Below are 115,343 nucleotides of genomic sequence, written 5' to 3' on the forward strand. Positions count from 1 at the left end.
TCATTCCTTCCTGATCTAAACTGCGAATCAAACCATCCAATTGCATTAGGGTCACTGAATGATTTTGATTTAAACGTAAGTTACGATCCAGTTGCTCCATTTTTTGCCCTAAACTAAAAAATAGAAATAACAATTCGTCTTCTTCAGCTTCTAAGACGTCATTGCATTCCTCACAGACATCGCAAATAAATCCTGCATTTTGTTCAGCTTGTTGCAATAATTGATTGAGTGCAGCAAAAGATTGTGCGGAAATCACACCACGCAAATCATGAATATTATTTTTTGCACAAATGAATTGCTGATGAAACGACGCAGGTTGTTCAAAATCTAAAATTAATTCATTCAATGAACTGGCATCAAATGCAGGCAAACAGAATGCATGTGCATAATCTAAAGCCAATTCATTGGTTTTAAATGGATATTGGCTACATAAATATTGTATACGTGTTAAATAGCGACCTAACCAAAATATATTTTGTGCATTTGTACTGAGTAAAATCATGTTCTCGCTCCTTTGGTTGAGGTTATGGGCGTGGGCTAAATTGAAAATTCATCAATCACCCATGTGTCCTTAATTCCACCACCTTGTGATGAGTTAACCACCAGTGAACCTTGTTGCATCGCAACACGGGTTAAGCCCCCAGGAACAATTTCCACCCGTTCTGGAGAACTTAAAATGAATGGTCTTAAATCAATATGTCGTTCAGCTATACCTTGATGAGATAATGTTGGTGCAACGGATAAATCCAAAGTGGGTTGCGCTATATAGGCAGATGGTGAACTCATCAATTTGATTTTAAATAAATCAATTTCTTGCTCAGTTGCTTTAGGGCCGATCAACATACCGTAGCCACCAGAGCCTTGCGCCTCTTTCACGACCAACTTATCAAGATTTGCCAAAACATAATCTAAAGCTTCTGCTTCACGACATTGATAAGTAGGCACATTGCATAAAATGGGCTTTTCATTGAGATAATATTCAATCATTTTATCCACATAAGGATAAATTGATTTGTCATCCGCAACGCCAGTTCCAGGTGCATTGGCAATCACCACATGACCACTGATATATGCCGACATGAGCCCTGCAACACCCAAAGTGCTGTCAGGTCTAAAGCTCAACGGATCTAAAAACCCATCATCAAGGCGTCTATAAATTACATCAACTTGTTGACGTCCTCGGATGGTTTTCACATAAACCTTGTCGTTTTCAACAAAAAGGTCACGTGATGTCACCAATGGCACACCCATTTCTCTTGCAAGAAAAGCATGTTCATAATACGCACTGTTATAACGACCAGGTGTGAGTACAACGATTGTTGGCGCATCGACTTTAGAATTTTCTGCCAATATTTCACGCAGTAATTGTGGGTATTGCTCGATACCTGCAACCGTTTGATTACATAAATCAGGCATGAGTTTTTGGCTCATTTTACGACTTTCAAGCATGTACGACACACCCGATGGTGTACGTAAATTATCTTCGAGTACAAAGAAATCCCCATGACGATCTCGAACAATGTCTATTCCACTGATTTGACTGTAAATATTGCCATTTAGCGTATTATTTAACATCATCGGTTGATAGGCTTCATGCGTCAACACTTGTAACTCTGGAATCAAACCCTCTTTTAAAATATGTTGTTGATGATAAATATCCGCAAGAAATAAATTCAATGCTTGAATTCTTTGCGTACATCCAGCAGCTATTTTGTTCCATTGCTGTTTTGCAATCACACGTGGAATTAAATCAAAGGGAATTGTTCGGTCAATTCCAGATTTTTCACCATAGACCGCAAATGTAATACCTTGATGTAAAAAATGTGATTTTGCTGATTCATTTAACTTTTCAAGTTCATAAATACTGTGCTTTGATAACCAATCCTCTATTTTTTCAGCTGTTTCAGGCGATAGAGCTTGATCATCCGTCATTTCATTGAAAAAAATAGAATCCATTTGTTTGAGCAAATGTTGTGTGGGTTGCTGTACATCGATGAATTGTACAACCTCTTGAATCTGACTCGTTTGTTGCTGTATGGCACGCGTCGTTTGTGTATCTGTTTGCTCAATCACAGACAAAGTAAAATTTTCAGAATAATGTTCTTTCGGTGAATTTGTATCTAGCGTTTCTTTTAGCATACAAACCTCTTTTATGTTCTATTTGGCATAGTTTATTAAGCAATATCAATGCCAAAGTGCATGTGAGCTGTGAACTTTAGGTAAATTACGGCTTAAACAATAAGGAGAATATTTATTAATTCATTGTTTGAACTTCAGCTCAATACAAGTTTTGATCGAACATGTTTCAAAATTTTTTAGTCAATTTTTTCAATAATTAAACAGATAAATTTAGGATATAACTTGCAGAACGTTGCTGAATTTTCTATTGTGTAACTGATTTAATTCCTTAACCTTTCACGATTTAAACGATAGAGATCATGTCTGCACAAGAAAAAGAAACTTCCAATAGCCTTTACCGCCAATGGCAAATTCTCTCTCGTTTATCTACAGGTAAATGGTTGGGTACGAGGGAATTACAAGAAACCTTAGAACGCGAGGGCATTGAAATCAGCCTGAGAACCATTCAACGTGATCTCAATCAAATCGCTCAACGTTTCCCGATTGAGAGCAATAAAACAGTTCCCCAAGGTTGGCGCTGGCGCTCAGATGCACCGATTCAAAGCTTACCGCACATGACCAGCTCACAAGCGGTCACCTTTATGATGGTCGAAGAACACTTAAAACATTTATTGCCACCAAGTTTGATTGATGAAATGAATCCTTGGTTTGATTTAGCACGACGTAGTCTTTCAACGCAGAACAATGTTCGCCAATGGATCAACCGTGTTCGGATCGTTCCCGCTAGTCAGCCTGTTATTCCCCCTCTCGTTGAGCGTCAAGCGCAACAGTCGATTTATGAGGGTTTATTGCAAGACAAACAAATTGAATGTGTTTATCGTTCACGCGGACATCAAGGTGAGGAAAAAACCTATACACTCAATCCATTAGGCTTGGTTCAAAAAGGTGCAATTATTTATTTGATTTGTACTCGACATGATAAAACTGAAGTTCAAACTTTTGCACTGCATCGTTTTAAATCTGCAACTGTTTTAGACACTCGCGCATTACACCCTGTTCAATTTGATATTGATGAATATATTGATTCAGGTGCTTTAGGCTTTAGAGTTGATTTTTCAAAGCCAACTGAAAATGTTGAATTAAAACTGGTGATGCACGAAGATGATGCACTCTACTTTACAGAAAGCCAACTCAGTAAAGAGCAAAAAGTTGAACAGTTAAATGAACAACTTTATCAAGTCAGTGCTGTTGTGCCTTTTACTTCGCAACTGGTTTGGTGGCTCAGAAGTTTTGGTAAAAAAATTGTACGAATTGAACCTGTTGAAGTATTCAATGCCGTTCATGAAATTGAATAATTTTTAGAGCAATCTGTTCATAGAATCTCTAAATTCAAAACAATAAAAAGAGCCTTTCGGCTCTTAATTTTTTATTATTTTCATTCTTTTTTAAATTTTATTGTTTTGCGCTTATTTAAAACTCATGTCACATCTTTGCAAATGTCCACAAGACATGAGTTTTCATTGGAGAATTGAACATCACATTAAGCAGCATGCAAGTTCAGCAGTATTGTAACGAATGCACTTCATGGTCATGGTTTTCACCTCTTGTTTGAACGTAGTTTTAATTTAGAACATTTTATTTTGATTGTGAAATAAGCAATTTTGAAATTTTATTCTTAATTTATGTTAAACAATTATCCTGATATTTTTATCTTATAAATAAAAAAGCGACCATTTAAATGATCGCCTATATTATCAATTCAATGACATCATCCAATATAAGATGATTTCTTATTCGCTTTATACGTCGATAATGCTGTAACTGCAATTGCAGACAACACAATCCCTGGCGCACTTGCCACGAGAATACCCGTCGTCCCCAAACCTAATGCTAAGATTTTCCCTGTTAATAAAGGACCAGTCATTGCACCCAAACGTCCAAGTGAAATCGCACTCCCCACGCCTGTTACTTTTCCTGCGGGTGTATAGAAAATCGGTGAAATACCATAAAGAATCGACTGCCCACCCGTAGAGAAAATACCACCGATCAGCCCTGCGAAAATCAGCAATGGAATTGACTTTGTTGTGAATAGAATCAATACCGCAATAAATAGACCTGTATAGATAATTACCGCCATTTGCCAAAGTTTCAGACGATCTAATAAATAACCCAAACCTAAAGTCCCAATCACAGCACCGACTTGGAAAATCAACATAATCATAAATGCTTGTTGCTTTTCTAAACCTTGTTCCATGAGTAGGTTTGGCAACCAACTGATCAGAATATAATTCACCATTAATGTGAAAAAGAAACTCACCCAAAGTGGTAACGTTTGTTTATAGGTATTATTTTTAAATAAAATTTCTGTCATTGCAGGAACATAGAGATGGATCCGTAAATTTGAACAACTCCTATAAGTGATATTCTGCTCCTCAAATGATGTTATAAACATCAATATATGGAGTATTTTATGGCACGTAGACCAAGAAGAAATCATTCAAATGATTTTAAAGCTAAGGTAGCACTTGCTGCGATTAAAGCAGAAAAAACACTTGCTGAATTGAGTGCTGAGTTTGATGTTCATCAAAACCAAATTATTGACTGGAAAAATCAATTGATCTCAGCTTCCTCGCAAGCTTTCGATCAATCAAAAGCTCCAACAGAACCACCCATCGATCTAAAAAAACTACATGCAAAAATCGGTGAGCAGGCATTAGAAATTGATTTTTTAGAAGGTGTGTTGAAGAAACTGGGCCGCTTCAACCACAAAAGTTAATCGACGACTCACTTCAGATTTCAGTATCTAAGCAAGCTAAGCTGCTGAAAGTCTCCCGTGGTTGTTATTACTATCGCCCAAAACCTGTGAGTGCATCAGATCTGAAGCTGATGCGATGTATTGATGAATTACATATGCAATATCCTTTTGCAGGCAGTCGTATGATGCGTGATTTGTTGAATCGTCAAGGACATCATATAGGACGACGTCATACACGTACTTTAATGAAGAAAATGGGTATTCAGGCGTTATATTGCAAACCAAATTTAAGCCAGGCTAATCAAGCTCACCGTAAATATCCATATCTGCTCAAAGGGTTGGCTATTCAGCGCAGTAATCAAGTGTGGTCTACGGATATAACGTATATCCCTATGGCAAAAGGCTTTGTTTATTTATGTGCTGTGATTGATTGGCATAGCCGCAAGGTACTTGCGCATAGGGTATCGATTAGTATGGAGGTGGATTTTTGTATTTCGGCTTTAAATGAAGCGATTGAAAAATATGGTCGACCTGAAATATTTAATACAGACCAAGGCAGCCAGTTTACCAGTGATGCATTTATTGATGTATTGAAATCAAATGGCATTCAAATCAGTATGGATGGTAAAGGTCGATGGGTAGATAATGTGATGGTTGAACGATTATGGCGGAGCGTTAAATATGAAGAGGTGTATCTCAAAGCTTATAGCAGTGTCACAGATGCGAAAAAGCAATTAAGTGCATATTTTGAGTTTTATAATTTGAAACGACCTCATTCGAGTCTAGACAAAATGACACCAAATGAGTTTTACTATGATCAGCTACCCCAACAAAACAAGGTGGCTTAACTAGAGCGGAATATCACTTATAAATACGCTTTTAGTTGTTCAAACAAGTGGGACCACCTCTCATGTTCATCCACTGCAACCACTTGTTCTTTTCGTTTGTCTTTTAAAATCATTGCCATAAATGGAATGAGTAGCAATGGTGTAATCCCACCGATCAAGAATAAGGTATGCCAAGAAATATCTTTAAACAAAATACCCAATCCTGCGACAAAAATTGCGCCTACAGGCAAACCGCAATACATTAAGCTGTTTAATTTACCGCGATTTTCTTCAGTTGCTTCATCGCCGACCACTGAAATCATGGTTGGCATTGCAGCACCTAAACCTAAGCCAGTAAAGAATCGTGCTGCATATAAAATTTCAATATTCGGTGCAATTGCAGTGAGTGTCATAAAAACACCGAATATGGCGATAGACAGCATCAATACTTTCTTTTGCCCTAAATAATCTGCGATACGTCCACCGAAGAATGCGCCGAAAAGCATTCCAAATACGCCTAAACTAAAGACATAGCCCATTTGCACTTGGTCTAAACCAAATGTCGCTGCGATTCCTTTTGCTGCGATTCCAGGTGCTTGTAAATCGAATCCTTCAAAGAATGCGACCCAGAAACATAAAAATACTGTGAGTATTTTTTGCACCTTTGTTGACTGTTCATGTGCCATGATTGATCTCCATCAATAGTGAACAAATTACATGACCGAGTAATTTGCTCGGCTATTGTGAAATCAAATACCGAGGAGAAATAGCACGACAAAGGTCGGGTTTGTCTGAGAAAATACCCTAATTTTTTAAATAAATAGCACTTAAATCTAAGATTATTCATTAGTAATTTAGATAAATAGATATATTTATATTATGATTCAATCACTTATTTAAATAAAAGCTAATAATGATCATATAATCACTTAAAGCTATATACCCTTAAAATTGATCATTTAAGGGTTTGAAATTTAAAATACAGAAGATATAGAACCTACTGATACATTGAGTAGTCGATCTAACAAAAGTTCTACCTGTTCTTTCCCTCTTAATTGCATATACCATTGTTGAGGAGTCGCTTGCATACCAAAATACAATCCTGCAATTCCACCTGCGACACAAGCCGTGGTATCAGTATCTCGACCTAGTGAAATCGCTGTTTTCACAACATCTTGATAAGTCGATTGTTGTAAGGCAAATTTTGCGGATTTTAAACAATCCACCACATAGCCACTGCCTGTATGCACTCCTTCTTCATCTGGCTGAATATATAGTTCGAGCTGTTCCGAATCTTCGGATTTGTCTTGATAATATTCACGTAAAATTGCTACAGCTTTTTCCCATCCTGTATTGATGTTCAAACCATTGAGAATAGATCTTGCCCATAAACAATATAAAGCACAGCAGACTTTTGAACGTAGATGGGCATGGGTAATATGCGATTGTGCATAAGCATCTTGAATCAATTCTTCATCTGTTCCTTGATGCCACAATGCCAGAGGCAATACTCGCATCAGTGAACCATTACCATTCGATAACTCATCATTTTTGGCAACTTTTTCCAATGGAACGCTATTTAAATACAGATTAATTGCAGACGATGTCTGTATACCCACATCAAACACTTGGTAATCAACAGCCATGTAACCATGTTGATACCAATTACAAATTCGATTCATAAAATCTTCAGCATCAAATTTACTTTTATAAAGCAATGAATCAAGTAAGCATAAAGCTTGAGCACCATCGTCCGACCATGTTCCAAAAGGAATATTGGAATAAGTTTTACCAAAGCCCTTTGGTGTAATCATGTCAATTTTGGAATATTCAGGTAGTTGTTCGGGTAAATTAAATTCATACGGTACACCCACTGCATCACCAATTAGTAAACCGTAAATTGCGCCTTTGATTTGGTCTTGTCTACTCATATTTCTACACGTCAATTATTTGAACAAATTATATATTGTTATAGTGACACCATATTGTAATATATTCAAGCCTTTCAATATCAAAAATAGCGACAATAAAAAAGCCCGCATTACGCGAGCTTCTTAAAACTAAAAAATCTTAAGCAGATTTTTTAGTTTGATTATTCTTACGAATCGTAATCATCACCAACTGAACTGCCGCAGGTGTAACACCTGGAATACGGCTTGCTTGACCCAAAGTTTCAGGACGAACATCTTTCAGTTTCAATGTAATTTCACGAGAAAGCCCTGAAACCACATCATAATCAAAATCAGCAGGAATACGGGTGTCTTCCAAACGCTTCATTTGTGCAACATCTTCTTGCTGACGGTTAATATAACCTGCATATTTCACCGCAATTTCAATCTGCTCACCGACAAATGCTGTTACTTCAGAATCTGTGATTTCAGCAATTTGCGAGAAATTAATATTCGGACGTTTTAACAAGTCAATCGCATTGGTTTCTTTAGACAGATCATCACCAGTCAATTCAACGAATTTTTTACCCAAAGGATTATTCGGTGCAGCCCAAAGATGTTGTAAACGACCTGTTTCTTTCTCTACTGCTTCCATTTTTTGGCAGTAAGAATCCCAACGCTCATCGTCCACAAGACCCATTTCACGACCAATGGCTGTTAAACGCTGATCAGCATTGTCTTCACGCAACATCAAACGATATTCCGCACGTGAAGTAAACATACGGTACGGTTCTTTCGTACCCAAAGTAATAAGATCATCAACAAGCACACCCATATACGCTTCATCACGTTTCGGTGTCCACTGTTCTTGATCCCATGCACGGCGAGCAGCATTTAAACCTGCCAATAAACCTTGTGCGCCTGCTTCTTCATAACCTGTAGTACCGTTGATTTGACCCGCGAAGTATAAGTTATTGATTGATTTTGTTTCTAAAGAGAATTTCAAAGATTGCGGGTTGAAATAATCATATTCAATTGCATAACCGGGACGAAGAATGTGCGCATTCTCCATACCACGAATCGAACGAACCAATTCAAACTGCACGTCAAATGGCAAAGAAGTCGAAATACCATTTGGATAAAGCTCATGCGTATCCAAACCTTCAGGTTCTAAGAATACTTGGTGTGAGTTTTTATCGGCAAATTTATGAATTTTATCTTCAATTGATGGGCAATAACGTGGACCTACGCCTTCGATCACACCAGTATACATTGGTGAACGATCTAAACCACCACGGATAATGTCGTGCGTACGTTCATTAGTATGCGTGATATAGCAGTTCACTTGTTCAGGATGCATTGACACATCGCCCATGAATGACATGGTTGGTGACGGGAAATCACCAGGTTGCGGAATCATCACAGAGAAATCGACTGAACGTGCATCAATACGTGGTGGTGTACCCGTTTTTAAACGACCAACTGGAAGTTTTAATTCACGTAAACGTGCCGCCAGTGAAATTGAAGGAGGATCACCTGCACGACCGCCTGATGAATTATTCAAACCAACGTGAATCACACCACCGAGGAATGTACCCGTTGTTAAGACTACAGTTTTCGCATCAAAGCGAATCCCCATTTGTGTCACAACACCTTTAACAGTATCGCCTTCAACAATTAAATCATCAGCTGCTTGCTGGAAAATATCCAAATTGGCTTGATTTTCTAAAGTATGACGAATCGCTGCTTTATAACGAATACGGTCTGCTTGCGCACGTGTCGCACGAACTGCCGCACCTTTACGAGAGTTGAGGATACGGAATTGAATACCACCTTTATCAGCAGCGAGTGCCATCGCACCGCCCAAAGCATCAATTTCACGCACCAAGTGTGATTTACCAATACCACCAATCGCTGGGTTACAGCTCATCTGCCCTAAAGTCTCAATATTATGAGTAAGGAGTAAAGTCTGTCGACCCATACGTGCCGCAGCAAGTGCCGCTTCCGTACCTGCGTGACCGCCGCCGATAACAATGACATCGTAAACTTTAGGATAATGCATAGTGGTAATATTAGGAGAAAAAGAATGACAGAAAATTATAACAAAATTTTGATTTAAGTTTTAGGCAGTTTTACAAATTTATTGGGCTAAATCGCCAGACTGAACCAATAAACAATACTTTACAGAGACTACATAAGACAAACAGACCGTTGCAGTAAGTCTTCACAAATCAAATTTAACTGAACATAAAACAGCTTTAGGATGAAAACCACTCAGACAAATAAATTTTCAATGAATATAAGGATTAGGAATATGAAAAATATAGTGTCTAAGCTGATGGTTAGCTCATTACTGACTTGTGTTGCTTTCTCTACGGCACATGCTGAGGAAGAAAATACCAGTAAAGCTGAAATTAAAAAGCAAATCCAAGTCTGTGCTAAGAAAAAAGAGGGTGATTGGGTCACTTATGCCAATAAAGGTGTCACTTATAATGGTGCATGCTTACCCAACGAAAGTGGCAAACTTCAATTTAGCTTCCCTGCACCTGCGGGCGGTTCTTCAGCAGCAGTTGCGCCTCCAGTCGCAGATGATGCCATTGCCAATAAGCCCGCTGTAGAAGCTGTGCCTGCGACGCAACCTGCTCCTGCGGCTGTACCAGAAGCACCAGTTGAGCAATCTGCACCTCAAACAAGTGAACAACCTGTAACAGATGCACCTGCCCCACCGTCAGCTCAATAAGATCATTTCAACGTTGTAGAATTTATTCATCGATTTTACTAACCTAAAAATGGAAGGACTCACATTGATGAGTCCTTTTTTATACTTTAAATTTTATGCTTTAAAAAGTGAAGTTCATCTGTACTCTAATTTTCTAATTATTTTTTATTTTCTAATTCAATTATTTCTATTACACTCAAAGTGAATCTGGATGATTCTTCGAACAACTTTAACCTATATAAAATAACAAATTAAGGATGAAAATATGGATTCAGGGATTATTACAATCATGCTTCCGCTTGCCTTAGCTATCATCATGATTGGCTTAGGTCTTGAACTTACACCCAAAGATTTCGCCCGAGTTTCCAAACATCCCAAAGCAGTATTGATTGCTCTATTCTGTCAATTGGTTCTGCTTGTTGGAATTGCCTTTATTATTTGTAAAGTATTGGCATTGCCTCCCTTACTGGCAGTCGGCTTAATGCTACTCGCAGCATCACCAGGGGGAAGTACTGCAAATTTATTTAGCTATTTATTTAAGGGCGATATTGCGCTCAATATTACACTCACAGCCATTAATTCTGTGATTGCAGCATTTACCCTACCATTGATTGTAAATTTCTCGATTCAATATTTTATGAATGATGGTCAACAAATTAGTATGCAATTCAGCAAGATTATTCAAGTTTTTGCGATTATTTTAATACCTGTATGTATTGGCATGCTAATTCGACACTATGCACCTCATTTCAGTGAGAAATTAAATAAACCTTTGCGTATATTTTCTGTCCTGTTTTTAGTTTTAATTATCATCGGAGCAATCGCAAAAGAACGTGCGAATATTTTGCAATACCTCACCCAAGTCGGTTTCGCTACAGTCATTTTCTGTATTTGTAGTTTGGTGATTGGTTATTTTGTACCACGACTCATGGGAATTAACAGTGCACAAGCACGTGCTTGTGCCTTTGAAATTGGCATTCACAACAGCACTTTAGCGATGACGATTGCCTTAACTGTGATTGCCAATAGCACGGTTGCGATGCCTGCCGCAGTCTATTCTATTTTTATGTACATTTTCGCTGCCCTATTTGGATTCCTCATTTCCAAACTTGCCGACAAAGAAACCGTACAAAAAATGGCATAGCTTAGTGATAATAAAGCATTGTACAAATTCAGCATCAAAAGCAGCACTGATTTAAAATGGACGTTTCAACGTCCATTTTTTATTTCTACAGGAATATAGGCGTAACTTGCCTGTTTCGGCTACAATATGCGTTTTTAAGAAAATGATTTAGGTCTTTCCCGTGAAGTGGTTACAAATCCATATTACAGTAGAACAAGCTCAAGTTGATTTTACAGAAACATTGTTAAGCTCTTTAGGTGCAGTCAGTGTGACTCTAGATGATGCCGAGAATCAAGATTTACTTGAACCACTTCCTGGTGAAACGCCACTTTGGAATAAAGTCATTGTAACAGGCATTTATGCGCAAGAAGATGATGAAACGATTGATGTCGCAGCTTTAGAAACTTTTATTCGTACTCAACTTCCAACTGAACCAATGCGTAGTGAATTCTTAGAAGACCAAGAATGGGAACGTACTTGGATGGATGCCTATGAACCCATTCAGATTGCTGAAAAATATTGGATTGTTCCAGAATGGATGGAAGCACCTGAAGCAGATGCAGTCAATATTAAACTTGATCCAGGTTTAGCTTTCGGTACAGGAAACCATGCGTCAACATTTCTTTGCTTACAATGGTTAGGCAAAACAGATGTTAAAGATAAAATCGTCATCGACTATGGTTGTGGTTCAGGTATTTTAGGTGTTGCTGCACTGCTTCTCGGTGCTAAAAAAGTCTATGCAACGGATATCGATCCGCAAGCAGTTTTAGCAACCCAACAAAATGCTGAACTCAATGGCGTACTTGAAAATCTATATGTTGGACTTCCAGAAGAATTCAATACAGAATTTAAAGATAAACAAGCAGATATTTTAGTTGCCAATATTCTTGCAGGACCATTGATGTCACTTGCAGAAGAATTCTCAACTTTAATTAAATCTGAGGGAGAATTCGCACTCGCTGGTGTAATTGAAGAGCAAGTAGCTGATGTATCTAGTGTTTATTCTGAATTTTTTGATATAGTAGAAGTTGAGAAACGTGACGAAACTTGGTGTCGAATTTCAGGATCACGTAAAGAATTTTAATCCTATGAAATAATCATATCTATGGCTGAAAAACAAACCATTTGCCCAAATTGTGCATCTATTTATAAAGTATCAGTAACTCAGCTTACTGTTGCGCAGGGAATGGTTTGTTGCCCAAAATGTTCACATGATTTTAATGCCCTACTGCATTTACAAAAAACACCGCCTATTGATACTAATATTGATCACACAATCACTTATTTTGAAGAACCCCAAGATTTTTTCTTTAAGAATAAAGAAGCTGAATTCACTATTTACGATATTTTTAAACGTAAAGTTGAAAATTCAAATATTGATTTGAAAACGTATTTGAATAACTTAAATTACTTTAATAATGAACCAATCAATGTCATACCAAGCTTAAATCTTGCACAAGGCATACATAAGCCCAAACAAGATAGTTCTTCGTCTAAAAGCGTCCTCTATTATGCAGTTTGGAGCCTGATCAATCTTGCGCTGTTCAACGTACTGTTATTTCAAATCGTATGGTTCAACCCAAAACTAACAGACCAGTACCCGATCGTTAATTCAATTTTCACAAAAACATGCGCTATATTACGTTGTGACACCATTGATCAACGTTATAAAAAAGTCATGGTTCAAAATATTAAAGTTATTTCGCTCAACCATCAGCAAACCCAATTTACAGGACAAATTAACAATCAGTATTCTAAAAGCTTAGAACTTCCGATATTAAAGTTAACGCTTAAAGATAAAGGAAACGTTGTTAATACCTCGATCATAACTTCTGATGAATATTTGATTGATAGTTTGCAAGGCATAAAACGGATTCCGCAAAATAGCCCTTATCCGTTTAAATTTGTAATCAAACAACCGAGAAATAGTTTTGATGAGTATGAATTCGTAATCATTCACCCTTAAGATTGAAAAAAACTATAAAAAAATGAAAAAAAATGTAGTTTTCTTGCTCATTTTTTCTTAGACAATGGTATCATACGCGCCACGAAAGCTTTGTCCTGCAAACTCCTCGCATTTTTTCAAAAAAATATAGTTTTATTATGTGCTTTATAATTTCAATATCGCGCAAGTAGAACGTTTTTTGTTTAAAAGAGTGTTGTAACAAATATTAATCTATTGTTACGCTTATTTTTCACTCAATACGATGATTTGTGGCAAGCTAATTGTTCTTGTTTTAGAGCCAACCGTTTTAGGATCTAAAACGGAGCTCAGATTTTTTTAGACCACATTTATATATTGCTTTACCCTAGCAATATTTTGATTTTTCGGATTAACTCGCATGAATAGCAAATCTCCTATTTTTACTGCACAATCTGATGTCGCTCTTCGTATTCACGTAGATCGCGCAGTTCGTCACTATTTTGCACAATTGCAAGGTGAGCAACCATCTCAAGTGTACGACATGGTGCTAGCAGAAATGGAGAAACCTCTTTTATCTGTCGTTCTAGAATATACGCGTGGTAACCAGACTCGCGCTGCTGAAATTCTCGGACTAAACCGCGGAACTTTACGTAAAAAGTTGAAAGCTCACGGTTTAATGAGTGAATAAATGATAAAATGCTCACGGCTTGCGTGGGCATTTTTTTTACCTATGCATTAGCTATTTGTTAAATCTCTAGACTTAAACACTGTTGACGAAGATCATGACTATTAAACGCGCTTTAATCTCTGTTTCTGATAAAACCGGGATCGTTGAATTTGCCCAGAACCTTGCTGCTCTTGGGGTGGAAATTTTATCTACTGGTGGTACATATAAGTTGCTTAAAGACAACAATGTTGCCGTAGTTGAAGTTTCAGAGCACACAGGCTTCCCAGAAATGATGGATGGTCGTGTAAAAACATTACATCCGAAAATTCATGGCGGTATCTTGGCTCGCCGTGGTCTAGACGAAGCTGTAATGGCTGAACACAACATTGATGCGATTGACCTTGTTGTTGTGAACTTATATCCATTTGCTGCAACTGTAGCAAAACCAAACTGTTCACTTGCAGATGCGATTGAAAATATCGACATCGGTGGTCCAACCATGGTTCGTGCTGCTGCGAAAAACCATGCTTCTGTAGGTATTGTTGTCAATGCATCTGACTATGCAACTGTCGTTGAAGAGTTAAAAGCAAACGGTGCTTTATCTCATGCAACACGTTTTGACTTAGCGGTTAAAGCATTTGAACATACTGCACAATATGACGGTATGATCGCTTCTTACTTAGGCGCTCGCGTAGGTAAAGCAGAAGGCGAAGCTGATAAGTTTGCCCGTACTTTCAATACCCAATTAAACAAAGTTCAAGACCTTCGTTACGGTGAAAACCCGCATCAATCAGCAGCTTTCTATGTAGAAGCGACTGCAACTGAAGCATCTGTTTCAACTGCGAAACAGTTACAAGGTAAAGAACTTTCTTATAACAACATCGCAGATACTGACGCAGCACTTGAATGTGTGAAATCATTTGCAAAACCTGCTTGTGTGATCGTTAAACATGCAAACCCTTGTGGTGTTGCTGTTTCTCTAGATGGTATCCAAGCGGCTTATGATCTTGCATACGCAACAGATCCTGAGTCTGCATTCGGTGGCATCATTGCATTCAACCGTGAATTAGATGTTGCAACTGCGCAAGCGATTGTAGACCGTCAATTCGTTGAAGTGATCATTGCTCCAAGCATCGCTGATGGCGTACTTGAAGTAACTGGCGCGAAGAAAAATGTCCGTGTACTTGTATGTGGCGAACTTCCTGCAATTGATGCACGTCAGGCTCAACTTGACTATAAACGTGTAAACGGTGGTTTACTGGTTCAAGATCAAGACTTAGGCATGATCACGAAAGATGACCTTAAAGTTGTGACAAAGCGTGCGCCAACTGAAGCAGAAATTGATGATTTAATCTTTGCCTGGAAAGTTGCGAAATACGTAAAATCAAATGCGATTGTTTATGCTAAAGGTCGTCAAACTATCGGTGTAGGTGCTGGTCAAATGAGCCGCGTAAACTCTGCACGTATTGCTGCGATCAAAGCTGAACATGCTGGCTTAGTGGTTGAAGGTGCTGTAATGGCGTCTGATGCATTCTTCCCATTCCGTGATGGTATTGATAATGCTGCGAAAGCAGGTATCAAATGTATCATTCAACCGGGTGGTTCTATGCGTGATGAAGAAACAATTGCTGCTGCTGACGAAGCTGGTATCGCAATGGTGTTCACGGGTATGCGTCATTTCCGTCACTAATTAATATATAAATCCTCCCTAGCCCTCCTTTAATAAAGGAGGGTTTTCTATATCATAATAGAACGAAGGGAGTCCCCCTTTCCAAAGGGGGATTTAGGGGGATTCTATTTCTGGAAGGATTTTTGATCATGAATATTTTAGTTTTGGGTAATGGCGGTCGTGAACATGCACTTGCATGGAAAATCGCACAAGATGACAAAGTCGCAAAAGTATTTGTAGCACCGGGTAATGCAGGTTCTGCAACTGAAAATAAATGCGAAAATGTTGCCTTAAATATTTTAGACAATGCTGCGATTATCGACTTTGCAAAAAACAATGCAGTTGATTTAATCATCGTTGGTCCTGAAGCTCCACTTGTAAATGGTGTGGTTGATGCATGCCGTGAAGCTGGCGTTAAAATCTGGGGTCCAACTCAGTTTGCTGCACAGCTTGAAGGCTCTAAAGCATTTGCTAAGCATTTCCTTAAACGCCACAACATTCCTACTGCTTTCTATGATGTATTTACAGAAGTAGATGCGGCTAAAGCATTTGTAGAAAAAAATGGCGCGCCGATCGTAATTAAGGCTGACGGTCTTGCTGCGGGTAAAGGTGTAATTGTTGCCATGACCAATCAAGAAGCATTCGATGCAATTGATGACATGCTTGCAGGCAACAAATTTGGTGATGCAGGTTCTCGTGTAGTCATCGAAGAGTTTCTTGCAGGTGAAGAAGCGTCTTTCATTTGCATGATTGATGGCGACAACATTTTACCAATGGCAACATCTCAAGATCACAAACGTATTTTTGAAGGTGACCAAGGTCCGAACACTGGCGGTATGGGTGCTTACTCTCCTGCGCCTGTTGTGACTGCGGATGTATTTGAAAAAACCATGCGTGAAGTGATGCGTCCAACTGTAGATGGTATGAAAGCAGATGGTCACGTTTACACAGGTTTCTTATATGCAGGTTTAATGATTGATGAACAAGGTCAACCGAAAGTGATCGAGTTCAACTGTCGTTTTGGTGATCCTGAAACTCAACCCATCATGATGCGTTTAAAATCATCACTTGTTGATTTGGTGGAAGCAGGCATTGCGGGTAATTTACCTGCGGAAGCTGAATGGGATGAGCGTAAAACTGTTGGTATCGTTTTAGCATCTAAAGGTTACCCTGAAACTTCTAGCAATGGTGATGTGATTTCAGGCTTAGACACTGAAATGGCTGATGCTAAAGTCTTCCATGCAGGTACGAAAGCCAATGAAAATGGCGACATCGTGACTGCTGGTGGTCGTGTACTGTGCGTAACTGCACTGGGTAATACGATTGGTGAAGCACAAGCCAAAGCTTTAGAACTTTGCCAAAAAGTAACTTTTGACGGCGTTCAATACCGTAAAGATATTGGTTACCGTGCAATTGCACGTGAAAATGCTGAATAAGTTTTCAGAGTCTCAGTATTTTAAAAACCCGCTTAGGCGGGTTTTTTGATATATTCAATTAAATATCAAACAAATACTTTCTAAAAATGCTCTTTAATTTATTTAATCAACCATCTGAAGAAATACAATATTTAGGGACACCCTATACTCAAGATTGTTTAGACGCTATTGGCATCATTCTTCAAACTCAAATACACATTGAAAAAGCACTGCTTTTATCTTGCAATCAAGCACATGCATATTTAATAAAATCCCATAGGAATACTTACATTATCAGATCAGGCTTTAGATCAGGTTACCCTAGTGAAGGATCTAAAGGATTAGCTTCATCACTGCAACTTCTTTTAAAGCACAATATAGCAGTAGACGAAATTAATATTTCTGAAAAATTAATGAAGAAAATCAATCATAGTTCATTGTCAGATACTGATATTGAAATAATGTTAAAAACCGAAGTTGTACGACCAACCAACATATACGAATACATCTATGAAATTTATAAAACTACGGAATACCAAGTCACAAATGACCGTTACTATCCAACAGAATTACCCTACCACTTGATTGATTCTCGAATTTTAGATCTTGCTCTTAAATTTAACGATGATCCTAATCATTCTATTTTAACTGCCTATACAAGATTGGAAGATATTGTTAAAGCAAAAATTAACGATCAAACTTTATTTTCAAATAACTTATTAAAAGCAGCATTTGTTTCTGATAAACAGCGCCAATCAATATATTTTTGGGATAAAAATAATGAAAGAGTTTCAAATGCTTTAGGCTGTCTATTCACTAATATCTTTACTGCTTATAGAAACGAACGCGCGCATAGTGAAGTTGATAAGTCTTATTCTAAACAGCTACGCGAATTTTTACTACTAAATGAACTCTACCTACTAGAAAATGAATCTATCAAACGATAATCTAACACCACTATGACTATCCAACTCACAACCCCTCGCCTGATCCTCCGCCAATGGCAAGACTCCGACACCACCCCATTTATCCAAATGTGTGCAAATGACGAGGTCATGCGCTATTTTCCTAAAAAACTCGATGCTGCCGAAGCCACTGCCTTTCTGCTACGTATCCAAAATGACATTGAAAAACGTGGTTGGGGCTTATTTGCAGTAGAGCTAAAAGCTACAGGTGAATTTATTGGATTTATCGGCTTACACGTACATCCACCTGAGTTTGAAATAGCCGATGCCCCTGAAATTGGTTGGCGTTTACTGCCCCAATACTGGCATCAAGGCTATGCAACCGAAGGCGCTAAAGCGGTGTTAAAGCATGCATTTAGAAACTTACGTATAGATCGCGTGATTTCATTGACTGCCTGTATCAACACACCGTCTGAAGGTGTCATACAAAGACTCGGTATGGATAAAGTAAGAGAGTTTGATCATCCATTTGTTTCAGCTGATCATCCATTACATCGTCATGTACTATACGAAATGCATCGCGGTGATTTTCTGCATCACACATTTTGTTGATGCTAAAGTGCTTCATACGGGTACTAATGCATAATTCATTTAAGTCATAAAAACCCGCTTAGGTGGGTTTTTTAAATTTTATCCTTTCTTACTTTTAAAAATGCTATGAATTCTTGAATTTGACTCGTACTTAATAAATTTGAAAACCGACCATAAATTGGCTCAACATCTTCTGGAAACATATCAGTCGCTATAAAAATAGTTTTAATAGGTGAATAAACCTTAAGCGTTAAGTTATTAATTATAATCTTTTTCCATAAAAGAAAACGTGTCGTACGGACTGTTTTAATAATGTATTCTTGCTTCTCAAAATTAAAAATGAGCTGATCATTTTCCAAAAAAAGTGCCGCACACCTTATATTTTTATTCCAATCGAAAAAGCGATAAAAGAAACCTGTCGTCGCTTGAAATTCAGCACGGCTATTTTCACTGTCTTTAACACAGCGTCTATCAATTAATTTAGAGTTTATACGATCATAACTGATCAAATTATTCTCTTTACTAAACTCTCCTCGTCCACACTCCGCAAGTAAAAGAGTATTTTCATTCATTTTTTAATCCTTGATCTACAACTTTTCTATTCTCTAAATATCATAGATACATCTCTATACCGCTTACTCATCTAATAAAAACCCATATACAATAAATTCATAACAAAGCTAATAAATATTATATATTACAGATAAGTATACTATTTAACCAATATACCTTTTTTAAAATTCATAATTTATTGATTTATATTGTTTTATAAAAATATGCATCTTAGCTGTAAATTTCATCCAAATATCCTAAGCCCATGCTACCCATTGAAAGCTCTAAATTTATTGTTATGCTTTAAAAAACGCTGTTTAAAAATTCAAGATAATATATCGAATAATTGGAGTATCCATGAATAAACTGTTTGGCATTCTACTAAGTGCATCTGTACTGACTTTATCTGCATGTGGCAACAAACCTGAGCAAAATCAAACATCAAAAGAAAATGATCAAGGTTCAACTCAAACGCTAAAAACAATTAAACTCATATCAACTGGCGCAGATACAGACATTTGGAAATATATTTCCGATCTTCCTGAAACAAAACAAGCAGGGATCGACTTAAAAGTCACAAACCTAACCGACTATGTGGTATTAAACACCTCAGTTGCAAGTGGCGAGCAAGATGTAAATGCCTTCCAATCATTCAATTATCTCGCAGCTTATAATGCATCAAACAAAGAAAAAATTGCTGCTGTTGCCACAACCTATTTTGAACCAATGGGAATCTATGCCAATACAGTGAAGTCTGTAGAGCAATTTCCGCAAGGTGCAACCATTGCCATTCCAAACGATACAGCAAATGAAGCACGCGCCCTGTCGTTATTACAATCAGCAGGTTTACTCAAACTTAAGTCCAATTTTGACTTAGGTAAAGGCACTGTTAACGATATTATTGAAAACCCTAAAAAATTAAAGCTCCGTCCAATACAAATGACCACTGCCGTTCGAGTGAAAAAAGATGTGGATGCAATTGTCTTGGGCAATACCCTAGCACTTGAAGGTGGATTAAATGTATTAAAAGACTCTATATTTCATGAGCCTGTAGATGAAACCACCAAAATTTATGTCAATTTATTGGGTGTTGCAGAAGCTCATAAAAATGATCCAATTTATACAAAATTAGGAAATCTCTATCATTTACCACAAGTACAAAAATTCATTAGTGACAAATTTGCTGGAACCAAAGTCGAAGTCAATCAACCTGTTAGTGAATTTACTGACACTAAATAGGATTTAGCATCACCCCAAATCATGTATCGAGTAAAGTTGGATATTTTATTGATTCGACTTTGCTCAAATACTTAGCTCACCCCCCACAGCTTATAAATAGAATCAATCGATAAAAACTTTCAAGAAAAACTGCGCTATGCTTTCATTGATATTCAAAAATCATATATAAAATTGAAAAAAAATTATATCTAGTGAATTACCATTGCATGAGCGGTTCCCCCAAAGAATAAACAAAAGTTTTTGTTTTTATTATTAAATTGACTCAAATTATAGAATTCAAATCGCTCTCAAGGTATAGGATTTAAAAAATCAGCCCCTATGTATAATATAAATTTATTGATATGATAAACAAATCTTTAGAATCAGTTTTAAAAAATCTAATTCATTAAATCTGTACTCTAATCCTCAAATGTACGAAATATAAAGCATGCCAGAAGACGAATGGTTTAAAGCATGATTTATTTTCAAAAATGTTAAAAATTGATCTCAACCATCGAGAATGCATAAGAATTACTTCTGCATTTCCTTGTTAGGAATTATCCATGAATAAGTTGTTTGGCGTTTTACTGAGTGCTTCTGTGCTAACTCTTGCTGCTTGTGGTAAACAAGATGCTCCAAAAGCAGAACAAGCAGGTACAGCACCTGCTGGTGAATTAACGACAGTTACACTTGCTTCAAGCGGTTCAGACACAGACATTTGGAACTATATTGCGACATTGCCAGAAACTAAACAGGCTGGAATTGAGTTAAAGGTTAAAAACTTTACTGATTATGTTTCTATGAACACGGCTGTAGCAAACAATGAAATCGATGCAAATGCATTCCAATCATATGCATATATGGTCGCTTATAATGACAACAACAAAGCAAAAGTTGCACCAATTGCAACGACTTATCTAGAGCCAATGGGCATCTATTCAAGCAAAGTGAAAAAAATTGAAGAATTTGCCAATGGTGCAACCATTGCCATTCCAAATGATGGTGCAAATGAATCTCGTGCATTGTTATTATTGCAATCAGCAGGTTTGATTAAACTTAAAGCTGGTTTTGATGATGTTAAAGGTACACCAGCAGACATCACTGAAAACGCGAAAAAAATTGTGATTAAACCAATTCAAATGGCAACTGCTGTACGTGCTAAAGATGAAGTTGATGCGATTGTTCTAGGTAACGTTTTGGCAATGGAAGGTGGTCTAAACGTGATTAAAGACTCGATCTACCATGAGCCTATCGATCAATCAACTAAAATGAATGTCAACATCGTCGCTGTTGCCGATGCGCGTAAGAATGATCCTACATTGCAAAAATTAGGTACGCTTTACCATACTGCTGCTGTAGAAAAATACATCCAAGATCATTTCCAAGGTACGAAAGTTGATGTAAATAAACCTGTAAGCTATCTTACAGAATCAAAATAGTCTTATAATGACTTTCATTAAACAGGCAAAGTGACTTTGCCTGTTTTTCTTTTTTGTACATTTTTTTGACGATATGATTGAATTTAAAAATATTTCCAAACACTATGATCTTAAAGGTCAAACCTTACTTGCTCTGGATGAAATTAATTTAACCATTCCAGCAGGCAGTATTTTTGGCATTATTGGCTATAGTGGTGCAGGTAAAAGTACCTTAATCCGCTTGATTAATTTGCTTGAACGTCCGTCTCAAGGTCAGATTATCATCAATGAAAAAGATTTTACTGCTTTGGATGCTCGCTCACTTCGTCAAGAACGTGCCAATATCGGCATGATCTTTCAGCATTTCAACCTACTACAAACCAAAACTGTAGCAGATAATATTGAAATGCCGTTGAAATTGCTCGGTGTAAGTAAAGACAAACGTGAAAAACGTTTAAATGAATTACTTGAATTTATTGATTTAAAGCATAAAAAAGATGCTTATCCAGATGAACTTTCAGGTGGTCAAAAACAGCGTGTCGGGATTGCTCGTGCACTGGCAAATCATCCTAAAATATTGCTTTGCGATGAAGCGACTTCTGCACTTGATCCGCAAACGACTAAATCCGTCTTGGAATTATTGAAAAAAATCAATAAAGAGCAAGGTATTACCATCGTCATGGTCACTCATGAAATGGATGTGATTGAATCTGTATGTGACTATGTTGCAGTGATGGAACAAGGTAAAGTGATTGAAACAGGTTCAACCCTAGAAATCTTTAGTCAACCACAGCATCCTACAACCAAGAATTTTATTCAAACAGTTCTACAACAACAGCTTCCTGTAAATATTCTCAATAATTTAGAAAATCAAAATCATAAGAGTATTTATAGCCTGCAATTCTTAGGCACTTCTGCTCAGGAGACTGTAGTTCAAGCTGCGATTAAACAATTTGATATTAGCTTGAATATTTTATTTGCCAACATGACTGAAATTAATGGTTCAGTGATCGGACAGATGTTTATTCAATTGTTAGGTGATCCTGCGATTATTCAACAAGTAATCAACTTCTTCGAAGCACAAGGTGTGAAAGTGACCCAATCAGGAGTAACCGTATGAGAGATTTAATCGTACAGTGGCTCACAGAACTGACTGCGCCTTACTGGAAAAGTTCGTTATCTATTGATCAATTTGTTACAGCCATGCAAGAAACCTGTCACATGGTATTCTTTGCAATGTTATTTGGAACGATTTGGGGCTTTATTCAAGCGATTATATTATTGGTGACACGTCCGAATGGTATCATGCCGAATCGTGCGGTTTATCATGTGATGAACCCGATTGTGAACGCCTTACGCTCCCTTCCCTTCATTATTCTATTGATTGCTGTTATTCCACTGACTAAATTATTGGTTGGGACTTCAATCGGGACTTGGGCTGCAATTGTTCCTTTGACCATCTATGTCGGTCCTTATATTGGTCGTTTGATTGAAACGTCTTTACTTGAGGTCAATGAAGGGATTGTTGAATCTGCACAAGCAATGGGCGCTTCACCTAGCCAGATTATTTTTAAATTTATTATTCCTGAAGCACGTAGTTCATTGATTTTAAATTTAACCACTGCAACCATTAGCTTGATCGGTGCAACTGCAATGGCAGGTGCTGTTGGTGCAGGCGGTATTGGTGACTTAGCCATTTCTTATGGTTATCAGCGTTTTGATACAAGCGTGGTCATCTTAACAGTGATTGTACTATTAATCTTGGTACAAATCGTGCAAAGCCTTGGTGATTGGTTATCTAAGTTAAGATAATTTTTCCGTCGAATCATACACATTAAGCCCTCTTCTGAGGGCTTTGCTTTATTTACTTAATTATCTAACAATATAGAATAAGATAAAAATTATGATCTAACACTTTAAAACCATGGATAATCAAAATAATACGTTTCAAATCAATCATCTAAATGATCACACTGAGATTGATATTCAATTTGAAAAATCAAAATATTTTCTTGATATTTTTATAAATATTCTTGTGTTAAGTTTTTTTTGGATTGCAGGAATTTCAGACATGTATGATGTCTTTTTTGGTGACGATTCAAATGCGAGTGGCTTTTTGATGCTGTGGGCTGCTTTTGTTTGTACATTCACTTATCTTACAATTGAAAATATTTTATGGCTCTCCAAAGGCACTGAAAAAATTTATATCGATCAGAATAAAATCACGATTACTAAATATATTCCCTTGTATTTTCTTAAAAAAAACTGTGAAGAAACTCAAACCGTTTTATTTGAAAACTTCGAGAAAATGTACTATTCAGAGTACTATGCCAACAAAAGCCAATTACCTCGCCCTAAAAAAGGCAATCTTCATTTAAAACACAAATCAAATACCCTCTCTTTTGGGATCACTTTAGACAAACCAGAAGCTGATCTTATTTTTAAGGAAATTCAAAACTATGCAGATCAATATCATTTAAAAAATGAAGAAAAAAGGTCGTAAGTTATGTATTATTTTACGCACGCTTTTATGCAACAAAAATGATGCATAATCAAAGGCAGAAATATTCCTACAAATGTAATGACGGTAAAAAATGAAAACTTTATCATTTATTTTAACAACGCTATGCTTAACAACAACTTCATCCACGTTTGCACAAAGCTCTATTGATTACACCACTTCGGTAAAAGTAAATGGTATTGAACTCATCAATGCAATTTCATCAACTCAAGTCGAAAAATTGATTGGTCAACCCTCTAAAAAAATCAATAAACAATTTTCAGAATGTACAGGAAATTATGAATATTCAACGTCGACATCGACTGGAAAAAACTTAAAATTCGAAATTTATAGGGAGGATAATCCTCAAGTAAAGTCTGAAAATTTCTATAAAACTAAAAATAATTTTCAACAACTTGGCACAACCAAAGGCATGGTTTGGTTGAGTTGGGCAAATGCTCAAACTATGACGGATACCATCCTGATTAATTCAAAAGTAATCAATAAGCAATATACACCGAACCAGTTTAAAAAAGACTTTCCAAACAGTGCCAAAACTGGAACAAACTCCGTCAGTGTTCTTATGCTCAATACATCTGAAGTGAAACAGTTTTTAAAGAATCCTGCTGATTTTGAAGTCGGTTATACCGCTTCTGTTCATTTTGCTTTTAAAAATGGCAAACTCAACACTTTAGCAATCAATCAAGCCATTGCTTGTTAAGGTCAGGTAAATACTGAATATAAAAGCGCATTTTGAATTGTAAATGCACTGTTAAATAGCATTGGATAACTATCACTCAAACTGATTGTCTCAATCCATATCCATACGATTTTCTTCATTAATTCAGCATGATACGGCGCAGTAGGATTACAGCGCACTTCATTTTCATAAACAGCTTGTTTGCAATTTAATTCGTTGAAACTTCATTTCTGTATCTTAAAACTTAAAGTTAATGCTTTGACACAAAAATGATTGTCCAAAAGGTTCAACTTGTTTAAATCAGCTATTTTAGATTAAATAGAAGCAGCACTAACAATGGAATTCAAAGATGCAATTTAAAATTCACGTGATCGATGTCAAAAACCAATTACAAAACTATATCTGGTTACTTGAAGAAACATCGAGTCATGATGTTATTGTCGTAGACCCTACTGAATCAGCGTTAGTTGAGCAATATTGTGCTGATCATCATTTAAATCTAAAGCAAATTTGGCTCACACATTGGCATAAAGACCATATTGGTGGCGTTCCCGAACTCATTGCCGATCAAAATATTCCTGTTTATGGCCCTCGTGCTGAACTGAGTCACATTCCGTTTATTACTCACCCACTTCAACATGATGATCATTTTGAATTTCATGGTTTAAACATTGACATCATTGCAGTGCCTGGACATACCTTAGGTCATATTGTTTATTTTATCGATGCATTGGACATGGTGTTCTGTGGTGATACGTTATTTGCAATGGGCTGTGGTCGAATGTTTGAGGGTACCGCAGAACAATTTTATCATTCACTGAATCGTCTAGCTGCACTTCCACCACGCACCAAAGTGTATTGCACCCATGAATATACACTATCGAATGCTCAGTTTGCCTTGCATATAGAACCTGAAAATCGCGCTATTCAACAACGTGCTGAAGAAGTTAAACAATTACGTGAACGTGGTGAAATTACTTTACCGAGTACCATTGAACTGGAACTGGAAACCAATCCGTTCTTACGTGTCGAAAGTGCCGAGGAGTTTGCACGCATTCGTGCCTTGAAAGATAATTTTTAAACACATTGAGAATTTCTGCTAAAGCTTGTTCGCTTCTGCAAATGAGTTACTCAATAGACAATATCTTTTCAATCCATGCCTAAACTAATTCATCCAAAGCCGATGTTTTTAAAAGGTTCAGCGCAAGCTGTACTTTTATTGCATTCCTATACCAGTACCTATCGTGATGTAAAACCATTAGCTGTGTTTTTAAATCAACATCAATACACTTGCTATAGTTTTAGCTATGCAGGACATGGGCTAATGATCGATGAGTTTCTAAAATTTAATCCTGATGATTGGTGGCAAGAAGTCATCCAAGCTTACAATTTTTTAATTGAGCAGGGTTATCGTGAAATTGCGGTGATTGGCGTTTCATTAGGTGCTTTGCTTTCCCTAAAACTCGCTGAAAGCTTTCCTGTTAGCGCTTGTATCAGTATGTCAGCGCCACAAACTCGCTCTGTCGAAGATTTATTTCAACACCTAAGTAAATACGCTGAATATTTACAACAATTTGAAACTGATCAACAGGTCTTGAACAATACCCAGTTATATATCAAGGCTCAACCACAACTCGAACAGTTTGAAAACTTTGTGGTTTCAACAATGCGAAACTTAAATAGAATCCATGCACCTACAGCCACTCTTTTTGGCAAACTGGATGAAGCATTATATGAACAGTCTGCGCATTATATTTTTGAACAAATCGCGAGTTCAGACAAAATGATCAAAGCTTATTCTCATTCTGGGCACTTGATGGCCTTAGGGCAAGATCAGTCGATTTTATTTAAAGATATCTTGAACTTTCTAAATTTACACCTATCCAATGCATAAATTGGAAGATCATTATTTTTGAAATTATTTCTTACATTTATAAAAATATCTTCACTGATCCAGTCTTGGTTTTTTATTCCCTATTTTTGCATCAAAATATTACAGATTGATTTAAAATATTATAATAACCAATTGTTTTACCTATTTATTTTTAAAAATTGTTAAATTGCATTTCACATTTAAAGAGAAAAAATACGCTCTGCTACAAAAGACCCATTTCGCTAACTGATCAAATATTGGTATAAAAAATAAGTTTCATCAAATTTCCCCCTTTAAAAATTTAGTGGTCATCCCTATTAAATTTATAGACAGGAATTAAGGAGATCTTCTGTGAAAAAGGTTGTTAAAGCAAAAAATTTGATCGCTTTCCGTATCTGGTTAGAAAAACTGGGATACTCTGTAAAAACTTTGGCTGATGATAAAGGATTTACCTTCAGCTTTAAAAAAGAATATGGTTTAGTCACGTGTGATTTATCAGGCAATAATTTAGCCATGCAACTCGGTGAAGAATTTGAAGACCATTTAAAGGCCTAATGTTGATCCATTTTACATAATCAACGTATGTTTAAAATGAAGCTCTCTGTTAAAGACCTCATGTGATTCACTGAGGTCTTTTTATTTTATATCAATTCAACCAAGTCTATCCAAGCTAACTAACGCGACAGCGCTTGATATACTTGAATATAATGTTCTGTCGCTTGTTGATGTTGTGAATATAAAGTTTCTATATTCTTCTCAGATTCATTTGCTTCAAGCGCTGAAAGATAAGCCTGATAACGCAACATTGCAGCTTGGCAAATCGTATCTAACTGTACCTCACCCGTTGAACAAGACGCCTTATCTGATTGCCCCAAAGTCTTAAAATGGGATGGCTTGGCTTGCTGTTTAGTACTCCCCTCATTTTCCTCATCATCTGCAAAGTCTTTTTGCATGCGTGACATGGTATCCATCAATTCTGCATTATCTACGCCCATATTTTTCAAAACATTCATTTGCTGTTGCAATAACGCTGCATCATTATTTGCAAAACAATTCAATGAGACTACACAGCCGATCACAACTAAGATTTTATTCATAAAATTACCTATTCTATTTTTAATCATTCACACTCGATTTATAGGCTATGCTTATTTTTCCACAGAATATATTCCCCAAACGAGGGGTAAGTGCAAATAATAATTTTTGATGTTTTTAATTCTAATTTTTAGGCAATAAAAAAGGCATGATTTTCATCATGCCTTTTTCAAATATGGTGGGGACGGAGAGACTCGAACTCTCACACCTCGCGGCGCTGGAACCTAAATCCAGTGCGTCTACCAATTTCGCCACGTCCCCGAATAAAAAAACCACATCAGTGGAATCTTTAAAATAAGTGGCAGAGGATCAAGGATTCGAACCTTGACGAACGGTTTTGGAGACCGTCATGCTACCATTACACCAATCCTCTATAACATTTCATCGGGCTTTCGTACCACCAAATGAATTGCTTGGTGGGGACGGAGAGACTCGAACTCTCACACCTTGCGGCGCTGGAACCTAAATCCAGTGCGTCTACCAATTTCGCCACGTCCCCGATGGCTGTGTATATTATAGAGATCACTTAGGTATGACAAGCCCTTTTTTATAAAAAGATACTCGTTTGTTTAAATAAAAAACAAAAGTGGTGAATAGTGCTTTTAGTTTAAGCAATCTGGCTTAATTGTTGTTTTATTTGATAAATATTTGTACAACGTTGCCCTGCTTTTTTCTTTAGCATGGATTTTAAAACCGCTTCAAATATTTTAAATCGACTCGGTAAGTCCACTTCAAGCTCTTGGCAATGCAAAATTGCCCAATCTTGATAGCTTTTTGCAGTTAAACGGCGCTGAGTCAGCCATTCCAACCAAATTATTCCTAAAGCATAAAGATCTGTTGCAAATGACTTTGGTGCTGCATGAAACAATTCAGGTGCCATATAACGCGGTGTCGCTGTATTCGGCATGACTTCGACATCCCTAATATGAAAACATTGCTCATAATCAATCAAAACTGCTTGCTGTTGCTTAATACGGAAATGCTGTAGCTTTAAATCACCGTGTATATAACCAAAATCATGCAACTGTTCTAAAACTTCAAGGCTCAACATTAAAGTTGAAAAAATATCACTTAGCTCAAGTTGATTGGGATGCGTAGCGAACAATGCAGAAACATCTTCAATCCATAAGGCTTGATCAAATATTTCTTCTTTTAAATTGAATTTTTGATAGGGATTGAAAATAGAAAAGTTGCATAGAAAACTTTGATCTACTTTTTCAAAACGATTTAATTGTTGGTAAATGTCTAACTCATGTAAAAAACTATCTTGATACGCCTGATTCGATTGTTTTAATTGTAACTTAAGCCAATAGCTTTGATCGCCCTGTTGGATTTGATAAACACGGCGACCAAACTTTTGACTTTGTAATGAGTTAAGCGCTTGAGGAAGCTCTATTTCACTCATGCTTCTGATAATTGTGTTGTGGAAGTTTTCTTTTCAGTTGGAAAATTCAAAACTTCCAAACAATGCTGAATGGTTTTACCAATACGTGCATGGGTTTCAATATTGGAGATCTTCGGCCAAGTTGCTCGCTCACCCTCACGTTGCAATAATTTAAATAAATGCGGACGTGGGTTTTGCAACATATAACTATAATGACGCAAGCTATAATTACCAATAATATTCACATCACCATAATAACGCTGATCTACAACACCATAACCATGATCCAATAAACGGCGAATCGTAGGTACACGTCCCATACGCCCACGCGCGAAGTCCATAACACCCATGGTTGCCATCTTGCCCTGTGAACGAACAATACGCTGTGGCCAACTCAATAAATCCTTACGATAACGATCCTCATCATCTTGCATAAACGGCACAATATGTGGGTTTACCTGACTGGCTATCGTGTAATTCAAATTATAAAGACGTGACATGCGTTCTTGCGGGAAGTCATTGCGCACACTGCCATCCACCCAACGCGTATTGGCTAAATATGGTGTATGTAATCCATCGTAGCGCTTACTGGTCAAACGCACGGGTGGAAATAAGATAGGTACTGCACAAGATGCCAAGACCGCACTCCACACCAATAAATCAGGTGAGGTATATTTATTCATAATTCGCGCATCTTCTTGCGAAATATCATACGGTGCAACGGTTACATTGATGTCTAAACCTGATTTTTCAAAAGCTTCGGCAAAAGTCACATCACCTAGATTTTCTACAAGAAATTTTTTGAGATAACGTACATCCGCAAAACCACCATTTCCTTTGAGTAATTCTTTTACACTACGGAAATGAAACGCTTCGCTATAGAACTGATCACCGGTTAAAAGATTCGGAATTTCACTCGGCTCATTGACACCTAACATCGCTGTCATGATTGCACCCGCACTTGAGCCAGACAATACTTTTGGCATTAAATCTTGTTCCATCAGCGCCTTACACACACCACTGTGGAATAAACCTAATGTTGCACCACCTGAAAACATCAGTGCAGGCTGACCATAGGCCTTTTCACAATTTTCAAAAAAGCTTTTCTTACTGTCTAAACACAATTCTTGGCAACTTTCAGAAGCAATAAAAGCAAGGCTTTTGCTCACTTCATCAATATAATCTTCAATCAGTTTTTTGGTACCGACATAGGCATGTGCAAACAACATCGGATGCCCAATATTTGCAACGTCATGACTAAATCCTTCACGTAGGATATACATCAAATCTTGAGTACGACCTTGTTGGCGATACCGACGTAATAAATTTAAACGATGGGAAATAATCTCAGCATCAAAATACGGTGAGCTATTATCCAGTTTCCACTCTTGCGCACCTGTTTCAGAGTCTAGCTTTAAAGCAATGGACTTCCATTCCTCGTAGCATTCAGCATGCGCCAAATTTCTTTTTAGTTTTTTTATACGATAAGCCTGATGTGGATTTAAATCTTGGGTAAGTTCTAATAACATTTTCTAATATTCCTTTGATTTTAATCCGAGGATGAGTCACACATCATTCAACTATGCTTAAAAATCACGTGAGAATCAATCACCTTCAGTCATTTAATTCTTGCTCGTCCTTTTAATTATCGCCTATTGAGATTAGATCAATAAAAATACTGTGTTAATATTGGAGCAATCTCTCATCAAATGTAATTTTCAAAATATAGCGAACGGACATGGCAACTATCGATTTACCTGACAATATCATTGCACAATTATCTACTGTTTTAAGCCAATTACAGCAAGTCTTACCAGAACCCAAACAACCCACTGATTTTGAAGCAATCGCGTTTAGATGGCATGAAAAACAGCTCAAAGCGATTTACAATCCTAAAGCGGTTCTATTGGAAGACCTCAAAGGGATTGAACGCCAAACAGCTAAAATCATTCAGAACACCGAACAGTTTCTAAATGGTCTTCCTGCCAATGATATTTTACTCACAGGTTCTCGTGGTACGGGTAAATCTTCCATTGTTCGTTCACTATTGACTAAGTATGCAGATCAAGGTTTACGTTTAATTGAAATTGAACGTGATGATTTATCAGAATTACCTGAAATTCAAAAAATCATCAAAGATCGCCCTGAAAAGTTTATTGTCTATTGTGATGATTTAGCGTTTAACGCAGAAGATGAAAATTATCGTAGTTTAAAAAGTGTTTTAGATGGTTCACTCCAATCAGGTTCAAGCAACTTTGTGATTTATGCGACCAGTAACCGCCGTCATTTATTGCCTGAATTTATGCATGAAAATACCCCAGTGACCAAAGTTGATGTGCCGCAATACAAAGAACTACACCCTCAAGAAGCGATTGAAGAAAAAATTTCTCTATCGGATCGTTTTGGTCTATGGCTGTCGTTCTATCCAATGGATCAGCAACTTTATCTTGAAATTGTGGAACATTATTTGGCGAAAGAAAATATTTCATTTACAGACGAAGTTCGTGCCGAAGCTTTAAGATGGTGTCAAGCACGTGGACAACGTTCAGGACGTGCTGCTTATCAATTTTCAAAACATTGGATTGGTTCAGAACGTTTAAAGGCTTTTATAATTGTTACACCGTAATATGAAAAATATATTTTACTTCTTGATAAAGTGGATACGCGATAACGTCATCCGCAATTGTTTGAGGCAGGACTACGTTTGGTTAGCTATGTTTCTGCGATGTATTTAATATTTTGACGGAAGTGGACGAGTTCTGCGGATGACAATGGTTTTGCCTACTTTTCCCGAAAGAAAAGTAGGTCGAGCCGAAGGCTAACCCCTAAATCAAAACTTCTGATGCAAGACTCTGCAAAATAGAATTAAAAAACTTTTTAAACATGGGTACTTATTTTCAAGTACACAATATCAGTCAATAATTTGAATGATGGTTTAACATTCAAATAACCCTCCCATATTTCATATATAAAAAGTTATGAATAAATTTCAATCACTTAAAACAAAAATCTCGATTCAATAGGAATATTATATTTCCGCACATCATAGATTAAGCATGATAAAATACTTCACAGTTTTAAATAGGATTGGTCTATGCAGTTTGTTCATCTTGGTATTCATACCGAATTTTCGATTACAGAATCGATCGTACGTATACCTGATCTGATAAAAGCTGCTGCATCAGACGAAATGCCTGCATTAGCGATCACAGACCTATCCAACCTACATGCCGCAGTCAAATTCTATAACAAAGCAATGGGCAAAGGCATCAAACCCATTTTTGGTAGTGTCATTCGCTTAAACGATGCTAATCACAAAGCGACTTTACTCGCAATGACCAATAAAGGCTGGCGTGGACTGACTGAAATCGTCTCACGTGGTTTTATTGAGGGACAACAACTCTCAATTCCCTGCATCCAAAAAGATTGGGTACTAGAACAATCACAAGACATTATCGTCCTGCTTGGCTTACATAGTGATGTCGGTGAAATGCTACTTTCAGCCTACCCTGAAAAAGCAGAACCACTACTTGAAGAATGGATCGAAAAATTTGGTAATCGGGTCTATTTAGCATTAACACGTACAGGACGCCCACAAGAAGAAAGTTTTAACATCGAAGCGGTTAAATTGGCTTCTAAATATGGCATCGGTGTGGTTGCACACAATGATGTTCACTTCATCACCGCGGAAGATTTTGAAGCACACGAAGCGCGTGTTTGTATCGCAGATGGTTATGTACTAGGTGACGATAAACGCCCTAAAAATTATAGCCCTGAACAATACTTCAAAACCTCCGCTGAAATGACTGAATTATTTGCGGATATACCAAGTGCGATTGAAAATACACTTGAAATTGCTAAACGCTGTACAGTGTCTTTACGTTTAGGTTTCCATGACTTACCAGACTATCCAATTCCTGAAGGTCACACCATTCACTCCTACTTCGAGCACTTGTCCGAGGTCGGTTTAGAAGAACGCCTGGATGTACTATACCCTGTAGAAAAACGTGATGAAGACTGGGCTGAAATTCGTAAACCTTATGATGAACGTCTTGCCTATGAGCTTGGCATCATCAATAAAATGGATTTCCCTGGCTACTTCCTGATCGTAATGGACTTTATTGGATGGTCAAAAAACAATGGTGTCCCAGTTGGACCTGGTCGTGGTTCTGGTGCAGGCTCACTCGTTGCATACAGTTTAAAAATTACCGACTTAGACCCGCTACGTTATGACCTCCTGTTCGAACGTTTCTTAAACCCAGAACGTGTTTCCATGCCCGACTTTGACGTCGATTTCTGTATCGCAGGTCGTGATAAAGTCATCGACTATGTAGCACGTCACTATGGACGTGATGCCGTTTCACAGATTGCAACATTTGGTACGATGGCAGCTAAAGGTGCAATTCGAGATGTTGCCCGCGTATTGGGTAAATCCTATGGTTTGGCAGACCGTATTTCAAAAATGATTCCAACCAAACCTTTAGGTTTAAGTTTGGAAGAATCATTGGAAGCTGAACCACAACTCAAAGACATCGTCACCAATCCATCCAACCCAGATAACGATGATGCAGCCGAAATTTGGGAAATGGCGCTTAAACTAGAAGGGATTACTCGTAACACAGGTAAACATGCGGGCGGTGTGGTTATTGCCCCTACGAAGATTACTGATTATTCCGCTGTATTATGTGAAGCCGATGGTACAGGTCGTGTTGCTCAATTTGATAAAGATGATGTTGAAGCTGCTGGCTTAGTTAAATTCGACTTCTTGGGTCTACGTAACTTAACTGTGATTGAAGATGCTGTTCAAAATATTAATAAGCGTGTCAAATCTGAAACACCGCTTGATATTGCGCATATTCCATTAGATGACCCTGAATCTTATGCTGTATTTGCTGATGCAAATACTACTGCGGTATTCCAGTTTGAATCCGTGGGCATGAAAAAAATGCTCAAAGAAGCACGCCCAAGTAAATTTGAAGAAATTATCGCCTTCGTATCTTTATACCGTCCAGGTCCAATGGATCTAATTCCTGACTTTATCCATCGTATGCACGGTGGTGAGTTTGAATACCTGCACCCATTACTTGAAAGTGTACTTGAACCGACATACGGCATCATGGTGTACCAAGAGCAGGTGATGCAAGCGGCACAGTTCTGTGCAGGCTATACCCTCGGTGGTGCAGATTTACTGCGTCGTGCCATGGGTAAAAAGAAAGTCGAGGAAATGGTCAAACAACGTGCCACCTTTATTGAAGGTGCTGCGAAAAAAGATATTGATGAAGGCACAGCCAACCATATCTTTGACTATATGGAAAAATTCGCAGGCTATGGTTTTAACAAATCACATGCTGCCGCGTATGCCCTCGTTGCCTATCAAACCGCTTGGCTGAAAGCGCACTACCCTTCTGAATTTATGGCTGCGGTCATGTCTTCGGAAATGCAGAATACGGACAATATTGTCTTCTTGATCGATGACTGTCGAATCAACAATTTAAAAGTTTTACCGCCTTCTGTGAATATGTCGTTCTATCAATTCCATGCCAGTGATGCAGAAACTATTATCTATGGTTTAGGCGCGATCAAAGGTGTCGGTGAAGCTGCAATGCAGTCGGTGATTGATTCACGTGAACAAGATGGAGAATTTAAAGACCTCTTTGATTTCTGCCATCGCATAGATTTGAAGAAAATCAATAAACGAACTTTAGAGGCTTTGATTCGTGCCGGTGCTTTAGACTGTTTAGGTATTGAACGTTCAAGTTTGATGGCACAATTACCAGAAGCTGTTCAAGCGGCAGAACAAGCACGTTCAAACCGTGAAACTGGCATCATGGATTTATTTGGTGAAGTTGAAGAAGTTCAACGTAAACCAGCCAAACCTGTAAAACCATGGTCAGATGAAGTTCGGCTCAAAGGTGAAAAAGATACCTTAGGTTTATATTTAACAGGTCATCCGATTGATGTTTATCGTGCAGAATTAAAAGCATTTATTCCGCATAAAATCAATGAACTCACGCCTACACGCCGTGGTGTAACGACTGTTTTTGCAGGTTTAGTGGTCGATGTAGCCAACTTCCCGAACCGTATGATGATCACCTTAGATGATGGTACTGCGCGTATCGAAGTCTCGGCGAATCACGAACGTTTCCAACGCTTCAAAGATATTATTCAAAATGAAAAAGTGGTGGTCATCGAAGGTGAAATTTATGAACGTGAAGGTTTTGATCGCCCAATGGGACGCTTAACCAAAGCATTCACCTTAAATGAAATCCGTCAAAAACGTGTCAATCACATCGAACTTAAACTTCAACCTGAAGTTATTAGTAAAACTTTAGTTTCTGATCTGCAAAAGATTCTATTACCTTTCTGTAATGTCGATATGTGTCAGCATATTCCAATGCAAATATTGATGGACTATGACTACGCAACTGCTGATTTGCATTTAGGACAACAATGGAAAGTCGCGCCTTTGGATGATTTACTGTCAAAATTACGTGATTATTTTGGCAAAGAATCTATTCATCTTGAATACCATGTCAAATCTAAAGCAGCCAAAGCCGTAGATCATCGTGAACTCGCTCAAACAACTCAAGTTGCTCCGCCACCTGAGAACATGAGTATGGATGATGCCATGGATGAATATATGGCTGATGCAGGTCAATTTTCCTAAATTGTTCTCCCTAATTTTTTAATTTTTATATGTTGGAATATTCATGGATATCTTCGACAATGCTGTGATTTCACAGCATTTAAGTCATGTACGTATCGTCATGGTCAATACTACTCTGCCAGCCAATATTGGTAGTGCTTTGCGTGCGATGAAAACAATGGGACTATCTAAACTGGTCTTAGTTTCACCTAAAACTTATCCGCACCCTGATATTGATGCACTTTCTGCAGGTGCTTCTGATTTGATTGAACAGATCGAAATTGTCGAAACTTTAGAAGATGCGATTAAAGATTGTCACCTTGTTTTTGGTACGAGTGCGCGTAGTCGTACTATTCCTTGGCCATTGCTTGAAGCACGCCCTGCTGCACAAAAAACGATGCAAGCCGTGATTCAAGAACAACAGGAAACTGCGATTGTCTTTGGACGTGAAGACCGTGGACTGACCAATGAAGAACTGGCATTGGCAAATTATCATGTCACCATTCCTGTCAATAGCGATTATGGCGTTTTGAATGTTGCACAGGCAATTCAAGTCATTTGCTATGAAATGCGTATGGCAACACTAGAATTAGCAGATAAACAAGTCGATACCGAAGCTATGATGCATGTGACTGATGCTGATGATATGCATTGGGACGAGCCTTTGGTGACCCATGAGCAAATGGAGCAATTCTACCCACATTTTGAAAAAATGTTGGCTGAAATCGAATTTATGGATCCAAAAAATCCAAGATTATTACCTTTGCGCTTGCGTCGACTTTTTGGACGTATACAATTAGATAAGATGGAATATCATTTATTAAGAGGCGTGTTTAGCCGAGTACAAGCCTTGAATAATGGTACATGGAAAAAGTCAAAAACTGAGGATCAAAACTAATGCTAAAACAGCTTAAAGAAGACATCCAAGCTGTATTTGCGCGTGATCCTGCTGCGCGCAATACCTTTGAAGTACTGACCACCTATCCTGGCATTCATGCACTGATGATGCATAGAGTCGCACACGAACTATGGGTAAAGGATTGTAAAACTTCAGCACGAATCCTGTCTTCTTTCAGTCGTTTTACTACGGGTATTGAAATCCATCCTGGTGCGAAAATCGGTAAACGTTTTTTTATCGACCATGGCATGGGCGTTGTGATTGGTGAAACCGCCGAAATTGGCGATGATGTGACCTTATACCATGGTGTCACTTTAGGTGGCACAACGTGGAATACGGGAAAGCGACATCCAACATTGGCTGATGGTGTTGTCGTTGGCGCGGGTGCAAAGATTCTTGGTCCTTTTATCGTGGGTAAAAATGCCAAAGTCGGTTCAAATGCGGTCGTGACCAAAGCTGTCCCAGAAGGTGCAACAGCTGTTGGTAACCCTGCCCGCTTTATCATTAAAGATAAAGATAGCAAGCCAAGTGCTGTACAAGAAGCACCGTGTCCAGAAAAAGCGATTGACAGTTTAAATCCAAATCCTGAATTTCAGGCTTATGCTGCAACGCAAGAACAAACTGATCCAATGCTCGAAGGCATGCGTGTCCTACTTAATCGCCTAGAACAAAATGAAAAGCGCATGAATGATTTATGTCATCGTTTATCACAGCTTGATCCTAGTTTTCATGTACAACAAAACTTAGAACAACCATTAAGTGATGAAGAAATCAAAATCATTGATGATGTTCGTCGTGAATGTGAAGCGCAAAAGCAACAATCTAAGACCTAAAAGCACAGTTTTTATGGTATGAAGTTATTGCTAAATAACTTCATACTTTTCAACATATAATTATTTTTCTGATCAAAATAAAAAACAATAAAAATCTGAGTATTTTTTCAAATCTGAGTTATCAATTTTCAATCTTTATGTATTATTTTTAATAACATAATGCTTTTAAAGTTGCATGTTCCAGTCCGTTTTCATAGACTGATGCACATGTAAATTTTTTAATATAAATTTAATGGAAGATCCTCATGACGATTAAGCCTTTGGCATACGCATTACTTGCAACTTCTGTACTGACAGCGTGTTCAACAACTCCAACGAAGCATGAAAATAAAATTGCTGCAAATGAACCTTTTATTTACACTGAGCCAGAAATTTCACCACCATTCTACGCACTGAATCCATTTGATTATACTAAGCCACCAGTATTTGAATTAGAATTAAAAAAAGCAGCAGCAGCCCCTGTAAACAAACTTGAAGTAACTGACCCTGCTAACCCAACTAAAAAGCTTATTTTAGATACTAACAAACTGATCATTCCAACTGTAAATAATACTCAGCGCACCATGAAGTATGCTGTGCTTGCAGGTGAAAATGAAATCGACATCACTGCAATTGATGACTTCTTACAAATGGTGGAAGGTAAAGCGCGCCATTACCCACCCCAATTTTCTGATCGCAAAGAAAAAAGTGGTTTTGTATCAAAATTAAAAGAAGTATCTACACAGCTTGACCAATTAGCAGCTGCACCAAATGCATCATTTGATGTTCTTATTCGTGCATTTAAAGCGAGTATTCTAGGTCGTAACTTGGATTTGGGTTCATCATATACCACCAAATCTCTTGATTACGCACAACGTATTCTCAAAATCAATAAAGAAGATCCAGAAGCTAACTTATGGTTTGGCTTTTCTTTATCTGAAGGTGGTGGTCAAAAAGAAGCACTACCATATTTAGATAAAGCAATGAAAGCGGGTGTCCAAGAAGCTTATTTATCTTCTGTGAATAATTATTTAGGTATGGAACAGAAGAAAAATGCAGTGCAAATGCTAAAAAATTATAAAGTAAAATACCCAGAAGAAGCTTCTGTTGTCGATCGCTTGATTCCTGAAGTTGAAAAACAAGGACGCTATAATGTATGGCAAACACTGAAGAATCCAGCTCTCGCGAAGTAATAAGTTAAAATGGCAATTTAGAATTTAAAAAATAGACTGATCATTCAGTCTATTTTTTTTGATTTCAAATTGAATTTAAACAAAATTGTCGTATTATTCAGAAATAGCTTGAACCAGTTAATGATTATGCAAAACTCTAAAAAAAATATTTTGCTCTATGCTTTAGCCTTCAGTCCCCTGTTTTTTTCTGGATGCCAAGTAGTTAGCGTAAAAAATCAAAAAGTAAATGTCACAATTGCCAATGAACGTGACAGTATTTTAACGCGTTCTAAAATGAGTGAAGCCAGTTTAAATGTCCTCTCAATGACAGGACGTGAAGCCAAGTCTTGTGCTGAAGAACCTGAAAAATGTGTTGCTGATTTAGAAAAAATTCCGCAAATTCAGGACGAACAGCTCCTCTCTACAATTAGTGAAATCTATTTAACCAAAGCGATTTCATTAGGTGACTCATCCAACTGTAAAATTAGTCTATTTGCAAAGCATCAGTCTGAAGAAAAACAAAAAATTAATCAGCAAAATTACGATCAATGTTTAGATCAACAAATGGCGATGCTAGACAAAAGTATCCGTTATAGTTATGCCTATTTATTTAATACTGAGCGTCAACCACAAGATCGTATTTTCAATAATAGACAAGTCCAAATTCGAGATTTTTACAATCAGTCTTTGGCAAAAATGATTACTACCTATTCATTACGCCATAAAAATCAAAAAGTTTCGAAACAGATTCAAATTGGTGAAAGTCGCTATAGCATCAACTTTGATGGTTATCCGCAATTAGCTCAGTTAGATATTGAAAATTTACTCTCAAGTTATAATCTCAACTTTTCAGGCTTACGCTCCATCAACCGTCGAGATGGTTTCGGTGCTGAGTTTGTCGCCATCCTACCCGAAACTAAAAAATCAGAAGAAAATAAATATATTGTTGATCCTGAACATTATGCTTATAAAGGTGGTGTGAATCCAAATATCCACCAACCACGCTATTTATCTGTCAGCATTGCTGCTCAACCTCAATCCTCTGAAAGTATACAAAGCATCTTGCATGACCCAAATTTTCAGTTGAAAGTTTATGACCCGTATAGCATTGAAAAAGTCAAAGTCGGTGGTAAAGAATATCCTCTTGCAGCTAATTTCTCTGCCCCCTACGGTTTGTGGTTGGCTGAAAATAATCTAGGGATCGCAGCTTATCTCAGCTTAATCGACCGCGATCAGCGTTTAACCATGCCACATTTATACATGCTTGAACCTTATAACCCAAATAAAAAAGTGATTGTATTGGTTCATGGTTTGGCGAGTAGCCCTGAAGCGTGGATTCGTTTAACCAATGATATTATGGGCGATAATGTACTGCGCGAAAACTATCAAGTTTGGCAAGTATTCTATTCAACCAATATGCCGATTTTAGAAAGCCGTTTCCAAATTAATGCCATTATCAATCAAACTTTTAAAACTATTGATCCAAATTCCTCTTCTGCAAAAGACTCTGTTTTGATTGGACATAGTATGGGGGGAATTATTGCACGGCTATTGGTTAGCGATTCTGATTTAACTCAACCTGCTTTAAAGATGTTAAATAATCGGAAATACGATAAGTTTAAAAATGATCATATTTTCCAAGCACGTTTACAGATGAAACCTGTACCAAACTTTGACCGTGCTATTTTTATTTCAGCACCACATCGTGGCACAGCTTTTGCGGATCGTTGGTTTACCCTAGCTGCTCGTCGGATTATTAAACTTCCAGGTGCGTTCTTAGGAGCTTTAGCAGATTCGATAGATGACCGTGATTTGAATGCGAAAAACTTCTTAAAAGATGTTGGGCATGGTTTGATTCAAAATGGACCAAGTGATCTGAGCCATAATTCTAAATTCACCCTATTAACCAAAGATGTAATGCCTAAAAAAGGCATGATTTATCATTCAATTATGGGGAATGTTACAGATAGCTCTGATCCAAATGTCATGACGGATGGCATCGTGCCATATACCAGTTCACATTTAGATGGTGCCGTTTCTGAAAAAGTACTGAAAGGTGGACATTCCATTCAAGAAACTCCTGAAGCCGTACTCGAACTTCGCCGTATTTTAAGATTACATTTAACGGAACACGGTTTATACAAGCCTTAAATTCTAGTTGAGTCAAAAATGCCAGCTTAATCACAGCTGGCATTTTTATAAACCCTAAACTATCAAATGATGTGCTTACATTTCAATAGGCTATGCTTTTTTGGGCGTAGCATTGATCACCAAGAAAATGCCTGCCAATACGATGAGTGTTGAAACAATCATCCGTAGACTTATACTTTCCCCGACAAATAATGAACCGCCTAAAATTGCCAAACACGGAACACTGAGTTGCACGGTACTTGCTGTAATACTGTCAATTTTACGGACAATCGCATACCACAGGACATACGCTCCACTAGATGCCAAGCCACCAGAAAGCATTGCAAACATGACACCATGTATATCTAGGTTGATATTTTCAATAAAAAATAACCCCATCACAATCACGATCGGTACTGCAAGTACAAAGTTTGTAAAGGTACTCGCCAAAGGGTTGGTAATCTGTTTTCCACTGATGCTATAGCAAGCCCAAGCAATGCCAGAAACAATCATCAGCAATGCAGAATTAAAAGGTGGTGCTTTTGAATTTGGTAATAGTAAAATCACAATCCCAGCCAAAGCAAGAATCAGCCCCAAGAGGCGTTTAAAATTAAGTTTTTCGCCATGAAAAACGCCGTATAACACCATACTCAGTTGTACGATACCAAATAAAAGTAATGCGCCTGTACCCGCTTCGATATGTATATATGCCAATGAAAATGCTAGTACATAAACAGCAAGGAAAAATGCTTGCTTGATGTTCCATTTCAGAGGAACTCTTTCTTTAGAAAGCAGAAATAAAAACAATAACGTGACTGCACCACTCGTTACCCGAACCACACTAAATGACACAGGATCAATTGAAGTATTGACTAAAGCGAGACGGCATAGGACTGAATTTGCAGCAAAAGCCAACATGGCAATACACAAACGTAGCAGCATAGTTGAGCATCCATTTTCAACAATGTAGACCTATGTATATAAAAAAATTACTTATTAAGCTATAAGTAATTTTTTATTAAAACTATCAACATCTCTGATATAACATTAACTTCATTGCGTTCACCTACACATTTAACAATGCCATAGCGTAACACTTAAAGAAAAAACGACTTTAAATAATCATCCTTGAGCTAAATTAAGTCCTTATTCTGTAGGATTAAATAAGGCGATCACATCAGCTTCCGTCATTTTCGTGGTTTCATTGTCGAAACTGTAAAATTGTGGTTTATTGTCGATATAAATCTCTAGATCAAGCTTTAAATCTTCAGGTGAATCATTCAAAGCAAAAGCATTAATATTGCAATAGCTTTGGTCTTTAGTTCGCCAAAAAAGATTTGTTCCACAAACATTACAAAAGCCACGTTCCCCCCATTCAGAAGAGTTATAGACCGTTAAATGCACTTGCTGATCAAAGACCAAACTACCTTGCTCTGTATCAATCGTCATAATCACACCACTGGTTTGTCTACGACAAATTGAACAATGGCACACATGTACATCATGATTTTTTAGCATTACTGAGAAAGTGGTTGCACCACAAACACACTGTCCTTTCATAACTTCATCCTTATCAATTTATTTATATAAAATACTATGTGTGTTATATCTAATTCTAGTTAAATCATACATTTTTTAATCAAGCTTAATTAAATCGTGAATTTCCAATTGTAATTTAAAATAATTAGTTTTAAATTATTAAATACAACAACTTAAATATAATATATGGATAAATATGCGTTATAAAATTATTGATGTTTATAAACTTCAAGATATTCAACGGTATATCGCTAAATGTTTAAAAACGCAATCACCTCAATTCATTGTAATTGAAAGCCATCGTACGCTATGTAAAGAACTCGATATCATTGATGTAGACTTAGAAAAGTCCATAGCAACATGGGCAACAGGTGAAAAAATAGCTTTAAAAATCATTCATAAATCCGATCATATAGAAAAATTCTACAACATTGATCATTAAATTTTTCTTAGACAAAATAATTGACTGCATAATTCAAAATTCGTTAAAAAATTTGACACTATCTATTCAAAGCCTTTATTTTATCAATTAAGTTCCTTTTTAGAACTTCAATTAAATTAGAACTTAAAAACCTAAGGATAAAAGTATGAAACACCCTAAAGAAATGACTGGACTCGAGTTTTTACAAGCAATGGTAGATGGGCATATCCCTAGAGCTTCCATCTCTGAAACCATTCCTATGGATTTAGATGAGATATCTCATGGTCACGCCAGCTTTAAAGTCAAAGCGGATAGCCGTCATTTAAACCCTTTAGGTGGTGTGCATGGAGGTTTCGCTGCGACAGCGCTTGATTCTGCAACGGGCTGTGCTGTACACACCACACTTGAAGCAGGTGTCGGTTATGGCACCATCGATTTGAATGTAAAAATGTGTCGCCCTGTGCCTAAAGACAAAGAATTACTGGCAATTGGTTCAGTAATTAATTTAAGTAAAAACCTTGCAATTTCAGAAGGTAAATTGGTTGATGAAGATGGAAAACTTTATGCACATGCAACTGCCACTTGTATGATTATTCGTCCATAATTTCGAATCAGTGCCGAGTGCTATTCAATTGAATGGCACTTACTCTGCTGATGAGTTAGCACTGGCATTCAGTTGAATTTGCACTTCATAAAAAAGACCACACTATTTTCATAATGCGGTCTATATAACTTACTTAGTGAATGATTATTTTAATAATCATCTATTTCTGACCATTTTGTTACTTTATCAAATAACACTTTGCCAGCACCAGTTGCTTTATACTGGGCAGTTTGATCATTAATCGCTGTAAGCACAATAGAATTGGCACTATTGTTCAAATCCTGAATATTTAATGTCCCAGCATATGGATAACCTACAAGCTCTTCATCCTCATCCATTTTAGCGAAGAATGGAGTTGCCATACTATCAAATGCAACCTTGTAATCACCACCTTCATTACCTGTTGAAGAAAGTTTACCACTGACTTGAAGTTTGGCAGTCGTTGCATCTTGTGGTGACCAGACAAATTTATAGTCTGTTAGATTATAATTTACAGGGATTAATTTATTACTCGAAGATAGCTCCTGAGTCACTACGCTTAACCCAGTTGAAGTGAATGTTACCGCAGTTGCTGACTCGCTGATTACCAATTTACCATTTACTTTGTCACTTTCACCATTAGAATATTTAATGACTAAATCTTTCGCTTCTACATTATCACCCGTAACATCGATAACACCAGAAGCTGCTCCGTCTTCATCAAATAATCCTACACAATCTTTAAATGTAATTACATTATTTGAAATAGTATAAGAACCTGACTTACATTTAGCTCCTTTCTTTGCTTCATCTGAACCGTAAACTATTGCATCAGCTACACCAGAACCAGTAGCCTCTCCAAACGCAATACTTGTCATTGTATGCACTAAATCTAAACTTTCAAAACTGTTTGTTGTGCCTGTGCCTGTGCCTGTGCCTGTGCCTGTGCCTGTGCCTGTGCCTGTGCCTGTGCCTGTGCCTGTGCCTGTGCCTGTGCCTGAAGTAGTATCATCACTATCGCCTCCACATGCACTGAGTAGTAGTGAACTAGCTATAGCAATTCCCAAAATCATTTTTTTCATATTATTCCCCAACAATTTTTCATTTATTGTTCTATTAAATTATGTTTTTTCAAAGAATATTTCTATACCCCAAATGAGGTATAAAATAACAAAATTTACGAATCGAGAAGCCATGATATAAAAAATTTAAAGCGAAAAATACTCCATAAATTGGCTATGCTATATATGAAAGAAAAGGCTTCAGTCTATTGATGAAATGCACATTCAATCTCTAAATCACTAAAAATTACTCAGTCACATTTTGCTTCGTTCTGATCAAATCTTTAACACTAAATCCTACACTTTGCGCATAGCGCAAAAATTCTGTCACCTGTGCTTCATCTGGATGAGGATTTCGAGATAGTAACCATAGGTACTTACGTTTTGGCTCTCCGACCAAAGCCATCTGATATTGTGGATCTATTTTGAGCACCCAATAATCACCTCGGGCAACGGGCAACCAACGAATCGCTTCAGGAATAAAACTGACTTTAAATTTCGAATTAAATGGCTCATTGCTAATAAAAGCCTCACCTAATGAGCGTAGTTCTTTTCCATCATGGGTCATACAACGGTTATCTACCGCAACATTTCCATACTCATTTACCGTATAACGTGCTGTTACATCAGATTTACATTCTTTTTGGAAATACATCGGCTTACGCGCAACTTCATACCATAATCCAAGGTATTGGCTTAACTCTAATTTCGGAACAGCAGCTAAAGTTGTATTTTCGGCATAAGCTTTAGGAAAAATTCCAGCCACAAAAAAAATTGCGCCAATTATTATTACTTTCTTCATATTATCAATATTGGGTAATGTTTTAAATAATTGCACCTTATCCCCTCAAAACGACTTTCTAATATTTATAATAAAATAATCATAAATTAAACAAACGACTGTAGCATTATGTATCCTCCACGATACAAAATACGACAGCCTTAAGTTTTATTCACCCAAATTATTACTGCAATAATCTGGCTTTCAGACGCACAATTTCATCCCTTAATCGCGCTGCTTGTTCAAACTGCAATTCTTTCGACGCTTTTAACATCTCTTTTTCCAGCTTGGTAATGTGCTTGGTAAATAATTTAGGATCAGACAATAAATGTTGTTCATCAGCAGTCAATGCTTGATGCTGCTCTGCAATCCCAGCTTCAATTTCTTCATCTTTTAGCACTTCACCTGTATCAATCTCTTTGATCACTTGTCTTACTGCACTGCGTGGTGTAATGCCATGTTCTTCATTGAATTGAATTTGTTTGGTTCTACGGCGATCAGTTTCATCGATCGCTTTTTGCATCGAATCCGTTATACGATCCGCATATAAAATTGCTTTACCTTTCACATGACGAGCAGCACGACCAATGGTTTGAATTAAAGAGCGTTCAGAACGTAAAAAACCTTCTTTATCTGCATCGAGGATAGCAACCAAAGACACTTCTGGCATGTCCAAACCTTCACGTAATAAGTTGATTCCAACCAAGACATCATGCACACCTGTACGAAGTTCATGAATAATTTTCACACGTTCTACAGTATCAATATCAGAGTGCAAATAAGCAACTTTAACCCCATATTCTTTTAAATAAGAAGTTAAATCTTCTGCCATACGCTTAGTCAAAGTTGTGACAAGTACGCGCTCATCCAATTCTTTACGAATATTAATTTCAGATAAAACATCATCGACTTGGGTCAATACTGGACGTATTTCAATGGTAGGATCGACCAATCCTGTAGGTCGTACTACCTGCTCTGCCACTTGTTCAGATTTTTCTAGTTCATATTTTGCAGGCGTTGCACTGACATAAATCGTTGCAGGAACGATACGTTCCCATTCTTCAAATTTCATCGGACGATTGTCTAAAGCACTCGGTAAACGGAAACCATAATTGACTAAGTTTTCCTTACGCGAACGGTCACCTTTATACATTGCACCAATTTGTGGAACAGTCACGTGAGATTCGTCGATAATCAACAAAGCATCGTCTGGGATATAGTCGAACAATGTCGGCGGTGCTTCACCTGCTGGTCGTCCAGATAAATGACGAGAATAGTTTTCGATACCATTGGTATAGCCCAATTGTTGCATCATTTCTAAATCATAACGGGTACGTTGCTCAATCCGCTGCAATTCAATCAGTTTGTCATTTTCTTTAAAATAAACTTGACGCTCTTTGAGTTCTTCTTTGATCGTACCAATCGCACGTTCTAAATTATCTTTCGGTGTGACATAGTGACTTTTTGGATAAATCGTCACACGCGGTGCTTTGCGTACCAATTTTCCAGTAATTGGATCAAACCAACGAATCGAATCCACTTCATCATCAAACAATTCAACCCGTACTGCATGTTGATCAGATTCCGCAGGGAAAATATCAATAATTTCCCCTCGAATACGATATGTACCACGTAAGAATTCTAATTCATTCCGCGTATATTGCATTTCAACTAAGCGTCGAATGATGTCATCACGACTAATTCGGTCACCTTGCACGATATGCAACAACATACTCATATAGGCATTTGGATCACCCAAACCATAAATGGCAGATACAGAAGCCACAATAATCGCATCACGGCGTTCTAATAATGCCCGTGTCGCAGAAAGGCGCATTTGGTCAATATGGTCATTAATCGCGGAGTCTTTCTCGATAAATGTGTCCGAAGATGGTACATAAGCTTCAGGTTGATAGTAGTCATAATAACTGACAAAATATTCAACCGCATTATTGGGGAAAAATGCTTTAAACTCGCCATAAAGTTGTGCTGCTAAGGTTTTATTATGCGCCATGATAATGGTTGGTCGTTGCGTTTGTGCAATGACATTTGCCATGGTATAGGTTTTACCTGAACCCGTTACACCTAATAAGAGTTGATCGTGTAATCCCCGATTGACACCATCAACCAATTTAGCAATCGCTTGGGGCTGATCTCCCGCAGGTTGATAATTTGTCACAAGTTCAAAAGGTTGATTTTCACTCACAATAATTCACTCTTTGACCAATTTGAAAGACACAGCTTCTAGTTTAACAGAAAGCGATTGAAACAACGGTTTCATCTCATTTTAAATGGGGCTTTTTACACAATATTCAACAAATACCCTTGACCCTTTTGGGTTTCAATAGCAACATGGAAACAAGCCGATTACAAGATGAAAAAACATGACTTATCACTACCATGATGAAAGCATAATCAAAGAGTTACCTGAAGACACAATTTTTGTCTTTGGCAGTAATATGGCGGGCACTCATCAAGGTGGTGCTGCAAAAACAGCATTATTATACTTCGGTGCGACGAAAGGAGTTGGTCGTGGCTGGGCGGGGCAAAGTTTTGCGATTCCAACCATGAATGAGCATTTACAACAAATGCCACTTTCTCAAATCCAACATTATATTGATGATTTTAAAATTTATACTAAAAATCACCTTAAAATGAAGTACTTCATTACCTCAGTGGGTTGTGGTGTCGCAGGTTATAAAGTTGAAGAAATTGCACCAATGTTTAAAGGCATTTCACGCAATGTTATTTTCCCTGTTTCATTCCGTCCATTTGTAGAAAAAACACTGCCTAAACTGACACAAAAACTGCTACACAGTTTCCTCACAGCAGATGTTATTTTCAGTGCAAATTTAGAACAAAAAGTTCAAGATTTAGATTTAACTGAAGCTGAAAAGAGTTTAGCCCAAATCGTGATTAATACACCAATGTATCCTACTGATAGTAATGGGCGAGATCGTAGCTTTGAAATCAGTGATATTCTAAATACGCTTAAGAGCAAGCAAGTGATTGATGCTGATATTCAGCATGATGAAACAAAAACACTTGGCGGGGTAATTTTAGCAATTATAGAGTTGTATAATATTAACGAGCATGATTTTATAGAAGCGTGGAATGCTCAAAAAGAAATTTCTCCACCTAAAGCTGCAAATAAGGCTAAAAAATAAGCTATATTATACTTAGGCTTTATTTTAAATTTTTTACAACATTTATAAAAACAAGGAATCATTATGGGGGAAGTCGATCTATCTATTTTCAACTTATCTCCCATGGCAATGTGGATCCAAGACTTTAGTGCGGTCAAAAAAACTTTCCAGCAATGGCTAGACGATGGTGTTGAAGACCTAGAACAATACCTTCTAGATGATCCTGAACGCTTACAACCTTGCTTAGTAATGATTCGCACTATTCGTGTGAATCAAAGCACTTTAGATATGTATGAAGCATCCAATCTAGATGAAATCTTACATAGCTTTGCAAACTTACACTCAGAAAAAATCAGTATAGAAAAGGTCAATTTTTTTGTTTCTTTATGGAATAAGAAAACACAATACATTTGTCCATCTGTAAACTATACCTGTAAAGGCAAACAAATTGATATTCAACTTAAAGCCAGTTTTATGCCTGGCTATGAAGACAGCTGGGAGCGTTTGTTGCTGACAACTGAAAATATTTCTGATTACCAAAATGCGCGACGATTTGCTGAAACTTTATTTTTACATTCCCCTACTGCATTGTGGGTAAGAGACTATAGCCAGATCAAAGTAATATTTGACCAACTAAGACAACAAGGCGTAAATGATCTCATCCGCCACATGACAAAACATCCGGAGTTTGCCAAAAAATGCTTTGAAAGTGTAAAGAATATCGGCGTTAACCAAGCTTTACTCGACCTTTTTAAAGCTGGTAATAGACAATTGTTCTTTGACAATTTATGGCAAATTCTTCGGGAATCTAGTCAGCAAAATTTCCATGCCCAATTATTAGCTTTATGGAATGACGAACACCAACAAAGTAGAGAATGTGAGTATCAAACTGTTCATGGAGATATTCTCAATATACGTGAACAATTGGTGATCTTTCCAAATTCACATAATAATTGGGACACAGTGCAAATTGCATTTACAGATTTTTCTGAGCGAAAAAAATTAGAAAATCATTTATTACATCTCAGTAAGCACGATCAGCTCACTCAACTCTATAACCGTACTTTTTTTAATGATGAGATTTTAAAACTCCAATCTACAATTTTTTACCCGGTATCCTGTGTATTTTTCGACCTCAATGGTTTAAAAGAAATTAATGACATCTATGGGCATGACCAAGGTGACCAAATTCTGAGAAGATTTGGCAAAATTTTAAAAACAAGTATTACTCAAACCCATTATTCAGCTTCTCGACTTGGCGGAGACGAATTTGTCATTCTCATGCCGAAAGCAAAGCAAATTCATATCAATAGATTATTAGATAAAATTCGTTATGAATTAGAAGTTGACCAAATCAAACATCCAGACTTCCCTATTCATGTTGCAATTGGTTATGCAACGACACAGTCAAATGAGACCATTGAAGCCTTGCTTAAAAGAGCTGATGAAATTATGTATTCCAATAAGCAAGCTTTTTATAATTCATCTCTCAAAGATTAACATTAAAATAATAAGCTACACTAAATAATTAATAAAACTTAATGTTTAAAAATATAAATTAAATATAAATAATCAATATTATGCCTCGCAACCCTTAACCTCTGCTATGGGTTTTGCAATGTCTCAACCTCATGAAAAAGTTGAAAATATGTTATGTCGCGCTGATATTAACATGTATGAAAAAGAAAAATATTATCAATATTTTGAACAAATTATTGAAGAATAAATTCTGATAAATATAAAAACGCTATAATAAAAAATAGGTGCATCAAGCACCTATTTTTTAACACTTCAACGTTTCAACTTAACGTTTACCCATCGAACGACGTGTACCACGTGGTGGCATCCATGTGCGATCCGCGTATTGCTGTGGTTTTGGACGCATGTCTTCCACATCTTCATCCGCAGGTTTCGCATCATTTGCATGCTTAACAGGAAATGGAAGTTTTACTACGGGCTTTTTCTTGGGAGTATTTTGGGTGCTCATGTGATTCACTCAATTTTAACTCCGCATATTGTACGAAAATTTCTACGTCGATGCGAGTGATTGCCCAATTCAGTCTACATTTGTATTTTCTTGATACAGTATATTTTGAATTTTCGTGCATTTTTAGTGAATTTGCATATTTTTTGGGCGACCAACTTGCTATTTTTAAGCTATGATAGTGTGCTTTTTATTTTTTAATCCCTATAAGAAGGAATACTGCCGTGGACGTACGTCTCTCTGATCGTGTAAATGCCATCAAACCGTCTCCAACGCTTGCTGTTACCAACAAAGCTGCTGAATTAAAAGCTGCTGGTAAAAATGTAATTGGACTCGGTGCTGGCGAACCAGATTTTGACACCCCACAACACATCAAAGATGCTGCTATTGCTGCAATTAATAACGGTTTTACAAAATATACCGCTGTTGATGGTACACCAGGCCTAAAAAAAGCGATTATTGCAAAATTAAAACGTGACAATAATCTTGAATACGCTGCTAACCAAATCTTGGTTTCTTGTGGCGGTAAACAATCTTTCTTTAACTTGGCACTTGCTTTGTTAAACAAAGGTGATGAAGTGATCATCCCTGCACCTTACTGGGTAAGCTACCCAGATATGGTGATCATCGCTGAAGGTGTGCCAGTTGTTGTAAAATGTGGTGAAGAACAACGTTTCAAAATCACGCCTGCTCAACTTGAAGCTGCTATCACTGACAAAACGCGTTTAGTGGTATTAAACAGCCCTTCTAACCCTACAGGTATGATCTATACGAAAGCTGAATTAGAAGCTTTGGCTGAAGTTCTTCGTAAATATCCAGAAGTATTGGTTGCTTCTGATGATATGTATGAACCAATCCGTTGGGATGATGAGTTCTACAACATCGCAACTGTTGCACCTGATCTTTATGACCGTGTAATCGTGCTCAATGGTGTATCTAAAGCATATGCCATGACTGGCTGGCGTATTGGCTATGCAGCAGGTCCTGCAAAATTGATTGGTGCGATGAAAAAAATCCAGTCTCAATCCACTTCTAACCCAACTTCTATTTCACAAGTTGCTGCTGAAGCTGCATTGAATGGTCCTCAAGACGTTCTTCAACCAATGATCGAAGCGTTCCACCGTCGTCATGACTTAGTGGTAAATGGCTTGAATGACATTAAAGGTATCACTTGTCTTCCTGCTGATGGTGCATTCTATGCATATGCGAACATCCGTCCATTGATTCGTGCAAAAGGTTTAAAATCTTGCACAGAGTTCTCTGCATGGTTATTGGAAGAAACTGGTGTTGCTGTTGTTCCTGGTGATGCTTTCGGCTTAGGCGGTTATATGCGTATTTCTTATGCGACTGCTGACGAAGTATTGGTTGATGCGCTTGCACGTATCAAAAAAGCTGCTGATTCTATCGAAGGTGTAGACGCTGCGATTGCTTCAATTGCTGCTGAAAAATAATTTGTATTAAAAAATAGGGCGTTTTATACGCCCTTTTTTATTGCATTATAAACTGACTTTCATTAGGTGATGTATGCAAGTTTTAAAATAAAGTCCAACCTGTTGATATAGTTAAACAAAATAACGTAATACTCTTGCAAATTAGTTACTTAAAATCTCTCAAGTGAAAGTCTCCGTTTTATCAGCACACATCAACTCAAGAAAGTTATGGTTATATTCGTTTAACAAGGTATTTACAGTCATAAGGCATTCAAATCAGTGAGTATGCAGTCCGTTGTATTAAAAAACTAAATCAGTTGTACTGTAAGCGTCATAAGCGCTTTAAAAGGACAACAAATAGCGATCATAATCGTTCTGTTTACAATAATTTATTAGAGCAAAACTTTGCAGTAACTACTCCGAATGTTGCATGGGTAAGTGATATTACGTACATATGGACGGGTGAAGGTTGGCTATATTTGGCTGCTTTAAAAGATCTTTGTAGCAAACAAGTGGTTGGCTATAGCTTAAGTGAACGGATGACAGCAGATCTCGTTTGCAATACACTGTGTATGGCGATTCGTAATCATAAGCCATCGCAAGGATTAATTGTTCATTCGGACAGAGGAAGTCAATATTGTAGCCATGAATATCGCAATATGGTTGAACAGTATGGGTTTAAAGGTTCAATGAGTAAGCGGGGGGACTGTTTCGATAATGCGCCAATTGAAAGCTTTTGGGGCATACTCAAAAATGAATTAGTACATCATCGTCACTATAAAACAAGGGAAGAAGCCAAATCGGATATTACAAAATATATAGAGCTATTTTATAATCAGAGCAGAATTCAAAAAAGTCTGAATTTTAAGACACCGAATCAAATGGCAGAGGACTTTTATAAGTTAGCTGCATAGAATCTTCCAAGTGGAATTCTCCTGTAATTTCAGCACACATCAGTTTTAATATTATTTATTTTCAGTACCACCATAATTTACTAATTCTATAAATAAACTTAATATCACGCCCATTCCGAAAGATACACCAAACAACCAGTTTAATGAATCTAAATATTCATTTAATGTATTACCCCAAACTTTACTTATAGTAAGACCAACTATTAAAAATATGGAAAGGACTAAAGTTCTTACTATAAAAGTTAAATAAGGTTTCCCCTTTATAGTAAAAAAAGTAGCAAAAAGAGTCATTATAATTTCTATCATTTATTATTATCCTCATTCTTGTCTTGCATTTTATCAATTATTGCTCCACTAGGTTGAGAGACAGCTTGACCAACAACTACCTTTTCATACCAAACTAAAGAATTATCTAAAGCCTCTTTAGCTACCTTATGACTACTCCCCCCAGCCATCACTGTCATTGGAGCAGAATATAAACTAGCAATTGCAGATCCTGCTAGAATCTTATTAGCATTGAAGTATGGTAAGTTATTGACACACTTGAATTTATATGAATTCTTCCCCACTTCCATAGCCAAACCAATCCCCCCTCCTGTTAACATTGCTTGCCCTGCCATATACGATCTAGCAGTCGCTCCTGTTCCAGTGATTAAACTTGTTGCTCCACCTGCTTTAAAAACCGCTGCTCTTCCTAAAACGCCCATATTTGCCACACCAACAATTTGACCTCCACTATAAGCATTTGACTCTTTATCTACCACATCATTTGTACCCATCCAATCTCTAACTTTACTTGTAGCTCCAAAACTAACTGTATCTCCCCACCCTGCAGCGCCATCTACAACCCAATCAGGTAAAGAGGGTGGTACCCAAGGTGTATCAACTTTCTCAGGTATCAGTGCCCTCTCAGATCCGTAACCTCGTGATTGCTGTTTATTTATTTCATTCATACTCTGAGCTGAAGCATTCCATACTTCTTGTGTTTTTTACTTTCATTCTGAATCTGCATCATTTTTGTCTATTTTCAGCATCAATCTGGGCTTGCCTATTCATTTGTACATTCTTAGCAGTAGTTATTGAATCTGCTGGATATTTATGCTTTGAATCTTTAGTTCTAGAAAACTACCATTGCCATCTGTCCAAGCATAATCTGCCATCAACCCCATCGGATCTTTACTCACATACCTCGCACTAAACGGCTCATAGTATCTGTAACGGTTATAATGCAACTCTGTTTCGTAGTCATAATACTGACCTTGAAAACGGATATTGGTCTGTTCAAGCAAGTTATCACTGGCATTGATCTCTAAAGCTGTACCCCAAGTACCTTGTTTGATTTCCCAAACACACTCACCTAGTTCATTGCTCAGCGTTTGTGGTGTACCCACTTGATCACAGTGATAAAATGCCACTCGCTCTAATTCTGCTTTATTCTTTTTCGTTTCAATATTCCATACTAGGCTTTATAAATGGATTAGGGTTCATGTTGGAATTTTGAATAGAAAATCTATATATTCTCCTCGATCCCCCCTTATATACTAAAACGAGACAACCCAGATATTTTGTGCTATGAATTAGCATTTAATTTTTGTAATAATTAACCATTCTTGTGATTTTCTTTAATCTTTCTTCAAAAGGTTTTATTTTCAAATAATCTACAACATCCATAAAAATATCAGATTCAATTTCTGTTTTTTTATATGTAGCATTAATTAATACTCCCCCCCCACTTCTTAATACAAATTTATTTTTTAAAAACCATTTAGAATGAATAGATGCACTTAAATTATCTTGTGCTAAATCTATAAGACTATCACAAAAAAAATAGATAGTATTTCCCCAGCCTAATATAATTACTAGTTTTTCTACACCATTTATATCATAAAAATCGCCATAACCATTGATATGAGCATTAGAACTTTTTTTGATTGACCATTCGTAACTATCCAAATCAAATTCAATTATTGGAGTATGTTTAGCATAGAGATGAATTATTACTTTTTTATTCACATTCTGTTTCATTGAACCTCCCTCCCTGACCTACTGACAATGGTATCAATTTATTAAAACTTGGGTCTGTCCTACCTAAACCTTGACGAGCATTATCAAAACCTTTTTTTGCAACATGCTCCGACCAAGGTTTTATTCTATCTCTAAAGCCTTTAAAACTTTTGAGAGGAATCACTGCAGGTCCCATATATCGTTTCATAAAATTTCTAACATTAGAACCTGCTTCTAAAACTTTAGCATTCCTTGAATAAGTTAGTGCTTTTGATCCAACCACATATACTGCACGACCAGCGCCTACTTGTCCCACAAGTATTGAGGCTGTGTTTCCATTTGAATATGCCGTTGAACATTTATTTACTACTCCATTTATTCCCATTCTATCTCTAATTTTATCAGTCAGACCAAAAGTCATACCATCACCAAAACCTGCTGCCGCATTTACAGTTGCATCTGAAGGTTCGTATCCAGTAGTATCATGAATTAGTTTAAACACTGGATCCATGAAGGTCTCATCCAACCCCATCGGATCCACCCACTGATTCGGATCACTCACATAAACAGAGTTATTTACCCCACCATTGAGCCCAATTGGATCTTTACTCACATATCGTGCACTAAACGGCTCGTAATAACGATAACGGTTATAATGTAATCCTGTTTCACTATCGTAATATTGCCCTTGGAATCTTAGGTTGGTTTGTTCAAGTAAGTTATCACTGGTATTGATCTCTAAAGCTGTACCCCACTATCCTGCTTGATTTCCCAAACACACTCACCTAACTCATTACTTAAAGTCTGCGGTGTACCCACTTGATCACAGTGATAAAACGCTACACGCTCTAACTCAGCTTTATTCTTTCTCGTTTCTGTACTCCATACAGGGTCTTTATAAATCGAGTAGGGTTCGTGTTGGAACCTTGAATAGTCAGGTGTTTCTATCAGCTTGATGAAACCTTGATAGCCTGCTTGGAGTAACGGCACAAAACGATTCGGCTCATAGACAGAGGTGGTCCCACTTGTTTGAACAACTAAAAGCGTATTTATAAGTGATATTCCGCTCTAGTTAAGCCACCTTGTTTTGTTGGGGTAGCTGATCATAGTAAAACTCATTTGGTGTCATTTTGTCTAGACTCGAATGAGGTCGTTTCAAATTATAAAACTCAAAATATGCACTTAATTGCTTTTTCGCATCTGTGACACTGCTATAAGCTTTGAGATACACCTCTTCATATTTAACGCTCCGCCATAATCGTTCAACCATCACATTATCTACCCATCGACCTTTACCATCCATACTGATTTGAATGCCATTTGATTTCAATACATCAATAAATGCATCACTGGTAAACTGGCTGCCTTGGTCTGTATTAAATATTTCAGGTCGACCATATTTTTCAATCGCTTCATTTAAAGCCGAAATACAAAAATCCACCTCCATACTAATCGATACCCTATGCGCAAGTACCTTGCGGCTATGCCAATCAATCACAGCACATAAATAAACAAAGCCTTTTGCCATAGGGATATACGTTATATCCGTAGACCACACTTGATTACTGCGCTGAATAGCCAACCCTTTGAGCAGATATGGATATTTACGGTGAGCTTGATTAGCCTGGCTTAAATTTGGTTTGCAATATAACGCCTGAATACCCATTTTCTTCATTAAAGTACGTGTATGACGTCGTCCTATATGATGTCCTTGACGATTCAACAAATCACGCATCATACGACTGCCTGCAAAAGGATATTGCATATGTAATTCATCAATACATCGCATCAGCTTCAGATCTGATGCACTCACAGGTTTTGGGCGATAGTAATAACAACCACGGGAGACTTTCAGCAGCTTAGCTTGCTTAGATACTGAAATCTGAAGTGAGTCGTCGATTAACTTTTGTGGTTGAAGCGGCCCAGTTTCTTCAACACACCTTCTAAAAAATCAATTTCTAATGCCTGCTCACCGATTTTTGCATGTAGTTTTTTTAGATCGATGGGTGGTTCTGTTGGAGCTTTTGATTGATCGAAAGCTTGCGAGGAAGCTGAGATCAATTGATTTTTCCAGTCAATAATTTGGTTTTGATGAACATCAAACTCAGCACTCAATTCAGCAAGTGTTTTTTCTGCTTTAATCGCAGCAAGTGCTACCTTAGCTTTAAAATCATTTGAATGATTTCTTCTTGGTCTACGTGCCATAAAATACTCCATATATTGATGTTTATAACATCATTTGAGGAGCAGAATATCACTTATAGGAGTTGTTCAAATTTACGGATCCATCTCTGACGTAATGTTTAGTATAACTGTTTTGCTGATCTTGGTTTTGTCGGGATCATCAAATCCCCCAATCAAATAAAGTCAGGTGCTAGACTGTCTTTTTATACAAATACCAGGAAGAATCATGTTGAAGAAGTGATCTGAGCTAAGTTTGATAGAAACTATACATTGTATCAAATTATTAGGCGATAAATTAACGGCAAAGATTCCCCCAAGTCGGGTGAATGAGGTTCATACACGAGTAGCATTATTCAACAGATTTACGGAATTAGGTCGCCCTCATACCCAAATTTTTAATTAAATTTTATCAACTTATAGAATATCTATCTATAAAGTATTTATGCAACAAAGACTCTTTTAAACTTCTATGCTATAAAGACGATCTGATCCATTATCCTAATATCCTAAATTTATTTTTAAAAAGCTATAAATTTGAACATCTCTTTTTATTAGCAGTAAAATTAACTAATTTATTATTCTTTTCATCTTGATACTCATACTCATATTGAATATCATTTCTTATCTCATCTTTTAATTGGTTACATATTTCTTTTAAAGAATAATTTATCGAGTCCTTATAGAAAGATGGATTCCATTCTATTTTTGATGTATCAACAATATAAATATATTTAAATTTAAATTTGTTATATTCAACTTTAACCCATGTAGTACTATTACCTATGTCTAAAGGTAATTTTTCACGTTCTTCATTAGCAACAGTTCGTAATTTCTTGTCTAAAACTTCATTTTTTTTGTTATTATCATAGTTAAAAGCGAACACATAAAATGGAAAAGTTAAAATCACTATAAGTGAAATACTCTGTTTTTTATTCATAATAATATCTCAAATAAACTCTTTTATGTCAGATTAAAATTTTGAATTTCTTATACCAAAAAAAATCATAAAAACTAAACCTAAGAATGCACCAATAGATAAACATAAAAAAAGTGCAAAAAAATTATCACTAATGGTCATCATCTCTCCCTTGAAATAATCAGGAATAAATCGTATCAAAAACCCTAAAAAACCGATAAACACTCCTTTCAGGAAGTTTTTAAAATAAGTTTCATTTTTAAACTTATATCCAAATATTAGCGCGCCAAGCACTCCAGTAAAAAATATATCAAACATTTAAATTCCTCAAAATAACTATTTTGCTTTTTCTGGGATTGGTGCTGCACTATCAACAACTAGTCCACCTATTTGTGACATTCCTTCAGTCATACCAAAAATGGTAATACCTTGCCAATTTTGCGTAACAATTGCATCAGAAATTCGTGATCCACTAACCTCCTTTACACCCGCAGCTCTTGACATACCAGTTCCCCACACCCCTGTGGCTGCACCGACTCCACCTGTTAACAATATATGGCTCAAACTAAACTGATTACAGTTACATTTATATGAATCATATGCCTGTTTCGATGCATCTAAAGCTGATGCTGATGCGCCATTACCAATTGCGGACTGGGCTATTGGACCAGCACTAGCATATCCATATCCTGCAGTAGTCAAAATTATGGGAGCGTATCCTGCCACATTTGCTCCACCTAGTGTAATGTTTCTTAATTGAGCGTTACCTTGTAGCTCTTTACCTAAATTTGGATCTTTTGCTAAACCAGCCATATGAGCTGGTACTAGTGCACCTAGAATACCGCCACCTTTAGGTGTTTTATTCTGAATTTGCGGAAAATCATTCCTTTCAGTTTCTGTGGAACTTACAACAAGCGTATTTGCTCTTACAACCCTCCCTTTAGCAACATCAACTTGCAGTAACTCTAATTGTGTTTTTGTTCTGTTTAGATTAGATTTAGCTTTCTGTTCCATCTGCTTAATCTGCTTATCACTTTCTTCAATCGCTGAATCCGTGATCCCAAATAAACCTCTATTATCTTTATTACCGTTTAATCCCATCGGATCTACCCATTGATTTGGGTCACTCACATAAGCAGAATTATTTAATCCACCATGTAGACCTATTGGATCTTTACTTACATACCTTGCACTAAACGGCTCATAATATCTGTAACGGTTATAGTGCAACTCTGTTTCATGGTCGTAATATTGACCTTGGAATCTTAGATTGGTTTGCTCAAGTAAGTTATCACTGACATTTATTTCTAACGCTTTGCCCCATGTATCCTGCTTAATTTCCCAAACACACTCACCCAACTCATTACTTAAAGTCTGCGGTGTGCCTACTTGATCACAATGATAAAATGCAACTCGCTCTAGTTCTGCTTTATTCTTTCTCGTTTCAGTATTCCATACAGGATATTTATAAATCGAGTAAGGTTCATGTTGAAAACGTGTGTAATCAGGTTTTTCGATCAGTTTAATAAAACCTGCGTAACCAGTCTGAAATAGCGGTATAAAACTATTTGGTTCATAAACATAATGCTTAGTGTAGTTTTTATTATTTTCTGAATTTTCTCGGTTTGATTGATATGACTCCCACACCATCAAATCACCATCCCAACCAAATAATGTCAGACTACCATTTAGGCTATTTTTAAATAAGCGTCGTCCAAATACATCATAACCATAGTTTGTGATTTGATCATTATTATCACTTTGGGTTAAACGTCCTTCTTCATCGTGCGCAAATTGTTCACTTAATCCATCAGGGTAGATAATCGCTTGTAACTGTCCTTTGTCTTTGCCTTGGGTACTGTAGATATATTGAACTTGTTGTGCATCAGCAGAGGCTTGAGCTGTCAGTGTGCCTTCATCATCATATTGCCATGCACTGCTCTTGTTTGAACAGTCAGTATACGACCTTATACACAACAGGATGATTTAATCTTTATTTCACCACGTAGTGCAAGCATGTTGTCAGATATGTCGCTTACCACTTTGATTCGACGCCTGCATAATGAAAAGATTGCAGAAAATGGTGTCGGTTATATTGACCCAAAACAGAATAGAATTGCGACTACGCATGGTTTTCGCTCAACCTTCCGTGATTGGTCAGCAGACAAGACTGAATATCCTCGTGAAGTATGTGAACACGTTCTCGCACATAAACTCCCTGATGAAGTTGAAGCAGCTTATCTACGTGGAGCTTATCTCGAAAAACGTAAGGGTTTGATGGCTGATTGGGCTAACTTCTGCAATATTTAATAAATAGCATAGATCCAATGCTTCTGCCATTTAAGGCAGAAGCATTAATCTACTTATTAACAATCAAAAACATATAAAAAATGAACTTACATAAAATAATTAACAGACTCAGAATTTTCAACATCCTATTGGCTAAATCTAAAAACTCCCATGTGAGAGTCTCTTTTTAATTATCAACAATCTGTTCAACTTTCTTCTTGAAAAAAATGATGATGTTCTAAATATGCACTACTAAATCTAGCTCTAAATTTACTATTTTTTTGTAGATCATTTTTTGGTAGCCACAATTCATTTTTAATCACCCAATCATAGATTGTTATATCTACTGGATACCTAGTTAACATACATTTTAGTTTATTTTCTAAAATATATTGTTCCGCATCGTTTTTATTGATAAAACAACCAATAATATTTAGATTTTCACTACTTTGTATAATCCAAATGTATTTATCACTCATTTTTCACCTAATATATTTTCTCAAGTCCATAAGGATCACAATGTTGTTCATAACTCAATCCTAATGTTTCTGCTTCCATAGCACAGAGACATTTGCCTGATAGTGAGTTATCCTTACATTGAGGAATAGTAAAAATATGTAAAACATTTTGAACAAGACTCATCACACCAACAGCTTTTAAAGTTGTACCTGTCGATTTAGTTTGTGCATTTTCAGGCTTACATGTTCTACAGCCATAGTTTTGAAATTTCAAATAATTATTAATCTTATTAATATCTCTTCTAATAACTGATAAATTCTCATTTACAACTTGTTGTTGTTTAGAGGACAAAGCTGGCTCTCCTTTCAATGGTTTTCCATTTGCTCCTATTTTAACAGTTTTTCCCCCACCATTGACATGAGCATGTGCAGGTAAATGATCATTACCATAATAATAATGCTCAATAGTAACTCCGCTCTGTTGAACTATTTTACTATTCGGAAGTGTTGGGACTCCATTTAGTCCAAGAGCATCCACCCATTGATTCGGATCACTGACATAAGCAGAATTATTTAAGCCACCATTAAGTCCAATCGGATCTTTACTCATATACTTTGCACTAAACGGCTCATAATATCTGTAACGGTTATAGTGTAATCCTGTTTCATGGTCGTAATATTGACCTTGAAATCTTAGGTTAGTTTGTTCAAGTAAGTTATCACTAGCATTTATTTCTAAAGCCGTACCCCATGTATCTTGCTTAATTTCCCAAATACACTCACCCAACTCATTACTCAGGGTTTGTGGTGTACCTACTTGATCACAGTGATAAAACGCTACTCGCTCCAATTCCGCTTTATTCTTTCTTGTTTCTGTATTCCATACTGGATCTTTATAAATCGAGTAAGGTTTTGTTTGGAATCTTGAATAGTCAGGTGTTTCAATTAATTTGATAAAACCTGCGTAGCCTGTCTGAAACAAAGGCACAAAGCTATTCGGTTCATAGACATAGTGCTTGGTGTAGTTTTTATTATTATCAGAATTTTCTCGATTTGATTGCTGTGACTCCCACACCATCAAATCACCATCCCAACCAAATAAAGTTAGACTGTTTTCACTTTGATTCTTCTTAAATAAGCGACGACCAAATACATCATAGCCATAACTGGTGATTTGACCATTGTTATCACTTTGAATCAGACGATTTAAGTTATCCCATGTCAGTTTGAGCGTTTTACTTGATTGTGTGATTTTTTATCACACTTAGTTGTTTTATAATCAGCAGAGAATTCAAAAAGGATTGAATTTTAAGACACCAAATTAAATGGTAGAAGACTTTTATAAGTTAGCTACATAGAATCTTCCAAGTGGAATTCTCCTGTAATTTCAGCACACATCAGTTTTAATATTATTTATTTTCAGTACCACCATAATTTACTAATTCTATAAATAAACTTAATATCACGCCCATTCCGAAAGATACACCAAACATCCAGTTTAATGAATCTAAATATTCATTTAATGTATTACCCCAAACTTTACTTATAGTAAGACCAACTATTAAAAATATGGAAAGGACTAAAGTTCTTACTATAAAAGTTAAATAAGGTTTCCCCTTTATAGTAAAAAAAGTAGCAAAAAGAGTCATTATAATTTCTATCATTTATTATTATCCTCATTCTTGTCTTGCATTTTATCAATTATTGCTCCACTAGGTTGAGAGACAGCTTGACCAACAACTCCAGCATTTGCGCCAACAACTACCTTTTCATACCATACTAAAGACTTATCTAAAGCCTCTTTAGCTACCTTATGACTACTTCCCCCAGCCATCACTGTCATTGGAGCAGAATATAAACTAGCAACTCCAGATCCAATTGCAGATCCTGCTAGAATCTTATTAGTATTGAAGTATCGTAAGTCATTGACATACTTGTATTTATATGAATTCCTCCCCACTTCCATAGCCAAACCAATCCCCCCTCCTGTTAACATTGCTTGCCCTGCCATATACGATCTAGCAGTCGCTCCTGTTCCAGTGATTAAACTTGTTGCTCCACCTGCTTGAAAAATCGCTGCTCTTCCTAAAACACCCATATTTGCCACACCAACAATTTGACCTCCACTATAAGCATTTGACTCTTTATCTACCACATCATTTGTACCCATCCAATCTCTAACTTTACTTGTAGCTCCAAAACTAACTGTATCTCCCCACCCTGCAGCGCCATCTACAACCCAATCAGGTAAAGAGGTTGGTACCCAAGGTGTATCAACTTTCTCAGGTATCAGTGCCCTCTCAGATCCGTAACCTCGTGATTGCTGTTTATTTATTTCATTCATACTCTGAGCTGAAGCATTCCATGCTTCTTGTGTTTTTTTACTTTCATTCTGAATCTGCATCATTTTTTGTCTATTTTCAGCATCAATCTGGGCTTGCCTATTCATTTGTACATTCTTAGCAGTAGTTATTGAATCTGCTGGATATTTATGCTTTGAATTTTTAGTTCTAGAAAAACTACCATTGCCATCTGTCCACGCATAATCTGCCATCAACCCCATCGGATCAATCCACTGATTCGGATCATTCACATAACTAGAATTGTTTAATCCCCCAAACAATCCTATCGGATCTTTACTCATATACCTTACACTAAATGGTTCATAGTATCTGTAACGGTTATAATGCAACCCTGTTTCATAGTCGTAATACTGACCTTGAAAACGGATATTAGTCTGTTCAAGCAGGTTATCACTGGCATTGATCTCTAAAACTGTACCCCACGTATCTTGCTTAATCTCCCAAACACACTCACCCAACTCATTAATCAGAATTTACGGTGTACCCACTTGATCACGGTGATAAAATGCTACAAGTTCAAGCTCAGCTTTTCTTTCTTGTTTCTGTACTCCATACAAGGGCTTTATAAATCGCCTAGGGTACTTATTGATAATAAAGAATCGCCAGACTACACACCTAAAACTACAGATATTCTTTAAAAATGAAAACTTTAAATGATTAAAAAAAGATTAATGAAGCAATTAATTAAATTGAGCCTAATCTTCAATTCTACTTAAATAAGCTTTCGCTTTTAAATCACCATTTTTTAAAGCTTTATTAAAATATTTTTTTGCTAAAGAAACATTTTGTTTAACACCCACCCCCTTTAAATAGGCTTCACCTAAATTTATTAACGCATCAGAGTTACCTAAGTTATATGATTCCTCGAAATATTTAAATGCTTTCTCTTCATCTTGCTCTACGCCTTGACCTTTAGCATATAAAACACCTAAATTATTTAATGCTGGTGCATTTTTTTTAATAGATGATAAGCTATACCAATAAAAGGCTTGTTTATAATTTTTCTTAACAGGTCCCTTACCAAAGTCATAAAGTGTTCCTAAAATATATTGAGCTTCTGGAATATTTTTTTCTGATGCTAGAAGACTATATTTATATGCTTTATCAAGGTTTTTATGTTTTTCTGGTGCATAAAAATAAAGCATTGAAAGATCCCTAAAAGCATCCAAATTATTACCTTTAATTGCTATTAGTAGGTTCTTTTCTATCTCATCATAATCAGCAGATATCAAGTTTCCTCTTTCATAAATTAGCTGTGCTAAAAAATATGCAGCATTGTAATTTTTCTCATTTTGTTTACTCAGCCAAAACTTAGAATTTTGATAATCATAAAAATTAGATGTCCGATCACTATATATTAAACCTAATTTATATTGAGCAGCATCTAGACCTAGTTTTGCTGATTTTTCCAAAGATTGTATGATTTCAGCATCATATTTTTTTTTAATTCTATATTCTTCTTGCGCAATTTGATAATAACATTGAGCATTTTCAGAACAGTTTACTTTTTTTGTTTGAGCACAAGCAATTAAAGGTAAATTTAAAAAAGTAATTAATATAATTTTACTTAAAAAGTTCATATTACCACTTCTCCATATCTTTCATATAACGATCAGATTGTCTAAATAATTTTTCAGCACCACTATTTTCCTGATATTGCTTATTACCTTTAAACTCTTTAGCTCTTTTATCCAATTCACTTAAAATACTTTCAGAATTTGAATATCCATACCATTTAGGTAAAACAATTGAATAATCTTTATTAATTTTATCCAAAAACCTTTTTGCCTCCTCCCTTGTTAAACGCTCTTTATTCCCAAACATATTTTTATATACGGCTTCAAATTTTTCATCCCACATTCGACAAACTGGAAAATCAAGTTTTCCACCTTTAAATTTAATTGGATCAGGTTGAATATATCCAGCTGTTTTCGTCGCAATTTTTCCCATTTGTTTAACAACTCCTTTTCCACCTGAATTAAAAAAATCTATCCAAGATGAATCAAAATGAAACTTATAAGCTATATCATAACCACCACCTAAATTTGTATAAACAGTATTAATTTCCATCAAACCTAATGGATCAGAGAATTGATTACTATTTACTGGATACGATAATAAATTCAATCCCCCGAATAACCCAATCGGATCTTTACTCACATACCTAGCACTAAACGGTTCATAATAACGATAACGATTGTAGTGTAAACCTGTTTCAGGGTCGTAATATTGACCTTGGAAACGGATATTACTTTGCTCAAACGGATGATCTTGGTTTTGAGTTTTTATTTCTTGTGTTGTACCCCACGTATCCTGCTTAATTTCCCAAACACACTCACCTAACTCATTACTCAGTGTTTGCGGTGTACCCACTTGGTCACAGTGATAAAACGCTACTCGCTCCAATTCTGCTTTATTCTTTCTCGTTTCTGTACTCCATACAGGGTCTTTATAAATCGAGTAAGGTTCTGTTTGGAATCTTGAATAGTTTGGTGTTTCAATCAGTTTGATAAAACCTGTATAACCTGTTTGAAACAATGGTACAAAGCTATTTGGTTCATAAATATAATGTTTGGTGTAATTTTTATTATTTTCAGAACTTTCTCGATTTGATTGGTACGACTCCCACACCATCAAATCACCATCCCACCCAAATAAAGTCAGACTGCCATTTGTGCTATTTGTTGCGTTTTGATTCTTCTTAAATAAGCGTCGTCCAAATACATCATAACCATAAGTTGTGATTTGACCATTGTTGTCACTTTGAATCAGACGATTAAGATTGTCCCAAGTAAGTTTTAAGGTTTTACCTGCTTGGGTGGTTTCGATCACATTCCCCTGCGCATCATATTTATAATGCTTACCTTGATATTGGGTAATGAGGTTATTTTTCACTTGGCTCGACTGTGTCGCAATCGGGTCGATCAAGTTACCTGCTGGGTCAAAGGCAAAGCTTTCATTACTATGTGGGCTTTGTGTTTTAATCAAACGACCAATCGAATCATATTGGTAATTCAATTTACCTAAGCGACTGTCATCGACTTGAGTGAGTAAATAGTTATTGTCGTATTGGTAGTGACGCTCAGCTTGGTGTTTTGCTTGTTGTAATTGGTCTGTTGTTTCTTGTTCAGGACGGATGATCTGTGAACTGAGTAAACCAACATCATTGTAGTTCTTGGTTTGGATTAAGCCATTTGCCAACATCCGCACAGTTTCACGGTGTAAGTCATCGCGTTGAAATGCCACCATGTCCTGTTGGTTAAAGCCAATCCCATAAATATGCCCTGAACCATAGCTGAGATTAGTTTGGACTTGTCCATCAGGACGAATAGTCTTAGTTAAGTTACCAAGCTCATCATATTCATAACGTAATACCGCAGTCAGTGGGGTGAGATGCGGTACTTTATAGTGTTGGTGTTCACGTACCAATTGACCAAGCTGATTTCTGTAGAAATCAATTTGGCTTTCTTGGTTTTTCGCTTGGCTGAGTTGATTATTCAGGTTGTATTCAAACTCCTCAGTTTGGCTATGGCGTGTTTGCAGATGGGTATAAGTTTTTGAAGCGATTGAACCATCTTGGTGATAGCCAAATTGGGTCAGGATATTCGGTTGACGGATTTGAAATAGTTGACCATTTTCACTATAGCTATAATGTTTTTCTTCACCATCAAAAGCTTGTTCATGGATCAGTTGACCAAAGCGGTTATAGTCAAATGAGTATTCCGCATGGTTTTGGTTGATCAGTTTTTGGATACGACCTTGTTTATCCCATTGGTAGCCAATTTGATGTTTGTTGGCATCCACTCGTTGTTCAAGTAAGCCCACTTGATTGTATTTATACTGTGTGATCAAACCTTTGGTATCGGTATGTTTGAGCAAGCGCCCTTCTTCATCATGGCTAAATTGTTCTTTCAGTCCATCTGGGTAAATGATTGCTTGTAGTTGCCCTTTGTCTTTACCTTTTGTGCTGTAAATGTATTGTACGGCTTTGGCATCAGCAGAAGCTTGGGCAAGCAGTGTACCTTCTTCATCATATTGCCATGCGCTTTCTTTGCCTGAACAATCACTATAAGACACCATTTGTCCAAGATCATTATATTGGATTTTCTTCGAGCCACCTTTAGCATCGGTAATTTCGACGATTTGATTGTCATTATTGTATTTATATTGCGTGCTATGTCCCAGTGGATTAATTTCCTTGGTGACATTGCCATCTGCATCATATTGTTTTTTCCAGATATTGCCCTCTGGGTCTTTGGTTTCAGTTAAATTACCCTCTTCATCATAAGCAAAACGGATAATCCCGCCATTGGGTTGTACGATTTTGATCAGTTGGTCTTGGTCATTATAAACTTGTTCTGTTTCTAAACCTGCAAAGTCGATTTGACGGGTAATGCGTTTTTGGCTGTCTCGTGATAACCATCTTTCTCGCCCATCCGCTAAACGAGTACGGTAAGTAAAACCATCGAGATCAAAATAATAATAGGTCGGTACATCATAAGCATCATACACAGCAACTTGACGTAAATGTGGATGCCACTCTAAACGGGTTTTGAAACTACCATCATCTGCCCATTCTGCAATCGCTTTGGCTTTAGCATCAGTGGATTCATAACGGATATTTTGTCCACGTCCTGTACGATCGGTATAACGAGTCAGTTGATGGGCATTATTATATTCATAACTGCGTGTATGACCATTTTGATCTATGGCTTTGGTCAAATTGCCTTGTTGGTCATATTCATATCGTGCCAAAGCTTCTGCTTGCTCATCAACAAAAGCAGCGATGACTTTGGCTTGATCATTAAACGCGAATTTAACTTGATGTTTACCACGTTTCAGTTGGAAATCGATCGCTTGTAAATAGGCAAATTGTTCAAATAACAGATAAGTTAAAACAACTTTTTCATTGGTCTTATCGTTAAACTGTTGCACCACATGGTAGTGTTTTCCACCATTAAAACTATGGAAATGGAAATTCCACTCTGAACCAAAATTCAGCAATAAATCACCATCAGTATGTGGCGTAACAACAAAACCTTCAAATGGAACAATATATTCTTCATAGACAATCGACTCAGGCAGTTGGTGCTTACGTCCATTGCTGTCGATAAATAAGTAACCGTTTTGATTTTGAATAATCACATTGGAAAATGGCATCATCCAACGAGCGCCGATCATGCTGTGATCAAATTCATTCATTTGTGAGTTATATTGACGACTAAAAGCAAAACCCACTTTCGGTAAATAGAAGTCTGAATGATTAACACGTTCTGCGCCGATTGCATAGCTGATACTATGCGCTGTAGCCGAATCACTTGGTGTTGCATCTGGTTGTGCCGTTGCACAAATCGGATCGTTTAAAGCATCAGGCTGCAACGTCACAAATTCTAAGATATCACCATTGATATGTTGTTCATGCTCACCTGTCTGATTTGCGGGCACACTGGCACTGGCCTTATTACCCTGTGCTTTGATTGCTTTTAGTGTTTCTTGAATCAACCATGCAAGGCTATATTTTGTTCCTGCATTCGCTTGTTGTTGAATCACTGTTGTAAGCGTTGTTAAAGCTTCTGCGCTTTCCCGTTGTAGTTGGCTAAATGAAGCTTTTGGTATCTCCATTTTAGATGACATATCTGACTGAGCTGGTGTTCCTGTCAAGTCAATCAGTGGTTTCGCCCAATTGCTAAACTGCTGACTTGGGTCGCGTTTTTCAGCAGTTGCACCCAAGTTAATGGTTGGCGATACGAGTCCTTTACCTGTTTCCAAAGTAAAAGCATTCAGAATGGATGAACCTAAAGTGGTTGCACCACTCAATAGACTGGGCAACTTACCTTGAGTTTCTTTTAAGAATTTTTCTAAATCCCCTGCCATTTGTGCATTTAAATGCAAGGTCATACGACGTAAATCTGCTTCTTTTATTTTTCCATTGTCAGGATATAAACATTCTGCCATTAAACCGAGTAATGGACGAAGTGCCATACGTACATGCGCTTCTGCTTGTGGCTCTAAATATAAACCGATCAAGTTCATACTCATCAGTGCAGCTTGTTGTACACCTGCTTCACCTTGTTTTTGTTCCGTGGCAAAAAGTAAAAGATCAAGTACAGAACCTGATAAAGCAAAAATATTGGCAACTGTTGGTACATTCGCCAAATTTTTTAACTGCCCTAGGTTTGTATTACCACATTGTTTTAAATAACTTTCGATTTGATGCGCAATAAATTTATGATCTTCAGTGTGTGTAACACTTGCTAAATTGAACACTGCCAACTCGACTGCTGGTTTGGCTTGATTTTGATTCGTTTGACCTGTCGCTGAATTATTTGTTCCAACAGTTGTATTTTCAGTCTCGGAATTTCTTGAATTATCGATTAACGCCATTTTTCTACCCTAATATCTTCTATTTTTTAAATAAATTTCACATTTAGCTAAAGACAAAATAATCCGTATTTATTTAGAATTATTCTGCGCATTAAAAACATTTTGCTCATCTGCTTTGACTTTGCGTGTGGTAATTTTAGTCGTTAAAGTCCGTGACTCTTCTAACTCCATTTTCACAAAATCGCCATTACTGCTTGTGATGGACGGTGATGTTGACCTCGGCGTAGAAGATGGCATTGGCAATGATTGTACTGCTATTGGTTCAGGATCACTCCCAATTGGAGTGGTTTGAGCATTTCCAAAAAGTGGCGAACTTGCCGATGGCACACTTGCAGCCCCATTACGGGTGGTGATGGTATAAGTTAAGAATCTTGAAGAATATTCATCTTTTTTAATCACATCATCATCCATTGAAAAAGATGAATTCGTTTGCCCTTTACTGCCAGTACTATAATTACTGACAGCATCTGCTGCTGAATGACCATTAAACCCTAACGCGCCAACAAAACCTGTATTATTACTAATCCCAGATAACAAACCATTGGTTTTCTGTGCAATAAGTGCAGAGGCTTGATCTTTGAAAAAGTCGACGCCTTGCTCTTTAATTGCTTGTAAAGACTGACTTGGATTCGCCAATATTTGTCCTACATTCATCATTTGCGAAGGTGATAAATTTAAATTTAAGGCAGAAGACACAGAGCTTAATGCACTCGAAGTAAATTGTTCTTTAAATTGACCTAGTGTCTGATTTCCAAGATTTTTAAGCGCATTTTTTCCTATATTTTTTAAGGTATCGCCATTTAGAGAGAATAAATTATCTTTGAGTTGCGACATCATATTTTGTCCCAAAGAACCCAAAGCATTTTGGGCAAAACCTGCAATTCCTCCTACAACATCTTCTGACCAAGTATAGTTACGATTGAAATGGCTTGCTTGATCCCATGCACTGCGTGGATCAGTTTCAAACTCTACTTTAGCAGGACCAGGTGCAATCCCCGTCACTTGTGCAAAGCCATTTCCGTCCAACTTTCCTGAAACCTGTTTACCTAGTGAATCAATCACTTTAAAACCCGTCTGTTTAAAAAAGTCCTGACCACCGTAACTTTTTAACAGATCTAATGCGCCTTTTAATGGATTTGAGGATGGTAGCTGTGCCGAAGCACTTGCACTCGCACCAGGTTGAAATAAATGTTGCCCTGCATTGACTTGGAACTTACCACCTGTTTTCGGGAAAATACCTGAACCATTTAAAGTAATTTGTGAACTTGCACCTGTAATCACAATCTCTTTCGGACTACTGATGACAATTTTGTCATCAGTTGATGAAATGGTAATACCCTTTTTAGCCAAAATATCCAAAGCATCTGACTGTGCTTGAACTTCAATTTTACTTTGTGCGGCTACGGCTTTAATTCCACCTTGCGCAGCAAACAAACTGACTTTACCTAAAGCTTGACCCACTAAATTTTTTTGGGTACTGAGGTTGATACTGTCCCCTGCAACTTGGTTAATTATCCCTGTTGCAGAAAGATGAATATCCTCTGGAGTGCTCAAAGCAATTCCATCTACAGAACTCAGTAGCATGATTGCTTTTTTATATTTGGCGATATCTTTTTCGATTTCATCTGCAAATGCTTTTAATTGCTCTAAGGACTCGATTTCATCCGTTTTTTGACCTTTTGCAATATCACTTAATGCTTTACTATTTGTTTGGCTACCTTCCAATTGTTTTTTTGCAATGTCTGAATCTAGGTGTTCACCTTTGGCTTGATCTTGCTTATAAGTTGAGACCAATAAACCTTGCCCTGCACGAACTGCACCCCATTGATCGGTTCTCAGTTCAAAACCTTCGCCACGATCAGCACTTTCAGCTTTATCTTTAGGGTGACTCAGCTTTCCTAAATTAAGCTGAGTCGCACCATGACTACTTTGTAATTGTGTGCTAATTTGCCCAGTCGTGTCATCAAATCTGAGTTGCCCAAAACCTTCACCTTGGTATTCTTTGCTTCGTATACCTGCTAACTTTTTAGTATCAGGTAACTTGCCCTTCTTATCAAATTGCGTTGGATGACGTTGTGCTTCGTGGATACGCCCTACAACAAATGGTCGATCAATATTGCCATCAAAGAAATCAATAACCACAATTTCGCCAATACGCGGCAGGAATCGAGCGCCATAACCTTCACCAGCCCATGGTGTGAGTACATCAACCCACGCAGAATCGGTATCATTGTCATTCGAACCTGCACCACCATCATGGGTATTGTCTTCATTTCGAGTGAATAGAAAACGAACTTTAATCCGCCCCCACTCATCTACATGAATTTCCTCTCCACTAGGACCAACTACTTTGGCACGTTGTGGTGATGCACTTGGGCGATGTTGCAGTGGATTATATTCTGGAACTGTGCTGATATTTCTACGTTGTAAAATAAGGTGATTGGCTTGGCGTTCATCTTTATTATTGGTTGTAATTTCAGCCTGTTGCCACTGACTTTGTTTAAGCAATGCCGTGACTTGATCTGTTAAGTCTTTAGGTAAATTATTCTGATTATAAAAAGTCTTCGATGTAATTAAAAATTCTTTATCTGAACCCTCATGCTGATCAATCTCAGGATGCTCATTGAACTCAAACCAATAACCCACATTTGCATCACGTACTGTAGAAATTGCAGTGAACTGTTTGGCTTGTGAATCATAATAGTTACTTAAGTTTTCGTTAAATTTTTCAATCTGATTGTTGCCTGATTTGGTTGCACCATCTTCGCCATTTAGATCTTGAATCCATGCAGGGCTAAAATGCCATGCTTGTTCTAATCCTAAGCTCGCATTGTCTTGATTCTCACTATGGCTATGTTTACTTTGGACTGAACCAGCACCTTCTTCTGTCTCAAGTGCGTCTGCTTGCCAACGTTGAATATGAACAGAAGTCGGTTGAATTGAGCGTTGTCCAATAAAATTGGTAATGCTGTCTTGCTTTTCTGTAGCACTACTGCGATGGAAACGAATATTCTTACGATCTAATGATTTATATTGTGAGTTATCATCGATTAGACGGAGTTTTTGAGCTTGGATTTGCTCACTTGAACTAGATACTTTATGTTGCGCTTCATCAATGAGCCAACTCATCCCCTCACTTCGCATCAAGCGAGTGAGAAAATCAAAATCACTTTCAGATGATTGCATGATGAATGGACGAATATCATATTCTTTAGTGAGTCCACTTTTATCCAATATCAAGCTTGAGGCAAACAAACTACTACGCTGCTGCCATTCAGAAAAAATAGTTTGAATTACATCCACAGCCGATTTATTCATAAATACTCGGCTATTACGACGATGTTTCCAAAGTGCCGTTGGATCTTCAATTGTTAGGCGATAAATTGTTAAAGAACCATCACTCGCACCGATATCTGCTTTAGTAATAATCCCCGAAGTACGGCTTAATTCTAATTTATCCGTAACAACATCAATTGCGACTTGACTACCAATGAATTGTTTTAATGGGATAGCAGCATTTGTTGACAGGCAGATCAATTGTAGACTTACACCAGAATTAAGCTCATGCGTACCATCTATACGCTGTAAAAAAACTTGATCATTTAAAGATATATTTGAAAATTGAACGTGAATGGCACGCTTTTGTGCTGTGAGTCCAAGTTGCTCTAAAGCAGAATAAATATTTATCGCCATTTTACTAGGTCTTTGTATTAATTTTTAAAATTGTGATGAATTATACAAAATTATGATTTTCATTGTCTATATATGAATTGTTTCTGTTCAAATTTATATTCTGGCGATTAGAAAACACTCATCTAAATTTAAAAACTCACCAACTAGCCAAAATCTCCAATTATTTTTCACTTAATAATAACTGATGTGTATTAGCAAATACTCCTATTGTTATACTTGCATATATCAAAAATGCTACTAACTCTATCAAGGCTAAAAAAACTACAAATTAATTATAACTAAAATCCTAAAACTCGATTTCCTGCACCATGTTTCTCATATATTCTCAATAAAATATTAAACTCAAAAACCAAATCATTCATTGATTAAATTCATTTATGAAAGTTTCTTCAAACGATAATCCAAAGTCGCTCGACTAAGCCCAAGCAATCTTGCTGCTTCTGAAATATTTTGCCGACTTTTATCCATTGCAGTACGAATAATTTTTTGTTCAAGTTGTTCTAAAGAAAAATCTTCGGTAAATAAATCTTCGACATTGGTAAAACGATTCGCTGGCTGAACGACAACATCCTGTTCTTTAAGCTGAGGAAATAAACTGTCTAATTTGATTTCCTGTTGATGATCTGTCAGTAAAGTCGCCCTTTCCAGCAAGTTTTCCAGCTCTCGAATATTCCCTGGCCAATCATATTTCATCACAAAATTTTTAGCTTTATCACTCAAACCTTTTAAGGTTTTATCATACATATTTTCAAAACGTGCTAAAAAATGGCTGATTAATAAAGGAATATCCTCACGGCGCTCACGCAATGGTGGAATCATCACAGGGAAAATATTTAAACGATAATATAAGTCAGCACGGAATTTACCACGCTTCACCGCTTGCTCTAAATCTTCATTGGTTGCAGCAACGATCCGGACATCAACTTTCCGTGTCTGTTGATCACCGACACGTTCAAACTCCCCTTCCTGCAACATTCGCAATAATGCTGCCTGCGCCCGTGGAGACAGCTCTATCACTTCATCAAGAAAAATCGTACCGCGATGCGCACGCTCAAACTTACCAATACGAGTCTGGGATGCACCTGTGAAAGCCCCTTTTTCCACCCCAAATAATTCGGCTTCAATCAGATCTGGTGGAATACAGGCGCAGTTTACAGCAACAAAAGGTTCTGCCTTTCGTTGACTTCCTTCATGTACACCACGTGCGAAAGCTTCTTTACCAACGCCAGTTTCACCCTGTAAAAGTACAGCAACTTTACTGCCTGCAGCTTTTTTAAGCAGGTCACACACTTTTCGATACGCCACTGATTCCCCAATAGCAGCAAACATGGTGTAGTCACTTTCAGCTTCGGTATAAATATTTTTCTTTAATTCATTTAACTCAGCCTGTAAGGCAATAATTTCATCTGACACAGGATCTGGAGACATAAAGCGGATTAATTCATCTGAATTTTCCCATTCACTTAACGGCTTACCAATAATTCGGCAATGCTCATCTCCTTTTGCAACACAGTGGGTCTCCTGATAAATAATGGTCTGTCCCATCACAAAGCTGCTATACCCACAGGCATAGCCTAAAAGCATCCAACAGGCGGGTTCCTCCGATGCACCAAATTCACTTAAATGCACTTCGGCTTCAAAAGAATTCAGCCAGTTGAAATCTGCATAGAACTCTTTTTGATCATGACTTAAATGCAGTTCATTCACATCCACTTGCACCATACCTCGAATACCATGCATCTGAGGACCTGCCATAAAGGCTTCTGCTTCATTGAGATTTGGACGCAGTTTTGAAGTGACCTCGGCATCTCGCATCCCCGCCTGGTAACCACAACGGATAAAAAAGTGTTTGGTACGTTCTAAGCCAAGCATATTAAAAAGATCTTTGCGCAAATAACCCAGAATACTGGTATGCATCAGCAACATACGGTTTTCATCAAACCATATCTGTCCATGCTCAGTATCAAAAATAATTTTATCGAGTAAATCCTGAATATCTTTATTCTGTTCCAGGATCCGCTTATAGACCTTCACATCTTTGGCTTTGGGCATACTGTCCGTCCTTGGCTATATGTCTTTGTGAATGCAATATTGATCTTACCTAATTCACAAACCCTGGGTAGACTACCTTATTCTTATATTTACATACCTTTTAAGTATATTAAAATTATACCTTTATAAATCAATTCATTATAAATATACATTTTTAAGTAAAAATTAAAAAAATTCCATGCTTTTAAACAGCACTACTCAAAGTTTATTCATTCATTTTCATCAAAACATGAAAATCTCAAATATATCTATTCATCAAATGATGAAATTAGCCTGATCAAATTAATCAGGATTTTATTTAAAGACAATAAGTATTTGAAAAATATAAAAATTAAAAAGATGGCACGCTTTTTGGAATATACATAACAAACGCAAGGTTGCGTCACCGACATGATGTCAGTGCCAAAAACAGAAGGACGTTCGTTATGAACCAACAACAGCAACTCACCAAATACATTCGTATTACAGGTGATCGTGATGCCCGATTTGTTGAATTTGATTTTGCGATTCACGATCCAACTTTATTTGTCGAACTAGTTCTACCTCAGGAAGCTTTTCAGCATTTTTGTGAAATAAATCAGGTCGTAGAAATGACAGAAGAACAGCAAGCATGGAATGACGCACAGGAAGACAAATGGCGTTATGGCGTTGAACCTACTGTCCTCAACCCAGCCCAACCTCATGTAGATCAAGACGATCACGCTTAAGTCCATACGGAGATCAAGATGACTTTAGAAATTAAAACATCGAGCCTAGCCCCAATTCGCCAAACTTACGCGTACATTGAACGCCGTTTTGGCAATAAGCCAGCAACACGTTACCAGGAAGTCAGTTTTGATGTACAGGCAACCACCAACTTTCATTATCGCCCTTTATGGAAGCCTGATAAGACTTTGAATGATAAAACCCATACTGCCTTACAGATGCAGGACTGGTATGTGTTTAAAGACCCGCGTCAATTCTACTACGGCGCTTATGTACAGCATCGCGCACGTTTACAGGATACCGCTGAAAGCAATTATGCCTTCTTTGAAAAGCGTTTCCTGGTTGAAAATATCAGCGAAGAAGTGAAGCAAAAAATCATCACCTGCCTACTCCCATTTCGCTATGTAGAGCAAACCGCAAATCTTCACATGATGTCAGGCAGTGCCTATGGTTATGGCACAGTCATTACCCAAGCCTGTATTTTTGCGGCAATGGATCGCCTCGGTATGGCGCAATACATTTCTCGTATTGGCTTGGCACTGGATGGCAATACGGGTGAGTGTTTATTGCAAGCCAAAGATGCCTGGATGAATGATGCAGCCTGGCAACCGCTTCGTAAATTGTGCGAACAAAGTCTGACTGAACAGGACTGGTTCAAACTCTATGTGCTGCAAAACCTGTTAATTGATAGCTGTATCCAAAGCCTTGTCTATGGACAGTTTGATCAATACTTAGTGGAAAATGGCGCACGTGACGTGGCGATGCTGACTGAGTTTATGCAGGACTGTTTGACCGATTTACGTAAATGGTCTGACCCTGTATTCAAACTTGCCATTGCAGAATCTGAGGAAAATAAAGCCCTGATTCAAGGCTGGATTACTGAACTATTACCACAGGTCCAGGAAGCGTTTAGCGCATGGGCAGGTCTTGCATTGGGTGATAGCAATATCGAACAAGCTGTTGCACTGATCGCAGAGCGTAGCAAAAAAGCGGGTTTAGCTGACATTTAATATTGCATAAGGAATTGCACCATGACTTCAAAAGTTTATTTAGCGCTACAGGACAATGATACCTCTCGCTACATCATCGAAGCGATTGAACAGGATAATCCCGATGCCACGATTCAGTATTTACCAGCCATGATCCGTGTGGAAAGTGAAACAGGTTTGATCATTCGTGCAGAAACGGTGTCTGAAAAACTCGGACAGGACTGGGACATTCAAGAGTTACAACTGAATATGATCACGCTGGGTGGCAACGTCGATGAAGACGATGACACCTTTACCCTGAAATGGAATTAAGTCATTGCACAACTGCATTTAAAGATTGAACAGGATGATCAAAAATGAATACTGATGTTAAAAATACAAAAACAGCGACTAAAACCGCAACTAAAAAGCTGAATGCCAAAGACCGCTATCGCATGCTGACCCGTGATCTGGATTGGGACTTTTCCTATGCAGATCGTAAAGATGCCTTTCCTTATGAAGAGTTTGAAGGCATTAAAATCACCGATTGGTCTAAATGGGAAGATCCATTCCGTTTGACCATGGATTCATACTGGAAATATCAGGCGGAGAAAGAGAAAAAACTCTATGCCATTTTCGATGCTTTTGCACAAAACAATGGGCAAATGAATGTTTCCAATGAACGTTATTTAAATGCCATTAAACTGTTTTTAACTGCAGTTACACCTTTAGAATATCAAGCGTATCAAGGCTATGCCCATGTAGGTCGTCAGTTTAGCGGGATCGGTGCACGTATTGCATCACAAATGCAATCTATTGATGAATTGCGTCATGTGCAAACTCAAATTCATGCCATGAGCCACTACAATAAATTCTTTGATGGCTTCCAAGATTGGTCGCACATGCATGACCGTGTGTGGTATTTGTCAGTACCAAAATCATTCTTTGAAGATGCACGTTCAGCAGGTCCATTCGAGTTTTTATTGGCGATTAGCTTTGCTTTTGAATATGTATTGACCAACTTATTGTTCGTTCCATTCATGTCTGGTGCGGCTTATAACGGCGATATGGCGACGGTAACTTTTGGTTTCTCTGCGCAGTCTGATGAAGCACGTCACATGACACTCGGTCTGGAAATTGTCAAATTCTTACTTGAGCAACATGAAGACAACGTGCCAATCGTTCAGGAATGGATTGATAAATGGTTCTGGCGTGGTACTCGCCTACTCTCGATCGTCGGCATGATGATGGATTACATGCTTCCGAATAAAGTCATGTCCTGGAAAGAAGCATGGGAAACTTATTTTGAAGAAGCAGGCGGTGCATTGTTCAAAGACTTGAGCCGTTACGGTATTCGCATGCCGAAATACTCAGAAGTAATTGAAAAAGAGAAAGAACACGTTTCGCATCAAGCATGGTGGATTTTCTATAACTTCGGTCATGCTGCAGGCTTCCATACGTGGATTCCAACGGATGAAGAAATGGATTGGTTATCTGCAAAATATCCAGACACCTTCGATAAATACTATCGTCCAAAATGGGAAATGGCACGTAAATTAGAGGCTGAAGGCAAACGTTTCTATAGCAACGGCTTACCACAATTGTGCCAGATCTGTCAGATTCCGATGACCTTTACGGAAATGGATGGCGACCAAACCATGTTTAGTTACCGTGACAGCATTTATAAAGGCGAGCGTTATCACACCTGTTCAGATGGTTGTCATGACATTTTCGAACGTGAACCTGAGAAATACATCCAGGCATGGTTACCAGTGAACCAGATCCTGCAAGGCAACTGTGGTGGTCCAGATTTAGAAACGATTTTACGTGACTATTACAACTTTAATGTTGGTGCAGACAATTTAGATATTGAAGGTTCACCAGACCAGGAACGCTGGAAAAAATGGAAAGGTGCATAAGCATCATAAGGAATTAAAGATGAAGTTCATTGCTGTGTCAGCCATTCAAAAGTGAATACACAGCATAGCTTCGCTCAAGGAATTTAGGAGTATTCTCATGCCAGTACAAGCAATCCAAGACAATTATCAATTTGAAGCTCTTGATCTACAAAAAAATTATGGCGACAACATGCTGTTATTTATTGGTTGGGATCATCACACCCTTTTTTGTTCAGCGCATGCTTTTGTGGTGTCACCACAACAAACTTTGCAGGAATTGATTGATCAGCAAATCGCAGGTGGATTCAGCCAGCATCCTGAATTTGCAGAAATTGATTGGTCAACTGTGCAATTTACCTTAAACCGCGAAACACTGAATGCTGATTTCTCCAAAACATTAGCAGAACAAGGCTTCGATCATAAATCTCTTTTACGCTTTGTCACGCCAAATTTAACGGGCTACAAAGGCAGTCATGTTTAAGGGAGTACGCGAATGAGTTATCAAGTTACCATTGAACCAATCGGTACCACGATTGAAGTCGAAGAAGATCAAACCATCCTTGATGCTGCTTTGCGTCAAGGGGTCTGGCTCCCTTTCGCTTGCGGGCATGGCACATGCGGCACCTGTAAAGTACAAGTGACTGATGGTTTTTATGATGTCGGTGAAGCCTCTCCTTTTGCGCTGATGGATATTGAGCGTGAGGAAAATAAGGTTTTGGCATGTTGCTGTAAACCTGAATCTGACATGGTCATTGAAGCGGATGTCGATGAAGATGAGGATTTCTTAGGCTATTTGGTTGAAGATTACCAAGCCAAAGTGATTGAAATTAAAGACTTATCTCCAACCATTAAAGGCATTCGTTTGCAAATTGATCGTGCGATGCAATTCCAGGCAGGTCAGTATGTAAATATCCAATTGCCAAATATTGAAGGTACACGTGCATTTTCAATCGCCAATTCACCAAATGAAGAAGGCATTGTCGAACTGCATATCCGTAAAGTTGAAGGCGGAGCAGCCACGACTTATGTACATGAGAATTTACAACAAGGCGATGAACTGGATATTTCAGGACCTTATGGGCAATTCTTTGTGCGTAAGTCTGATGATCGTGGTGTGATTTTCATTGCAGGTGGTTCAGGTCTATCAAGCCCGCAATCGATGATTCTGGATTTACTCGAAGCGGGTGAAACAAGGAATATCTATTTATTCCAAGGTGCACGTGATGTTTCAGAACTGTATAACCGTGAAATTTTTGAAAATCTTGTCAAAGAACATGCAAACTTTCACTACATCCCTGCATTGAATGCCCCTAAGGCTGAAGATGCCTGGACGGGTTTCACAGGATTTGTGCATGAAGCGGTTGCCAGTCATTTTGAGAATAAATGCAGTGGGCATAAAGCCTATTTGTGTGGTCCTCCACCAATGATTGATGCAGCCATTTCAACCCTGATGCAGAGCCGTTTATTTGAAAAAGATATTCATACCGAACGCTTCTTAAGTGCAGCTGATGGCGCAAACGGACAGTCACGTTCGGCATTGTTTAAGCATATTTAATCGTATCTTAGATATTAAAAACTTAACTCAAAACTTGTGTGATTTGCATGCATTGCAGATCACATGAAACTCATACTTGCCTTTTCAATCTCAGGATGCAGATTGCAACATCAGGCAAAGCGAATTCATGGCTATAAAGACATGATTCATTAACCAGAAACTGGACGACAACAGTAATAAAAGGATTTCACATGAAAAAAATCGTAAGTTTAACGCTTCCTTTCATCATCGGTTTCCTGACCACATCCGCACACGCCACAGAAAATGGCGGGGACTCTTTTGCACTTGGTGCGGAAGGCATGATGGCAGGTGCATTACCACCACCTGGTGTCTATTTACTCAACTACTATCAGAATTACCATGCAGGCAGTTTTGATAATGGACCACCGAACTTTCATGCCGATGTCAATGCAATCATCCCCCGTTTAGTTTGGATGACCAAGCAAAATTATCTGGGTGGGCAACTCGGTTTCTATGCTGCTCAACCATTTGTAGATTTACGACTTTCGGCAGCAGGTATGTCAGACAGTAATAGTGGTTTAGGTGATTTAATTATCGGTTCAATGCTAGGCTGGCATCATGGAAGTCATCACTGGATCGGTGCTGTCGAAGGTGTTTTAGACACTGGGAAATATGACTCAGCAACACCGACTCAACCTTTGGTTGCCAATATCGGTAAAAATTACAATACCGTGCGCCCGATCATTGCCTATACCTATGCCCCCCAGAATGGTTTAGATATTTCGACCAAACTGTCCTATAGCTTCAACACTGAAAATGATGACACCAAGTATAAGTCTGGAGAATATTTTGCAGGTGATTATAGCGTAGGCTATAAACTCAATGACCATGTCAAAGTTGCTGTCGAAGGCTACGCCTTTAAGCAAACTGAATCAGATGAGGTAAATGGGGATAAAATTGGTATGCGTGGACAGGTTTTAGCGGTTGGCCCTGCAATTCAATATCAAGATAAAAATTGGTCACTTGAAGCAAAATATCTGAAAGAAACCAATGTTGAAAATCGCCCTGAAGGTCATACCAGTTACTTAAAATTTGTTTGGGCATTCTGAGTCTAAAATAATTGAATGAATACAAATTTAAATAGCCCGATGGTACTTTCAAATTCTTAATCCCAACTCTTTTGATGCTATTCAATCGAATACTGTTAAAGTTAAAGCTTCTATGAGGCTTTAACTTTTTTTAAAATTAGAATCGCGCAATTCTTCAACATGAAAATACTGCATCCACATGCTATATCCGTTAAAATCATTTTTTCTGCAATAAACTGCTCTTCTTATATGCAGAGTTTTGAATAGTTAAATTAAGGTTTTTTATGTCGATCAATGAATTAACGACGGATCTCTCCAACCATACTCCAATGATGCAGCAATATCTAAAAGTAAAAATGCAGCATCCACACTCGTTAATGTTTTATCGTATGGGTGATTTCTACGAACTTTTCTTTGACGATGCAAAAAAAGCAGCAAAACTTTTAGGCATCACCCTAACCCATCGCGGAAAAGCCAATAGCAATCCGATTCCAATGGCTGGTGTGCCTTTTCATGCTGCCGAAGGCTATTTAGCGCGCTTAGTCAAAAAAGGCGAAACTGTTGTTATTTGTGAGCAGATTGGTGAGGTTACAGGAAAAGGTCCTGTAGAGCGCGGAGTGGTACGAATCATCACACCTGGAACATTAACCGATGATGCCTTACTCACAGCGACACAAACGTCTAATCTCGTCGCGCTATGTTTCCAACAAAATCAAATCGGGATTGCGCTACTTGATTTAAGTGCGGGTATTTTTAAAGTACAACAACAAGAATTTAAGTCTGAACAGCTTGCGATTGAATTGGCACGTCTAATGCCAAGTGAAATTTTGGTCGATGAAGATATTGTTGATCCAAACATCATTGAACAGATCAAAAAGCAAATTGAATGCCCGATTACCAAACGCCCAAATGTTGATTTTAATTTAAATAATGCTCAAAAAACCTTGTGCGATCAGTTTGCTGTTTCCACCTTATCTGGCTTTGGCATTGATCATTTACCTTTAGCCAAAGCTGCCGCTGCCGCACTGATTCATTATGCCAAAGAAACTCAAAAAACAGCGCTACCCCATATTCGTTCGATCAAATTAGAACAAAGCTCTGACTTTATCGCACTTGATCCTGTGACACGTCGTAACTTGGAAATTATTGATCCACTGTTTGAACACGGCACTTCACTGTTTGGTTTAATTAATGATTGCCAAACTGCAATGGGCGGACGACTGCTTGCTCGTACGTTAATGCAACCGCTTCGTGATACGCAGATTTTAGATGCTCGTCTTGATGCCATCGATACGCTTCTCAAAGGCTATCACGAATCACCTGTACGTTTGGTTCTCAAAGAAATTGGTGATATTGAACGTGTACTCAGCCGTGTTGCCTTAGGTAGTGCTCGCCCTCGCGATTTAGTTCAACTTCGTCAAGCTTGTGCGCAGATTCCCTTTTTAAGACATGCATTACAGCCTATTTTAAGCAGCACTCAATCACAATTGATCACGCAATTGAATGAAGAGTTAGGCGACTTTAATGGTCTACATCAGCGCTTAATGTCTGCGATTGTTGAACATCCACCTGTTTTATTACGTGATGGCAATGTCATTGCTGAAGGCTTTGATGACGAGTTGGATGAACTGCGTAAAATCCGTGATCATGCAGGACAATTCCTGATTGATTTAGAAATTAAAGAGCGTGAATCTACAGGAATTAATACTTTAAAAATCGGCTATAACCGTGTCAGTGGTTACTATATTGAATTGACACGTGCGCAAGCTGAACAAGCACCTGATCATTATATCCGTCGTCAAACTTTAAAAAATGCCGAGCGTTATATCACGCCTGAGCTGAAATCATTTGAAGATAAAGTACTTTCAAGTGAGTCACGCGCGCTTGCACGTGAAAAGTTGCTCTTCGAAATGCTGTTAGATGAATTACGTGCTGATATTGCCAATTTACAAATGATGAGTGCATCGATTGCACATATTGATTTATTGGCAAATTTTGCCCATCAAGCACGTTTAAATAATTGGAACCGCCCAGAATATAGCCCTGAAATTGGCATTAAAATCAGTGCAGGACGTCACCCAGTTGTTGAATCATTGAGTAAAACACCTTATACCCCCAATGACACCTTACTTGATTTTAATCATCGTATGGCAATCATTACGGGACCAAACATGGGGGGTAAATCGACCTTCATGCGTCAAACTGCGTTAATCAGTTTACTCGCCTACTGTGGTAGCTTCGTCCCTGCCAAAGCAGCCAAATTAGGACCTATTGATCGTATCTTTACTCGTATTGGTTCTGCCGATGATTTATCTACAGGTAAATCAACCTTTATGGTGGAAATGACTGAAACCTCGCAGATTTTACATCATGCGACTAATCAATCCTTGGTACTCATGGACGAAGTTGGTCGTGGTACCAGTACCTATGACGGCTTATCTCTCGCATGGGCATGCGTGCTTGATTTGACCAAACGTATTAAATGCTTATGTCTTTTTGCCACACACTATTTTGAATTGACTGAGCTTTCAAAAGAAGTTGCGATTGATAATTATCATGTCACAGCAAAAGAGTTGAATGGCAATTTGATTTTACTGCATAAAGTTCAACAAGGTCCTGCAAGCCAAAGTCATGGTTTACAAGTGGCAAAACTTGCTGGCATTCCGGCAGGTGTGATTAAAGAAGCACAAAAGCGTTTGAAAATTTTAGAAAAACAACAGCAACAACAGTTACAAACTGTGGTTCAAAATGATTTATTTTCAGATGCTAATTTGACAGAGCAATTGCCTGAAGTTGAAATTATTCAGGAAGTGATCGAGGTTGAAAAATCTTCGCCAGCCTTAAATGCTTTGGCTAATCTGGATGTTGATGATTTAACACCACGTCAGGCTTTAGAACAGCTTTATCAATTAAAGCAGTTATTGAAGTCATAAAGTAGTAGTTGCTAGTTGAATGCCATTCAATAAAAAAGGCTGAGTGTTCATTCCTCAGCCTTTTTTTATATTTTTAATTTCTACATTTTCAATGCAAAAATGAGTTTCTCGATTAATAAATATATTTCAAACCAACCGATAACAATGAATCTCGGCTATTACCCACATCTGCTTGTGTATCTTTGATTTGATAGCTCACAAGCCCTGAAACAGTATCAGTTAAGTTTGCGCCTACACTACTTCTAGAACGTAAGATTTGTGATTTTTCACCAAACTCATAACTTAAATCTTGATTAAATTTCACTTTATCATTGAATTTATATTCATAATAAGCAGCAACCGTTCCAATCACCTCATTAAAATCATCATAAGGTTCATAGCGCTCTTTACTATAACGATAACCTGCGCCCGCCTCTGCGGTTAGTGTTTGTTTTTCATCTTTTAAAAGATCAAAACCAACACCACCCGTTAAACTGACTTGGTAATCAAAATTACTGGATAAATCTTTATCGCCTTGTAACTTGGCAAATTGATAGATCGTGTCAGTACTACGATGTAAAACTTTACCAGCTAACATGTATCGCTCTACATTACTACCAGAACTACCATCATCATTGGCACTCACCGCTTCTGCACGAAGTTCTTGCCCCCATACACCTACTTGACGCTGAAATAATACATTTGCAGCTAAGTTCTCCTTGGTATTACTATTGCCATTTGACTTTGTACTGTTCAGTAAATAACTCAAATCACCTTCTAAGCGATAAGGCTTATTTTCTTTGATGTCTACTTTTCCAGCATCAGTGCGCGTAGGTCCTAAATCAGCATAACTACACGTGGTATATGTTGCTAATATTGCAATAATAAGTCTTTTCATTCTAAGCATTTATCCATTTCAATGTTCTAATTCCTAATATGCATATCTTTTATTTGCATATCATTACTCCAAAATACTATCTTATTTTCATTAAAATGCAAAATTCATCACATTTTTGTATTTTTTAGTCCCTGTTATCGTGATTCAGCAGGTTCATATATATTAAATATCAATAAAAGCAATTGTTACTTTGCGACGTTTTGCCTAAAATACACCATTATTAATTAGAACCATATTTTTAGGTAGCTGACGCCATGACCTTTGTTGTCACTGAAAATTGTATCAAGTGTAAATATCAAGACTGCGTAGAAGTATGTCCAGTAGACTGTTTTTATGAAGGTCCTAACTTTCTTGTAATTAGCCCAGATGAATGTATCGACTGTGCTTTGTGCGAACCAGAATGTCCAGCAAATGCTATTTTCTCTGAAGACGAATTGCCTGAGGGACAAGAAGTATTTATTGAACTAAATGCTGAACTTGCGCAAAAATGGCCAAACATCACGCAAATCGGTGATCAGCCTGAAGACCGCGAAGAATGGAACGGTAAAGCAGACAAATTACAATACTTAGAAAAATAAGTTTTTGTACAGGAAAGATCAGCTTAGGCTGATCTTTTTGCATTAATATCTAAAAAATGTACATTTATTTGCAAAATATCCATATTACCTCGCACGAACTAGACTAAAATAGAGTGTTACCCCCTTTAGCTAATATTGAGAATGAAATATATTTTGAAAGGTTTACTTGCTGTCGGCATGACCTGCATGGTTTTGGCTGGATGTACATCTACCCCTCAAAAGAGTCCAACAATTAGCACCCCGCATGGTCAACGTATTTATATTCCAGAAGAAAAAATTACGATTGAGCGTCCAATTCAACAAAAAACGATGCCTAACTCATATCGCCAATGGTTAATGGATGGTGAAAATCAATCGCGTGCGCGTGCATATGAACGCTTTCTTGAACAGAATAATGCAGGTAACATTATTCCAAGTTTTGAGTTGTTTAGAACCGCTCGTGATTGGGATCGATGTGGTAAATCTGAATATATGATTCCGAGCCAAGAAGTTTGGCGTAATCAACTTCCAACATTAAAAGTATTTAAATATTTAATTGCATCTAAAGTTCTTACAGATTTTACAGTGACTTCGGTTTATCGTGATCTACCATTAAATCAATGCGCGGGTGGTGCTGGTTCATCACGTCATTTGTTTAATTCAGCGATTGATTTCCGTATTGGACCTGCCAATCCTCAACCTGAAGATTATGCTTACATTGAATATACCAAGTTCAAACTTTGTCAGTTCTGGTCACAATATGGACAAAGCCTCAATATGGGACTAGGACTTTACTCATCTGGTCAGATTCATATCGATACACAAGGTTACCGTACGTGGGGACCTGACTTAACCCGTAATAGTTCGATGTGTCATTTCTAATCGGTATTTACAATTTTAAGTTTGGGATGAACCACTAAATTCCAAACTTAGTTTTATATTTTAATCATAAAAATGCCCGATCACTTGATCGGGCATTTTTATCTAAACCTAATGGTCTAAATCTTGCTTAATGAAATTAAACTCTCATTAATCAATTGCAGGCGTATAAGTACCGTCTGCAATTGCATCTTTAATACGATCAGCTTCAGCAAGCACGAGTGCAAGCAAATTCTGTACGTTTTCCAAAGTTGCAACAGGGCTTAAAGTGGTCATTTTCAATGATTGAACATTGCCGACTTTAGTTACACCGATATTCGCTTCACCACGGGCAAACAATTCATCTGCCACGTTTTGGTTCAACGTATCCAATAATTCAACAGGATAACCTTGTGGAATTACTCGGAACAATACTGATGCGAATTGTGGATCAACCAACATTTCAAGACCATCAGTTGCATTGATATAATCTGCAACTTCACGGGTCAATTTCACACCATGATCAATCATAGAACCGTAAAGCTCTTCACCTAAGTTTTCAATCGTCATCCACAATTTCAATGCATCAAAACGACGAGTTGTTTGTAGTGATTTAGATACTAGGTTCGGTACACCATGCTCTTCATCATAAGCTGAGTTCAAATACTCTGCTTCGTAGTGCATAAAACGATAGTTCGCTTCATCTTTCAGCAAGAACGCACCACAAGAAATGCTTTGGAAATAATGTTTATGGAAATCCAACGTGATCGAATCTGACAATTCAATACCATCCAACATAGAACGGTAATCATTCGACAGAATCAGTGCCCCACCCCATGCCGCGTCGATATGCATCCAAGCGCCATATTTGGTGGTAATTTCACGGATTTTTTTCAATGGATCAATTGCACCTGCATCGGTCGTACCCGCAGTTGCAACCACACATGCCACGATTTTTCCTTCAGCTTGAAGGTGTGCCATGGTTTTTTCCAGTGCATCGACGTCCATTTGTGCATTTTCATTCACAGGAACAGTTACGACAGATTGGAAACCCATGCCCATCATTGCCATGTTCTTTTGCACTGAGAAATGTGCATTTTCAGAACAAATCACTTTGACATTACGCATTGCTTCATTTGGCACGCCATCACGCTGTACAGACCACGGATTACCGTTTTCATCTTTCCAGTTTTTGGCAATACACCAGTCACGTGCAAGTAGTACACCCATCAAGTTTGACTGTGTACCACCTGAAGTGAACACGCCTGCTTGACCTGCACCATAACCAACTTTTTGACGAAGCCAATCAATCAATTGCACTTCCATCAAAGAACCCGCAGGGCTTTGATCCCATGAATCCATTGATTGGTTGGTGGCGTTGATCAACACTTCAGCGATTTGACTTGTCACCATCGTTGGGCAATGCAAATGTGCTAAAGAATGCGGATGATGTACTTTTAAGCTTTTATTGAGAAAAAGTTCCACCATGCGCTCAAGCGACTGATGTAAACCTAAACCTTCTTTTGATGGGTTAAAAGAAATCGCTTGGCGAAGTTCTTTAATGCTACCACCAGTATACATTTTATCGTTTTGCAACCATGCTGCGACTGCTTTAGTCGCCTCACCCATTGCTGACTCATAGTCAGCAATAGACCCAGCATCATTGCAGAGTAACGCTTTACGATGTTCTGCAAAATCTACCATAAATTACGCGCCTCGAACTGCAACAAGTGCTTCTGCAACTGCTTTCTTAAAGCGTGCAAGAGCTTCAACACATTCTTCTTGAGTGATGATCAATGGGCAAAGTAAACGAATGACTGTACCGCTACGACCGCCTTTTTCAAGCAATAATTTATTGTTGAAACAAGCCGTTTGAATTGCAGCAGCCAATTGTGAATCCGCAGGCAATGACCCCATGTGATCCGCTTGTTTGCGTTCATCCACAATCTCAATACCGATCATCAAACCACGACCACGAACATTACCGATACATGGGAATTCAACCGCTAATTTTTTCAATTCAGCTTGTAAGAAATCACCACGCTCTTGTGCATTTTGCGCAAGGTTTTGTTCTTTAATGGTTTTGATCGTTGCAAGACCTGTACCCATCGCAAGTTGGTTACCACGGAAAGTCCCCGTGTGACCCGCAGGTTGCCATGCATCAAACTTACGTTTAATACCCAACACTGCAAGCGGTAAGCTACCACCCACTGCTTTAGACATCACCACAACATCAGGCTCGATTCCTGCGTGTTCAAAGGCAAACATTTTACCTGAACGGGCAAAACCTGCTTGAACTTCATCAAGAATAAGCACGATGTTATGACGTTCAGTCACTTCACGGATTTTTTGCAACCATTTTACAGGTGCTGTTACCACACCGCCTTCACCTTGAATCGCTTCAAGAATCACAGCAGCAGGTTTTGTTACACCGCTTTCAACATCTTCAATGAAATTTTCAAAGAAATAAGTCAAAGCATCAACACCTGCTTCACCGCCAACACCCAATGGGCAACGGTATTCATGCGGATATGGCATAAACTGTACGCCCGGCATTAAGCCATTTACCGCATTTTTAGCAGATAAGTTACCTGTCATCGCCAATGCACCATGGGTCATACCATGATAGCCACCAGAGAAACTGATCACTGTGCTACGACCTGTATAGGTCTTTGCCAATTTAATTGCTGCTTCTGTACCATCTGCACCAGATGGACCACAGAACTGTAAGCAATACTCTTCTTGACCACCCGGAAGTTGTTCAAGGAGTGCTTCAGTAAAAGCATCTTTTAAAGGCGTTGTTAAATCTAAAGTATGTAAAGGAAGTCCACTCGCCAGAGTGTCTTGAATACTTTTAATCACCGCAGGATGGTTATGGCCTAATGCCAATGTTCCTGCCCCAGCTAAACAATCGAGGTACTTTGTACCTTCAACATCGGTAACCCAACAACCATGTGCTTCCGCTATCGCTAACGGTAATTTACGTGGATAACTACGAACATTCGATTCCATCTGACTTTGGCGAGTCAAGTAGTATTCATTTGTGGAAGTAGTGGCAGCAGGATTTACAGAAGTAACGCTCATATCGAATTACCATCTCTGATATGGGTTGAAAGAAATAAGTCGGGTGACTTGCGGTCCTTTGACTCGGTGCTTTATAGAGTTTCTAGTTAGGGTGTTTTTTAATATGCCTAACTAGGAGCGCGATAATACAGTTTTTTACAAGAAAATAAATATCTTTTATGTACTTATCGTCTGTTAATTTATCGAAAAAAACGCTCATTGTCATCTATAGTAGAATTATCATCATACTATGTGACAATGCAAAGAAAACCCGACAATTAAATCTATTATTTTCAAATTTATACTTTTCATTTACAAAGACATGTCTTATTTTATATAAACAGCTGATTATCATTGTTTTAATATAATCCTCACTGTTGCAAAGCTTGTCTAAAACTTTACAATTGCACCACAAATTCTGCCTTAGTTTTTCTCAAACTTTGCTTAGTATTTTAAATTTATCCTCTTTAAACAATATATTCTTCCCTCATATCTTGAATAACTTTCCACCATAATTTAAAGGAAGTGCTATGCGCTATTTAGCTTTATCTACTCTACTTTTAGGAACGACTTTAAGCACTATGACCATTGCCGCAGGAAATGAAGCTTTAAATTATAATTTAGTCACCGTACAAGCCGATGCAACTCGTCAAGTGTCTAATGATGAAATGCATGCCCTGCTTTATATTGAACGTTCAAATAAGCAACCTGCAGAACTGTCTGCTCAAATTACTCAATTGATGAATCAGGCCGTTGCAACTGCGAAAAAATATCCGCAAGTTAAAGTTGAAACGGGTTCACAAACCACCTATCCAGTTTATGACAATGACAATCAGAAATTAAAAGAATGGCGCGGTCGTGCTGAAGTGCAAATTGAAAGCAAAGACTTTAAAGCTGCGAGCCAATTGATCAATGAATTACAAAGTAACTTTCAGACACAATCGATTAATTTCACCGTATCTGATGAACAGCGTAAAAAAGTTGAAAATGATCTGATCGTTGAAGCATCAAAGAACTTTCAGCAACGTGCACAAATTTTGACACAAGCATGGAATAAATCTGCATATACATTGGTCAATTTAAATATCAATACCAGCAATGCTTTCCCGCAACCGATATATGCTGCACGTGCGAGTATGGCAAAATTTGAAGCAGCTGATGCTGGTGGACAAAATATGGCGGCTGGTGAATCTAAAATCACTGTAAATGCCAATGGTTCTATTCAATTCAAATAGAAATTAAATAGTTACACATTACAAGACCACCACAACTCTGTGGTCTTGTATGCTTTTCTTTTATGACAAAATGATTACATTAGAGCATTGTTGTATTTCATCTGAACATCTAAGTTGCCTAATATCCTATGTCTATCGAAAGTTTAAATCTGTCTTTATTCCAACTATTAAATGCACCTGATCAAGCCTCACCGTTAATGGTGCATTATGCTATTTTCATCGCCAATGATCTGATTTATCTGCTGATCCTTATTTTTGCAATCATGTGGTTACGTGGTAATAATCAAATCAAAAAGCAAATTTTGAAAGCGTTTATTTTTACCTGTCTTACACTCACGATTAGCCAACTCATTTCACATTTTTTTTATTCCCCTCGCCCTTTTGTGATGGAAGTCGGTCAAACTTTAATTCAACATAAGCCGACTGGGTCTTTCCCAAGTAATCACATGACTATTTTTAGTAGTATTGCGTTTGCATATTACTTTTCTGCATACAGACAAGTCGGTAAATTACTCATTGCTGTTGCTTGGTTAGTTGCATGGTCGAGAGTTTATGTTGGCGTACATTTTCCAATCGATATGTTTGGAGCCTTTTTCCTTGCATTATTCGTCAATATTTCAGGTTTAACACTGTGGAATAAATATAAAGAAGTGATTCTGAATTTCGTACTATGGATACACCAGAAAATTTTTAAATCACTAATTCAAAAAGGTTATGTAAAATAACACACTGTAATATTGATGATATTGAAAGTCACCTAACCCTAATCTCGCATGATGAGATTAGGACTTTCTTATTACTTTCCATTTATATTTTTCTAGCATAAACTCTCTATATTCCCCTTTCAAAATCAGATCTGATAATGGATTATCAAACCATTTTAATTGGTCTTGGCTTTTTCGCTTTCTGTGGAGGCTTAATTGATGCTGCTGTAGGCGGTGGTGGTTTAATTCAACTGCCAGCCCTGATGCATGCTTTTCCAAAACATAGCTTAGCAACTGTTTTCGGCACCAATAAAATGATCGCAATGGCTGGTACACTTTCTTCCGCATTTTCTTACTTTAAGAAAGTAACAATCAATTGGAAATTAGTGCTGCCAACAATGCTCGCTGCATTCGTCTTTTCTTTCTTCGGTGCAATGTCTGTTTCATTGATTCCCAAAGAATTAATGCGTTATATCGTGTTCTTTTTATTGATCACGATTGCCATTTATACCTTTGCCAAAAAAGACTTAGGACAAATTCACACAGTTTTACAAGCAGGGAAAAAAGAAATTGCGCTTGGGATTTTGTTTGGGGCAATGATTGGTTTCTATGATGGGATCTTCGGACCTGGTACAGGCAGTTTTCTGCTGTTCTTATTTGTCAAAGTCTTTGCTTTTGACTTTTTAAATGCCTCTGCTTCCGCAAAATTGGTCAATGTTGCGACCAATGCAGCCGCCATGTTTTTCTTTATTCCGACGGGTCATGTCATTTGGTTAGCTGCTGTAGTTTTAGCAGTGTGTAATATTCTTGGAGCAATCACTGGCACCGCTTTAGCTATGAAATATGGCAGTGGTTTTATTCGTATTTTCTTTTTAATTTTACTGGTGTTTTTGATTGGGCGAATGGGCTATGACTTGTTCTTTTAAGGATATTTTGATCATTCCCAAAAGCTCAGTTAAAGTGGTTCACGATGTAAAATAATTGCACTAAACCCATAGTCCAATTCCTCAGTCGTGACATCAATCAAATAACCTTGCAATGGAATCTTCTCAAAACCCGCACTCCATACATGATAAGGATCTTGATCAAAAACATATTGCAATTCGATATAAGAAATATTATTGAAGGTGTTGTAGCGAATCGCATTTAAGCTACCCTCACCCAAATTCAGCACTGAAAGTTTTTGGACGTAGACTGCACCAAAAATGATTAATTCAGGTAATACTGGTTCAGCATGTTTTAGAAACTGTAAATGCTGTTCTGGAAAATGTTCAGCATCTACACTTGAAATCAAAACATCTGTCCACTCATTTTCAATACTGGCAAACCAATGCTGAAATTCAGAGACATATTTGAAATCATACACTTCAGGAAATTTCATCTTATATGCCTCCATGAATCTAAAATATTCTACAGTTTATGTTCACTTAAACGATGGTCTTGCCCAACGCTGACTATTATGCCAATTCACCAAATCAATTGACCCATCGCACTCCAAAAACTCATTTCCGTCTTCCAGCGCATCTTCATTTAACTCATACAAGCCTGCTAGTAAGTCACTTGCAAAATCGTTGACCAATGCTTCAATTGAATCTGCAACCAAAATAGCAACATCAAAGTCAACATCGACAAAAATAATTTGCCCTGTTTTCCCTTGGCTTGTTGGTGCAAAATCCAAATATAAACCTGTTCTACCACCATCATGTGCAAAAATAATCCAGTCAGGGTTATGGGCATTATCTGGATTAATCTGCGGATCAGTATGTCCTAGGCTTAATCCTGCATTGGCTAGATCTGCAAGGTTTGCTCTATATTGCAAAATACGGTCTAGAGAAAATAACTCCATACCGTAGAACAAATTACCTAAATTTTCCTCCTCATTCATCCCATTATGCCAAGAGTACAAATCTTTAAATGCTTCAGGTAAACGCTTAGAAAGCTTTTGTTCAAATTGTTCTATTTCTGAAATACTTGCTGAAGGATTGAGTGATTGATCTGCAATCTTTGCAGCGTGTTGTGCTAACCATTTTTGAATATTTTCTAATTGTTGTTGAATCATTTTATTCTCATTATGATCAATATCGGGGAGCTCATAGATTAGCGATAAAATGCATGTACTTGCAATACAAAAAGCCACTCGAAAGTGGCTTTGAATATTTTAATAATTAATTACTTTTTAAATGGAAAAGCATATTTCACAATACGTCCAAGCACCTGACCATACTGTTTAAACAGGCTTGCATTGTTATAATTCAAACCATATTTTTCACAGACTGCCTGAACTTTTGGCGCCATTTTACGGTAACGACGCGCAGGGATTTCAGGATACAAATGATGCTCGATTTGATGGCTTAAATGCCCTGTCAATATATGGAAAGCTTCTGAACCTGTTAAGTTCGAAGAACCCCGAATTTGACGCATATACCAATGACCACGGCTTTCATTTTGCAATACAGTTTTTGGGAAAACCTCAACATCTTTGGTGAAATGTCCACAAAAAATAATACTGAATGTCCAAATATTACGGATACCATTGGCAACTAAATTCCCTGTGAAAACAGGCAATGCTGCAGGGCCTGCGATCAATGGGAAAAACAAATAATCTTTAAAGAATTGCTTACCAATTTTCTTCTGTGTTGGTTTCCATTCTTCTTTAAACTGCGCCCAAGTTTTACGTTTATAGATTAATTTACCAATTTCAAGGTTTTGAATCGCTACACCCCATTGGAACAATAAGCAGAATGGCACGGCGTATAAAGGTTGCAATAAATAGCCAGCTTTCCAACGCTGTTCTGGGAACAAACGTAATAAACCATAGCCAATATCGTCATCCATCCCTTTAATATTGGTATAAGTATGGTGTTTATAATTATGAGTTTGACGCCAGTTGTCTGAAGTCCCGACAATATCCCACTCATAAGTTGTACCTTTAAAGCGCGGATCATTCATCCAGTCATATTGACCATGCATGACATTATGACCAAGTTCCATATTTTCCATGATTTTGGCAAAACCGAGTAAGCCTGTACCCAATAACCATGCTGGCGGGAACCATCCTGCAAATAAACACGCACGCCCTAGAATGCTGCTGTAGCGAATTGCGGCATAGACTTTTTTAATATATTCAGCATCTTTTTCCCCAATATCATCCAAGACTTCTTGCTTAATCGCATCAAGCTCACGTGCTAAAGCATCAAGTTCAGACTGGGTTAATTCACGGTTTTTAGCATTTTTAAAATATTCAATTTTTACTGGCATATTCATGGTAAAACTCGCTTAAATATCAATAACTAGATCAGTTTTTGCTGTATTCACGCAGATACGAAGTAGGTTGTTTGGTTCAGCATTTTCCTGACCATTGACCAAATTCTTCGTAGCACCTTGGGCTTTATTGCAGGCACATTTATTGCAAATACCCATTCGACAGCCATGTTGTGGTTTGATGTTTTGCTGTTCTAAGCTCGCAAGAATGGATTGCCCTTTCGGTATAGCAAGCACTTTATTTGACTTGGTTAATGTCACATTTACAAAGCCAGTTTCATCTGAAATGATCGGCGTTAAGCTAAATGCTTCGCTTTTTAACACTTGTGCATTTTCAAATAGTTTTTCTGCTGTTACGACAAAGCCTGATGGCCCACAGACATAGACTGTGCTTTGGGTTAAGTTTTGTACTAAATGTAAATATTCATCATTCAAACGTGCATCAGCTTGAGTTTCTTGGGTATAGAACACATCGAATTTAAAATTTGAATATTGCGTTGCGAGTTGATCAAACTGCTGTTTAAAAGCAACATCTGCATGTTTTTTCACCCAATACATGAGATGCACAGGTTGTTGATCAAGTTGTTTCGTTTGTACTAAAGCTTTGATCAAACTATACATTGGCGTGATTCCACTCCCCGCCGCTAGAAGGATCAAAGGCGTTTTATTTTCAGGGATAAGCATATCGCCATAAGGTTGATCAAATTCGATGATGTCACCCACTTGGGCATCATTAACCAACCAATTGCTTACTACACCATGCTCAACTTTTTTAACCGTTAATAGTACATGTTGTGTATCTAACTGAGTCAAACTATAGGTACGTTCATAACGACGACCATGAATTTCGACTGTAACAGGATGATGCTGACCTGCCTGCCCCATTTTAAAATGGCGATTGGTTTCAATGGTTAAACTTGTTGTATCTGTAGCAGACTGTTCTTTTTGAACAATTTTGCCTAAAGCTTGTTGTACAGACCATAAAGGGTTAATTTTTTGTAGCCAAAAGTTTGCAGTATTGTGACCCAATACCATGTCAAACATTGAATTTATAGGAGATTTTTGCTTTTCAACAGCGTGCATAAGTGCTCACCATTCAACTGAATTTTAATTATTATACACATGTATATATATTTGTATATACATTCGTATTGTATCTAGACGTTTCATTTAAGTAATGACAACGGCTATAATGAAAAAAACACTTTAAATATTTGATGCTTTATGAATCCAACGTCTACGCCAACTCAGAATTCTTCTTCCTTGCAAGATCAAATTCAAGAACTTGAGAAAGTTTCTGTGCGTACTGTCGGTCGTAAAGCAACGATTACCAAAGAAGAATTATTTCAAGCCGCATTGAATTTAATCGGCCCTCAAAAAAGTATTGCTTCATTAAGTTTGCGTGAAGTTGCACGCGAAGCAGGCATTGCACCGAATAGTTTTTATCGACATTTTAAAGATATTGATGAACTTGCGATTGAATTGATTGATCGTTCAGGTGTAGTTCTACGTCATATTTTGCACGAAGCACGCATTAAAGCAGCCAGACAAAGTAGTATTATCCGCAGTTCAGTTGAAGTTTTTATTGAACAATTGGATGCTGATGAAGGTAATCTCAGTCTGTTACTCCGTGAAGGTTATACAGGCTCAACCCAATATAAGTTGGCGGTTGATAAGCAATTAAACTATTTCCAACAAGAATTACAAGATGATCTGATTCGCATTGAACGCATCAATCATAGTAAATTGGCTCATCCAGACTTGGTTGCCAAAGCCATTACTCAGCTTGTATTTAACATGGGGGCTAAAGTCATTGATTTACCGACCAATGAACGAAAGGAAGTCGCTGAACAAACCATGATCATGATTCGTATGATTTTGGAAGGTTCTCGTCACTTGGATGAAGCACAAGTTAAATAACTAGGTTTAATAACTGAGCCCTACTACATTCTAAACATTTGGATCATGATGAATAAAAATAAACAAAACATCCGAATCGGTATTTTAGGTGTCAATGGGCGCATGGGCAGAATGCTTGTTCAATCTTGTATCAATACTGGGCTTAACATTACTGTAGCAACAGGACGTATCGGCAGTGCCTGTATTGGAAAAAGTCTTGCAGATTTTTTAAACCTAGAAAGCATCGATCACCACCTATTAAATGTCATGATCAGCGATGATCTAAGTACAGTGATTCAAAATTGTGATGTTGTGATTGATTTTACGACTGCCGAAGCGCTCGCCACGCACCTTGATATTTGTCATCAAGCTAAGAAGCCAATCATGATTGGAATTACGGGTTTATCTGAACAACTTACTGAAAAAATTAAAATAGCCGCCCAAGAAATAGCCATTGTACATTCTGGAAATTATTCCGTTGGGGTGAATCTGAGTGTCGATTTAGTTCGTGTAGCAGCTCAACTACTGAGCCAAAATGAATATGCTCAAGCTTTTGAAGCAGAAATTATTGAAGCCCATCATCGTCATAAAATTGATGCACCCTCAGGTACAGCTTTGATGTACGCAGATGCGATTGCACAAGCAAGACAGCAACAACTCGCTGATATTGCTATTTATCAACGTCACGGTGCTGTAGGCGAAAGACATCATCAAAGTATAGGCTTACAAGCCATTCGAGGTGGGGATATCGTTGGTGAACACAGTGTATTCTTCTTCGGTAATGATGAACAAATTGAAATTAAACATGTCGCAAATAATCGCATAAACTTTGCTGTTGGCGCCGTCCGTGCAGCCACTTGGGTGAGTAATCAACCCTGCGGTCTATATGATATGAATGATGTTATAAAAAATTAGTGCAAACAAATTAACTTAAACTTAAGATAAATATTACAAACTTCATCGCTTAGACCCTAGATAGACTTTTCATCTACCTTCGCGCCTAAACACAAATGCATTGCCCAACAATGCTGCACGACTTTTAGGCTTAATTTATATGAAAATACTCACTGACCATCAAAGCATAATGACAAGTTATCTATTGATGGCGATTTTCTTAGCTTTATTGATTCCCTTACATCTTCTTGCCAGTTTTTTTGCAGGCTTTGTAATATTTGAAATTATTAATAGCTTAGGAAATATCACAGAGAAATATATTGATGGTCAGCGCGCAAGAATTACCATTAGCGTCATTCTCGGCATCATCATTGTGACGTTAATTACACTTGGAATTACCAGTTTAGTCAGTTTCATGCAACATGATGTACAAGGGTCTGGTGTGACTGCCTTAAGCGATCAGATTGATCAGACTTTACAAAAATTACAACTCGAAATCGCTCAGTATATTCCAGGTTTTATTCCCTATACGCTTCCAGAGCTGAAAGATCAATCCATGGATTTACTCAAAGATAATCTGAGTACGCTAAAACATACAGGGACTGATTTCATTCATAATCTTGCGACGATGCTGATCGCTTCTATTGTTGGAATTTTGGTATCACTCAATCGTTTACATCCTCAACCTGAACAGCCTGTTTTTAAACGCGCCATGATCAAACGGATTGAAAATTTATCTACAGCGTTTAAAAATGTGGTCTTTGCACAATTTAAAATTTCATTAATTAATACTGCGCTATTCTTTGTTTTTTCACATATTTTATTACCAATCTTTGGTGTGCAATTACCCTTTGCCAACACGCTTGTCATACTGACTTTTATTTTTGGCTTAATTCCCATCGTTGGGAATTTAATTTCCAATACCATCATCGTGATCACAGGGCTTACAATTTCTGTAACAACTGCTGGTGTAGCTTTGATTTATTTAATTTTGATTCACAAACTTGAATATTTTATCAATGCCAAAATTATTGGTACAAAAATTCATGCAGCATCGTGGGAAGTCTTATTGGCGATGCTCGTATTTGAAGCAATTTTTGGCTTAGCTGGATTAATCGTCGCACCAATTTTTTACGCCTATATCAAATTGGAATTGAAAAAAGCTGAGATGATTTAACAATCTATAAGATCTGTTAAAAAAACTCTCAAAACGAGAGTTTTTTATTTTTGAATTATGTCATTTTATTCCCACACGACCTCTTGTTTTAACGAAGCCCATTTTTCTAAAGAAGGTTCATAACGACTTTCTATTTTATTACGCTTAATCTTCATGGTTGGTGTCAATAAATCATTTTCCATTGTCCAAGGTTCATTGATGACAACCATAAAACTCAATTTCTCATGTGATTCTAATGCTTCATTTATCTTCAATCTCAATGATTTTAATGACGCTTCCACTTCATCACGTTTACCATTTTGCTTTAAATGATTGCGTACATCTTCAGCCAACATAATAAAAGCAACAGGTTGCGGTAAACTTGAACCACCTACACAGACTGATTCAACCAATTCATTATTACCAATTTTTTGCTCTGTCGGCACAGGCATGACGTATTTTCCTTTAGAGGTTTTAAAGATGTCTTTAATCCGCCCTGTAATTTTAAGTCTCCCAACTGTATCAATTTCCCCCATATCGCCCGTACGTAAAAAACCATCAGCTGTTATATCTTCTGCTGTTTTTTCAGGATTTTTATAATACCCCAACATCGTACCTGGACTTTTGACAAGGATTTCACCATTTTCATCAATTTTGCACTCTACTTTAGGTTGTGCATGCCCGACATAACCTTCAGCAAACTGCCCAACTTTAGTGGCATGTGAATAACCACAATTTTCCGTCATTCCGTAAATTTCGAGCAATTCCAAACCTAAATTTCGGTACCATAAAATAATATCAATCGGTAATGGTGCGGATGCAGTAAATGCATAACGGACGTGATTTAAACCTAACTTAGCTAATAATTTTTTCTTAATCACATTACCAAGCACAGGTATTTTAAAGAGAATTTTTTGTACATGCGGTGGAATTTTTTCATTAATTCCTAAGTAGAATTTTGTCCATAATCTTGGTACAGAGAAAAACACTGTAGGCTTGGCTCGGTTTAAATCTTCAATAAATGTCTCTAAAGAATTGGCAAAATACACTGTATAACCACAAACCATCGAGGATGACTGAATAAAGATCCGCTCCGCCACATGCGCAAGCGGTAAATATGACAGTGCCCGATCTGAAGAAGTTACACCGAATGTATTCCTCATCTCATTTGCACCGGCTAAGAGTGTGGAAAATGTTTGCATCACACCTTTGGGTAAACCAGTACTGCCAGAGGTATAGACAATCGTTGCTAAATCATCTTTGTTTGGTAATGTTGGATTCACCAAAGGTTGAACATTCTGAATGATCTCATTCCACTTTGGTGCATCATAGTCAGGAGCTAAAGGCAAACAGACACATGGAAAATTTTCTGGAATTATTTTTTTCACATCATTCCAACTATCAGCCTTCCCATCTAACTTTCCAATGAAAAGTAACTTTGCTTCACTATGCTCCAGTACATAGCTTGCACCCTCAGCATTTAAAGTTGGATATAACGGTACGGAAATATGCCCTGCCATCCAGATCGCCAAATCCGCCATGAGCCAATGGGCACTATTTTTCCCATAGATTGCGATTGAACTTTTACTTGGCAAATTTAAAGACAGTAAATAACTTGCCATGCTACGTACTTGCTGTGCCACTTGCCCCCACGTGTAGTGAATGACTTCGCCATTTGCCGTAGGTTGTACACAATAATCTTTATCTGGAATTTGTTTTTCCCAATGCAATAAATAATGTAAATGCGTATCGTAAAACTCAACTACTTCCATATTTCCCATATTATTTCATCCCTTTTAAATTTTTATTGTTCAGTTTTCTTCATTATCATTTCACAATGCATATCCAAGTTTCAGATCAAATGCAGCAGAAACAACACGATAACGAAGCAAAATAATTGCTTTACCAAGCCGAAAGCATTGCATCATCAATAGCATAAAATTGTCTGTTTTGTATACAGTGTTTAACACTCTATTATTTTTTAATTTAAACTATTCCAAATAAGTAATTCGGCTTATTCCCCAACAATAAAAAATTATCTTGCAATATTTTATATCATGTATAAATTGCAGCACTACGATCCAAAATAAATCACAGATATTCAAAATTAAAATACAAAGTCATAAAAAAAAAAGCTCCCGTAGGAGCTTTCTTGGATTTAAATGATTTGAAACATTTAAGGTTTAACTACCACCAACACTTGAATCGCTTCAGGTGTAACAGATAAACCATCCAATAAACCCAAACCTTCTTTTTGGAATTTCTGCAAACGAGAAATTTCATCTTCACGAATACTTGGATTGAACTGTTTTAGATACGTTAAACGATCTATTTCATATTGCCATTTACTACCATAAATATTTTTAGCTTGCTCGATCAGTTGAGGTAAAGCACCTTTGGCAATATCTAAAGCTTGTGCATAACGTTGTTCAACAACTTCACGGCGCGCTTTTACGACTTGACGACAACTATTGCTGTCTAAATGATGTAAGTACGGCTTAATGATTTCTGGATCAAGTTTGGCAGTAATATCTTGACCAGTTTCAGTCAATAATACTCGAATCAACTGAGTCGGTAAGCTTGAAGGCAAATTCAATGCTTTTGGTGCAACCACATCAACTTTAAACCAAACTTCTAACAAGATTGAACCTTGTTTCAAAGCATTGGTTTTTAAAATTGCAACATTGGTACTACCAAAAGATTGTGTACGGATAATTTCCATCACGCTTTCAGTAAATGGATGCTCAAGCGTTAAATACTGCGCATCTTCACGAATCTGAGCTTGATCACGATAGAACGTCGCAGTCATACCTTCTTCATCAATATCCAAACCTTGTACTTGCATTTGATCAGTCGGTTTAATGATCACAGTACCATTACTTTGCTCATCAAAGTCAATATTAGTAGAAGCCATAAAACGCTTCATGAACATTGGCAATAATGTATTGTCATCATAGTCTTCAAGCGCAGTCACAATTTCTTGCGCCACCATTGGACGACATGAATTGTACTCGAGCAGACGATCACGACCATCTTGCAATTCAGCTTCAAGGGACTGGCGTTGCACATTCACAGCTTCAAGTAAATCTTCAAACACTTGACCTTTGTCAGCCAATAAACAATCTTTCAGATCAACAATAAAGTTTTCTTGTAGGGTTTGCGCAGTCGGTGAAATATTACTAAAAATATTCAATGCTTCGTTATACCAACGGAACATACGCTCTTGCGCCGTACCTAATAAATAAGGCACATGAATTTGGATACGATTTTCTTGACCAATACGATCTAAACGACCAATACGTTGTTCAAGTACGTCAGGGTTCGCGGGTAAGTCGAATAACACAAGATCCGATGCAAACTGGAAATTACGACCTTCTGAACCAATTTCAGAACACAATAAAATCTGCGCGCCATAAGAATCTTCAGCAAAGTAAGCAGCAGCTTGGTCACGTTCCAACAAGCTCATTCCTTCATGGAACATGGCTGTACGCACGCCTGCATGAATACGCAATGCATTTTCCATAGCTTCAACCACTGGGCCACTACGTGCGATTAATAACACTTTCTTATGTTTTAAATCTGAACGTAAACGCTCCATCAACCACATCACACGTGGGTCTGTTTCCATCCACGCGCCATCAAGTTGTGCTTCTTCTGGCCACATTTGCTCACGTAATTTACCATCTTTCGACCAATTTTCTGGTGCTGGTAGAGGTGCTGGCTGGCAATCACGTCCTGGGAAACCTTGAATCGCTTCACGGGTATTACGGAACAAGATACGACCTGTGCCATGACGATCTAACAATTCATGAATTGCACGGAAGCGGTGTTCTGGTTGATCTTCAATTGCATGACCCAGCAATTTTTCAACTGCGTCTAAATGTTCTGCTTCAAGTGGAAGATCTGACATCAACACTTCTGCAATTTTTGCAGTATGATGATATTGCTCTTCTTCATCTAAGAAGCGATCTAGAGAACTAAAACGTTGCGGATCAAGTAAACGTAAGCGAGCAAAATGGCTTTCTACACCCAATTGTTCAGGTGTCGCAGTCAGCAATAAGACACCTTCAGTTTTTTCAGCGAGTTCTTCAACAAGGTCATAACGATCGTTACCACCTTCTTCTTCACTCCACATCAAATGATGTGCTTCATCGACCACGAGTAGATCAAAACCAGCTTCAAGTGCTTGCTCACGTAAATCATCATGGTCAATCATCAAATCGACAGAAGCAATAATACATTGCTCAGTTAAGAATGGATTGAGTTCAGGATCATGCTCTTTGATTGAAGCGGTACGTGTTAAATCGAATAAAGAGAAGTTCAAATTGAAACGACGGCGCATTTCAATCATCCACTGATATTGCAGTGAATCTGGAACAAGAATCAAAATACGTTCAGAACGCCCAGTTTTCAATTGTTGATGAATAATCAAGCCTGCTTCAATGGTTTTGCCTAAACCTACTTCATCGGCAAGTAAAACACGTGGTGCAAAGCGCTTACCGACTTCATGTGCAATATAAAGTTGGTGTGGAATCAAACCTACGCGCGCGCCAACAAGACCACGTAATGGTGAAGTTTGCATATTGGCTTGCATTTGCAAAGCTTCAATACGTAAGTCATACCATTCTTTATAATCAATTTGACTTGCCAATAAACGCTCTAAAGGCTTAGACAATTGAATGGTTGCGCCAATACGGGTTTCGTTGAGTGCTTTACGTTCTTGCTCGCCATTTTCAAGTGTGCGTATCACGTTATAACGAATCACACCATTGCGATCATCAAATGATTCTACAATCCACTTTTGACCTTCTTGATCTTGGACTTCATCATTTACATTGAAAACAATACGAGATAAAGGTGCATTGTTACGTGCATAGACACGAGTTTCATCACTTTTTGGGAAAAGAATACTGATTGAACGTTCATCGACATCAATCAATACACCTAAACCTAATTCAGTTTCTGTGTCTGATAACCAACGTTGACCTATAGCAAATTGTTGCAATTTTTCCACCTTTATCTCATGTTCGAGGCTAAAACACGTTTGCTCAAATTAGGAGAATATTTGAACAAAGTTTACGCCCTTTACGCAATACTTTTTGACATAAAGCTCATTAAATAATTTGAGCTTATGGGATTACTATTTAAAAAATTTGACTAAAACGGAACTGGACAATCAAATTGTACAAGCTCCTCTGTTTTAGGATGATAAAAGCTCAGTTGCTGTGCATGTAAACATAAACGTGGCATTAACTGCTGTTGTTCAGTTGTTGCATATAAAGTATCTCCGACGATCGGATGACCTAAATATTGCATATGTACACGTAACTGATGTGAACGTCCTGTAATCGGCGTAAGTTCTACGCGTGTGACAGCTTGTCCTTGAATTTGAAAATGTTCGACTGCTTTCCAATGTGTTAATGCTGGTTTGTTATGTTCTGGTGCAGCGATATGTAATGGAGGATGTTCAGGATCATAAATGACAGGTACATCAACAGTTCCTTCACCGTGTAAAGTTCCTGCGACGACTGCTTGATATGTTTTAGAGGTTTGACGTTCTTGGAACTGTCGAGAAATGGATTTTTGTCCCCACTTACTTAATCCAAATACAAGGATGCCTGAAGTATCACGGTCTAAACGGTGAATCAGTAATGTTTTAGGTTCAATTTTTAGTAATCTGCTAATGACACAATCTTGTAGGTCTTCTGTTTTTCCGGGAACTGTGAGTATACCTGCTGGCTTATGAATCACCATAAAATCATCTTCACGATGTATCAGGTGCTCGGTTAGAAAATTACTCAAGGTTCAGTTCCGCTGATCGTGCAAACAAGCGAGCAATGATATGAATCTTGGCTTCAAAATACAATGAATATTTTTGTTTTGTTGAACTGATTTTGCTGGTTGTTTGTTGGTTGGTCTCATTATTACTGTGGCATGTCATCATTACACAATATTTATGAATCAAATTACATTTTATATCATCAAAAATAATCATTCTTTCCGAACATTTTTCAAACTTAATTTGAGAATTTAATTTTCGTTTATTTTCATTTATTCACCTTTAAATTCATTATCGAACAAAAACAAACCAATCCAATGGTCATATTTTGCCAATGAATTGATCAAAAATGCGCTAAAACACAATTTTTATAGAGAATTTTGGCATCTTTCAAACTTACCGCATGCACAATGAACTGCTATAAATAATTTGAAAATAAACCGATGAGCACAATAAATGACGAAGATACTAAAAAGTTCTCTGCTTGCGACGATATTGGGTAGTGCAACGATTTTAACAGGCTGTGCAACTGCAACCCTACTGGATAAAGATGATGGTGTTCGCACTAAAACCGTTAAAAACGTCCTAATTAATGACAACGTGATTGCTTTTGGCAAACCTGCGCAAGTCATGCCAAACTTACCACAAGACAGTATTGTGATCGTTGGGCAACAATATAGTTATGTACTGACACAAGGCGGGGCAAAATTTGCCAAAGTCATCTCAACACTTGATCCGAAAAATATTCAAGTGACACGTTCACTCGACTTTTACTCTGCTAAAAATGATGGTAATTTTTCAGGAGCTTTGGAGCTATCCTACGTCAAACTTGCAGAAGATGTAACCAAGGCTGATCGTACATTTTTTATTGAAAATGGTGCTGAAGAATGCACCAACTCAAGTGATAAACGTTTGAATGCACAACGCTTCTGTTTCAATATTAAACTTGGGGGTGTCGTTTACCCAGCAGCAACCAACCGCGATTCATTTAAAGCACTGAGTAAGCCTTATCAAATCAGTATTTATACGTCTGAGGAAGTGAAAGACTACTCTAAAGTAAGCAGTAAAACTGCTGATAAATTAGTCTTATTCCCTTTTGCTGTGGCTTTTGATGTGGTGACCTTACCTTTCCAAGCCATTCATAAAATTTTTGATTGATTTTTATTTTCTATTTAATTTTTCCTTTTCTACCTAATCCTTTTCCACCTAGCTCAACATAGACTAAGTTCTCTGTTGAGCTTTTTCATGGCGAAGCACAACAAATAAAATACGACTCAAATTAAGCTAATTACTCTAAAACCCAATAAAAATCAACATTAAATATTAATAAAACCCACATTAACCCTTAAACTTTATCTCATTAAGATAAAATGCTACAATAATTAACACAAAATCTCTCCCCTTCATTGAATCAATTGCTTATCCAGCGATTGATTCCTGATGACTTTGTTACATAGCTATTAAATTCGATAAGATTTGAGTCTGTTGAGCATTCGTCTATGTTTGCGACAATATGTATTTTTCAATGATACGTAACGTGAAATATGAGTTTCATTATTCAAAATGGTGAACTCATTCATTTCTCGACATAACGTAAATCATTGATGAAATCTCAACAGCCCCTATAACATGCCCGTTATTCTTTTCTGAACTATGCAACCAAGCCGAATTTACCAAGAGGCAAGGTATGAGCACAGAGCAAAACTCTCCCGTAGAGGCAACCAGGTCCAAAGTCTATCGATACTTCTTTATCGTCTTGACTGCACTCATTGCCCTATATCTCATCATCCAGGGTTCAAAATTATTGAGCTTAGGTGGTTCAAGTTATTACGTTATTGCTGGTGTTGCGTACATCATCATTGCGATTCTATATGCGTTAAAAAAAACCGCAGGTTTGTGGTTGTCTATCATCACATTTGTTGCCACTGTGATCTGGGCGATCGTGGAAGTTCAAGGTCTGGGCTTCTGGCAATATATTCCACGTTTAGTGATTCCAACTGTTTTATTTGTTTTAAGTTTATGGGCAAGTCACTGTCTGCCTGCATTAACCAGTGAAAAAGTGAAAGCTGCAAATCAAGTCGGATTTGTTGGTTTTGCTGCCTGTGTTGTTGCACTGATTGCAGCATTTTACCCACATGGCAAAGTTTTAAATCCAGTCGATTTGGTTCAGGATCCAAACCTTGCAAAACCGAATGCTGAAAACTCAGATAACTGGGAATATTTCGGTCGTAATGGCAATGGTACACGTTTTGCGCCTTATACCGATATTACGCCTGACAATGTCAAAGATTTAAAAGTTGCCTGGACGTATCACACAGGTCGTGATCTCAAAGCGGGCGTGGATGAAAATACACCGATTCAAATTGGTAGCACACTTTATTCATGTACACCAACCAATATCATTACAGCAATTGATGGTGATAGTGGTAAAGCCATCTGGAAATATGATCCTAAGGCAAAAACTGCAGAACATATCACTTGTCGTGGTGTGGGTTACTATGATGCAAGCAAAGATGCTTCTCTCACTCCTGCTGATTTAGCATCGAATGGTATCAAAGCTTGTCCACAACGTATTTTAACTTCGACTGTAGATGGTCGTTTAATTGCCTTAAATGCCAAAACGGGTGCTTTGTGTCCTGAGTTTGGTGTTAATGGTCAAGTCGATGTTTTACATGACATGGGACCAACTGAACAAAGTAAACGTTATCACCCTACTTCTACGCCTTTAATTGCAGGTCATGTGGCAATTCTTGGCGGTTGGGTACGTGATATTGTTCACGGCGAACCTTCTGGTGTAGTCCGTGCTTATGATGTGCGTACAGGTAAACTCGCGTGGGCTTGGGATGTCGGTAATCCTGAACTTTCTGGTGAGCCTACAGATGGCAAAAGTTTCACACTTGAAACACCCAATATGTGGACCATTCCAACCTATGACAAAGATTTAAATCTGGTTTATTTACCTACAGGTAATGGTCCTCCAGATTACTGGGGTGGCGACCGTAACGGTGCAAAAGAAAAATTCGGTTCTGCTGTTGTCGCTGTCAATGCAACTACGGGTAAAACTGTATGGTCTTATCAAATCGTGCATCATGACGTTTGGGACTATGATTTACCGTCACAACCTGTTTTATACGACATGACCAATGAACAAGGTCAAAAAGTTCCAGCATTGATTCAAACCACAAAAATGGGACAAATCTTTGTACTAGACCGTCGTACAGGTCAACCTGTGTCTAAAGTGGTTGAAAAAGCAGTTCCAACATCTGGTGCGGCTGAAGGTGAAAAACTTTCTCCAACACAACCTTATTCTGTAGACATGCCACAAATTGGTAATGACACTTTACGTGAAAAAGACATGTGGGGGATTTCTACATTTGACCAGTTAAACTGCCGTATTGACTATAAAGATTCAGTCTATCAAGGTCTTTATACTCCACCAGGTGAAAAACCTTATATCGAATGGCCAAGTCTATTGGGTGGTATGAACTGGGGTGGTATTTCAATTGATGAATCGACTGGTTTAATGTTCGTCAACGATATGCGTATGCCGCTTCGTATGTCTTTAGTCCGTAAAGAAGACATGGGCAAATACAAAATTTCAACTGATGAAGTGCCTGGATTTATGGGTACTGTACGTCCACAATTTGCAGGCCCTTATGCAGGTGTGAAAATTGACATCATGCAATCTGCATTGGGTGTACCATGTAACCGGCCACCTTTCGGCACCATGACAGCGATTGATTTAAAATCTAAAAAAGTGGTTTGGGAAGTGCCTATGGGGACTGCTGAACAACTTGGACCTTTAGGTGTTAAATCACACATGCCGATGCCTTTAGGTATGCCAACTTTAGGTGGCCCTACCTCGACTGCCTCTGGTTTAGTATTCTTTGCAGGTACGCAAGATTATTACTTACGTGCTTTAGACTCTAAAACAGGTAAAGAAGTCTGGAAAGCTGAACTTCCTGTTGCTGCTGTTGCTGCACCATTGATTTATAAATCACCAAAAACAGGTAAACAATATGTCGTGATCTCTGCGGGTGGTGCAAGCCATTCTAAAGATGTAAGTGATTATATTATTGCTTATGCTTTACCTGATCAGAAATAAGTACATTTGACTTCTCCATAGAAAAACCAGAGCCTCGGCTCTGGTTTTTCTATTCCAGTTAATGATTTACTGTCGCAAGTTGCTCTGGATTATACCGTGCCCCAATATTTGGATATTGATGAATAATTTGTTCAATCTCAGTTAAATCCTGCTGAGTCAATTTCACATCAACCGCTTTTGCATTTTCAATCAGACGCTCAACTTTTCGAGTTCCTGGGATTGGAATAATGTTTTCACCACGATTCAATACCCACGCCAAAGCAAGTTGTGCAGCAGTTAATTGTTTAGATGCTGCAAAGTCTGAAAATGCTTGCGCCAGTGCTTGATTATTAGCAAGATTTTCTCCCTGATAACGAGGTAAATATTTTCTAAAATCCTGAACATCCAATTGATCTGGATCAAGATGATTGGTCATCAGCCCACGTGATAACGGGGAATAAGGCACAAAAGAAATATCTAACTCACGACTCAAAGGTAGAATACGTTCCTCTACATCTCGCGTTAATACGGAATATTCATATTGCAATGCTGAAACTGGATGAATCGCATGTGCTTTACGAATTGATTCAGCAGAAGCCTCACTCAAGCCAAGATATTTCACTTTCCCTGCTTGAACTAAATCAGCCATTGCCCCAATCGTATCTTCAAGCGGAACTTGTGGATCAATGCGATGTGCATAATACAAATCAATCACATCTGTGTTTAAACGCTTCAAACTGTTTTCTACAGCAATCCGAATCCACTCCGGAGAGCCATCAATATAACTGTTTAGTGAATTTTCAACTTTTCCTGAATTTTCAGGATAACGAAAGCCAAATTTTGTAGCGATAAAGACCTGATCACGCCGTGATTTCAAAACTTTTGCTAAAAGTTCTTCATTTGCACCATTGCCATACATATCCGCTGTATCCCAGAAATTAATTCCGAGTTCCAGTGCTTCATATAAAGTCTTTATACTTTGCTGATCATCGCTAGCGCCATAGGCAAAACTCATTCCCATGCAACCCAAGCCAATTGCTGAAAGTTGCTCACCTGTTTTTGCGAGTTCTCTATATTTCATTGTTATCGCCTCTTTGTGAATAAATCATGCTGATCTATTCAATATAAAGCGTTGATGAAAATATCACGTATAACAATCAAACCATTACTTATAAAATTCAAACATCGTTAAACAGATGAACTTTCAGTTTTTATAACAGACTCTCGAAATATTTTAGGTGATTGACCTGTAAGCTTTTTAAAAAAATTGGTGAAATATGCAGGATATTCAAAACCTAAACTATAAGCAATTTCTGAAATATTCCAATTTGTGAATTGAAGTAATGCCTTCGCTTCCTGACACACTCTTGAACTGATATGTTCAGAAGTGGTCTTGCCTGTTGCTTCTTTAACTGCACGATTTAAATGATTCACATGAACAGATAAGTGATAAGCAAAATCATTCGGCGTTTTAAGCGTTAAATGAAAATGTGGGGAATCGATTGGAAATTGTCGCTCCAGCAACTCAAAAAACAAATGGCTGATTTTCACTGCTGCATTGCTATGTTGTTCAAACTGTTGAGTTGGTTTCATTTTTACAGCTTCATGAACAATTAAATGCAAATAATTCCTTAACACATTGTATTTATGAATATAGTCACTGGAAACTTCATGCATCATTTTCTTAAAAATAAATGATATTTCATCAACTTGACGATCATCCAGAAAATATAAAGGGTCTCCATCCACTTTAAAAAGTGGAGAATCTTTTAAAAAATTTTGCCGTACTTCATGCTGAATAAAATCTTCAGTAAATAAACAAAACCAGCCTGCTTGCTCAGGTGAATGAATTTCCCATGAATAAGGAATGATTGGATTTGAAAATAACAATGCTGGTCGGTCAACTTTGATCCAGCGATTGGCATAATGTAATTCACCCGTCCCTAAAACTAACGAAATTTTATAATAATCGCGACGACTGTATGGGGTAAGAAAGCTACATGCACTACGCTGAAATACATTGAAATGACCAATGGATGAAAATTGTGGTGTAAAACTTGTTCCCTTCGTCTCTGAAAAGCGTTGATAAAACTCTTGAATACTTTCATGTTTCATTTTCCACGCTCCCAGCAAAAGCGATTTCTTATAATATTCAAACATGATCATACCAGGAATCAAATAAAAAGCCAGATTCATTGTGTAATCTGGCTTTACTTAAATTTGAAAATGCATGACTTAAATCAGCATTTAAACTTTAACTACATTTTTAAATTCTCTTCGTTCATGCAGAGCTTTCTTAATCACCTGATAACCACCTGTTAAGCCTAAAGTCGCCATAATCACCGCAACAATAATATCCGGTAATAAACTGCCTGTACCAAATACCCCTACCGCTGCCAGGATCACTGCAACATTACCAATCGCATCATTACGACTGCACAGCCACACAGACTGCATGTTGGAATCACCATCGCGGAAAGCGTACAGAACTACTGCGGCAACCACATTAGCAATCAACGCTAAAATACCGATTGCCCCCATGGTAATTGCTTCAGGTGGAATTCCCTGGATATAAGCATAGGCAGATTTACCGATTACCACAAAACCAAACAGCGCCATAGTCAAACCTTTCAGCAATGCCACTGTCGCACGCCAGTACAGACTTGCACCCAACACGGCAAGTGAAATCCCGTAGTTGACTGCATCACCAAAGAAGTCCAAAGAATCTGCCCACAGTGCTGATGAATGTGCATAAGCACCACCAATCAACTCGACAAAGAACATAGCAAGGTTAATAAACAATGCAATCCACAATGCTGTTCTGAACTTACTGTTTGGTTTTTTCGGTGCAGGTTCATGACTACAAGTACACGCCATTTCACATCCCCTTGATTAATGATTCATCTGTATTATGCTATTTAAAACTATGGACTAACTCCAAGGTCAAGCCTTGTTTGAGTATTTTTGGAGAAATTTAATCATGCAACAATATCTCATCAGTGATCTGGCTAAAAAAACTCAACTGAGTACTGATACCATTCGTTTTTATGAAAAGAAAAATTTGATTCAAGCAAGTTTTAGAGCTGAAAATAATTATAAATATTATGATGATGAATGCCTGAAACGCCTGATCTTTATCAAACGCTGTCGTGCCCTTGATATGACATTGCATGAGATCGTGGCATTACTGGAACAAGTTCAACATCCTGAACGTGGCTGTAAAATTGTCGATCAGTTAATTGAGGAACACATTCAACATGTGGAAACACGGATTCTAGAATTGCAGAGTTTTAAAACACAATTGATTGCTCTGCGTCAAAGCTGTGCCTCAGACAGCACCATTGATCATTGTCAGATTGTTAAAAATTTAGAGGCTTCGATTGAGTAATACACAGTTTAAATTTGCATAAAACGGTTAGCACTCTTACTGCATAAATTACGCATCATCGACACAATTTTGAAAGTTTAATTTATTGTCTTTGTTAAAAGAACAAAGCCACACCAAAGTGTGGCTTTCCCTCGTTTTTTAGATCAAATGAAATCAGAATAACGTATTACTTTGCTTGACCATATTGATCAGCCATCACTTCAACCAATTGATCTGGCTTGATATATTTCTTAATCACAGCATCCACATCTGCTTTAGTCAGTTTGGCAAACTCCTGATCTCGAACAGCACGACTATCCATTTTTTTATTACGTTCAAGTTGAGCATTTAGCATACGATGGATCACACGTTCATCTTCAAGTGTCGTCACACGTTGCTTCATAATATTGGCTTTGGCTGCTTCTAGCTCTTGGTTTGTCACACCTTTAGTCAATAAATCATTCAACACTTTATGCACGACTTGCGAAACTTCTGGGGATTTCCCTGCCGTGTAATTTGCTTCGATGGATAAAGCACCAGCTTCATTAAATGAATCTAGATCTAAACTACTTCCAAAACCATAAACTAGAGCATTTTTCTCACGAAGCTCTTGACCCAAACGTGATGACAATTGTGAATCACCCAAGATATAGCTAAATACAATCAATGCTGCCGCATCTTTATTGTCTACACCAACAGGTATGGTTTGTAATGCTTGATAGCTACCAAACTCGCGCTGCTCGGACAGCGCATGGACTTTCTGCGCTTTATAAGTGGTAAATTCAGTCGATAAACGTTGATAGGGTTGATTATTTTTCCAATTTCCAAATTGTTGATCTAACACTGTTTTGATTGATTTAGGATCGTATTGTCCTGTAATCGAAATTTGCGCATGTTGCATTGCAAAATATTTTTTATATAGCTCAATAACTTGCTGATTGGTTACAGCTTGAATCTGCTTTTTCGCCAATTCAGGTTCAAAATGATAACGTAAATCACCTGGCTGATAGGTTTCGAGCAATCGGGCAATGGTCAATGAAGCCACAGTTTCAGGTTCTGTATAAGGACGATCCAAACTTGAAAGGCTTTGCAGTTTAATCAAATCAAATTGAGTTTGTTCAAATTTCGGATTCTTCATCACTGAAACGATGTATTTAAAGAAGCCCTCAAACTTATCTTTCTTTGCAGAAATTTGAATACTGATGCCATTATCTGTTGCAGTTGCGGTTGCACCACCACCTGACTCAATGGTTTTATCGGCAATATTTTGCAGACTATATTGGTCAGAAGCGCGTAATAATAAATAAGCCGTAAAATCTAAAATTTGTGCTTTATTCATCAACGATTCAGCAGTACCAAAATTGATATCTATGGTTGCATAGGTTTTATCGTCACGTGTTGTTGTAGGGAACAAGGCATATTGCATCCCATTTTTTAAAGTTCCACGTTGAATCTTCTTCTCAGTCGCATCTAAATACTGTTTTGATTTTTCAACATACTGCGCCACTTCAGCTTGATACACGCTAACATCTTTTAATGGCTCTGGTTGTTCAGCTTGTTGATCTAAAGTTTTTGGTTTTTCAGTTGCTTGCTTTTTCTCTAGTGCCTTTTTCTGATCTTCTGGCGTTGGTTGAATATCCCCATGAAAACGATGTGATGCTGTTAAAAAGCCTTTCAGTGTAGTATTCAGTTCATTCGCAGTCATATTTTGAATATCTTGCTGATCTTTAAAATATTGTGCCCAATTGCCATGCGATGAAACCACATAATCACTGAGCATGCCACCAACTGCTGCTGCACTACTCATCAGATTATCATTGGCATTCGACATTAAATTTTTCACACGTTTTAATTCGGTATCATCAAACTTTTTATTTTGTTCAACGCCTGAAATCAGTGAGCTATCAATTTTTTGAGCATCATGATTCGGTGCGTAAATTGCACCCATAAACACTAAATTAAAATCATCATCTAACCATGTGGTAGATTGCACATTGGTTGCAATCCCTGTTTCAACCATACTTGAATACAAATGACCACTTGGCTGCAACGTATATAAATAGGGTGCTAATGCCAACGCTGGCTGAATTTTTTCATTTTTTCCATTCATATAAATATTGAATTTCGCCAAATCACTGCCTTTTTTGACAATGAAGTTACGGTTTTTAATATTTGCAGAATCGAGCAAAGGTACAACTGCTTGTTGTGGAATTTGACGTGCCGCGATTGGACTAAAATTTTTATCAATCGCTTTCAAGACTCCAGCTTTATCAAATTTTCCAGAAATAACCATCACCGCATTATTCGGTGCATACCAAGCTTTATAGAACGTATTGAGTTCATCCATCTTGATCGATTGTAATTCTGGTAAATCTCCAATCGGTAAACGACCAAGAGATTTATTGCCATAGGCTGCTTTCCACATTTGATCCATCAGCACTGCAAAGGGCTGATCCATACGGACTTCACGTTCACGCATCACAATATTAATTTCTGACGGCACAAACTTCTCTTGCAGAACTAATTTATCCATACGTTGTGCTTCTAGATAGATCACTTCATTTAAAGTCTTCTGATCTGGACGAACAATATTGGTATATTTCGTTGAATAATAATCTGTGCTGGCATTGGTCATCAGCGTGTATTGATCTAAACGGCGTTGGAATTCTTCACCTTTTACATCCTGAGTCCCTTTAAATGCTAAATGCTCCAGTAAATGTGCTAGACCGCCTTTACCTTGTGGGTCATTCAATGATCCAGTCAGATATACGGTATTCATAAAGACTTTGCTTTCTTTATCATTGGGTGCAAGTAGAATACGTAAACCATTGTCGAGCTTATATTCTTCAATATTATGTTCTGATTTGACTAAGACAGTTTGCGCTAAAGTTGAAGCACTAAATCCAAGAATACATAGAGACAGCGTGAGCTTTTTTAACCGCATAAGCATAAAATGAATCCAACTTTTTGAAATATTAAAATTTATATGCCAATCATCTTAAAAAAAGCTGAACACAATTTATAGTAATGTTTTGAAAAAATAGCCGTTTATTTCAACGGCTTTTGTAATAATTTGCATAATCCTATTGATTAAATAAATATCTCAGCCTGCATATACAACTTGGCATAGCCTGAAATTTCAATACGCTGTTCTTGTTGAGAATCACCTAACAACTTACAAAATAATTTCCCACCACGCTCAGAAGCCTGATAACCCACCAATTGCTGTTTTCCCAATTTCTCCGCCCATAATGGTGCTAAACCTGTATGCATAGAACCTGTTACAGGATCTTCATCAATACCTTTATGCGGTGCGAAATAACGTGCAACATAGTCAT

The 115,343-nt window shown here is 37.6% G+C and carries 93 protein-coding genes, 3 tRNA genes and 10 pseudogenes (2 of these 106 only partly in view); 53 read left to right on the plus strand and 53 right to left on the minus strand.

Annotated elements, in window-relative coordinates; all coding sequences use genetic code 11:
* On the minus strand, window positions 1-502 hold the 5' portion of the coding sequence (locus tag BEN71_RS12330) for an alpha-E domain-containing protein (RefSeq protein WP_068976225.1). 107 nt of this gene lie to the left of the window's left edge; the window shows 502 of its 609 coding nt (coding positions 1-502); it begins with the start codon at window positions 500-502; the stop codon falls past the left edge of the window.
* Between the two features lie 35 nt (window positions 503-537).
* On the minus strand, window positions 538-2,139 hold the full coding sequence (locus BEN71_RS12335) for a circularly permuted type 2 ATP-grasp protein (RefSeq protein ID WP_068976226.1): 1,602 nt from the start codon (window positions 2,137-2,139) through the stop codon (window positions 538-540).
* Window positions 2,140-2,438: 299 nt separating this feature from the next.
* Between BEN71_RS12335 and BEN71_RS12340 the strand changes: the two genes are divergently transcribed.
* On the plus strand, window positions 2,439-3,434 hold the full coding sequence (locus BEN71_RS12340) for a helix-turn-helix transcriptional regulator (protein ID WP_068976227.1): 996 nt from the start codon (window positions 2,439-2,441) through the stop codon (window positions 3,432-3,434).
* Between the two features lie 413 nt (window positions 3,435-3,847).
* Here the strand turns inward: BEN71_RS12340 and BEN71_RS12345 are convergent.
* Window positions 3,848-4,459, minus strand: a pseudogene (locus tag BEN71_RS12345) (MFS transporter); the annotation flags it as partial.
* 90 nt (window positions 4,460-4,549) lie between these two features.
* Here BEN71_RS12345 and BEN71_RS12350 point away from each other — a divergent pair.
* Window positions 4,550-5,682, plus strand: a protein-coding gene (locus BEN71_RS12350; protein WP_223155595.1) for an IS3-like element ISAba14 family transposase whose coding sequence is annotated in 2 segments (ribosomal slippage) — window positions 4,550-4,802 and window positions 4,802-5,682 — 1,134 coding nt in all. Because the reading frame shifts where the segments join, the coding sequence is not laid out codon by codon here.
* Window positions 5,683-5,765: 83 nt separating this feature from the next.
* Here BEN71_RS12350 and BEN71_RS12355 read toward each other — a convergent pair.
* The 3 genes and pseudogenes from BEN71_RS12355 to mnmG all read right to left on the minus strand — a co-directional run.
* A pseudogene (locus tag BEN71_RS12355) lies at window positions 5,766-6,347 on the minus strand (MFS transporter); the annotation flags it as partial.
* A 288-nt stretch (window positions 6,348-6,635) separates the two neighbouring features.
* A complete protein-coding gene (locus tag BEN71_RS12360) occupies window positions 6,636-7,592 on the minus strand; it encodes an ADP-ribosylglycohydrolase family protein (protein WP_068974320.1) in 957 nt (318 codons plus the stop codon).
* A gap of 139 nt (window positions 7,593-7,731) precedes the next feature.
* Entirely contained in the window at window positions 7,732-9,612 is a 1,881-nt protein-coding gene (gene mnmG, locus BEN71_RS12365) for a tRNA uridine-5-carboxymethylaminomethyl(34) synthesis enzyme MnmG (protein ID WP_068974321.1), read from the minus strand.
* A 252-nt stretch (window positions 9,613-9,864) separates the two neighbouring features.
* On the opposite strand from mnmG, the gene BEN71_RS12370 reads away from it, so the two are divergent.
* The 9 genes from BEN71_RS12370 to BEN71_RS12410 all read left to right on the plus strand — a co-directional run bounded on the left by BEN71_RS12370 (window position 9,865) and on the right by BEN71_RS12410 (window position 18,584).
* Window positions 9,865-10,290, plus strand: coding sequence for a hypothetical protein (locus BEN71_RS12370; RefSeq protein ID WP_068974322.1), 426 nt, complete (start codon window positions 9,865-9,867; stop codon window positions 10,288-10,290).
* Between the two features lie 244 nt (window positions 10,291-10,534).
* On the plus strand, window positions 10,535-11,413 hold the full coding sequence (locus tag BEN71_RS12375; RefSeq protein ID WP_068974323.1) for a bile acid:sodium symporter family protein: 879 nt from the start codon (window positions 10,535-10,537) through the stop codon (window positions 11,411-11,413).
* A gap of 160 nt (window positions 11,414-11,573) precedes the next feature.
* Entirely contained in the window at window positions 11,574-12,476 is a 903-nt protein-coding gene (gene prmA / locus BEN71_RS12380) for a 50S ribosomal protein L11 methyltransferase (RefSeq protein ID WP_068974324.1), read from the plus strand.
* A gap of 21 nt (window positions 12,477-12,497) precedes the next feature.
* Entirely contained in the window at window positions 12,498-13,358 is an 861-nt protein-coding gene (locus tag BEN71_RS12385) for a zinc-ribbon and DUF3426 domain-containing protein (RefSeq protein ID WP_068974325.1), read from the plus strand.
* 376 nt (window positions 13,359-13,734) lie between these two features.
* A complete protein-coding gene (gene fis / locus BEN71_RS12390; protein ID WP_001086304.1) occupies window positions 13,735-14,004 on the plus strand; it encodes a DNA-binding transcriptional regulator Fis in 270 nt (89 codons plus the stop codon).
* Between the two features lie 94 nt (window positions 14,005-14,098).
* A complete protein-coding gene (gene purH / locus BEN71_RS12395) occupies window positions 14,099-15,673 on the plus strand; it encodes a bifunctional phosphoribosylaminoimidazolecarboxamide formyltransferase/IMP cyclohydrolase (protein WP_068974326.1) in 1,575 nt (524 codons plus the stop codon).
* Window positions 15,674-15,801: 128 nt separating this feature from the next.
* On the plus strand, window positions 15,802-17,088 hold the full coding sequence (gene purD, locus BEN71_RS12400; protein ID WP_068974327.1) for a phosphoribosylamine--glycine ligase: 1,287 nt from the start codon (window positions 15,802-15,804) through the stop codon (window positions 17,086-17,088).
* A gap of 86 nt (window positions 17,089-17,174) precedes the next feature.
* The gene (locus tag BEN71_RS12405; RefSeq protein ID WP_068974328.1) at window positions 17,175-18,014 is read left to right on the plus strand and encodes a hypothetical protein; all 840 of its coding nucleotides are present in this window, start codon (window positions 17,175-17,177) and stop codon (window positions 18,012-18,014) included.
* Between the two features lie 12 nt (window positions 18,015-18,026).
* Entirely contained in the window at window positions 18,027-18,584 is a 558-nt protein-coding gene (locus tag BEN71_RS12410; RefSeq protein ID WP_068974329.1) for a GNAT family N-acetyltransferase, read from the plus strand.
* A gap of 71 nt (window positions 18,585-18,655) precedes the next feature.
* Here the strand turns inward: BEN71_RS12410 and BEN71_RS12415 are convergent, their stop codons facing one another.
* A complete protein-coding gene (locus BEN71_RS12415; protein ID WP_068974330.1) occupies window positions 18,656-19,135 on the minus strand; it encodes a hypothetical protein in 480 nt (159 codons plus the stop codon).
* A 337-nt stretch (window positions 19,136-19,472) separates the two neighbouring features.
* Here BEN71_RS12415 and BEN71_RS12420 point away from each other — a divergent pair, with 337 nt between their 5' ends.
* The 6 genes from BEN71_RS12420 to BEN71_RS12445 all read left to right on the plus strand — a co-directional run bounded on the left by BEN71_RS12420 (window position 19,473) and on the right by BEN71_RS12445 (window position 24,972).
* Window positions 19,473-20,354 (plus strand): MetQ/NlpA family ABC transporter substrate-binding protein, encoded by an 882-nt coding sequence (locus tag BEN71_RS12420; RefSeq protein WP_068974331.1) that lies wholly within the window; start codon window positions 19,473-19,475, stop codon window positions 20,352-20,354.
* Window positions 20,355-20,896: 542 nt separating this feature from the next.
* Window positions 20,897-21,772: a MetQ/NlpA family ABC transporter substrate-binding protein gene (locus BEN71_RS12425; protein WP_068974332.1), complete on the plus strand. Its 876-nt coding sequence runs from the start codon at window positions 20,897-20,899 to the stop codon at window positions 21,770-21,772.
* Window positions 21,773-21,845: 73 nt separating this feature from the next.
* Window positions 21,846-22,871 carry a methionine ABC transporter ATP-binding protein gene (locus BEN71_RS12430; protein WP_068974333.1) on the plus strand — a complete coding sequence of 342 codons (1,026 nt, stop codon included), beginning with the start codon at window positions 21,846-21,848 and terminating at the stop codon, window positions 22,869-22,871.
* Window positions 22,868-23,563, plus strand: coding sequence for a methionine ABC transporter permease (locus BEN71_RS12435; protein ID WP_068974334.1), 696 nt, complete (start codon window positions 22,868-22,870; stop codon window positions 23,561-23,563). Before BEN71_RS12430 ends, BEN71_RS12435 begins: the two co-directional genes overlap by 4 nt.
* 259 nt (window positions 23,564-23,822) lie before the next feature.
* On the plus strand, window positions 23,823-24,254 hold the full coding sequence (locus BEN71_RS12440) for a hypothetical protein (protein ID WP_152033045.1): 432 nt from the start codon (window positions 23,823-23,825) through the stop codon (window positions 24,252-24,254).
* Between the two features lie 91 nt (window positions 24,255-24,345).
* Complete coding sequence (locus BEN71_RS12445) at window positions 24,346-24,972, plus strand: hypothetical protein (RefSeq protein WP_068974336.1); 627 nt, start codon at window positions 24,346-24,348, stop codon at window positions 24,970-24,972.
* A 2-nt stretch (window positions 24,973-24,974) separates the two neighbouring features.
* Here BEN71_RS12445 and BEN71_RS19150 read toward each other — a convergent pair whose 3' ends face one another.
* Window positions 24,975-25,130, minus strand: coding sequence for a hypothetical protein (locus tag BEN71_RS19150; protein WP_161553512.1), 156 nt, complete (start codon window positions 25,128-25,130; stop codon window positions 24,975-24,977).
* Window positions 25,131-25,300: 170 nt separating this feature from the next.
* On the opposite strand from BEN71_RS19150, the gene gloB reads away from it, so the two are divergent.
* The 3 genes from gloB (at window position 25,301) to BEN71_RS12460 (ending at window position 27,379) form a co-directional block, all read left to right on the plus strand.
* The gene (gene gloB, locus BEN71_RS12450; protein WP_068974337.1) at window positions 25,301-26,032 is read left to right on the plus strand and encodes a hydroxyacylglutathione hydrolase; all 732 of its coding nucleotides are present in this window, start codon (window positions 25,301-25,303) and stop codon (window positions 26,030-26,032) included.
* Between the two features lie 75 nt (window positions 26,033-26,107).
* Window positions 26,108-26,845 carry an alpha/beta hydrolase gene (locus tag BEN71_RS12455; protein ID WP_068974338.1) on the plus strand — a complete coding sequence of 246 codons (738 nt, stop codon included), beginning with the start codon at window positions 26,108-26,110 and terminating at the stop codon, window positions 26,843-26,845.
* A 330-nt stretch (window positions 26,846-27,175) separates the two neighbouring features.
* Window positions 27,176-27,379, plus strand: a complete 204-nt coding sequence (locus BEN71_RS12460; RefSeq protein ID WP_068974339.1) for a hypothetical protein — start codon at window positions 27,176-27,178, stop codon at window positions 27,377-27,379.
* 119 nt (window positions 27,380-27,498) lie between these two features.
* Here the strand turns inward: BEN71_RS12460 and BEN71_RS12465 are convergent, their stop codons facing one another.
* The 6 genes from BEN71_RS12465 to BEN71_RS12490 all read right to left on the minus strand — a co-directional run bounded on the left by BEN71_RS12465 (window position 27,499) and on the right by BEN71_RS12490 (window position 30,832).
* The gene (locus BEN71_RS12465) at window positions 27,499-27,921 is read right to left on the minus strand and encodes a hypothetical protein (protein WP_068974340.1); all 423 of its coding nucleotides are present in this window, start codon (window positions 27,919-27,921) and stop codon (window positions 27,499-27,501) included.
* A 174-nt stretch (window positions 27,922-28,095) separates the two neighbouring features.
* Window positions 28,096-28,180: transfer RNA gene (locus BEN71_RS12470), tRNA-Leu, on the minus strand.
* Window positions 28,181-28,218: 38 nt separating this feature from the next.
* A tRNA-Trp gene (locus BEN71_RS12475) sits at window positions 28,219-28,292 on the minus strand.
* Window positions 28,293-28,333: 41 nt separating this feature from the next.
* Window positions 28,334-28,418 (minus strand) — tRNA-Leu (locus BEN71_RS12480).
* A gap of 108 nt (window positions 28,419-28,526) precedes the next feature.
* The gene (locus tag BEN71_RS12485) at window positions 28,527-29,324 is read right to left on the minus strand and encodes a protein kinase domain-containing protein (RefSeq protein WP_068974341.1); all 798 of its coding nucleotides are present in this window, start codon (window positions 29,322-29,324) and stop codon (window positions 28,527-28,529) included.
* Complete coding sequence (locus tag BEN71_RS12490) at window positions 29,321-30,832, minus strand: DUF3336 domain-containing protein (protein ID WP_068974342.1); 1,512 nt, start codon at window positions 30,830-30,832, stop codon at window positions 29,321-29,323. The genes BEN71_RS12485 and BEN71_RS12490 overlap by 4 nt, the downstream gene beginning before the upstream one ends.
* Window positions 30,833-31,041: 209 nt before the next feature.
* On the opposite strand from BEN71_RS12490, the gene BEN71_RS12495 reads away from it, so the two are divergent.
* The 6 genes from BEN71_RS12495 (at window position 31,042) to BEN71_RS12520 (ending at window position 40,982) form a co-directional block, all read left to right on the plus strand.
* Complete coding sequence (locus BEN71_RS12495; protein ID WP_068974343.1) at window positions 31,042-31,929, plus strand: ATP-binding protein; 888 nt, start codon at window positions 31,042-31,044, stop codon at window positions 31,927-31,929.
* 468 nt (window positions 31,930-32,397) lie between these two features.
* Window positions 32,398-35,970, plus strand: a complete 3,573-nt coding sequence (gene dnaE / locus BEN71_RS12500) for a DNA polymerase III subunit alpha (RefSeq protein WP_068974344.1) — start codon at window positions 32,398-32,400, stop codon at window positions 35,968-35,970.
* A 43-nt stretch (window positions 35,971-36,013) separates the two neighbouring features.
* The gene (locus BEN71_RS12505) at window positions 36,014-36,847 is read left to right on the plus strand and encodes an RNA methyltransferase (RefSeq protein ID WP_068974345.1); all 834 of its coding nucleotides are present in this window, start codon (window positions 36,014-36,016) and stop codon (window positions 36,845-36,847) included.
* Window positions 36,847-37,680 carry a serine O-acetyltransferase gene (gene cysE / locus BEN71_RS12510; RefSeq protein WP_068974346.1) on the plus strand — a complete coding sequence of 278 codons (834 nt, stop codon included), beginning with the start codon at window positions 36,847-36,849 and terminating at the stop codon, window positions 37,678-37,680. The genes BEN71_RS12505 and cysE overlap by 1 nt, the downstream gene beginning before the upstream one ends.
* Window positions 37,681-37,925: 245 nt before the next feature.
* Window positions 37,926-38,852, plus strand: a complete 927-nt coding sequence (locus BEN71_RS12515; protein WP_068974347.1) for an ABUW_2363 family tetratricopeptide repeat lipoprotein — start codon at window positions 37,926-37,928, stop codon at window positions 38,850-38,852.
* A gap of 120 nt (window positions 38,853-38,972) precedes the next feature.
* The gene (locus tag BEN71_RS12520) at window positions 38,973-40,982 is read left to right on the plus strand and encodes a lipase family alpha/beta hydrolase (protein WP_086322781.1); all 2,010 of its coding nucleotides are present in this window, start codon (window positions 38,973-38,975) and stop codon (window positions 40,980-40,982) included.
* Window positions 40,983-41,072: 90 nt separating this feature from the next.
* On the opposite strand, the gene BEN71_RS12525 is transcribed toward BEN71_RS12520, so the two are convergent.
* Both BEN71_RS12525 and BEN71_RS12530 read right to left on the minus strand, forming a co-directional pair.
* Complete coding sequence (locus BEN71_RS12525; protein WP_068974348.1) at window positions 41,073-41,903, minus strand: DMT family transporter; 831 nt, start codon at window positions 41,901-41,903, stop codon at window positions 41,073-41,075.
* A gap of 204 nt (window positions 41,904-42,107) precedes the next feature.
* On the minus strand, window positions 42,108-42,521 hold the full coding sequence (locus BEN71_RS12530) for a GFA family protein (RefSeq protein ID WP_068974349.1): 414 nt from the start codon (window positions 42,519-42,521) through the stop codon (window positions 42,108-42,110).
* A gap of 175 nt (window positions 42,522-42,696) precedes the next feature.
* Here BEN71_RS12530 and BEN71_RS12535 point away from each other — a divergent pair, with 175 nt between their 5' ends.
* Together BEN71_RS12535 and BEN71_RS12540 are read left to right on the plus strand one after the other, a co-directional pair.
* Entirely contained in the window at window positions 42,697-42,942 is a 246-nt protein-coding gene (locus BEN71_RS12535; protein WP_068974350.1) for a hypothetical protein, read from the plus strand.
* Between the two features lie 145 nt (window positions 42,943-43,087).
* Window positions 43,088-43,525, plus strand: a complete 438-nt coding sequence (locus BEN71_RS12540) for a PaaI family thioesterase (protein WP_068974351.1) — start codon at window positions 43,088-43,090, stop codon at window positions 43,523-43,525.
* 149 nt (window positions 43,526-43,674) lie between these two features.
* Here the strand turns inward: BEN71_RS12540 and BEN71_RS19265 are convergent, their stop codons facing one another.
* The 3 genes from BEN71_RS19265 to uvrB form a co-directional block, all read right to left on the minus strand.
* Complete coding sequence (locus BEN71_RS19265) at window positions 43,675-44,586, minus strand: hypothetical protein (RefSeq protein ID WP_193924989.1); 912 nt, start codon at window positions 44,584-44,586, stop codon at window positions 43,675-43,677.
* A 226-nt stretch (window positions 44,587-44,812) separates the two neighbouring features.
* On the minus strand, window positions 44,813-45,403 hold the full coding sequence (locus BEN71_RS12550) for a lipocalin family protein (protein ID WP_086322782.1): 591 nt from the start codon (window positions 45,401-45,403) through the stop codon (window positions 44,813-44,815).
* Between the two features lie 127 nt (window positions 45,404-45,530).
* Window positions 45,531-47,552, minus strand: coding sequence for an excinuclease ABC subunit UvrB (uvrB, locus tag BEN71_RS12555; RefSeq protein WP_068974353.1), 2,022 nt, complete (start codon window positions 47,550-47,552; stop codon window positions 45,531-45,533).
* Between the two features lie 178 nt (window positions 47,553-47,730).
* Between uvrB and BEN71_RS12560 the strand changes: the two genes are divergently transcribed.
* Complete coding sequence (locus BEN71_RS12560) at window positions 47,731-48,513, plus strand: A1S_2505 family phage non-structural protein (RefSeq protein WP_068974354.1); 783 nt, start codon at window positions 47,731-47,733, stop codon at window positions 48,511-48,513.
* A 63-nt stretch (window positions 48,514-48,576) separates the two neighbouring features.
* Window positions 48,577-49,992: a GGDEF domain-containing protein gene (locus BEN71_RS12565; RefSeq protein WP_068974355.1), complete on the plus strand. Its 1,416-nt coding sequence runs from the start codon at window positions 48,577-48,579 to the stop codon at window positions 49,990-49,992.
* Between the two features lie 304 nt (window positions 49,993-50,296).
* Here BEN71_RS12565 and BEN71_RS12570 read toward each other — a convergent pair whose 3' ends face one another.
* Entirely contained in the window at window positions 50,297-50,479 is a 183-nt protein-coding gene (locus BEN71_RS12570) for a hypothetical protein (protein WP_068974356.1), read from the minus strand.
* A gap of 221 nt (window positions 50,480-50,700) precedes the next feature.
* Between BEN71_RS12570 and BEN71_RS12575 the strand changes: the two genes are divergently transcribed.
* Window positions 50,701-51,927, plus strand: a complete 1,227-nt coding sequence (locus BEN71_RS12575) for a pyridoxal phosphate-dependent aminotransferase (protein ID WP_068974357.1) — start codon at window positions 50,701-50,703, stop codon at window positions 51,925-51,927.
* Between the two features lie 185 nt (window positions 51,928-52,112).
* Window positions 52,113-52,820 (plus strand): annotated as a pseudogene (locus tag BEN71_RS12580) (IS3 family transposase); the annotation flags it as partial.
* A 51-nt stretch (window positions 52,821-52,871) separates the two neighbouring features.
* Here the strand turns inward: BEN71_RS12580 and BEN71_RS12585 are convergent.
* The 7 genes and pseudogenes from BEN71_RS12585 to BEN71_RS12610 form a co-directional block, all read right to left on the minus strand.
* Window positions 52,872-53,126, minus strand: a complete 255-nt coding sequence (locus tag BEN71_RS12585) for a hypothetical protein (RefSeq protein WP_087554606.1) — start codon at window positions 53,124-53,126, stop codon at window positions 52,872-52,874.
* Complete coding sequence (locus BEN71_RS12590; RefSeq protein ID WP_117276786.1) at window positions 53,123-53,773, minus strand: hypothetical protein; 651 nt, start codon at window positions 53,771-53,773, stop codon at window positions 53,123-53,125. Before BEN71_RS12590 ends, BEN71_RS12585 begins: the two co-directional genes overlap by 4 nt.
* 207 nt (window positions 53,774-53,980) lie before the next feature.
* Window positions 53,981-54,280: pseudogene (locus BEN71_RS12595) on the minus strand (RHS repeat domain-containing protein); the annotation flags it as partial.
* Between the two features lie 124 nt (window positions 54,281-54,404).
* A complete protein-coding gene (locus BEN71_RS12600; protein ID WP_068976009.1) occupies window positions 54,405-54,845 on the minus strand; it encodes a hypothetical protein in 441 nt (146 codons plus the stop codon).
* Entirely contained in the window at window positions 54,826-55,335 is a 510-nt protein-coding gene (locus tag BEN71_RS19230) for a hypothetical protein (RefSeq protein WP_167443671.1), read from the minus strand. Before BEN71_RS19230 ends, BEN71_RS12600 begins: the two co-directional genes overlap by 20 nt.
* Before the next feature lie 12 nt (window positions 55,336-55,347).
* Window positions 55,348-55,835, minus strand: a pseudogene (locus BEN71_RS12605) (RHS repeat-associated core domain-containing protein); the annotation flags it as partial.
* 61 nt (window positions 55,836-55,896) lie between these two features.
* Window positions 55,897-57,029, minus strand: a protein-coding gene (locus BEN71_RS12610; protein ID WP_223155595.1) for an IS3-like element ISAba14 family transposase whose coding sequence is annotated in 2 segments (ribosomal slippage) — window positions 55,897-56,777 and window positions 56,777-57,029 — 1,134 coding nt in all. Because the reading frame shifts where the segments join, the coding sequence is not laid out codon by codon here.
* Window positions 57,030-57,258: 229 nt separating this feature from the next.
* Here BEN71_RS12610 and BEN71_RS12615 point away from each other — a divergent pair.
* Window positions 57,259-57,411 (plus strand): annotated as a pseudogene (locus BEN71_RS12615) (IS5/IS1182 family transposase); the annotation flags it as partial.
* 123 nt (window positions 57,412-57,534) lie between these two features.
* On the opposite strand, the gene BEN71_RS12620 reads toward BEN71_RS12615, so the two are convergent.
* The 3 genes and pseudogenes from BEN71_RS12620 to BEN71_RS19545 all read right to left on the minus strand — a co-directional run.
* Window positions 57,535-57,945, minus strand: coding sequence for a hypothetical protein (locus BEN71_RS12620; RefSeq protein ID WP_068975720.1), 411 nt, complete (start codon window positions 57,943-57,945; stop codon window positions 57,535-57,537).
* Window positions 57,946-57,978: 33 nt separating this feature from the next.
* Window positions 57,979-58,242, minus strand: a complete 264-nt coding sequence (locus tag BEN71_RS12625) for a hypothetical protein (protein WP_068975721.1) — start codon at window positions 58,240-58,242, stop codon at window positions 57,979-57,981.
* A 759-nt stretch (window positions 58,243-59,001) separates the two neighbouring features.
* A pseudogene (locus BEN71_RS19545) lies at window positions 59,002-59,733 on the minus strand (RHS repeat-associated core domain-containing protein); the annotation flags it as partial.
* A gap of 147 nt (window positions 59,734-59,880) precedes the next feature.
* On the opposite strand from BEN71_RS19545, the pseudogene BEN71_RS12635 reads away from it, so the two are divergent.
* A pseudogene (locus BEN71_RS12635) lies at window positions 59,881-60,234 on the plus strand (tyrosine-type recombinase/integrase); the annotation flags it as partial.
* A 185-nt stretch (window positions 60,235-60,419) separates the two neighbouring features.
* Here BEN71_RS12635 and BEN71_RS12640 read toward each other — a convergent pair.
* From BEN71_RS12640 to mobR, 8 genes and pseudogenes are all read right to left on the minus strand, one after another.
* Window positions 60,420-60,692: a DUF7710 domain-containing protein gene (locus BEN71_RS12640; RefSeq protein ID WP_068975724.1), complete on the minus strand. Its 273-nt coding sequence runs from the start codon at window positions 60,690-60,692 to the stop codon at window positions 60,420-60,422.
* A 499-nt stretch (window positions 60,693-61,191) separates the two neighbouring features.
* Window positions 61,192-61,920: pseudogene (locus BEN71_RS12645) on the minus strand (RHS repeat-associated core domain-containing protein); the annotation flags it as partial.
* 160 nt (window positions 61,921-62,080) lie between these two features.
* On the minus strand, window positions 62,081-62,335 hold the full coding sequence (locus tag BEN71_RS12650; RefSeq protein ID WP_068974794.1) for a hypothetical protein: 255 nt from the start codon (window positions 62,333-62,335) through the stop codon (window positions 62,081-62,083).
* Window positions 62,336-63,225: 890 nt separating this feature from the next.
* Window positions 63,226-63,607: pseudogene (locus BEN71_RS19390) on the minus strand (RHS repeat-associated core domain-containing protein); the annotation flags it as partial.
* A gap of 122 nt (window positions 63,608-63,729) precedes the next feature.
* On the minus strand, window positions 63,730-64,614 hold the full coding sequence (locus BEN71_RS12660) for a tetratricopeptide repeat protein (protein ID WP_068975326.1): 885 nt from the start codon (window positions 64,612-64,614) through the stop codon (window positions 63,730-63,732).
* A gap of 1 nt (window position 64,615) precedes the next feature.
* Window positions 64,616-69,418 carry an RHS repeat-associated core domain-containing protein gene (locus BEN71_RS12665; RefSeq protein ID WP_227542605.1) on the minus strand — a complete coding sequence of 1,601 codons (4,803 nt, stop codon included), beginning with the start codon at window positions 69,416-69,418 and terminating at the stop codon, window positions 64,616-64,618.
* A 69-nt stretch (window positions 69,419-69,487) separates the two neighbouring features.
* Entirely contained in the window at window positions 69,488-73,111 is a 3,624-nt protein-coding gene (locus tag BEN71_RS12670) for a type VI secretion system Vgr family protein (RefSeq protein WP_068975327.1), read from the minus strand.
* 375 nt (window positions 73,112-73,486) lie between these two features.
* Window positions 73,487-75,163: a phenol degradation transcriptional regulator MobR gene (mobR, locus tag BEN71_RS12675; RefSeq protein WP_068975328.1), complete on the minus strand. Its 1,677-nt coding sequence runs from the start codon at window positions 75,161-75,163 to the stop codon at window positions 73,487-73,489.
* A gap of 425 nt (window positions 75,164-75,588) precedes the next feature.
* Here mobR and BEN71_RS12680 point away from each other — a divergent pair, with 425 nt between their 5' ends.
* The 8 genes from BEN71_RS12680 (at window position 75,589) to mutS (ending at window position 84,271) form a co-directional block, all read left to right on the plus strand.
* Window positions 75,589-75,870 (plus strand): phenol hydroxylase subunit, encoded by a 282-nt coding sequence (locus BEN71_RS12680; protein WP_068975329.1) that lies wholly within the window; start codon window positions 75,589-75,591, stop codon window positions 75,868-75,870.
* A gap of 18 nt (window positions 75,871-75,888) precedes the next feature.
* Window positions 75,889-76,878: an aromatic/alkene monooxygenase hydroxylase subunit beta gene (locus BEN71_RS12685; RefSeq protein ID WP_068975330.1), complete on the plus strand. Its 990-nt coding sequence runs from the start codon at window positions 75,889-75,891 to the stop codon at window positions 76,876-76,878.
* A gap of 21 nt (window positions 76,879-76,899) precedes the next feature.
* Entirely contained in the window at window positions 76,900-77,169 is a 270-nt protein-coding gene (locus BEN71_RS12690) for an MmoB/DmpM family protein (protein WP_061524789.1), read from the plus strand.
* 44 nt (window positions 77,170-77,213) lie between these two features.
* Window positions 77,214-78,755, plus strand: coding sequence for an aromatic/alkene/methane monooxygenase hydroxylase/oxygenase subunit alpha (locus BEN71_RS12695; protein WP_065995030.1), 1,542 nt, complete (start codon window positions 77,214-77,216; stop codon window positions 78,753-78,755).
* A gap of 97 nt (window positions 78,756-78,852) precedes the next feature.
* Window positions 78,853-79,215 (plus strand): phenol hydroxylase subunit P4, encoded by a 363-nt coding sequence (locus BEN71_RS12700; protein ID WP_068975331.1) that lies wholly within the window; start codon window positions 78,853-78,855, stop codon window positions 79,213-79,215.
* Between the two features lie 12 nt (window positions 79,216-79,227).
* The gene (locus BEN71_RS12705) at window positions 79,228-80,289 is read left to right on the plus strand and encodes an NADH:ubiquinone reductase (Na(+)-transporting) subunit F (protein ID WP_068975332.1); all 1,062 of its coding nucleotides are present in this window, start codon (window positions 79,228-79,230) and stop codon (window positions 80,287-80,289) included.
* Between the two features lie 191 nt (window positions 80,290-80,480).
* Window positions 80,481-81,359, plus strand: coding sequence for a SphA family protein (locus BEN71_RS12710; RefSeq protein WP_068975333.1), 879 nt, complete (start codon window positions 80,481-80,483; stop codon window positions 81,357-81,359).
* A gap of 263 nt (window positions 81,360-81,622) precedes the next feature.
* On the plus strand, window positions 81,623-84,271 hold the full coding sequence (mutS, locus tag BEN71_RS12715) for a DNA mismatch repair protein MutS (RefSeq protein ID WP_068975334.1): 2,649 nt from the start codon (window positions 81,623-81,625) through the stop codon (window positions 84,269-84,271).
* Window positions 84,272-84,383: 112 nt separating this feature from the next.
* On the opposite strand, the gene BEN71_RS12720 is transcribed toward mutS, so the two are convergent.
* On the minus strand, window positions 84,384-85,148 hold the full coding sequence (locus BEN71_RS12720; protein WP_068975335.1) for a DUF481 domain-containing protein: 765 nt from the start codon (window positions 85,146-85,148) through the stop codon (window positions 84,384-84,386).
* 254 nt (window positions 85,149-85,402) lie between these two features.
* Here BEN71_RS12720 and fdxA point away from each other — a divergent pair, with 254 nt between their 5' ends.
* Window positions 85,403-85,726, plus strand: coding sequence for a ferredoxin FdxA (gene fdxA / locus BEN71_RS12725; RefSeq protein WP_004721686.1), 324 nt, complete (start codon window positions 85,403-85,405; stop codon window positions 85,724-85,726).
* A gap of 141 nt (window positions 85,727-85,867) precedes the next feature.
* A complete protein-coding gene (locus BEN71_RS12730; protein WP_068975336.1) occupies window positions 85,868-86,587 on the plus strand; it encodes a D-Ala-D-Ala carboxypeptidase family metallohydrolase in 720 nt (239 codons plus the stop codon).
* 147 nt (window positions 86,588-86,734) lie between these two features.
* On the opposite strand, the gene BEN71_RS12735 is transcribed toward BEN71_RS12730, so the two are convergent.
* Window positions 86,735-88,267, minus strand: coding sequence for a pyridoxal phosphate-dependent decarboxylase family protein (locus BEN71_RS12735; protein ID WP_068975337.1), 1,533 nt, complete (start codon window positions 88,265-88,267; stop codon window positions 86,735-86,737).
* Window positions 88,268-88,270: 3 nt separating this feature from the next.
* Window positions 88,271-89,647: a diaminobutyrate--2-oxoglutarate transaminase gene (locus BEN71_RS12740; protein WP_068975338.1), complete on the minus strand. Its 1,377-nt coding sequence runs from the start codon at window positions 89,645-89,647 to the stop codon at window positions 88,271-88,273.
* 509 nt (window positions 89,648-90,156) lie between these two features.
* On the opposite strand from BEN71_RS12740, the gene BEN71_RS12745 reads away from it, so the two are divergent.
* From BEN71_RS12745 to BEN71_RS12755, 3 genes are all read left to right on the plus strand, one after another.
* Complete coding sequence (locus BEN71_RS12745) at window positions 90,157-90,861, plus strand: SIMPL domain-containing protein (RefSeq protein ID WP_068975339.1); 705 nt, start codon at window positions 90,157-90,159, stop codon at window positions 90,859-90,861.
* 128 nt (window positions 90,862-90,989) lie between these two features.
* A complete protein-coding gene (locus BEN71_RS12750) occupies window positions 90,990-91,586 on the plus strand; it encodes a phosphatase PAP2 family protein (RefSeq protein ID WP_068975340.1) in 597 nt (198 codons plus the stop codon).
* A 137-nt stretch (window positions 91,587-91,723) separates the two neighbouring features.
* Window positions 91,724-92,491 (plus strand): sulfite exporter TauE/SafE family protein, encoded by a 768-nt coding sequence (locus tag BEN71_RS12755; protein WP_068975341.1) that lies wholly within the window; start codon window positions 91,724-91,726, stop codon window positions 92,489-92,491.
* Window positions 92,492-92,520: 29 nt separating this feature from the next.
* On the opposite strand, the gene BEN71_RS12760 is transcribed toward BEN71_RS12755, so the two are convergent.
* The 4 genes from BEN71_RS12760 to BEN71_RS12775 form a co-directional block, all read right to left on the minus strand.
* Window positions 92,521-92,946 (minus strand): hypothetical protein, encoded by a 426-nt coding sequence (locus BEN71_RS12760; protein ID WP_068975342.1) that lies wholly within the window; start codon window positions 92,944-92,946, stop codon window positions 92,521-92,523.
* Between the two features lie 42 nt (window positions 92,947-92,988).
* On the minus strand, window positions 92,989-93,624 hold the full coding sequence (locus BEN71_RS12765; protein WP_068975343.1) for an SMI1/KNR4 family protein: 636 nt from the start codon (window positions 93,622-93,624) through the stop codon (window positions 92,989-92,991).
* Window positions 93,625-93,734: 110 nt separating this feature from the next.
* On the minus strand, window positions 93,735-94,829 hold the full coding sequence (locus BEN71_RS12770) for a fatty acid desaturase family protein (RefSeq protein WP_068975344.1): 1,095 nt from the start codon (window positions 94,827-94,829) through the stop codon (window positions 93,735-93,737).
* 12 nt (window positions 94,830-94,841) lie between these two features.
* Window positions 94,842-95,909, minus strand: a complete 1,068-nt coding sequence (locus BEN71_RS12775) for a ferredoxin reductase (RefSeq protein WP_068975345.1) — start codon at window positions 95,907-95,909, stop codon at window positions 94,842-94,844.
* Window positions 95,910-96,050: 141 nt separating this feature from the next.
* Between BEN71_RS12775 and fabR the strand changes: the two genes are divergently transcribed.
* The 3 genes from fabR (at window position 96,051) to BEN71_RS12790 (ending at window position 98,796) form a co-directional block, all read left to right on the plus strand.
* The gene (fabR, locus tag BEN71_RS12780; RefSeq protein ID WP_068975346.1) at window positions 96,051-96,746 is read left to right on the plus strand and encodes an HTH-type transcriptional repressor FabR; all 696 of its coding nucleotides are present in this window, start codon (window positions 96,051-96,053) and stop codon (window positions 96,744-96,746) included.
* Window positions 96,747-96,794: 48 nt separating this feature from the next.
* A complete protein-coding gene (dapB, locus tag BEN71_RS12785) occupies window positions 96,795-97,640 on the plus strand; it encodes a 4-hydroxy-tetrahydrodipicolinate reductase (protein ID WP_086322708.1) in 846 nt (281 codons plus the stop codon).
* 139 nt (window positions 97,641-97,779) lie between these two features.
* Complete coding sequence (locus tag BEN71_RS12790; RefSeq protein ID WP_068975348.1) at window positions 97,780-98,796, plus strand: AI-2E family transporter; 1,017 nt, start codon at window positions 97,780-97,782, stop codon at window positions 98,794-98,796.
* 65 nt (window positions 98,797-98,861) lie between these two features.
* Here BEN71_RS12790 and BEN71_RS12795 read toward each other — a convergent pair whose 3' ends face one another.
* The 3 genes from BEN71_RS12795 to BEN71_RS12805 form a co-directional block, all read right to left on the minus strand.
* Complete coding sequence (locus tag BEN71_RS12795; RefSeq protein ID WP_068975349.1) at window positions 98,862-100,556, minus strand: AMP-binding protein; 1,695 nt, start codon at window positions 100,554-100,556, stop codon at window positions 98,862-98,864.
* A 395-nt stretch (window positions 100,557-100,951) separates the two neighbouring features.
* Complete coding sequence (rapA, locus tag BEN71_RS12800; RefSeq protein WP_068975350.1) at window positions 100,952-103,789, minus strand: RNA polymerase-associated protein RapA; 2,838 nt, start codon at window positions 103,787-103,789, stop codon at window positions 100,952-100,954.
* A 143-nt stretch (window positions 103,790-103,932) separates the two neighbouring features.
* Window positions 103,933-104,577: an RluA family pseudouridine synthase gene (locus BEN71_RS12805; RefSeq protein WP_162994941.1), complete on the minus strand. Its 645-nt coding sequence runs from the start codon at window positions 104,575-104,577 to the stop codon at window positions 103,933-103,935.
* 433 nt (window positions 104,578-105,010) lie between these two features.
* Here BEN71_RS12805 and BEN71_RS12815 point away from each other — a divergent pair, with 433 nt between their 5' ends.
* Window positions 105,011-105,712, plus strand: coding sequence for a YidX family protein (locus BEN71_RS12815; protein ID WP_068975353.1), 702 nt, complete (start codon window positions 105,011-105,013; stop codon window positions 105,710-105,712).
* Window positions 105,713-106,241: 529 nt separating this feature from the next.
* Window positions 106,242-108,659 carry a membrane-bound PQQ-dependent dehydrogenase, glucose/quinate/shikimate family gene (locus BEN71_RS12820; RefSeq protein ID WP_068975354.1) on the plus strand — a complete coding sequence of 806 codons (2,418 nt, stop codon included), beginning with the start codon at window positions 106,242-106,244 and terminating at the stop codon, window positions 108,657-108,659.
* Window positions 108,660-108,717: 58 nt separating this feature from the next.
* Here the strand turns inward: BEN71_RS12820 and BEN71_RS12825 are convergent, their stop codons facing one another.
* The 3 genes from BEN71_RS12825 to BEN71_RS12835 form a co-directional block, all read right to left on the minus strand.
* Window positions 108,718-109,719, minus strand: a complete 1,002-nt coding sequence (locus BEN71_RS12825) for an aldo/keto reductase (protein ID WP_068975355.1) — start codon at window positions 109,717-109,719, stop codon at window positions 108,718-108,720.
* A 107-nt stretch (window positions 109,720-109,826) separates the two neighbouring features.
* Window positions 109,827-110,753 (minus strand): helix-turn-helix domain-containing protein, encoded by a 927-nt coding sequence (locus tag BEN71_RS12830; RefSeq protein WP_068975460.1) that lies wholly within the window; start codon window positions 110,751-110,753, stop codon window positions 109,827-109,829.
* Window positions 110,754-110,885: 132 nt separating this feature from the next.
* Window positions 110,886-111,515, minus strand: a complete 630-nt coding sequence (locus tag BEN71_RS12835; RefSeq protein ID WP_068975356.1) for a cation transporter — start codon at window positions 111,513-111,515, stop codon at window positions 110,886-110,888.
* Window positions 111,516-111,618: 103 nt separating this feature from the next.
* Between BEN71_RS12835 and BEN71_RS12840 the strand changes: the two genes are divergently transcribed.
* Entirely contained in the window at window positions 111,619-112,026 is a 408-nt protein-coding gene (locus BEN71_RS12840; protein ID WP_068975357.1) for a Cd(II)/Pb(II)-responsive transcriptional regulator, read from the plus strand.
* A 166-nt stretch (window positions 112,027-112,192) separates the two neighbouring features.
* Here BEN71_RS12840 and BEN71_RS12845 read toward each other — a convergent pair whose 3' ends face one another.
* On the minus strand, window positions 112,193-114,955 hold the full coding sequence (locus tag BEN71_RS12845; RefSeq protein WP_068975358.1) for a M16 family metallopeptidase: 2,763 nt from the start codon (window positions 114,953-114,955) through the stop codon (window positions 112,193-112,195).
* Window positions 114,956-115,095: 140 nt separating this feature from the next.
* On the minus strand, window positions 115,096-115,343 hold the end of the coding sequence (locus BEN71_RS12850; protein ID WP_068975359.1) for a PhzF family phenazine biosynthesis protein. The gene runs 595 nt beyond the window's last position; 248 of the gene's 843 nt are visible here — the last part of the coding sequence; the start codon falls outside the window, past its right edge; its stop codon occupies window positions 115,096-115,098.

This window comes from Acinetobacter wuhouensis, assembly GCF_001696605.3.
Lineage (GTDB): Bacteria > Pseudomonadota > Gammaproteobacteria > Pseudomonadales > Moraxellaceae > Acinetobacter > Acinetobacter wuhouensis.

Coding starts and splice junctions, on each gene's coding strand:
- purH (WP_068974326.1), top strand. CDS start 14,099: ATGACTATTAAACGCGCTTTAATCTCTGTTTCTGATAAAACCGGGATC.
- BEN71_RS12775 (WP_068975345.1), bottom strand. CDS start 95,909: ATGCACGCTGTTGAAAAGCAAAAATCTCCTATAAATTCAATGTTTGAC.
- BEN71_RS12535 (WP_068974350.1), top strand. CDS start 42,697: ATGCGTTATAAAATTATTGATGTTTATAAACTTCAAGATATTCAACGG.
- BEN71_RS12665 (WP_227542605.1), bottom strand. CDS start 69,418: ATGGCGTTAATCGATAATTCAAGAAATTCCGAGACTGAAAATACAACT.
- BEN71_RS12420 (WP_068974331.1), top strand. CDS start 19,473: ATGAATAAACTGTTTGGCATTCTACTAAGTGCATCTGTACTGACTTTA.
- BEN71_RS12560 (WP_068974354.1), top strand. CDS start 47,731: ATGACTTATCACTACCATGATGAAAGCATAATCAAAGAGTTACCTGAA.
- BEN71_RS12820 (WP_068975354.1), top strand. CDS start 106,242: ATGAGCACAGAGCAAAACTCTCCCGTAGAGGCAACCAGGTCCAAAGTC.
- BEN71_RS12485 (WP_068974341.1), bottom strand. CDS start 29,324: ATGAGTGAAATAGAGCTTCCTCAAGCGCTTAACTCATTACAAAGTCAA.
- BEN71_RS12620 (WP_068975720.1), bottom strand. CDS start 57,945: ATGAATAAAAAACAGAGTATTTCACTTATAGTGATTTTAACTTTTCCA.
- BEN71_RS12540 (WP_068974351.1), top strand. CDS start 43,088: ATGAAACACCCTAAAGAAATGACTGGACTCGAGTTTTTACAAGCAATG.
- BEN71_RS12520 (WP_086322781.1), top strand. CDS start 38,973: ATGATTATGCAAAACTCTAAAAAAAATATTTTGCTCTATGCTTTAGCC.
- BEN71_RS12695 (WP_065995030.1), top strand. CDS start 77,214: ATGAATACTGATGTTAAAAATACAAAAACAGCGACTAAAACCGCAACT.
- BEN71_RS12425 (WP_068974332.1), top strand. CDS start 20,897: ATGAATAAGTTGTTTGGCGTTTTACTGAGTGCTTCTGTGCTAACTCTT.
- cysE (WP_068974346.1), top strand. CDS start 36,847: ATGCTAAAACAGCTTAAAGAAGACATCCAAGCTGTATTTGCGCGTGAT.
- BEN71_RS12525 (WP_068974348.1), bottom strand. CDS start 41,903: ATGCTGCTACGTTTGTGTATTGCCATGTTGGCTTTTGCTGCAAATTCA.
- BEN71_RS12530 (WP_068974349.1), bottom strand. CDS start 42,521: ATGAAAGGACAGTGTGTTTGTGGTGCAACCACTTTCTCAGTAATGCTA.
- BEN71_RS12660 (WP_068975326.1), bottom strand. CDS start 64,614: ATGAACTTTTTAAGTAAAATTATATTAATTACTTTTTTAAATTTACCT.
- BEN71_RS12760 (WP_068975342.1), bottom strand. CDS start 92,946: ATGAAATTTCCTGAAGTGTATGATTTCAAATATGTCTCTGAATTTCAG.
- BEN71_RS12700 (WP_068975331.1), top strand. CDS start 78,853: ATGCCAGTACAAGCAATCCAAGACAATTATCAATTTGAAGCTCTTGAT.
- BEN71_RS12705 (WP_068975332.1), top strand. CDS start 79,228: ATGAGTTATCAAGTTACCATTGAACCAATCGGTACCACGATTGAAGTC.
- BEN71_RS12690 (WP_061524789.1), top strand. CDS start 76,900: ATGACTTCAAAAGTTTATTTAGCGCTACAGGACAATGATACCTCTCGC.
- BEN71_RS12570 (WP_068974356.1), bottom strand. CDS start 50,479: ATGAGCACCCAAAATACTCCCAAGAAAAAGCCCGTAGTAAAACTTCCA.
- BEN71_RS12845 (WP_068975358.1), bottom strand. CDS start 114,955: ATGCTTATGCGGTTAAAAAAGCTCACGCTGTCTCTATGTATTCTTGGA.
- fis (WP_001086304.1), top strand. CDS start 13,735: ATGAATAGCAAATCTCCTATTTTTACTGCACAATCTGATGTCGCTCTT.
- BEN71_RS12335 (WP_068976226.1), bottom strand. CDS start 2,139: ATGCTAAAAGAAACGCTAGATACAAATTCACCGAAAGAACATTATTCT.
- BEN71_RS12385 (WP_068974325.1), top strand. CDS start 12,498: ATGGCTGAAAAACAAACCATTTGCCCAAATTGTGCATCTATTTATAAA.
- BEN71_RS12565 (WP_068974355.1), top strand. CDS start 48,577: ATGGGGGAAGTCGATCTATCTATTTTCAACTTATCTCCCATGGCAATG.
- BEN71_RS12825 (WP_068975355.1), bottom strand. CDS start 109,719: ATGAAATATAGAGAACTCGCAAAAACAGGTGAGCAACTTTCAGCAATT.
- BEN71_RS12490 (WP_068974342.1), bottom strand. CDS start 30,832: ATGTTATTAGAACTTACCCAAGATTTAAATCCACATCAGGCTTATCGT.
- BEN71_RS12585 (WP_087554606.1), bottom strand. CDS start 53,126: ATGATAGAAATTATAATGACTCTTTTTGCTACTTTTTTTACTATAAAG.
- purD (WP_068974327.1), top strand. CDS start 15,802: ATGAATATTTTAGTTTTGGGTAATGGCGGTCGTGAACATGCACTTGCA.
- BEN71_RS12340 (WP_068976227.1), top strand. CDS start 2,439: ATGTCTGCACAAGAAAAAGAAACTTCCAATAGCCTTTACCGCCAATGG.
- BEN71_RS12640 (WP_068975724.1), bottom strand. CDS start 60,692: ATGAGTGATAAATACATTTGGATTATACAAAGTAGTGAAAATCTAAAT.
- BEN71_RS12625 (WP_068975721.1), bottom strand. CDS start 58,242: ATGTTTGATATATTTTTTACTGGAGTGCTTGGCGCGCTAATATTTGGA.
- BEN71_RS12465 (WP_068974340.1), bottom strand. CDS start 27,921: ATGAATAAAATCTTAGTTGTGATCGGCTGTGTAGTCTCATTGAATTGT.
- BEN71_RS12815 (WP_068975353.1), top strand. CDS start 105,011: ATGACGAAGATACTAAAAAGTTCTCTGCTTGCGACGATATTGGGTAGT.
- BEN71_RS12835 (WP_068975356.1), bottom strand. CDS start 111,515: ATGGCGTGTACTTGTAGTCATGAACCTGCACCGAAAAAACCAAACAGT.
- BEN71_RS12515 (WP_068974347.1), top strand. CDS start 37,926: ATGACGATTAAGCCTTTGGCATACGCATTACTTGCAACTTCTGTACTG.
- BEN71_RS12830 (WP_068975460.1), bottom strand. CDS start 110,753: ATGAAACATGAAAGTATTCAAGAGTTTTATCAACGCTTTTCAGAGACG.
- BEN71_RS12765 (WP_068975343.1), bottom strand. CDS start 93,624: ATGATTCAACAACAATTAGAAAATATTCAAAAATGGTTAGCACAACAC.
- BEN71_RS19230 (WP_167443671.1), bottom strand. CDS start 55,335: ATGGATCCAGTGTTTAAACTAATTCATGATACTACTGGATACGAACCT.
- BEN71_RS12430 (WP_068974333.1), top strand. CDS start 21,846: ATGATTGAATTTAAAAATATTTCCAAACACTATGATCTTAAAGGTCAA.
- BEN71_RS12455 (WP_068974338.1), top strand. CDS start 26,108: ATGCCTAAACTAATTCATCCAAAGCCGATGTTTTTAAAAGGTTCAGCG.
- BEN71_RS12670 (WP_068975327.1), bottom strand. CDS start 73,111: ATGGCGATAAATATTTATTCTGCTTTAGAGCAACTTGGACTCACAGCA.
- BEN71_RS12710 (WP_068975333.1), top strand. CDS start 80,481: ATGAAAAAAATCGTAAGTTTAACGCTTCCTTTCATCATCGGTTTCCTG.
- mnmG (WP_068974321.1), bottom strand. CDS start 9,612: ATGCATTATCCTAAAGTTTACGATGTCATTGTTATCGGCGGCGGTCAC.
- BEN71_RS12415 (WP_068974330.1), bottom strand. CDS start 19,135: ATGAATGAAAATACTCTTTTACTTGCGGAGTGTGGACGAGGAGAGTTT.
- mutS (WP_068975334.1), top strand. CDS start 81,623: ATGTCGATCAATGAATTAACGACGGATCTCTCCAACCATACTCCAATG.
- BEN71_RS12440 (WP_152033045.1), top strand. CDS start 23,823: ATGTATGATGTCTTTTTTGGTGACGATTCAAATGCGAGTGGCTTTTTG.
- BEN71_RS12755 (WP_068975341.1), top strand. CDS start 91,724: ATGGATTATCAAACCATTTTAATTGGTCTTGGCTTTTTCGCTTTCTGT.
- BEN71_RS12740 (WP_068975338.1), bottom strand. CDS start 89,647: ATGAGCGTTACTTCTGTAAATCCTGCTGCCACTACTTCCACAAATGAA.
- fdxA (WP_004721686.1), top strand. CDS start 85,403: ATGACCTTTGTTGTCACTGAAAATTGTATCAAGTGTAAATATCAAGAC.
- BEN71_RS12590 (WP_117276786.1), bottom strand. CDS start 53,773: ATGAATGAAATAAATAAACAGCAATCACGAGGTTACGGATCTGAGAGG.
- BEN71_RS12360 (WP_068974320.1), bottom strand. CDS start 7,592: ATGAGTAGACAAGACCAAATCAAAGGCGCAATTTACGGTTTACTAATT.
- BEN71_RS12770 (WP_068975344.1), bottom strand. CDS start 94,829: ATGAATATGCCAGTAAAAATTGAATATTTTAAAAATGCTAAAAACCGT.
- BEN71_RS12735 (WP_068975337.1), bottom strand. CDS start 88,267: ATGGTAGATTTTGCAGAACATCGTAAAGCGTTACTCTGCAATGATGCT.
- BEN71_RS12750 (WP_068975340.1), top strand. CDS start 90,990: ATGTCTATCGAAAGTTTAAATCTGTCTTTATTCCAACTATTAAATGCA.
- BEN71_RS12445 (WP_068974336.1), top strand. CDS start 24,346: ATGAAAACTTTATCATTTATTTTAACAACGCTATGCTTAACAACAACT.
- BEN71_RS12730 (WP_068975336.1), top strand. CDS start 85,868: ATGAAATATATTTTGAAAGGTTTACTTGCTGTCGGCATGACCTGCATG.
- dapB (WP_086322708.1), top strand. CDS start 96,795: ATGAATAAAAATAAACAAAACATCCGAATCGGTATTTTAGGTGTCAAT.
- dnaE (WP_068974344.1), top strand. CDS start 32,398: ATGCAGTTTGTTCATCTTGGTATTCATACCGAATTTTCGATTACAGAA.
- mobR (WP_068975328.1), bottom strand. CDS start 75,163: ATGCCCAAAGCCAAAGATGTGAAGGTCTATAAGCGGATCCTGGAACAG.
- BEN71_RS12600 (WP_068976009.1), bottom strand. CDS start 54,845: ATGAAACAGAATGTGAATAAAAAAGTAATAATTCATCTCTATGCTAAA.
- BEN71_RS12650 (WP_068974794.1), bottom strand. CDS start 62,335: ATGATAGAAATTATAATGACTCTTTTTGCTACTTTTTTTACTATAAAG.
- BEN71_RS12840 (WP_068975357.1), top strand. CDS start 111,619: ATGCAACAATATCTCATCAGTGATCTGGCTAAAAAAACTCAACTGAGT.
- BEN71_RS19265 (WP_193924989.1), bottom strand. CDS start 44,586: ATGAAAAAAATGATTTTGGGAATTGCTATAGCTAGTTCACTACTACTC.
- BEN71_RS12685 (WP_068975330.1), top strand. CDS start 75,889: ATGACTTTAGAAATTAAAACATCGAGCCTAGCCCCAATTCGCCAAACT.
- BEN71_RS12505 (WP_068974345.1), top strand. CDS start 36,014: ATGGATATCTTCGACAATGCTGTGATTTCACAGCATTTAAGTCATGTA.
- BEN71_RS12410 (WP_068974329.1), top strand. CDS start 18,027: ATGACTATCCAACTCACAACCCCTCGCCTGATCCTCCGCCAATGGCAA.
- BEN71_RS12720 (WP_068975335.1), bottom strand. CDS start 85,148: ATGAAAAGACTTATTATTGCAATATTAGCAACATATACCACGTGTAGT.
- fabR (WP_068975346.1), top strand. CDS start 96,051: ATGAATCCAACGTCTACGCCAACTCAGAATTCTTCTTCCTTGCAAGAT.
- BEN71_RS12375 (WP_068974323.1), top strand. CDS start 10,535: ATGGATTCAGGGATTATTACAATCATGCTTCCGCTTGCCTTAGCTATC.
- BEN71_RS12790 (WP_068975348.1), top strand. CDS start 97,780: ATGAAAATACTCACTGACCATCAAAGCATAATGACAAGTTATCTATTG.
- BEN71_RS12745 (WP_068975339.1), top strand. CDS start 90,157: ATGCGCTATTTAGCTTTATCTACTCTACTTTTAGGAACGACTTTAAGC.
- BEN71_RS12405 (WP_068974328.1), top strand. CDS start 17,175: ATGCTCTTTAATTTATTTAATCAACCATCTGAAGAAATACAATATTTA.
- BEN71_RS12435 (WP_068974334.1), top strand. CDS start 22,868: ATGAGAGATTTAATCGTACAGTGGCTCACAGAACTGACTGCGCCTTAC.
- BEN71_RS12370 (WP_068974322.1), top strand. CDS start 9,865: ATGAAAAATATAGTGTCTAAGCTGATGGTTAGCTCATTACTGACTTGT.
- BEN71_RS12680 (WP_068975329.1), top strand. CDS start 75,589: ATGAACCAACAACAGCAACTCACCAAATACATTCGTATTACAGGTGAT.
- gloB (WP_068974337.1), top strand. CDS start 25,301: ATGCAATTTAAAATTCACGTGATCGATGTCAAAAACCAATTACAAAAC.
- BEN71_RS12495 (WP_068974343.1), top strand. CDS start 31,042: ATGGCAACTATCGATTTACCTGACAATATCATTGCACAATTATCTACT.
- BEN71_RS12795 (WP_068975349.1), bottom strand. CDS start 100,556: ATGGGAAATATGGAAGTAGTTGAGTTTTACGATACGCATTTACATTAT.